Below are 111577 nucleotides of genomic sequence, written 5' to 3'. Positions count from 1 at the left end.
TTGTCGTGGGTCAGCATTTCGAAGAAATCCTGGCCATGGCCCTGGGTGAAGTCGGTGCCGATGCCGATGGCGTCTTCGCCCACGATGTTCATGGTGTATTCGATGGCTTCGGCGTAGTCGTCGATGGTCGAGTCGATGCCCTTGGCCAGGAACGGCGCGAACATGGTCACGCCGACAAAGCCACCGTGGTCGGCGATGAACTTCAGCTCTTCATCGGACTTGTTGCGCGGGTGCTCTTTGAGGCCTGAAGGCAGGCAGTGGGAGTAGCACACCGGCTTTTTCGATTCGAGGATGACTTCTTCGGAAGTCTTGGAGCCCACGTGGGACAAGTCGCACATGATGCCGACGCGGTTCATCTCGGCGACGACCTCGCGACCGAAGCCCGACAGGCCGCCATCGCGCTCATAGCAGCCGGTGCCCACCAGGTTCTGGGTGTTGTAGCACATCTGCACCACGCCAACCCCGAGCTGCTTGAAGATCTCGACATAGCCGAGCTGGTCTTCAAACGCGTGGGCGTTCTGGAAGCCGAAGATGATGCCGGTCTTGCCCTGTTCCTTGGCGCGACGGATATCGGCGGTGGTTTTCACCGGGATCACCAGGTCGCTGTTTTCGCGAATCAGGGTCTGGCTGGCCACGATGTTGTTAATGGTGGCCTGGAACCCTTCCCATACCGACACGGTGCAGTTGGCAGCGGTGAGGCCACCCTTGCGCATGTCTTCGAACAGGTCGCGGTTCCACTTGGCAATGATCAGCCCGTCGATAACGATGCTGTCGGCGTGCAATTCGGCTGGGCTCATCAGGCGTCCCCTTATTGGCGATTCATGCGCCGAATCGTCTGCCGGCGCTTTGGGGCCAGCATATGCCCCGGGGCAGAAGGAGCCGGGTGCAAAAACGACAAGGGAATTGCCGAAAGCGTCAATCCGCGACAAAGGCCAACATGACATCTCTGACGGGTGTCTGTTCTTTGTCTTACGCTTGAGCCAGAATTTGCTCATCAACTGATATGAGACGGCGCAATGAAATCGATTTTCCTGGCTTTGGCACTCATCGCAACCGGCGTACACGCCGCTGAAGACACCGACAGCACGCCCTGCGATGGCATCGAGAACGACAAGCAAACCCTGGAATGCGCCACCTACAACAAAACCACCGCCGAACAACTGCTCAAGGATAACTACCAGGGCTTGCTGGAACGCATGGGTTCGACCTATGGCAGCAACAAGACGCAGCTGGCGGACATTACCGCTCGTCTGAAGGATGCCCAGCAGAAATGGGAAAAGTTACGTGATGCGGATTGCGCCGTAGATACCTTTCCGGCAGTGGCGGGAAGCAAGGCATATGCGATCCAGCAGAATGATTGTCTGGCGCGGATGAGTGATGAACGGTCGGAGTTTTTGGAGTCGATTGGGCAGGAATAAGCGACAATCCCCTCCACTCTTTACTCAGAACCAAGGCTATTCATGACAATCTGCGGCATCGAAATCAAAGGCAGCGAAGCCATTATTGCTGTCGCCTCTCTCGACGGTCAGGCATTGAGCCATGCAGCCCTGGCCACCAAGAAAATCGCCCTTGAAGACGATGATGAGGCGGCCAACGTCAAGGCCTTCGCCGCTCAGGTCAGCGCGTTTGTGCGGGAAAACGGCATCAGCCGCATCGCCATCAAGAAGCGCAGCAAGAAAGGCGAATTCGCCGGTGGCCCGACTACGTTCAAGATTGAAGGTGTGTTTCAGTTGCTGGATGGCGTTGAAGTGACGCTGCTGTCGCCGCAGACCATCAATGCGCAGAACAAGAAACATGACTTTGCCCTGCCGGCGACGCTGAACAAGTATCAGCATGAGGCCTTCAAAGCCGCGTGTTCAGCCCTGCTGAAGAAATAAGCTACATCGCACATCCCCTGTGGGAGCGGGCTTGCTCGCGAATGCGGTGTGTCAGTCAATACATGTAACGACTGATCCACCGCATTCGCGAGCAAGCCCGCTCCCACATTTGATCTGTGTTGTTCTCAAGAGCGGTGTTCATACCGCTTCCCGGCGCCGATCTTCCCTTGGGCACTTGGCAAACCTTGCCCGGTAGCTGCGGGTGAAATACGACGGCGACTCAAACCCGCAGGCGATGCTCACCTCCAGCACGCTCAGGTCGCTCTGGCGCAACAACTGCCGAGCCTTTTCCAGGCGCAAACCCAGGTAGAAGTTGCTCGGTGTGTCGTTCAGGTGCAGCCGAAACAAGCGCTCCAACTGCCGCCGCGTGACCTTGATCGCCTCCGCCAGCGCCAGTGTGCTCAACGGCGGTTCCGTGTGCTGTTCCATCTCCCCAATCACCTGCACCAACTTCTTGTTGTTGATGCCGTAGCGCGTGGCGATCTGCATGCGTTGGTGGTCTTTGCGCGGGCGGATGCGGCCGAGCACGAATTGCTCGGACACCTGGATCGCCAACTCTGGCCCGTGAGCCTGGCTGATCAGGTCGAGCATCAGGTCGATGGACGCGGTGCCGCCCGCCGAGGTGATGCGCCGGCGGTCGATCTCGAACAGCTCCTGGGTTACCGTCAGCTGTGGATAAGATTCCTTGAAGGCGTCGATGGCTTCCCAGTGCAGGGTCAGGCGGTGGCCGTCGAGCAGGCCGGCTTCGGCGAGTACGCAGGCGCCAGTGTCGATGGCGCCCAGGGTCACGCCGTCGTGGTCAAGGCGACGCAGCCAGTGTTCCAGTGCGGGCGTGGCGAACTTCAGCGGTTCGAAGCCGGCCACCACCAGTAAGGTCGAGCCTTTCTTCAGCGGTTCCAGTGCGGCGTCGGCGTTGACCGACATGCCATTGCTCGCCAGCACCGCGCCGCCGTCGGCGCTCAAGACGTGCCAGCGGTACAGCTCGCCGCGAAAACGATTGGCGACACGTAAAGGTTCGATCGCGGAGATAAAGCCGATGGCGGAGAAGCCCGGCATCAGCAGAAAGTAGAAATCCTGGGACATGGAGCGCTCTCGTAGGACGGACAGCGTGGTCACTGTGATACGCCAGTTCAATCGGTCATTCAAGGGGGCAGGTCGCTGCAGTGCAAGAGCTGGTCGCCGCCGTGCGTTTTGTCGGGGACCAAGCTGCGTAACTTGGCTGCACGGTGCACAAAGACGCCGGAACCCACAATAACAACCTGCCGAGGGAACCACCATGAACCGACTGATCAGCCGCTGCGTGCTCGCACTCAGCGCCAGCGCCATTTTGAGCACCAACGTCATGGCAGCCGATGCGGCTTCTTGCCAGAACGTGCGCATGGGCGTGGTGAACTGGACCGACGTAATCGCCACCAGTGCCATGACTCAAGTGTTGCTCGACGGCCTCGGCTACAAGACCAAACAGACCAGCGCGTCCCAGCAAATCATCTTTGCCGGGATTCGCGACCAGCGCCTGGACATGTTCCTGGGCTACTGGAACCCGCTGATGACCCAGACCATCACCCCGTTTGTCGAGGCCAAGCAGGTCAAGGTGCTCGACAAGCCGTCCCTGGAAGACGCCCGCGCGACCCTGGCGGTGCCGACTTACCTGGCCGACAAGGGCCTGAAGACCTTCGCCGACATCGCCAGGTTTGAAAAAGAACTGGGCGGCAAGATCTACGGCATTGAACCGGGCTCGGGCGCCAACACCCAGATCAAGGCGATGATCGCCAAGAATCAGTTTGGCCTGGGCAAGTTCCAACTGGTGGAATCCAGCGAGGCCGGCATGCTCGCCGCCGTCGACCGCGCCGTGCGCCGCAAGGAGGCCGTGGTGTTCTTCGGCTGGGCGCCGCACCCGATGAACGTCAACGTGGCGATGACTTACCTCACCGGCAGTGATGACGCGCTGGGCCCGAACGAAGGCATGGCCACCGTGTGGTCCGTCACCTCGCCGACCTACGCCGAGCAATGCCCCAACGTGCACAAGTTGCTGAGCAACCTGACCTTCACCGCCGCCGACGAGAGCCGAATGATGCAGCCGCTGCTGGATCACAAGGACGCTTTCGAGTCGGCCAGGCAATGGCTCAAGGATCACCCGCAAGACCAGCAGCGCTGGCTGGAAGGCGTGACCACCTTCGACGGCAAACCCGCCGCAGCCAACCTGCAATTGACCAGCAAATAACCTGTCTTGAATCACCGTTTCGCAGCCACTCCTGGCTGCGAACGGTATGACTACGCCTGAAAATCACGCCTGTAAGGAACCTGCCTCATGAACCACGACGTCATCATCACCTGCGCACTCACCGGTGCTGGCGACACGACCGCCAGAAGCCCTCACGTGCCGGTCACTCCGAAACAAATCGCTGCCGCGGCGGTGGAAGCAGCCAAGGCCGGTGCCACCGTGGTGCATTGCCACGTACGTGACCCCCAAACCGGCAAGTTCAGCCGCGACGTGGCGCTGTACCGCGAAGTGATGGAGCGCATCCGCGAGGCGGACGTCGACATCATCGTCAACCTCACCGCCGGCATGGGTGGCGACCTGGAAATCGGTGGCGGCGAGAACCCCATGGAGTTCGGGCCCAACACCGACCTGGTGGGCCCGCTGACCCGCCTGGCCCACGTGGAAGAGCTGCTGCCGGAAATCTGCACCCTCGATTGCGGCACCCTGAACTTCGGCGATGGCGACACCATTTACGTCTCCACCCCGGCCCAGCTGCGGGCTGGCGCCAAGCGTATTCAAGAGCTGGGCGTTAAAGCCGAGCTGGAGATTTTCGACACCGGTCACCTGTGGTTCGCCAAGCAGATGATCAAGGAAGGCTTGCTCGACAACCCGTTGTTCCAGCTGTGCCTGGGCATCCCGTGGGGCGCGCCGGCCGACACCACCACCATGAAAGCCATGGTCGACAACCTGCCGGCTGACGCGGTGTGGGCCGGCTTCGGGATTGGTCGCATGCAGATGCCGATGGCGGCGCAAGCGGTGCTGCTGGGCGGCAATGTGCGAGTCGGCCTGGAAGACAACCTGTGGCTGGACAAGGGCGTGCTGGCGACCAACGGCCAGTTGGTGGAACGCGCCAGCGAGATCCTCAGCCGCCTGGGTGCGCGGGTCATGACCCCGGCCGAAGGCCGCGTGAAGATGGGCCTGACCAAGCGCGGCTAAGACACACCGCACGACGCCCTGCAGGAACCGAATCAAATGTGGGAGCGGGCTTGCTCGCGAATGCGGTGGATCAGCCACCGAATGCATCAACTGACAGACCGCTTTCGCGAGCAAGCCCGCTCCCACATTTTGATCTTGGCTCTCACACAGAATCACCGAACTCTTTAGGAATTTGCCATGAGCTTTATCACTGAAATCAAAACCTTCGCCGCGCTGGGCAGCGGTGTTATCGGCAGCGGCTGGGTATCCCGCGCCCTGGCCCACGGCCTGGACGTGGTGGCCTGGGACCCTGCGCCCGGTGCCGAAGCGGCCCTGCGCAAACGTGTCGCGAATGCTTGGGCCGCCCTGGAAAAACAAGGCTTGGCACCGGGTGCTTCACAAGATCGCCTGCGCTTTGTGGCCACCATTGAAGAGTGCGTGAAAGACGCCGACTTCATCCAGGAAAGCGCCCCGGAACGCCTGGAATTGAAGCTGGAGTTACACAGCAAAATCAGCGCGGCGGCCAAGCCGAACGCGTTGATTGGTTCGAGTACTTCGGGGCTGTTGCCGAGCGAGTTTTATGAAGGCTCCACGCACCCGGGACGTTGCGTGGTGGGGCATCCGTTCAACCCGGTTTACCTGTTGCCGCTGGTGGAAGTGGTAGGCGGCAAAAACACTGCGCCGGAAGCGATTCAGGCAGCAATCAAGGTGTACGAATCCCTCGGCATGCGCCCTTTGCATGTGCGTAAGGAAGTGCCCGGTTTTATCGCTGACCGTCTGCTGGAAGCCCTGTGGCGTGAGGCGTTGCACCTGGTGAACGATGGTGTGGCAACCACCGGCGAGATCGATGATGCGATTCGCTTTGGCGCCGGTTTGCGCTGGTCGTTCATGGGGACGTTCCTGACCTATACGCTGGCCGGCGGTGATGCCGGGATGCGGCATTTCATGGCGCAGTTCGGCCCGGCCTTGCAGCTGCCGTGGACCTATCTGCCGGCGCCGGAATTGACCGACAAATTGATTGACGACGTGGTGGACGGCACCAGCGATCAGTTGGGCAAGCACAGCATTTCGGCGCTGGAGCGCTATCGTGATGATTGCCTGCTGGCGGTGCTGGAGGCGGTGAAGACCACCAAGGAAAAACACGGTATGACCTTCGCCGAATAAGCCCTGTAAAGATCGTTCCCACGCTCTGCGTGGGAATGCAGCCCAGGACGCTCTGCGTCCCAACGCGTGACGCAGAGCGTCACAGGAGGCGTTCCCACGCAGAGCGTGGGAACGATCACGTACCTACCGGGAACCGAACCATGCTCGCACTCACCACCTACACCACCAAAATCCTCCCCGAGTGGGTCGACTACAACGGCCACCTGCGCGATGCGTTCTACCTGCTGATCTTCAGCTATGCCACCGACGCACTGATGGACACCCTGGGCCTGGACAGCGAAAACCGCGAAGCCAGCGGCCACTCGCTGTTCACCCTGGAGTTGCACCTCAACTACCTGCACGAAGTGAAACTGGGCGCCGCCGTCGAGGTACACACCCAACTCATCGCCCACGACCGCAAGCGCCTGCACCTCTATCACAGCCTGCACCTGGTGGGCGACGAAAAGGAGCTGGCGGGCAACGAACAGATGCTGCTCCACGTCGACCTCGCCGGGCCGCACTCGGCGCCATTCAGTGAAGCGGTGCTGGGCAAGCTTGCCAGCATCAGCGCCGAACAAACCGACCTGCCGAAGCCCGCCCTGCTCGGCCGCGTGATTGGACTGCCACCCCAAAAATAAGGAATCGCCATGCAAACCGCCGCCGCTGTTGCCGACTTCCGTACTTACCCACTGATCAGTGACCTGGCCGATGTGCAGGTGCACGGCGATCACCTCAGTGTGCGATGGGCCGATGGGCGGGTCAGCCCGTTTCATCACCAGTGGCTGCGGGACAACTGCCCGTGCCCTGTTTGCGTCTACAGCGTGACCCGTGAACAGGTGCTGGAAATCGTCGATGTGGACGAACACCTCACGGCCCTCAGTGCACGTACCGACCAGGGTCTGCTGACAGTGGAATGGAGCGGCGGGCATCGCAGCCAATACGATCCCGGATGGTTGCGGGCGCACGCCTACGACGATGAGTCCCGCGCCGAACGCCGGGCTGCCAAACCGAAATCCCTGCTGTGGGACCGTACGTTCGAGCTGCCCGTATTCGACTACGCAGCGCTGATGGAAGACCCGAAAGCCCTGCTGCAATGGCTGCTGGCCCTGCGTGACAGCGGCCTCACCCAAGTGCGCGGTGTGCCCACCGAACCTGGCTCGCTGGCGCTGATCGCCAAGCGCATTTCGTTCATCCGCGAGAGCAACTTCGGCGTGCTGTTCAACGTGCAGTCCAAGGCCGATGCCGACAGCAACGCCTACACGGCATTCAACCTGCCGCTGCACAGTGATTTGCCGACGCGGGAGCTGCAACCCGGGCTGCAGTTCTTGCATTGCCTGGTGAACGACGCCGACGGGGGCGAGAGTATTTTTGTCGATGGTTTTGCGATTGCGCGGGCGCTGCGGGACGAAGATCCGGAAGCCTTTCGCGCGTTGTGCGAGATCCCGGTGGAGTTTCGCAACAAGGACCGTCACAGCGACTATCGCCGGCTGGCGCCGATCATCGCTCTGGATGCCTTGGGTGAAGTCGCCGAGATTCGCATGGCCAACTTTCTGCGCGGGCCGTTTGAGGCGCCTGCAGAGCAGATGCCGTTGCTCTATCGCGCCTATCGCCGGTTTATTGCGATGACCCGGGAAGAGCGTTTTCGGCTGGTCAAACGTCTGAATCCGGGCGAGCTGTGGTGCTTTGATAATCGCCGGACCCTGCATGCGCGCAATGCGTTTGATCCGGCGTCCGGCGCGCGGCATTTCCAGGGCTGCTATATCGATCGGGATGAGTTGTTGTCGCGGATATTGGTGTTGCAGCGGTAGACCGAGGCTCCCCCTTCGCGAGCAAGCCCGCTCCCACATTTGACCGAGTTCCTCCTGAAAAAACGCGGTCAACTGTGGGAGCGGGCTTGCTCGCGAAGGGGCCAGCAGCTTCACCTCAAATTTCAGCTCAAAAAAAGCCCCGATCCAGCCGTGACAGGATCGGGGCAGAGTGCTTTGTGTGAGCGGCGCATCCCGAGGGTGACCAAACCTTCAAGCTGCTTGCTTGGTGTCAGTGTGCACACTCCCCTGCCTTGCGAGTTAGCCGAAAACGACCTGTTCATAGGTGTGCCGGACATTCATGCATTCAGGCCTTGCCGACTCGGTGATGGCCTACCAGAATCGACTTCAATCCCCCGTTCCCCTAACAAGGATTAACGTCATGATGCACGCGGATTTGATTGACCAGGATGACCTGCTGGGCCAGCTGCGGTCGTTGGGTTTCGAGGTGTCCAGCGGCGCTACCGCCGAGCAGGCTTGCGAGTGTGCGGTGCGCGGCTTGAGCGCGGCGCGGGCCAAGGCGCTCAAGGGTATGGTTGAGCAGATGTACACCGGCAGCGCGACGATCTTGCCGGCGGTGAGGCAGGCGATCGACAAGCAGTTGTTGCCGGCTTTGGTGCAATTTCGGCAGAACTCTGGCGCCTGAACAGCTACCTTGTGGCGAGGGAGCTTGCTCCCGCTGGAGTGCGAAGCGCTCCCAAAGATTTTGGGGCCGCTGCGCAGCCCAGCGGGAGCAAGCTCCCTCGCCACAACAGCTCTGTTGGTGTTAGAGCCTTACGCTGGCGAAAGTCGACTCATTCCTGGCCTGGCTCAACGCCGACAACGGCCCGGACAACGGTGACAACACCAGCGCCTGCGGAATCGGCATCATCGCTACCTGCTGCGTGGTGTTGGAACCCACACGCTCATCCCGCGGCGGAATGCCGAAGTATTCGCGGTAGCACTTGGAGAAGTGCGGCGTGGAGACAAACCCGCACACCGACGCCACTTCGATGATCGACATCGGCGTTTGCTTGAGCAACTGCCGCGCACGGATCAGGCGCAACTTGAGGTAGTAGCGCGACGGCGAACAGTGCAGGTATTTCTGGAACAACCGCTCCAGTTGACGCCGGGAAACCGCTACGTACACCGCCAGTTCATCGAGGTCGATGGGCTCTTCCAGGTTGGCCTCCATCAGCGCGACGATTTCCTGCAACTTCGGCTGGTTGGTGCCAAGCATGTGCTTGAGCGGCACACGCTGGTGATCCTGTTCGTTGCGGATACGCTCGTACACAAACATCTCGGAGATCGCCGCCGACAACTCACGGCCGTGGTCGCGGCTGATCAGGTGCAGCATCATGTCCAGCGGCGCGGTGCCGCCGGAGCTGGTGAAGCGGTTGCGGTCGAGGGTGAACAGGCGTGTGCTCATGGCCACGCGGGGAAAGGCTTCCTGCATCGACGCCAGGCATTCCCAGTGCACGCTGCAATCAAAACCGTCCAGCAGGCCGGCGCAGGCCAGGGCCCAGCTGCCGGTGCACACCGCGCCAAGGCGACGGGACTGGCGCGCCTGGCTTTGCAGCCACGACACATGTTCACGGGTCACGGTGCGCTGGATACCAACGCCGCCACAGACGATCACGGTGTCCAGGGCCGGGGCTTTGTGCATGGAAGCATCGGGGGTGATTTGCAGACCGTCGCTGGCCCACACCTGGTTTCCGTCCACACTCAACGTCGTCCAGCGATACAGCTCGCGGCCGGAGAGTTGGTTGGCCATGCGCAGGGGTTCGACTGCGGAGGCCAGGGAAATCAGCGTGAAATTGTCCAGCAGCAAAAAGCCGATGGATTGAGGCGCACGGTTCTGGGGTTGAGCCCCGGAGTTGAACGACGTCATCGCGGTATCTCCTCACACAAAGCGGGTGATGGCCTCAGGCGAGGCTCTTGTTATTGCGCTCATCGCCTTAAGGAAACTCCTATGGCGAGAGGCTTTGTATTGATAGAGCAAATGCCATGCCTAAAGTTGAATGCGTATTCAATAACTCCTGAAAACGACCTCATGACGTGTCTATATAAGCCCGCGCATGGAGTGGGGGATATGACCCAGAAAAGACGTGAGAGAACGCAGGCTCAAGGTGTGTGAGCAGATCGGTAGCACTTGTGGGAAGGGAGAGAAACGACGTGGGAAAAGTCTGTCACCACAAGCACGGGTGACCGATGGTCATGAGGGGAAATCGTTCGGGAGCTACTTATCTAATTGCGACGCGCTAAAAGGTGGCGCTTTTGGTTCTGGTGTTCACTTTATGAGCAGTGTTGCCCGGCCTACCGCATTCGCGAGCAAGCCCGCTCCCACACTTGACCGCGTTTTTTCAGTAGGAACTCGGTCGAATGTGGGAGCGGGCTTGCTCGCGAATGCAGGCGACGCGGTCTTTCCGGATCAACACTCCACCGCACTCACCGCCAACCCACCCCGCGATGTTTCCTTGTACTTGTCATGCATATCCGCCCCGGTATCGCGCATGGTGCGGATCACCCGGTCCAGCGAGATGAAGTGCTGGCCATCCCCCCGCAGCGCCATCTGCGCCGCGTTGATCGCCTTCACCGCGGCAATCGCATTACGCTCGATGCACGGCACCTGCACCAGCCCGCCTACCGGGTCGCAGGTCAGGCCGAGGTTGTGTTCCAGGCCAATCTCCGCCGCGTTGCACAATTGCTCCGGCGTAGCCCCGAGGATCTCCGCCAACCCCGCCGCCGCCATGGCGCACGCCGAGCCGACTTCACCCTGGCAGCCGACTTCGGCACCCGAGATCGACGCGTTTTTCTTACACAGGATGCCCACCGCCGCCGCGCCGAGGAAATAGTCGACCACGTTGGCCTCGGTCACTTCTTCGCTGAACTTCATGAAGTAGTGCAGCACCGCCGGGATGATCCCCGCCGCGCCGTTGGTCGGTGCCGTGACCATGCGCCCGCCGGCGGCGTTTTCTTCATTCACCGCCAGGGCGAACAGGTTGACCCATTCCATCGCGCTCAAGGTCGAGCCGATCACGTTCGGCTTGCCCAGCTCCTGCAAGCTGCGGTGCAACTTGGCTGCACGGCGCCTTACATTGAGGCCGCCGGGAAGGATGCCTTCGTGCTTTAGGCCTTGCTCCACGCAATCCTGCATGGCGCGCCAAAGCTTCATCAGGCCGCTGCGGATTTCTTCTTCCGAGCGCCAGGTTTTTTCGTTCGCCAACATCAGCTCAGCGACGCGCAGGTTGTGGGTCTTGCACAGCTGCAGCAGTTCCACCGCACTGGAAAAATCATAGGGCAGCTCGGTGCGGTCCATGTCCGCCACGCCGCTGTTGGCCTGGGCTTCATCCACCACGAATCCGCCGCCCACCGAGTAGTAGGTGTCGCGGTGCAGCTCGCCGTTATCACCAAACACCACCAGAGTCATGGCATTAGGGTGGAACGGCAGGTTTTCGTCGATCAGGCGCATGTCCCGCGCCCATAAGAAAGGCACCGGCAAACGTGCGTCCAGCAGCAGGGTGTTGGTCTCGCGCAGGGTTTCGATGCGGATGCCGATCTGTGACGGATCGATCGCGTCCGGCCACTCGCCCATCAGGCCCATGATCACCGCGTTGTCGCTGCCGTGACCGATGCCCGTGGCCGATAAGGAGCCATACAGCTGAACTTCGACGCGCCTGACTTGTTCCAACACATCACGTTCACGTAATCCTTGAACGAACAACGCCGCGGCGCGCATGGGGCCGACGGTGTGAGAACTCGAAGGCCCAATGCCGATCTTGAACAGGTCGAAAACGCTGATAGCCATTGCCGTGAAACTCCTCGATGAGCACAGGCCAGGCGCACATAACGCCTGGTGACGGAGCTGCTACGCTCATGTCGCAATCCGCCCAGATGCGGCCATCATCAAGCTTTTGTTGGCGCTCACGGCGTCTCACACCGACGTACCCATGCTCATCAGCGCCGCTGTTGTGGAAGGCGACGTTTTGGCCGTTTTTTGCGGTGCAGATCGGTAAAAAGTGCAGTTTTGCCGTGGAAAAAATCTGTAAGCGACGTCACCGACACTGGATACGACCATCCCTGTACTGGATACGACGCCCCCTGTAGGCGTCAGATTTTCACTGGTACATGATCAGTCTCGACTCGTTTGCACAGTTGCGTGGCAGAGCTGTGCCGCACGCCCAACCGCAACACCTATAAGCGCGGTGTTATTGCCGCCAGAAAAACACCAGGAGTCCACCCCCATGAAAGGTTCCCCGTCGTTGTTGTTGGCCGCCATGCTGAGTCTGCCAGTCGTGGCTCACGCTGCAGAACCGGCGCAATGCCAGACCGTCAACTTCTCCGATGTCGGCTGGACCGACATCACCGTCACCACGGCCACCACCAGCGAAGTTCTCAAGGGCCTCGGCTACAAACCCCGCACCACGATGATTTCAGTACCAGTGACCTACAAGTCCCTGGCCGACGGCAAGAACATGGACATCTTCCTCGGCAACTGGATGCCGACCATGGAAAACGACATCAAGCAGTACCGTGATGCCGGCACCGTGGAAACCGTGCGCGCCAACCTGGAAAACGCCAAGTACACCCTGGCCGTACCGGAAGCGCTGTACAACAAGGGCCTGAAAGACTTCGCCGACATCGTCAAATTCAAGGATGAGCTGGGCGGCAAGATCTACGGGATCGAGCCGGGCAACGACGGCAACCGGACCATCCAGACCCTCATCGACAAGGACGCTTTCGGCCTGAAAACCGCCGGTTTCAAAGTGGTCGAATCCAGCGAAGCCGGGATGCTTTCGCAGGTGGAACGCGCCACCAAGCGCGACCAGGCCATCGTGTTCCTCGGCTGGGAACCGCACCCGATGAACACCCGCTTCAAGATGAAGTACCTGACCGGGGGTGATGATTCATTCGGCCCCAACTACGGCCAGGCCACCATCTACACCAACGTCCGCAAGGGCTACACCCAGGAATGCAGCAACGTGGGCCAGTTGCTGAAAAACCTGTCGTTCACCCTGAACATGGAAAGCACCCTGATGGGTAACGTCCTGGACGACAAAATGAAGCCTGACGCCGCCGCCAAGGCGTGGCTGAAGAAGAACCCGCAAGTGCTCGACACCTGGCTCGCCGGTGTCACCACGGTCGATGGCAAACCAGGACTGGAGGCCGTCAAAGCTTACCTCGCCAAGTAACCGCTGACCCCGGGCCGGTACGCTGGCCCGGGATGTTTTTCCTCTTCGCATGTGGACATTCACTACCATGCTGACTGAACATAAAATCCCGCTAGGCCAGTACATCGCTGCCTTCGTTGAGTGGTTGACCCAACACGGGGCCGCCTACTTCGACGCAATCGCATCGACCCTGGAAACGATGATCCACGGCGTGACGTTCGCGCTGACCTGGTTCAATCCACTGGCATTGATCGGTCTGATTGCGCTGCTCGCTCACTTCATTCAACGCAAATGGGGCCTGACCGTTTTTGTCATCGCCTCCTTCCTGCTGATCCTCAACCTGGGGTACTGGCAGGAAACCATGGAGACCCTGGCGCAAGTGCTGTTCGCCACCCTGGTCTGCGTGGTGATCGGCGTGCCGCTGGGCATTGTTGCCGCGCACAAACCGATGTTCTACACCCTGATGCGGCCGGTGCTCGATCTGATGCAGACCGTACCGACCTTCGTCTACCTCATCCCTACCCTGACCCTCTTCGGGCTGGGTGTGGTGCCCGGGCTGATTTCCACGGTGGTGTTTGCGATTGCCGCGCCTATCCGTCTGACTTACCTGGGTATCCGTGATGTGCCGCAAGAGTTGATGGACGCCGGCAAGGCCTTTGGCTGCTCGCGCCGTCAGTTGCTCTCGCGGATCGAACTGCCCCACGCCATGCCGAGCATCGCCGCCGGCATTACCCAATGCATCATGCTGTCGTTGTCGATGGTGGTGATCGCGGCCCTGGTGGGCGCCGACGGCCTCGGCAAACCGGTGGTCAACGCGCTGAACACCGCCGACATCGCCCTGGGCTTTGAAGCCGGCCTGGCGATCGTATTGCTGGCCATCATGCTCGACCGCATCTGCAAACAACCCGACGCCAAAGTAGGGGGTGATGCATGAGCATTATCCGATTCGAAAATGTCGACGTGATCTTCTCCAAAGACCCACGCGAGGCGCTCAAGCTGCTGGACCAGGGCATGACGCGCAACGAGATCCTGAAAAAGACCGGGCAGATTGTCGGCGTTGAAAACGCCAGCCTGGATGTCGAGAAAGGCGAGATCTGCGTGCTGATGGGCCTGTCCGGTTCGGGCAAGTCGAGCTTGTTGCGCTGCATCAATGGCTTGAACACCGTCAGCCGCGGCAAGCTGTTTGTGGAGCATGAAGGTCGCCAGATCGACATCGCATCCTGCACCCCCGCCGAGCTGAAAATGATGCGCACCCAGCGCATCGCCATGGTGTTCCAGAAGTTCGCCCTGATGCCCTGGCTGACGGTGCGCGAGAACATCAGCTTCGGCCTGGAGATGCAGGGCCGCCCGGAAAAAGAACGACGCAAGCTGGTGGACGACAAGCTGGAACTGGTGGGCCTGTCGCAGTGGCGCAACAAGAAGCCCGACGAGCTTTCCGGTGGCATGCAGCAGCGTGTCGGCCTGGCCCGCGCATTGGCGATGGACGCCGATATCCTGTTGATGGACGAACCCTTCTCGGCACTCGACCCGCTGATCCGCCAGGGCTTGCAGGATGAGCTGCTGGAGTTGCAACGCAAGCTGAGCAAGACCATCGTATTCGTGAGCCACGACCTGGATGAGGCGCTGAAACTCGGCAGCCGCATCGCGATCATGAAAGACGGCCGGATCATCCAGTACAGCGTGCCGGAAGAGATCGTGCTGAACCCGGCGGATGACTATGTGCGGACCTTCGTGGCCCACACCAACCCGCTGAATGTGCTGTGTGGCCGCAGCCTGATGCGCACGGTGGATAACTGCACCCACGTCAACGGCTCCATCAGCCTGGACCCGGGCGGTGACTCGTGGCTGGACCTGGCCGAAGGCAACACCATCAAGGGCGCGCGGCAGAACGGTTCGGTGCTGAACCTGCAGAACTGGGCACCGGGGCAATCGGTGGAGGGCCTGGGCCGGATGCCGACGCTGGTGGATTCGAATATCGGGATGCGTGAGGCGTTGCAGATTCGGTATCAGACAGGGAACAAGCTGGTGCTGCAGGACAACAACAAGGTGGTGGGGATTCTGGGTGACAGCGAGCTCTATCACGCCCTCTTGGGCAAGAACCTGGGCTAACAGACACCGCAAAAAAAATGTGGGAGCGGGCTTGCTCGCGAATGCGGTGTATCAGTGTCAGATGTACTGACTGACACTGCGCATTCGCGAGCAAGCCCGCTCCCACATTTTGCTCAGGTGGTGTCAGTAACGACACCACCTGTCCTTTCAACACTCAGCTATAGACACGGCCAAGGAGCTGCCGATGGCTTTCAAACTGATCGAGCACGTCCCGGGTGATCTGCTCCTGGGTGAAGCCCATCAGGTCGTATTCCTGAGGCCCGTTGTGCAGGTAAACCTCGGCGCGGTAGTAGCGCGTGCGTTCTTCCTCGGGCAAGTCGTTCGGTGCCGACGAATAAGCATCCAGGCTGACCTCGTAGACAAACGGATTGCCCTCTTGCATCTCGATGCGCACACCAATGCAGCGCTTGGATTTGCCCAGCAGGGTCTGCACTTCCAGCCCCTGGTCACGCAACGCAGTCGCCGCTTCTTCCAGCGCCGGCGTGACGTGCTTGTCCATAAAGCGTTGCACGGTACCCTGGCTCGGTTGCAGGTCCAGGGCAGTCAAACGCTCGCTGAAACCACGCCGACCACGCTCGGCCAACTGCGCCTGCTCCAACTCGATCGCCACGTCCTGGCGCATCGCCTTGTGCAGGCCGAACATGAAGAACACCAGCACCACCGAGAACGGCAAGCCCGCCAGCACCACCATGGTTTGCATGGCTTCGAAGTTACCGGCGAACAGCAGGCCGATGGTCACCAGGGTGATCACCGCCGACCAGAAAATCCGCAGCCAGTGCGGCGCATCTTCGTCAACGTTGCCGCCCTTGCAGGACAGGTTCGCCATCATCACCGCGCCGGAATCCGCCGGGGTCAGGAACAGTACGAAGCCCACAAAGATCGACACACCGATGACGATTTTCGACGCCGGGTAATGCTCAAGCAGTTGGTAGATCGCCATGGACGGCTGTTCCAGCGCCGTCTTGCCCAACTCCACCGCGCCATGGTTCACCACCAGGTCCAGGGCCGAGTTGCCGAAGATCGACAGCCACGCCAGGGTGAAGCCCAGCGGGATCAGCAGCACGCCGGCCACCAGTTCACGCACCGTGCGACCACGGGAAATACGCGCGATGAACATGCCCACGAATGGCGCCCAGGAAATCCACCAGGCCCAGTAGAACAGGGTCCACAGGCCCATCCAGCGTTCGGTCTTGTCGGCGTCGCCTTCGTACACGTACAGGTCGAAGGTCTTCAGCACGATGCCGTTCATGTAGTCGCCGATGTTCTGCACGAAGCCGTTGAGCAAGTGCAAAGTCGGGCCAAACAGCAATACGAAAATCAGCAGGCCGCTGAACAGCACGATGTTCAGGTTGGACAGGCGGCGAATGCCGTTCTCCACACCCGACACGGCGGCAATGGTCGCCACGGTGCTCATCACGATGATCACGATCAGCAGGTTGGTGTTGCTGTGCTGCATGCCGAACAGGTTTTCCAGCCCGGACGACACTTGCATCGAGCCAATCCCCAGGTTCGTCACCAGGCCCAGCAGGGTCACGAACATGCCGAAGCCGTCTACCGCGTGACCGGCCGCGCCTTTGACCCAACGCTCGCCCACCAGCGGGTACAGCGCCGAGCGCAGGGCCAGCGGCTGGTTATGACGGTAGGCAAAGTACGCCACGGCCAGGCCGACCAGTGCGTAGATCGCCCAGCCGTGCAGGCCCCAGTGCAGGAACGTCAACTGCAACGCCTGGCGTGCAGCTTCGCCGGTGGCCGACGCGCCTTCAGGCGGGTTGAAGTAGTGGTCCAGCGGCTCGGAGGCGCCGAAGTACAGCAGCGAGATGCCGATGCCCGACGAGAAGAGCATGCCGGCCCAGGCGCCGTAGCTGAAGTCCGGGGTGTCGTCCTTGCTGCCCAGTTTCAATTTGCCATAGGACGAAAACGCCAGGCCCACCACAAACACCAGGTAGGCGGCGATCACGACCATGTAGTACCAGCCAAAGCTTTTCGACAACCAGGCTTGGGCCACACCGAGCATCCTGCCGGCTTCCTGCGGGGCGATGATCAGAATCGCGGTCAACAACAGAATCAGCGCGGTGGAGGTGTAGAACACCCAACCGTTGACCCGCACCTTTTCTGGCGGGGTCTTTATAAGAGAGGCAGAACTCATGGCACAGATGCTCCGGGCAGTGCAGAGAAACACAAGGCAACGCTTGACCCGAGCCATCGATTTTTCGGCAGTCGACGGACGGGTGTATAAAGACACCCCGAAAAACCATAAACCCCCGGCGAACCGCTGTGCCGGGCTGTTTCATGGGTTTTCCCGATGTCAGGTGGCGCCACATGCACGTAGGAAATACCTGTAGGCAGCGACCATTTGTCGCAGATCTTATTCTTTGTTGATTGAACGTTCAATCAAAACAAAATAGACTGGCCCTCAAGCCGACGGACGTTTATCGCCCGTTGGCAGGCCTAAGGAGAGGTGCACGATGCCCAAGGTCGGTATGCAACCCATACGCCGCCAGCAGTTGATCGAAGCCACATTGACGGCCGTCGATCAGGTCGGAATGGGGGATGCCAGCATTGCGCTGATCGCCCGTCTGGCCGGTGTCTCGAATGGCATCATCAGTCACTATTTTCAGGACAAGAATGGCCTGATCGCCGCCACGATGCGGTACCTGATGAACGTGCTGATCGAGAACGTCACCGAGCGCCGGTTGGCGCTGAAAGATGACAGCCCGCGGGCCCATCTTCAGGTGATCATCGAAGGCAACTTCGACGCCAGCCAAGTCAACGGCCCGGCTATGAAAACCTGGCTGGCCTTCTGGGCCACCAGCATGCACCACCCGTCATTGCACAGGCTGCAGCGGATCAACGATCACCGTCTGTATTCCAACCTGTGTTGCCAGTTCCGCCGAGCGTTGCCGTTGCCCGAGGCACGCAGCGCAGCCCGAGGCCTGGCGGCCCTGATCGACGGTTTGTGGTTGCGCGGCGCCCTGTCGGGAGACGCTTTCGACACGGAGCAGGCGCAACGGATCGCTTACGAATACATGGATTTCCAATTGGCCAAGCAGGTGAGTTAGAGCACACATAAACGCTCAACTCCCGAACCGCGCCAACCACTAATGCACTTGCGAGGACTTTATGGCCCGTTTCGAACTGCAAAAACTCTACATTGACGGCGGCTACTCCGACGCTGGCAGCGATGCCACTTTCGAAGCCATCAACCCGGCTAACGGTGAAGTTCTCGCCAACGTGCAACGCGCTACCAAAGAAGACGTCGAGCGCGCTGTGGTCAGCGCCGAAAAGGGCCAGAAAATCTGGGCCGCCATGACTGCCATGGAGCGTTCGCGCATCCTGCGTCGTGCCGTCGATATCCTGCGTGAGCGCAACGACGAACTGGCCGCCCTGGAAACCCTGGACACCGGCAAGCCGTATTCCGAAACCCAATACGTCGACATCGTCACCGGCGCTGACGTGCTGGAATACTACGCAGGCCTGGTGCCCGCCATCGAAGGCGAGCAGATCCCGCTGCGTGACACCTCGTTCGTCTACACCCGTCGCGAGCCACTGGGCGTCGTGGCCGGTATCGGCGCATGGAACTACCCGATCCAGATCGCCCTGTGGAAATCCGCACCTGCCCTGGCGGCCGGTAACGCGATGATCTTCAAGCCTAGCGAAGTCACCTCGCTGACCACCCTGAAACTGGCTGAAATCTACACCGCCGCCGGCGTTCCGGATGGCGTGTTCAACGTCCTGACCGGCAGCGGCCGTGAAGTCGGCACCTGGCTGACCGAACACCCGCGCATCGAGAAAGTCTCCTTCACCGGCGGCACCGACACCGGCAAGAAAGTCATGGCCAGCGCTTCGAGCTCTTCGCTCAAGGAAGTCACCATGGAACTGGGCGGCAAATCCCCGCTGATCATTTTCGACGACGCCGACCTCGACCGCGCCGCCGACATCGCGATGATGGCCAACTTCTACAGCTCGGGCCAGGTCTGCACCAACGGCACCCGCGTGTTCGTTCCGACCGCCCTCAAAGGCGCATTCGAAGCCAAGATCGCCGAGCGCGTTGCCCGCATCCGCATCGGCAACCCGGAAGATGAAAACACCAACTTCGGCCCGCTGGTCAGCTTCGCCCACATGGAAAGCGTGCTCGGCTACATCGCCAAAGGTAAAGAAGAAGGCGCCCGCGTGCTGTGCGGCGGCGACCGTCTGACCGACGGTGAATTCGCCAAGGGTGCCTACGTGGCCCCGACCGTGTTCACTGACTGCACCGACGAAATGACCATCGTCCGTGAAGAAATCTTCGGCCCGGTGATGAGCATCCTCACCTACGACACCGAAGAAGAAGTGATCCGCCGCGCCAACGACACCGACTTCGGCCTGGCCGCTGGCCTGGTGACCAAGGACCTGAACCGCGCCCACCGCGTGATTCATCAGCTGGAAGCCGGTATCTGTTGGATCAACGCCTGGGGCGAGTCCGACGCGAAGATGCCGGTGGGCGGCTACAAGCAGTCGGGCGTGGGCCGTGAAAACGGGATCAGCTCGCTGAACAACTTCACTCGCATCAAATCGGTACAGGTTGAGCTGGGCGACTACGCCTCGGTGTTCTAAAACCTGATTGAGCCTGGCATGGCCCATGTGGCGAGGGAGCTTGCTCCCGTCGGGCTGCGAAGCAGCCCCATGCCAGGTACCGCAGTTCTTTCAGACAGAACTCGAGCGCTGACTTTGCGACCGCTGCGCAGTCGAACGGGAGCAAGCTCCCTCGCCACAAAAGCAGCCTGAACCAACTTTCACGAGGGTGCATTCAATGTCCCAAGAATACGACTACATCATTGTGGGTGCCGGCTCCGCCGGTAACACCCTGGCGACCCGTCTGACCGAAGACGAAGGCGTCACCGTCCTGCTGCTGGAAGCCGGCGGCCCAGACTACCGTTTCGATTTCCGTACCCAGATGCCAGCCGCCCTGGCATTCCCGCTGCAAGGCCGTCGCTACAACTGGGCCTACGAAACCGATCCAGAGCCACACATGGACGGCCGCCGGATGGAATGCGGTCGCGGCAAGGGCCTCGGCGGCTCCTCGCTGATCAACGGCATGTGCTACATCCGCGGCAACGCGATGGACTACGACAACTGGTCGAAACTGCCGGGCCTGGAAGACTGGACCTACCTGGACTGCCTGCCGTATTTCCGTAAAGCCGAAACCCGCGACATCGGCCCGAACGACTACCACGGTGGCGACGGCCCGGTCAGCGTGACCACGCCAAAGGCCGGCAACAACCCGCTGTTCCACGCGATGGTTGAAGCCGGCGTACAGGCCGGTTACCCACGTACCGAAGACTTGAACGGCTACCAGCAGGAAGGCTTCGGCCCGATGGACCGTACCGTGACGCCAAACGGTCGTCGCGCCAGCACCGCTCGCGGTTACCTGGACACGGCCAAGAAGCGCTCGACGCTGACCATCGTCACCCACGCCCTGACCGACAAAGTCCTGTTCGAAGGCAAGCGCGCCGTTGGCGTTCGTTACCTGATCGGTGCCGCTGAAGAACGCGTTGAAGCCCGTGCCCGCAAGGAAGTCCTGGTGTGCAGCGGCGCAATCGCTTCGCCGCAACTGCTGCAACGTTCCGGCGTTGGCCCGGCGAAACTGCTGGAAAGCCTCGACATTCCGGTGGTCCACGACCTGCCTGGCGTCGGCGAAAACCTGCAGGATCACCTTGAGCTGTACCTGCAATACGCGTGCACCCAACCGGTCTCGCTGTACCCGTCGCTGCTCTGGTACAACCAGCCGGCCATCGGTGCCGAGTGGCTGTTCAACGGCACCGGCATCGGCGCCAGCAACCAGTTCGAAGCGGGCGGTTTCATCCGTACCCGTGAAGAATTCGATTGGCCGAACATCCAGTATCACTTCCTGCCGGTAGCGATTAACTACAACGGCAGCAACGGTGTGAAAGAGCACGGTTTCCAGGCGCACATGGGTTCCATGCGTTCGCCGAGCCGTGGCCGCGTGCAGCTGAAGTCGAAGAACCCACGGGAATACCCGAGCATCCTCTTCAACTACATGTCTACCGAACAGGACTGGCAGGAATTCCGCGACGGCATCCGCCTGACCCGTGAAATCATGCAACAGCCGGCACTGGACCAATACCGTGGCCGCGAAATCAGCCCGGGCATCGACGTACAGACCGACGAGCAACTGGATAAATTTATCCGCGAGCACGCCGAGACTGCGTTCCACCCGTCCTGCTCGTGCAAGATGGGCACCGACGAGATGGCCGTGGTTGACGCCGAAGGCCGTGTGCATGGCATGCAGGGTCTGCGCGTGGTTGACGCGTCGATCATGCCGATCATCACCACCGGCAACCTGAACGCGCCGACGATCATGATCGCCGAGAAAATCGCCGACAAGATCCGTGGCCGCAAGCCACTGCCGCGCAGCACTGCGGATTACTACGTGGCAGGCGATGCGCCGGTGCGTGGCAAGCCGATGCGTGAAGTGGGTCCTACTGCGCAGTAACTGATAGACCGAGGTGCTCCCTTCGCGAGCAAGCCCGCTCCCACATTTTTGACCGTGTGAACCCGATCAAATGTGGGAGGGGGCTTGCTCCCGAAGAGGCCCGATCTGACACCGCAAGACCTCCCGCCCGCCTACACTTTCCTTGATCAGCTCCCAGCCCAGGCCTACTCTGTTTGCCTGCCCGCGCCGAGCCGCCCACAAGGAAGGCCCCATGTTCGAACACCACGCCACACTCAAAAAGCAGTTCAGTGCCCTGCGCACTACCGCCGAATTCTTTTCCCTGCGCTACGTCCGCGAGTCCGGCCAGTACCTGTCGGTACGCAAGAACGTCGCCGAGCCGCCACACCTCAGCCAGGACGAAGGCGCGATGCTCACCGTGCGCCTCAATGGCGTCGAAGCCTACGCCGCCACCCACGACATTTCCCTGCCCGGCCTGCAAGCCGCCCTTGAGCGCGCCGAACAGCAAGCCCGGCTCATCAAGCCCCACGCCCTGCTCGACCTGCGCGACCAGCCAGTGTCCAGCGACATTGCCGACTACCTTTCGCCGAGCCTCGACCAGCCCTTCCCGTCCCTGAGCGACTGCTACCAACTGCTCGGCGCCGAATCGGCCGCCGTGCCCAAGGACGAGCGCCTGGTGAACTGGGAAGTCAGCCTGGGCACCACCCACGTCGAACAGATCTACCTCAACAGCGCCGGCGCCGAACTGCGCCAGGCCCAGCGGTTTGTGTTCCCGGGTGTCAACGTCACGGCCTACGACGGCAACGACAGCCAGACCCGCACCCTGGGCGGTACCAACTTCGGCCAGCAAGGCGGCTTTGACGTGATCAGCCGCTTCGGCCTGGTGGGCGCCGCGCCGCAGATTGCCGACCAGGCACTGCAACTGCTGCTGGCCCCGAACACCCCCCAGGGCCCGCGCGACCTGCTGCTGATGCCCGACCAGATGATCCTGCAGATCCACGAATCCATCGGCCACCCGCTGGAACTCGACCGCATCCTGGGCGACGAGCGCAATTACGCCGGCACCAGCTTCGTCAAGGCCAGCGATTTCGGTCACCTGCAATACGGCTCCAACCTGCTGAACGTGACCTTCGATCCGGACATTCCCGAGCAGCTCGCCAGCTACGGGCATGACGACGACGGCACGAAGGCCAGCAAACAATTCCTGATCCGCGAAGGCTTGCTGCTCAAGCCGTTGGGCGGTGCGTTGTCGCAATACCGCGCCGGCATGCAAGGCGTGGCCAACAGCCGTGCCTGCAGCTGGAACCGCGCGCCGATCGACCGCATGGCCAACCTGAATATCGAGGCCGGCGACCAGAACATGGCGCAGCTGATTGGCGGCATCGAGAACGGCATCCTGATGTCCACCAACCGTTCGTGGTCGATTGACGATGCACGCAACAAATTCCAGTTTGGCTGCGAGTGGGGCCAGTTGATTGAAAACGGCGAACTCAAAGGCGTGGTAAAGAACCCCAACTACCGGGCGATTTCCGCGCAGTTCTGGCGCAACCTCAGCGCCGTCGGCGACGCCAGCACCTTCAAGGTGCTGGGCACGCCGAACTGCGGCAAGGGCGAACCCAACCAGGTGATCCGCGTCGGCCATGCGTCGCCGGCCTGTGTGTTCAGCAACGTGGACGTGTTCGGGGGAGACGCCTGATGAATAATTTCAAAGCCCTGGTGGATTGGCTCAAGCAGGCCATCACCGACCACGAACAATTCCACCTCGGCTACGCCGACGAGTCCTCCGAGTTTGTGCGTTTCAACCACGGCAAAGTGCGCCAGGCCGGCCAGGTGCAACAGGCCAGCCTGAACCTGAAGCTGATCAACGACGGGCGCCACGCCGACCTCGGTATCACCCTGGCGGGCGAGCCTGAACTGGATCGCCAGCGTCTGGCCAACGGCCTGCAACAACTGCGCGAGACCTTGCCGTTGTTGCCCCAGGATCCGTACCTGCTGCTCAACCACAACGCCTGGCAAAACAAGGACCAGCAGGACCGACCGCTGCCGGACCTGGCCCAGGTGCTGGAAGCAGTCAGCCTGGCCGCTGAAGGTGTGGACATGGTCGGCTTCTACGCCGCCGGCCCTATCAGCCGTGGTTTCGCCAGTTCATCAGGCGCCTTCGGCTGGCACCAGGCCAACAGTTTCAACTTCGACTTCAGCCTGTTCCACGCCAACGGTGAAGCGGTGAAAGCCAGCTACGCCGGCAACGATTGGGACAGCGTGGCCTTCGCGCAGCGTTTCAAGCAGGCCCGTGAGCAACTGGAATACCTTGGTCGCCCGCTGCACCCGCTGGCACCGGGGCAATACCGCGCCTACCTGGCACCGGCGGCCATGGAAGAGATCATCAGCATGCTGACCTGGGGCGGGTTTTCCGCCCAGGCCATCGCCAGCAAAGGCAGTCCGTTGCAACGGTTGTATGGCGGTGATCAGTCCTTGAGCCCGCTGGTGACCCTGGACGAACAGGTCAGCGGCTCCCTGAGTTCGGCGTTTTCCCGTGACGGCTATCCGCGCAGTGATGTGAAGCTGATCAATGCCGGCAAGGCTGAAGGCCAATTGGTGAACTCCCGCAGTGCCGCCGAATACGGCTTGAGCACCAATGGCGCCAGCGGCGATGAATCTCCAAGCGCCCTGCAGATGGCGGCCGGCGACCTGGCCCAGGCCGATATCCTCAAGCAATTGGGCACCGGCTTGTACATCAGCAACCTGTGGTACCTGAACTACTCCGACCAGCCCGCCGCGCGCCTGACCGGCATGACCCGCTTCGCCACGTTCTGGGTCGAAGACGGCGAGATCAAGGCGCCGGTCAGCACCATGCGTTTTGATGACAGCGTTTACAGCCTGCTGGGCTCGCAACTGGAAGCGCTGACCGCTGATCGGGAATTGCTGCTGTCGGCGAGTACGTATAGCCAGCGCAATACCTCGTCCAACCTGCTGCCGGGCGCATTGGTCAAGCGCCTGACCCTGACCTTATAAGCAACGCAAAACCCATGTGGGAGCGGGCTTGCTCGCGAATGCGGCGTGTCAGCCACTACATCTGTGACTGAGGCACCGCATTCGCGAGCAAGCCCGCTCCCACAGTTGATCGCATTCCACATTTTGATTCGGTTCATCCTCAAAACCCCACTCCAGACACCTGGCCGTCCGGCCAGTTGTCGCTTGCGAAAAACCTCGTTATAAAGGTTGGTGGCACCTAGCCACGTCCGCGCGGTAAAAAAACTCAAACAACACCCCGCCGTCCTCAACCCACTTGCACGCAAGTGATGCACGACCTTGCCCGGGATAGGGCAAGCTGGAGCGTTGACATGAACCATGGAAGTTTTGTCATTGAAAAGCTGTTCAAGCACTACAACGTTCACGTAGAGCAGCTTGGTAACAACCCAGAGAAGAAAACCGTGCTGTTGGTCAACGGCGCGCTGTCCACCACCCGCTCGTTTGCACGCACCAGCAAGTGCCTGTCCGAGCACTTCAATGTGCTGATGTTCGACCTGCCGTTCTCCGGCTATTCACGCCCGCACAACACCGACCTCGACCTTGTGACCAAGGACGATGAAGTGCAGATCCTGCGCGCCCTGGTGGAACGCTTTGAGGTCAACCACTTGGTGTCTGCCTCATGGGGCGGGATTTCCACGCTGCTGACCCTCGCCCATAACCCACCGTCGATTGAAAGCTCGGTGGTGATGGCACTGGCGCCCAACCTCAACCAGGCCATGCTCGAATACGTAGAGCGGGTGCGCGTGCTGATCGAGGCCGATGACAAATCCGCCGTCGGCCATCTGCTGAATGAAACCGTGGGCAAATACCTGTCGCCCCGGCTCAAGCGCAACAATCATCGGCACCTGTCGACCATGGCCACCACCGAGTATCGCCAGGCACGCTTCCATATCCATCAGGTGCTGGCGCTGGGTGACGGCAACTACCTGCCGCAACTGACCCGGATCGAAACCCCGGTGCACTTCCTCAACGGCGTGCTGGACGAGTACACCCCGGCAGACGAAGCCCACCTGTTCAAGAAATACGTAGGCCGCAGCAGCTTCGCCACCGCCGAGCACACTGGCCATTTGCTTGACCTGGAATCCCGCGAAGCGGCCCTGGCCGTGCACCGCGCGCTGATTGATTTCCTGGTGGGCAAAGACGTGGCGTTGTCAGATATAGACGAAGGGCCTGTGGGAAAAGGAGCCGCCGATGGCGCATAATCGCCGACACATAGGCTGCTAACAAAAAGGTAACTCATGCCGAATCGCGCCCCTCTCGATGCCAAGACCGCCCGCTGGCTACCCTGGGTGGTAGCGATTGCCTTCTTCATGCAGTCGCTGGATGGGACGATTCTCAACACCGCCTTGCCGGCCATGGCTCGAGACCTGGCGGAGAACCCCTTGCGCATGCAAGGCGTAGTGATTGCCTACATGCTCACCGTGGCCCTGCTGATTCCCGCCTCGGGTTGGGTGGCCGACCGCTTCGGCACCAAGAAGATCTTCTTCGGCGCGATCATGCTGTTCAGCATTGGCTCGTTGCTCTGCGCGCTCTCCAGCACGCTGACCATGCTGGTGGGCGCCCGGGTGATCCAGGGCCTGGGCGGTGCGTTGATGTTGCCGGTGGGCAGGCTGGTGGTGCTGCGCGCCTACCCGCGCTCGGAGCTGGTGCGCATCATGGGTTTCATCACCATTCCCGGGCTGCTCGGCCCACTGCTCGGCCCGACCATGGGCGGCTGGATGGTGCAATACCTGACCTGGCACTGGATCTTCCTGATCAACCTGCCGGTGGGCATCATCGGCTGCTACGCCGTCTGGAAATTCATCCCCGACCTGCGCGGCAGCGAACGTACGCGGTTCGACGGCGTGGGTTTCCTGCTGTTCGGCGCGGCGATGGTGCTGATCACTATCGCCATGGAAGGCCTCGGCGAATTGCACCTGCCGCACCTGCGGGTGATGTTGCTGCTGTTCGGCGGCCTCGCGTGCCTGGCGGCTTACTGGCTGCGCGCCGGGCATATCGAGAACCCGCTGTTCTCGCCGGTGCTGTTCAAGACCCGGACCTTTGCGGTGGGCATCCTCGGCAACCTGTTCGCTCGCCTGGGCAGCGGCGCGTTGCCGTTCCTGGTGCCGCTGTTGCTGCAGGTGGCGCTCGGTTACTCACCGTCCGAAGCCGGGATGAGCATGCTGCCCCTGGCGGCGGCGGCGATGTTTGCCAAGTCCATCGCCCGGCCGCTGATCGAGCGCCTGGGCTACCGCGTGGTGCTGACCGGCAACACCCTGGCGCTGGGCATCATGCTGGCGAGCATGGGCCTGGTCAGCGAACACACGCCCTACCCGCTGCTGCTGAGCATGCTGGCGATCCTCGGGGCGATCAACTCGCTGCAATTCACCGCGATGAACACCGTGACCCTGATCGACCTCGACGACGCCCAGGCCAGCAGCGGCAACAGTTTGCTGTCGGTGGTGGCGCAGTTGTCCCTGAGCCTTGGGGTGGCCTGCGCCGGTGCGCTGCTGGGTGGTTTTACCGCCGAAGTGGGCAACGACGGGGTCGACACGGTGCTTGGGGCGTTCCAGTTGACCTTCGTCACCGTGGGCATCATGGCGATGCTGGCGGCGGCGATCTTCCTGCAATTATCGCCAAAAGACGGCAAACGCGTGGTCAGCCGTGAGCACGACATTGAGCATTAACAGGCTTCTCGTCTAGAACTTGCAGGGAAAATCCCACGAGGCTGGTACACTGCGCGACATTTTGTTTTGCAGAGCCAGTCCCGTGACTACCATCGCCACCGCTTTTAATACTTTGCCCCTGTCCGCCGCCATGCTGGCTAACCTCGACTCGCTGGGTTATGTCGAGATGACGCAGATCCAGGCGCAAAGCTTGCCGGTGATCCTCAAAGGGCTGGACCTGATTGCCCAGGCCAAGACCGGCAGCGGCAAGACCGCAGCCTTTGGCATCGGCCTGTTGAACCCGATCAACCCGCGCTACTTCGGCTGCCAGGCACTGGTCATGTGCCCGACCCGCGAGCTGGCTGACCAGGTGGCCAAGGAAATCCGTCGCCTGGCCCGCGCCGAAGACAACATCAAGGTGCTGACCCTGTGCGGCGGCGTGTCCCTCGGCCCGCAGATCGCCTCCCTGGAGCACGGCGCCCACGTCATCGTCGGCACCCCGGGCCGCATCCAGCAGCACCTGCGCAAGGGTTCGCTGGTTTTGGACGGCTTGAACACGCTGATCCTCGATGAAGCCGACCGCATGCTCGACATGGGCTTCTACGACGCCATCGAAGACATCATCAGCAAGACCCCGGCCCGCCGCCAGACCCTGCTGTTCTCGGCCACCTACCCGGTGAGCATCAAGCAGCTGGCCTCGAAATTCATGCGCGCGCCGCAACAGGTCAAGGCCGAAGCGTTCCACTCGGACGACCAGATCGAGCAACGCTTCTACGAGATCTCCCCGGAAGAGCGCATGGACGCGGTGACCAAGGTCCTGGCGCATTTCCGCCCGGCGTCTTGCGTAGCCTTCTGCTTTACCAAGCAGCAAGTGCAGGAAACCGTGGATCACCTGACCGCCAAGGGCATCTCCGCCGTTGGCCTGCATGGCGACCTGGAACAGCGCGACCGTGACCAGGTACTGGCGATGTTCGCCAACCGCAGTACGTCGGTACTGGTCGCCACCGACGTGGCTGCCCGTGGCCTGGACATTGATGCACTGGACATGGTGATCAACGTCGAACTGGCCCGCGACTCGGAAATCCACATCCACCGCGTGGGCCGTACCGGTCGCGCGGGTGAGACGGGCATTGCTATCAGCCTCGTCGCACCGTCCGAAGCCCACCGCGCCCAGGCCATCGAGCAGTTGCAGAAGTCGCCGCTGAACTGGGACCAGTTGGACAACCTCAAGCCTCAGAGCGGCGGCCCGTTGCTGCCGGTGATGAGCACCCTGTGCATTGCCGCCGGCCGTAAAGACAAGGTTCGCCCGGGCGATATCCTTGGCGCACTGACCGGTGAAGCCGGGATTCCGGGGGCCCAGGTCGGCAAGATCGCGATCTTTGATTTCCAGGCGTTCGTGGCCGTTGAACGCGGGATCGCCAAGCAGGCGCTGCAGCGTTTGAATGACGGCAAGATCAAAGGCCGTTCGTTGCGCGTGCGTATCCTGTAAAGATCTCAAGCTATACCGAGATCAAAAATGTGGGAGCGGGCTTGCTCGCGAATGCGGTATATCAGTCGACAGATTCGGTGACTGACACTGCGCATTCGCGAGCAAGCCCGCTCCCACATTTGACTGTATTCCAATTCAGAATTTGTATGAGGACATGGCTGTGCGCTCGACCGAAGTTGTGATCATTGGCGCCGGCGCCGCAGGCTTGATGTGTGCGCTGACCGCCGCCGGGCGTGGGCGCAAGGTGATGTTGATCGACCACGCGAACAAGGCCGGCAAAAAGATCCTGATGTCCGGCGGTGGCCGCTGCAACTTCACCAATATGTACACGGAGCCCGCCAACTTCCTCTCCCACAACGCGCACTTCTGCAAGTCCGCCCTGGCCCGCTACACCCAGTGGGATTTCATCGGGCTGGTGGCCAAGCACGGCGTGCCGTACCACGAGAAAAAACTCGGCCAGCTGTTCTGCGACAACAAGTCCAGCGACATCCTCGGGATGCTGCTGGATGAGTGCATCCAGGTCGGCGTGAGCATGCACCTGGACACCTCGGTGCAGGAGATTGCCAAGGTCGATGGCGGCTATCAGTTGCAAACCACCCTGGGTGAGTTGCGCTGCGAATCACTGGTGATCGCCACCGGCGGGCTGTCGATCCCGACCCTGGGGGCCACCGGCTTTGGTTATCAAGTGGCCAAGCAGTTCGGCCATGAACTGCTGCCAACCCGCGCCGGGCTGGTGCCGTTCACCATCACCGACCAGCTCAAGGAATTGTGCGGCGAGCTGTCCGGTACGTCCGTGGATTGCCTGGTGAGCTGCAACGACCAAAGCTTTCGCGAGAACATCCTGTTTACCCACCGCGGCCTGAGCGGGCCGGCGATCCTGCAGATTTCCTCCTACTGGGAACCCGGCGACACGGTGGAAATCAACCTGCTGCCCGACCACGACGCCCACACCTGGCTGCAAGCGCAACAGGTGGAGCGCCCGAACAGCGAGCTGAAAACCCTGCTGGGTGAGATCTTCACCAAGAAGATGGCCAACCTGCTGGCCGAAACCTGGTTCGTTTCCAAGCCGATGAAGCAGTACACCCACGCCGAGATTGCCGACATCGCCGGCAAACTGGGGAGCTGGCAACTGGTGCCGGCGGGTACTGAAGGCTATCGCACCGCCGAGGTCACCCTGGGTGGCGTGGACACCCGGGAAGTCTCGTCCAAGACCATGGAATCCCTGAAAAGCCCCGGTTTGTACTTCATCGGCGAAGTGTTGGATGTGACCGGTCACCTGGGCGGGTTCAATTTCCAGTGGGCGTGGGCCTCCGGTTATGCCGCTGCCCAATTTGCCTGACGGAACCCGGTAAAAAAATGTGGGAGCGGGCTTGCTCGCGAAGGCGGAGTGTCAGCTAATACATCAGTGACTGATACACCGCCTTCGCGAGCAAGCCCGCTCCCACATTTGGTTCGTGGTGTGCTTGGAAGTAATGACTGGAATAAATTTTGCTCTCAGATGTGATCGCCACGCTTGCCGTGGCGTCATTACTGGCTCAATTTAGCGGCATCGTCCCGGAAGACCCCAGACTTCATGTCATCGACCTCCTTCAAGCAGTCCATGCGGCGCCTTTGGGCACTGGATAAGTTCAGTTACAGCGTACGGGTATTCATCGCCCTGACCGGCAGCATGGCGCTGTGCTGGTACCAGAATGAAATGGCGCTGCTGATCCCGCTGTTCCTGGGCATTATTGCCAGCGCCCTGGCCGAGACCGATGACAACTGGCAAGGCCGGCTCAACGCCCTGGCCGTGACACTGGTGTGCTTCAGCACTGCGGCACTGTCCGTCGAACTGCTTTTCCCTTATCCCTGGATCTTCGCGATCTTCCTGGCTCTGTCCAGCTTCGGCCTGACCATGCTCGGTGCCCTCGGCGAGCGTTATGGGGCGATCGCTTCGGCCACCCTGATTCTCTCGGTCTACACCATGATCGGCGTGGACCAGCGCGGTGGCGCCGTCACCGACTTCTGGCATGAACCCTTGCTGCTGGTGGCCGGCGCCGCGTGGTATGGCGCGCTGTCGGTGTTGTGGCAGGTGCTGTTTTCCAACCAGCCGGTGCAGCAGAGCCTGGCGCGACTGTTTCGCGAGCTGGGACGCTACCTCAAGCTCAAGTCGTCGCTGTTCGAACCGATCCGCCAACTGGATGTGGAAGCGCGGCGCCTGGAACTGGCGCAGCAGAACGGCCGGGTGGTGGCAGCACTGAACGCCGCCAAAGAGATCATCCTGCACCGGGTCGGCAATGGTCGCCCGGGCTCCAAGGTCAGCCGCTACCTCAAGCTGTACTTCCTGGCGCAGGACATCCACGAGCGCGCCAGCTCGTCGCACTACCCTTACAACGCCCTCGCCGAAGCCTTCTTCCACAGCGACGTGCTGTTCCGCTGCCAGCGCCTGTTGCGCCAGCAAGGCAAGGCCTGCCAGACCCTGGCCGAATCGATCCAGATGCGCCAGCCGTTCGTTTATGACGACAGCTTCGCCGAAGCCCTGGGCGACCTCAACGCCTCCCTGGAACACCTGCGCATCCAGAGCAACCCGGCCTGGCGCGGCCTGCTGCGCTCACTGCGCGCCCTGGCCGCCAACCTGTCGACCCTGGACCGCCTGCTGGGCGACGCCGCCAACCCCGACAGCCTGGCCGATGCCACCGACAGCAGCCTGCTGGACCGTGCGCCGCGCAACCTCAAGGAAATGTGGACGCGCCTGCGCACGCAGTTGACGCCGACTTCGTTGCTGTTCCGCCATGCCCTGCGCCTGCCCCTGGCGCTGAGTATCGGCTACTGGATGGTGCACTTGATTCACCCGTCCCAAGGCTATTGGATCATCCTCACCACGCTGTTCGTGTGCCAGCCAAACTACGGCGCCACCCGGCGCAAGCTGGGCCAGCGGATCATCGGCACCGCCATCGGCCTGACCATCGCCTGGGCGCTGTTCGACCTGTTCCCCAACCCGCTGATCCAGTCGATGTTCGCCATCGCCGCGGGCCTGGTGTTCTTTATCAACCGCACCACGCGCTACACCCTGGCGACTGCCGCGATCACGCTGATGGTGCTGTTCTGCTTCAACCAGGTGGGCGACGGCTACGGGCTGTTCCTGCCACGGCTGTTCGATACCTTGCTCGGCAGCCTGATCGCCGGGCTGGCGGTGTTCCTGTTCCTGCCGGACTGGCAGGGCCGGCGCCTGAACAAGGTGCTGGCCAATACCCTGACCTGCAACAGCATCTACCTGCGCCAGATCATGCAGCAGTACGCCGCGGGCAAAAGCGACGACCTGGCTTACCGCCTCGCCCGGCGCAATGCCCACAACGCCGACGCCGCGCTGTCCACCACCCTGGCGAACATGCTGATGGAGCCGGGGCACTTCCGTAAGGAAGCGGACGTGGGGTTCAGGTTCCTGGTGCTGTCCCACACGCTGCTCAGCTACCTGTCGGGGCTGGGCGCCCACCGGGAAACCCAGCTGCCGGCGGAAGTGCGCGAGCACTTGATCGAAGGCGCCGGGAAGACGCTGGCGGCGAGCATCGACGAGATCGCCACCGGGCTGGCGAACAAGCAGCCAATTGCGATTCAGAGTGATGCCGAGGAAGCCTTGGCAGTGGACCTGGAGCAGATGCCGGATGAAATTGACGAAGGGCAGCGGCTGGTGCAGACGCAATTGGCGCTGATCTGCCGGCAACTGGGACCGTTGCGCACGTTGGCGGCTCACCTGATCAAAGATACCAGCGAAGCCTGAACCCTCTTCGCGAGCAAGCCCGCTCCCACATTCGGCCGAGTTCCACCTTTGAAATGCGGTCGAATGTGGGAGCGGGCTTGCTCGCGAAGGGGCCATTAGCCTCACTACATCCCGTGCTGCTTCATCAACCGCGCATAACTGCCATCTGCCTTCATCCTGGCAATCTCCCGATCAAACCCGGCAACAATCTGCTGATGCTGAGGATTTTTCAGGCTAACCAGAATGTGCAGGCTGTTTTCACTCAGCGGCACCGGCAAAAACTCCACCGCGTTGCGCACGGTGGCGGACTCCCGAGCCAGGTAGTAGCGGGCGACGAATTCGTCCTCCAGCGTCAGCCGCACCCGCTGCGCCGCCAGCATGCGCACGGCCATGGCGAAGTTATGCACCGGGACTTTCTGCAATTGCGGATCGGCATCGAACGCCGCTGAATAGGCATAGCCACGCACCACCGCGACGGGGTAGTCGTGCAACTGCTCCAGGTTCTGGTAGTCGATGGGATCGTCGCGGCGCTTGAGAAACAGCACCCGGTTGAGCAGGTATTCGCCGGAAAACTGCCCCAACTGAGTACGCGCGTCGTCGTACCAGGCGTTCACCAATACGTCGTAACGCCCATCGCCCACGCCCATCAGCGCCCGCGCCCAGGGCACCTGTTCAAACTCACTGGCATAGCCGGCACGGGCCAGGGCGGTGGTCACGATGTCGGTGGCCAAACCACCATTGACCAGGGTGGCGTCAGTGAACGGCGGCCAGGCATCCGCCACCAGTCGCAAGCGTTCTGCCGCCGCCGCCTGGGCCAGCAACAACAAACCGATCAAAGCAACGGCACGAGAAAATCGCGGCATGCTCAAGTCCTTGGCGGGCATTCTATGGCCTGACCTCTGGGGCAACCCGAGGATTTAACAGTAGCTCATCAATGAGCCTGTACTGCAGATTACACAAAGACGGCAGCGTCGCACGCAGAGAATGATGGCAAATTGATCTCACTCACAAAAAAACCGCAATTTAGACACTCGCCTCCCGCGCGCTTACTATCCTGACCAGACAATCAGCCGAGAGAACACCATGACAGTCGAATGGGTCTGCAAACACCACAGTGACCTGGGCAAGGAGCAGCTGTACGCCATTTTGCGCCTGCGCTCGGAGGTCTTCGTGGTCGAGCAGAAATGCGTGTACCAGGACATCGACGGCCAGGACCTGGACGGTGACACCCATCACCTGATGGCCTGGGATGATGGTCAACTGCAGGCCTACCTGCGCCTGCTGGATCCTGAATCACAGGGTGGTGATGTGGTGATCGGCCGGGTGATCGTTGCGCCGAGCGCGCGGGGTACCGGGCTGGGCCACCAGATGATGGATGAGGCCCTCAGGCAGGCAGAGAAACAGTGGCCCGACGTGCCGATCTATCTGTCGGCCCAGGCGCATTTGCAGGGGTATTACGGGCGTTACGGGTTTGTGGCGGCGGGTGAGGAATACCTTGAGGATGACATTCCACATATAGGCATGCGCCGGGCATGAGGGCCTCTTCGCGAGCAAGCCCGCTCCCACATTTGACCGAGTTCCACCTTTGGAATGCGGTCGAATGTGGGAGTGGGCTTGCTCGCGAAGGCGTCAGCCCGGTCACCCCAAGCTTTCAGGGGTAACCCAACACCTGTTTAATGCTCGCCAGGTTCGCCTCGATCCAGCGCCGATCAATCCCTCCCCAATCACGAATCCGATAGCGCCCGGCATGGTTGCGGGCGCCGTCTTCCTGTTCAAACTCACACACAATATCCAGGTCCGCCAACGCCGCAATCGTGTCCTGTGCAGTACGCCGGGGCATGCCCGTCACCTCGGTCAGTGCCGGCACGCTGCTGGCCAGCTGGCTATCAATCAGGTACGCCACATACAGGCGCCGGTAGAAGCTGCTTTTGGTCTTGCTCACATCCATGCTCGATCGCCTTTGAAGGTCAGGGCTTGCCCTGCAGGTCCCGCCAGGTCAGGTACACCCGCAGGTCGAATTCCACCTGATGGTAGCCCGGCAACATGTATTCACAGAGTTTGTAGAACGCCTTGTTGTGGTCCGATTCCTTGAAGTGCGCCAGTTCGTGTACCACGATCATGCGCAAAAATTCCGGCGCGGCTTCCTTGAACAGCGAGGCGATACGGATTTCTTTCTTCGACTTGAGGTTGCCACCCTGCACCCGGGAGATGGTGGTGTGCAGGCCGAGGGCGCGGTGGGTCAGGTCCAGGCGGTTGTCGAACAGCACCTTGTCGATGGCCGGGGCGTTGCGCAGATGTTCCTGCTTCAGGGCCTGGGCGTAGTTGTACAGCGCTTTGTCGCTCTGCACGCCATGCCGTTCGGGGTAGCGCTGGGTCAGGTAGTCGCCGAGTTGGTCCTTGGCAATCAACTGGCGCACTTGCTCCTGCAATGCTGGGGGGTAGGCCTGGAGGTATTTCAGCGCGGTCATGGGGTCAACAACGGGTATTTGAATGGGCGCCAGTGTAGCGAATTCAGCGGGCCGCTGCGCGCAGGCGCCAGTCGGCAATTTCATCCGCGATCAACGGCGGCGCCACCTGCGGGCCCTGGATGAACTGGCAGCCGTTGGCCTTGAGCCACTCAACTTGCTCCTGGGTCTCGACGCCTTCGGCAATCACCAGCAGATCAAAATGCCGGCACAATTCGATAATGCTGCGCGCCATCGCCGCGTCCCGGGATGAACCCGGCAGGCGGGCGATCAGCTTCGGGTCGAGCTTGAGGGTGTCGAATTCCAGGTCCCGCAGGTGGGCCAGGGAGCAGTTGCCCGCGCCGAAGTCATCCAGGGCAATCCGCACGCCGGCCCGGCGCAACAGCTTGAGCTGCTTGGTGGACTCATCCAGATTGTGCATCAGGCTTTCTTCACTGATCTCCACCTCAAGCTGCCGGCCTTGCAACCCATGTCGCTCCAGCACCTGCTGCAGCTGGCTGGCCAGGTTCGGCATATTGAACTGGCTGCTGCTCAAGCTCACGCTCAGGACCAACTCATCGTTGAACACCCCTGCCCATGCCTGCCGCTGGGCGGCCACCTGCTGGTAGATCCAGGTGCTCAACTGGCTGATCAGCCGCGCCTCTTCGAGCAACGGCAGAAACAGCCCCGGCGGCACATCGCCGACACTCGGGTGCTGCCAGCGCAGCAGCGCTTCGACGCCCCGCAGATGGCCGTCGTGCAACGACACCTGCGGCTGGTACACCAGGGTGAAATCCTTGCTGTCGATGGCGCTGCGTACGCTGTCTTCGAGCATCAGGCGCGAGCGGGCCCGGCCGTTCATTTCCTGGTCGTAGTAGCGATATTGCTGACGCCCGGCGCGCTTGGCCTCGTACATCGCGACGTCCGCCGCGCGCAGCAGGCCGTTGAGGTCCGAGCCGCAGTCCGGGAAAGTGGCGATGCCGATACTGACGCCCAGCATCACATCCAGACCGTCGACCTGCTGACAGATCGACACCCGTTCGATCAGTTTTTCCGCAATCTTGGCCGCCTGCTCCGGGAATTCCAGCTCCAGCAGCGCGGTGAATTCATCCCCGCCCATGCGCCCGAGAATGTCGTAGGAGCGCAGGCACGCCTTCAACTGTTCCGAGACCCAGCGCAGCACGCGGTCTCCGGCGTCGTGGCCGAGGGAATCGTTGACCCGCTTGAACCCGTCCAGGTCCAGGTACAGCAGCACCAGCGACTGCTCGTTACGCTCGCTGCGCAACAGCACATTCTCCACCGACTGGTGAAACCCACGCCGATTGAGCAGGCCCGTCAGCGGGTCGGTGACGGCCTGGAACTCCAGTTGCTGATGCAGATGGCGCACCTCGGACATGTCCAGCACCGTGACCACCATGGCTTTCTGCTCGGCCGGCAGCGGGGCGCACGACATCGCCACGGGCAACTGCTGGCCGGGCGCGGTGCGCAAGATGGCGTCGTGCAGGCGCCAGGTTTCACCACGTTTGTAGCCTTCATACAAGGCAGAATCGGACCACCCAGGCACATGGGGCTTCTGTAGGAAGCCCAGGAACTCGGCACCCTGGATCTCAGCGACCGGCGCATTGATCAGCCGCGAAATCGCCGGGTTGGCGTAGCTGATCACGCCGTCTTCGCCCACCACCAGGATGCCTTCGGCGGCATTGTCGAGCACCGAGGCATTGAAGGCCCGGGCCGATTCCAGATCGTGACTCAGGCGCTGCAAGGCACGGCGGTTGCGCTGGTGCTCCAGCAGGGCCTGGACCTTGGGCTTGAGGATATTCGGGTCGAAGGGTTTCAGCAGGTAGTCGATCGCGCCGCTGGCATAGCCTTCCAGCATCGCCGCTGGCGATTGGGCGTGAGCGCTGAGAAAGATGATCGGGGTCATTTGTGTGCGCTGGCTGCCGCGCATCAGCCGGGCCACCTCGAACCCGTCCATGCCGGGCATCATCACATCCAGCAACACCAGGTCGACGTCGTGTTCGAGCAGCAATCCCAGGGCTTCCACCCCGGAGGCCGCCGTCACCACATGCCAATCTTCACGCTGCAATAGCGCACGCATGCTGATCAGGTTTTCGGGATAGTCATCGACCACCAAAAGCACTGAACAACCATCGCGAGGCTTGATTGGAGCGCATTCCATTGCTGCTTCTCTTTCGTCGGAGTCATTCCGGTCATTTTTGCGACAAAACCGGATAAACAATAAGGGCTCACTCTAGCCCTGGATCCCATAAAGCAGAAGCCACGACGGTGCCATCATTGCGCCAAAGCCCAGACAACCGACTAACGGTCAGTGTCTACAGCCCGCGGTTTACGGGAAACATGGCTTTTTGACATTTCATTGGCGCCAACAATCCGCCACAAAGCCATTAACAATCCATTTCGAGCCACCTATAAAGAAAGTGCCGGCTCCCGTGCCAAGGCCTTCTTTCCCCGTTAAAGGCGTATTCAATGATTGATCTGTCCACCTGGAACCTGAGCATCCCCGTCGGCTCCCCGCCCTCGACCATCGACACGCCGAAACTGCTCAGCGGGTTCAAGGACCAATACTTCCAGGCCGAAGGCAGCAGCGTGCAATTCTGGACCCCGGTAACCGGCACGCGTACCGAGAACGCCGTTTACCCTCGCAGCGAACTGCGGGAAACCTACGCCGACGGCCGCCTGCGTAACTGGCTGTACAGCGACGCCGACAATTTCCTGCGTGCCACGTTGGCGGTCAACAAGGTGCCGTCGTCCGGCAAGGTGGTGATCGGTCAAATCCACGCCTACGAAAGCCAGAAGCCACTGATCAAGGTCGAATACCAATACAAGGAAAAAACCCAGACCGGCAACATCGTCGCCAAGGTGCGCATGCGCCCTGACGAGTCGGAAGGCCGGGTGATCATCGTCGCCGAGAACGTACCGCTGGACCGCGACTTCACCTATGTCATCCACCTGAACAAGGCCGGATTGTTGAGCGTCGACGCTGCCAACGGGCAATGGAACGAACGCATCGGCGCTGCGTGGGGCAAACAGCCGCTGTACTTCAAGGCCGGCGCCTACGTGCAGGACAACAGCGGCAACAGCAAGGAAGGCGCCCGCGTGACGTTTGCCAAGCTGGACATTGACCACGACTGAAGCTGATTCGCTTCAGCGACCGGTCCCACGACGCTTTAGGACAGAACCGCGACCCAGGGTCTCGACTTTCTTGTAGGACAATCCGAGTATGGCGCCGCGCACGCGCACTACCCCCTACAAGAAAGTCATGGAGACTGCCCAATGCCCTTTTCCCGCACCCTGCTCGCCCTCTCTATGGGCATGGCACTGCTGCAAAACCCGGCCTTTGCCGCCCCGCCCCTCTCGATGGCCGACGGGGTGGCCCAGGTCAATATCCAGGACAGCAACGCCTGGGTCGAAATCAACAAGGTCGCCTTCGAAAACAATATCCGCACCCTGCAAGCCAGCCTCGCTGACCAGTCGAAAATCTGCGCCGTGCTCAAGGCGGATGCCTACGGTCACGGCATCGGTTTACTGATGCCCTCGGTGATCAAACTGGGCGTGCCCTGCGTCGGCATCGCCAGCAACGAAGAAGCCCGCGTGGTCCGTGAAAGCGGCTTCAAGGGCCAACTGATCCGCGTACGCACCGCCGCCCTGAGCGAGCTGGAAGCTGCTTTGCCGTATAACGTCGAAGAGCTGGTGGGCAATCTGGACTTCGCCGTGCGCGCCAGCCTGATCGCCGAAAACCACGGCCGCCCACTGGTCGTGCACCTGGGCCTGAACTCCAGCGGCATGAGCCGCAACGGTGTGGAAATGACCACCGCCCAGGGCCGCCGCGACGCCGTAGCGATTACCAAGGTGCCAAACCTGCAGGTGACGGCGATCATGACCCACTTCGCCGTCGAAGACGCCGCCGACGTGCGCACCGGCCTCAAGGCGTTCAACGAACAAGCCAACTGGCTGATCAACGTCGCCCAGCTCGACCGCAGCAAAATCACCCTGCACGCCGCCAACTCCTTCGCCACCCTGGAAGTGCCCGAGTCGCGGCTGGACATGGTTCGTCCGGGCGGCCTGCTGTTTGGCGATACCGTACCGTCGTTCACCGAATACAAGCGCGTGATGCAGTTCAAATCCCACGTGGCGTCCGTCAACAGCTACCCGAAAGGCAACACCGTAGGCTACGACCGCACCTACACCCTGGCGCGGGATTCGAAACTGGCGAACATCACCGTGGGTTATTCCGACGGCTATCGCCGGGCGTTTACCAACAAAGGCATCGTGCTGATCAACGGGCACCGGGTGCCGGTGGTGGGCAAGGTGTCGATGAACACCCTGATGGTCGATGTCACCGACGTGCCGACCGTGAAGAGCGGCGATGAAGTGGTGTTGTTCGGCAAGCAGGGCGCGGTGGAGACCAGCCAGGCGGAGGTTGAAGACATCAACGGTGCGTTGCTGGCGGATCTGTATACGGTGTGGGGTAACTCGAATCCGAAGGTGCTGGTGGAGAACTAAGTCTCCTCACATCTCGTAGGCACTGTCCTAGGGACCCAAGGATCATTCGGTGATTAACACAATCGCTTAAACAACACTTATCCCTGTGGGAGCCGGGCTTGCCCGCGATGGCGGTGTATCAGCCACATAATAAGTTGGCTGACCCACCGCCATCGCGGGCAAGTCGAATCGTCGCACCGCCAGCTCCCACAGGGGCGTTGTGTCCTACAGGGCCGTTGCGGTGAATCGGAGCGCCGCTTATAGTTCGCCCCGTCGCCGGCATTGAACGGCGACAGGGTTTCGCAGCCCTACAGAGTTAATACCGTACCCGTCAAAATACGACATAGGCAGTCCTGCCAATGGTCGGCTTTTTATGGCGGTTGTACGTGGGAGACCTTCGGGTCTGCCGGGTCTTAACTCCTCGGTCTGCGAACCCGCGTACAGCTGCCACCCTATTTGTTTCGCAGCAAACGGTGGCCAATTTTCTTTTGAGTTAAGGATTTGCCATGAAGCCACAACTCCCACCCCGCCGTTTCACCCCTTGCACCGAAACAGCCACGGAATACCCCGTGCTATTGATCGACAGCGATGCACCACTCACGGACCTGCACGCCTGCCTGCGTGAACGCCTCAACGCCGCCCTCGAACACCTCAACCTGATGGCCTGCTCCAGCCTGCCCGATTTTGCGGAGCGTGACCTGAACCACGTAGCCAACACCGCCCGCATCCTGGTGCAAGACGTAAGCGACGTATTCCGCGTCATCGAATACCGCGGGTTCGACACCCCCGCAGCCGCCTGATCAAATTTCAGCCACAAAAAAGCCCGCATCGCTGCGGGCTTTTCATTAACGCGTAAGGCTTAGTTGACCTTGGCGTTCAACTCACCTTTCAGGTAACGCTGGTACATCGCTTCCAACGAGATCGGCTTGATCTTCGAAGCGTTGCCCGCAGTACCGAAGGCTTCGTAACGTGCGATACATACATCACGCATGGCAGTCACGGTAGCGCCGAAGAATTTACGTGGGTCAAATTCGCTCGGGTTGGTGGCCATCAGGCGACGCATCGCACCGGTGGAGGCCAGGCGCAGGTCGGTGTCGATGTTGACCTTGCGCACGCCGTACTTGATGCCTTCGACGATTTCTTCAACCGGCACGCCGTAGGTTTCTTTGATGTCGCCGCCGTACTGGTTGATGATCGCCAGCCACTCTTGCGGTACCGAGGAAGAACCGTGCATCACCAGGTGGGTGTTCGGGATGCGCTTGTGGATTTCCTTGATGCGGTCGATGGCCAACACGTCGCCGGTAGGTGGCTTGGTGAATTTGTAAGCGCCATGGCTGGTGCCGATGGCGATGGCCAGGGCGTCAACCTGGGTCTTTTTCACGAAGTCGGCGGCTTCTTCCGGATCGGTCAGCATTTGGCTGTGATCCAGTACGCCTTCGGCGCCGATACCGTCTTCTTCACCGGCCATGCCGGTTTCCAGGGAACCCAGGCAGCCCAGCTCGCCTTCAACCGAAACGCCACAGGCGTGAGCCATGGCCACGGTTTGTTGGGTGACGCGTACGTTGTATTCGTAGTCGGTCGGGGTCTTGCCGTCTTCGCCCAGGGAACCGTCCATCATTACCGAGCTGAAGCCCAGCTGGATGGAGCGCTGGCACACGTCAGGGCTGGTGCCGTGGTCCTGGTGCATGCACACCGGGATGTGCGGGAATTCTTCGATCGCGGCGAGGATCAGGTGACGCAGGAACGGGGCACCGGCGTATTTGCGCGCGCCGGCCGAAGCCTGGACGATCACTGGAGAGTCAGTCTTGTCAGCGGCTTCCATGATGGCGCGCATCTGCTCAAGGTTGTTGACGTTGAAGGCTGGAACGCCATAGCCGAATTCGGCTGCGTGGTCCAACATCTGGCGCATGCTGATAAGTGCCATTGTGAGTCTCTCTCCCGGTCGAGGGTCGTTAATCGTGCAAGCCTGCCGTAGCGGCGGCTGCTATTCAAGTTATTGAAGGTCAGGCTTTCAAAGCCTGGCCTGCTGAATCGTTATTGCTGTCGGGGTTACTGCGCTTTACAGCCGCGCCCGATCAAATCGTCGGTGGCAACCCAGTAAACCAGGCCTTCCTCACCTTTTGTGTGAAACGCCAACTGGCCGTCGCTGTACAGCACGCCCGAGGCCGCCACATCCTGCTTGAGGCGATACACCTGGTCCGAGCCGCCGAGGCGCACATCCACCTGGGTGCGGGCCTGGTCGGCAAACCGCCAGTTGACTTGCGCCTGGCTGTCACACGTCCAGGTGGTCCACTTGTCTGCCGGCTCTGCCTTCTTGTCGAACATGTTCAGGTTGGTGCATCCGGCCAATAACGCCAGTGCCGCCAGGGCGAAAACGCCTTTCATTGCCAATCCTCAAGCGGCGACCTGCGGCCACCGCGGCTGTCGGTTAGTGAATCAGACCCGTCAAGGGCAACCCTGTTCCTGACCGTTGGGCGCAGAGTCGTATTTCTCCAACCCGTCCGGCCCGATGCGCTTGTTGATCACCGGCATGGTTTCGGCTTGCCAGTCAGCCTGGTAGCAACTCTTTTGCCGAGCCGCCCCGGCCTTTTCAGACTCGGGCGCCGCTTTCGGCGTGCTGCCGCAGCCGGCCAGCAGGCCCGCTGCAATCACCAGTGCCAACGACCTGATCATCGGAATGCTCCTTTTCCTCAGCAAGTGCCTTATCCCTTGGCCCGGCTTTCCAGCACTTCGACAGCCGGCAGTACCTTGCCTTCAACGAATTCGAGGAACGCACCACCCCCCGTAGAAATGTAGGAGATCTGGTCAGCAACGCCATATTTATCGATGGCCGCCAGGGTGTCGCCACCGCCGGCGATGGAAAATGCCGAGCTTTCAGCGATGGCGTGGGCCAGCACTTTGGTGCCGTTGCCGAACTGGTCGAACTCGAACACGCCGACCGGGCCGTTCCACAGGATGGTCTTGGACGACTTCAGCAGTTCAGCGAAGTTGGCTGCCGTTTGCGGGCCGATGTCCAGGATCATGTCGTCAGCGGCAACGTCAGCGATCAGCTTGACGGTGGCTTCGGCGCTTTCAGCGAATTCCTTGGCCACCACCACGTCTACCGGCAGCGGCACGCTGACCTTGGCGGCGATGGCGCGGGCGGTGTCCAGCAGGTCCGGTTCGTACAGCGATTTGCCCACCGGGTGACCGGCAGCCGCCAGGAAGGTGTTGGCAATGCCGCCGCCGACGATCAGCTGGTTGCAGATCTGGCTCAGGCTGTTCAGCACGTCGAGCTTGGTGGAGACCTTGGAGCCGGCAACGATGGCGGCCATCGGTTGGGCCGGAGCGCCGAGGGCCTTGCCCAGTGCGTCCAGTTCAGCCGCCAGCAACGGGCCAGCTGCGGCAACTTTGGCAAACTTGGCCACGCCGTGGGTCGAACCCTCGGCACGGTGCGCGGTGCCGAAGGCGTCCATCACGAACACGTCGCACAGGGCAGCGTATTGCTGGGCCAGTTCGTCGCTGTTCTTTTTCTCGCCCTTGTTGAAGCGCACGTTTTCGAACAGCACGATGTCGCCAGCCTTCACGTCCACACCGTTCAGGTAGTCGGCAACCAGCGGCACGTCGCGGCCCAGGGCCTTGCTCAAATATTCAGCTACAGGCTTGAGGCTGTTTTCTGCCGAGAATTCACCTTCGGTCGGACGACCCAAGTGGGAGCAGACCATCACGGCCGCACCTTTTTCCAGGGCCAGCTTGATGGTCGGCAGCGAGGCCAGGATTCGCGCATCGCTGGTGACAACACCGTCCTTGACTGGGACGTTGAGGTCTTCGCGGATCAGTACGCGCTTACCTTGCAGATCGAGGTCGGTCATCTTCAACACGGTCATGGGGGGCAATTCCTGAGAGCTAAAGTTGTGGAGAGGCTGTTTGCAGATAGTGTTCTGCAACGTCCAGCATTCGGTTGGCAAAACCCCATTCGTTGTCGAACCACGCCAGGATGTTCACCAGCCGTGGGCCGGAAACGCGGGTCTGGCTGGCATCGACGATGGCCGAATGCGGGTCGTGGTTGAAATCACAGCTGGCGTGCGGCAACTCGGTGTAGGCCAACAGGCCTTTGAGCGGGCCGCTGGTGGCGGCGTCGCGCAGGATCCGGTTGACTTCGCCGGCATCGGTGTCGCTGACGGTTTGCATGGTGATGTCCAGGCAAGACACATTCACCGTCGGTACCCGTACGGCTTTGGCCTGGATTCGCCCGGCAAGTTCCGGCAACAGTCGCTCGATACCGCGCGCCAGGCCGGTGGACACCGGAATCACCGACTGAAACGCCGAACGCGTACGGCGCAGGTCTTCATGGTGGTAAGCGTCAATCACCGGCTGATCGTTCATTGCCGAGTGAATGGTGGTGATCGACACGTATTCCAGGCCAATCGCCTGGTCCAGCAGGCGCAACAGCGGCACGCCGCAGTTGGTGGTGCAGGAGGCGTTGGACACCAGCAATTCGGCACCGGTCAGGCAATCCTGGTTCACGCCGTAGACGATGGTGGCGTCAACATCCGCCTCGCTGGCCATCGGCTGGGAAAACAGGACCCGTGGTGCGCCGGCGTCGAGAAACCGCTGGCCGTCGGCACGGGTGTGATAGGCACCGGAGCATTCCAGCACCAGGTCGACGTCCAGCGCCGCCCAGTCGATGCCCTCAGGGGTGGCACTGCGCAGGACCTTCACGCAGTTGCCATTAATATGCAGACAATCGTCCTCGACCCGCACTTCGCCGGGGAACCGGCCGTGGGTGGAGTCAAAGCGTGTCAGGTATTCGATGCTGGCCATGTCCGCCAGATCGTTGATCGCGACAATTTCAAACCCGGCCGCCGGCCCTCGCTCGAACAGAGCACGCAAGACGCAACGACCAATCCGGCCGTAGCCGTTGAGTGCAACTTTGTAGGGACGCGGTTGAGGCATGGGGTTCTCGCATTGTGGGCGACACAAACCTTTGCAGGAACTCGCTTGTGTGGCGAGGGAGCTTGCTCCCGCTGGAGTGCGAAGCACTCCCAGACCGGCTGACGAGGTGTATCTGACACATCTCGATCGCACGGCTTGGGGCCGCTTCGCAGCCCAGCGGGAGCAAGCTCCCTCGCCACAACAAGCTCGCTCCTACAAGGGGACGCGCTTTAGTCTTCCAGCAGCTCTTCAGCCTGACCCAGGATGTTTTCCAGGGTGAAACCGAACTCTTCGAACAACGCTGGCGCCGGCGCCGACTCACCGTAGGTGGTCATGCCGATCACGCGACCTTCCAGGCCCACGTACTTGTACCAGTAGTCGGCGTGAGCCGCTTCGATGGCGATACGTGCGCTGACCTGCAACGGCAACACCGATTGCTTGTAGTCGGCGTCCTGGGCTTCGAAGACGCTGGTGCACGGCATGGAAACCACACGCACGTTGCGACCGGCGGCCGTCAGCTTGTCGTACGCCTGAACCGCCAGGCCCACTTCCGAACCGGTGGAGATCAGGATCAGCTCCGGCTCGCCGATGCAGTCTTTCAGCACGTAGCCACCACGGCTGATGCCTTCGATCTGCGCCGCGTCGCGGGTTTGGTGCTGCAGGTTCTGACGGGAGAAGATCAGCGCCGAAGGGCCGTCCTTGCGCTCGATCGCGTGCTTCCAGGCCACAGCCGATTCGACCGCGTCCGATGGGCGCCAGGTGTCCAGGTTCGGCGTGGTGCGCAGGCTGGTCAATTGCTCGACCGGCTGGTGCGTCGGGCCGTCTTCGCCCAGGCCGATGGAGTCGTGGGTGTAGACGAAGATCACACGCTTTTTCATCAACGACGCCATGCGTACGGCGTTGCGGGCGTATTCCATGAACATCAGGAAGGTCGCGCCGTAAGGCACCAGGCCGCCGTGCAGGGCAACGCCGTTCATGATGGCGCTCATGCCGAACTCGCGCACGCCGTAGTACATGTAGTTGCCGCTGGCGTCTTCCGCCGAGACACCTTTGCAACCTTTCCACAGGGTCAGGTTGGAACCGGCCAGGTCAGCCGAACCGCCGAGGAACTCAGGCAGCAGCGGGCCGAACGCGTTCAGGGTGTTCTGGCTGGCTTTACGGCTGGCGATGGTTTCGCCCTTGGCCGCCACTTCGGCGATGTAGGCCGAGGCCTTTTCAGCGAAGTCGGCAGGCAGGTCACCGGCCAGGCGGCGAACCAGTTCGTTGGCCAACTCAGGGAATTCGGCGGAGTAGGCCGCGAAACGCTGGTCCCACTCGGCTTCGACCGCCAGGCCGGCCTCCTTGGCGTTCCACTCGGCGTAGATGTCAGCCGGGATTTCGAACGGGCCGTGGTTCCACTTCAGCGCAGCGCGGGTCAGGGCGATTTCCGCGTCACCCAGTGGGGCGCCGTGGCAGTCTTCTTTACCTTGCTTGTTCGGCGAACCGAAGCCGATGGTGGTCTTGCAGCAGATCAGGGTCGGCTGCTCGCTTTTGCGGGCCGTCTCGATCGCAATCTTGATTTCTTCCGGGTCATGACCGTCGACATTGCGGATCACCTGCCAGTTGTAGGCTTCGAAACGCTTAGGCGTGTCGTCGGTGAACCAGCCTTCGACTTCGCCGTCGATGGAGATGCCGTTGTCATCGTAGAAGGCGATCAGCTTGCCCAGGCCCAGGGTACCGGCCAGGGAGGCGACTTCGTGGGAAATGCCTTCCATCATGCAGCCATCACCGAGGAACACGTAGGTATGGTGGTCGACAATGTTGTGGTTCGGGCGGTTGAACTGCGCGCCCAGGACTTTTTCAGCCAGGGCAAAACCCACGGCGTTGGCCAGGCCCTGGCCCAGTGGACCGGTGGTGGTCTCAACGCCAGGGGTGTAGCCGTATTCCGGGTGGCCCGGGGTGCGGCTGTGGATCTGGCGGAAGTTTTTCAGGTCGTCGATGGTGACGTCGTAGCCGGTCAGGTGCAGCAACGAGTAGATCAGCATCGAGCCGTGGCCGTTGGACAGGATGAACCGGTCACGGTCGGCGAACGACGGGTTGCTCGGGTTGTGTTTCAGGTAGTCACGCCAAAGTACCTCGGCGATATCCGCCATGCCCATCGGGGCACCGGGATGGCCGCTGTTGGCTTTTTGCACGGCATCCATGCTGAGGGCACGAATGGCGTTGGCACGCTCACGACGGCTGGGCATCGCTGATCTCCTGGAGGTTGAATAAAAGAAACGGAAAAAAGGATCGGCATTTTCCCTCAGCCACGGCCCTCGGGGCAATGACAGATAGTCACTTGGGGGTGTTTTTCCTGCGGATTGCCTGGAGAAACCGCCCCCCGCTTCGTCCATGGGTTATAGCGGCTGCTTATAACCACCGATTATCGACCAATATCAAAACTTTTTGATATTGCCCTTGCGGGGTTTTCCCACCGTCACTAGACTGCTGGCCTTATGAACCTGAGCGCACCTTCCATTCGACCCGACGACAGCGACGAGCTGGCGGCCCTGTGCAAGGCCGGTGGCGATCCGTTGCGCCTGAATGTGTTGCGCGCGCTGACCAACGATTCGTTCGGGGTGCTGGAGCTGGCGCAGATCTTCGCCATCGGCCAATCCGGCATGAGCCACCACTTGAAGGTACTGGCCCAGGCCGACCTGGTGGCGACCCGCCGCGAGGGCAATGCGATTTTTTACCGTCGCGCCCTGCCCCACACCGAGCAACTGGGCGGCAAGCTGCACGCCGCGCTGCTCGAAGAAATAGACAGCCTGGCGCTGCCGGCTGACGTGCAGTCGCGCATCAGCCAGGTGCACGGGCAACGTGCTGCCGCCAGCCAGGACTTTTTCTCACGGGTAGCCGAGAAGTTTCGCGCCCAGCAGGATCTGATCGCCGGCTTGGCGCAATACCGCGAAAGCGTGCTGGCACTTTTGGACAAGCTGAGCTTCAGTGATGAGGCTACGGCGGTTGAAGTGGGCCCGGGTGATGGCGGCTTCCTGCCGGAGCTGGCGCGGCGCTTTCATCAGGTCACGGCGCTGGACAACAGCCCGGCGATGCTGGAGCTGGCCCGCCAATTGTGTGAGCGCGAAGCGCTGGGCAATGTCCACCTGCAGTTGGCGGACGCCCTGAATGACACCAGCCTGCGGGCCGATTGCGTGGTGCTGAACATGGTCCTGCACCATTTCGCCGCCCCGGCAGACGCCCTCAGGCAGATGGCGAATTTGCTGCAACCAGGCGGCAGCCTGTTGGTCACGGATTTATGCAGCCACAACCAGAGTTGGGCCAGGGAAGCCTGCGGTGATCTCTGGCTGGGTTTTGAACAGGACGATCTGGCCCGTTGGGCCACCGCTGCGGGACTCGTTCCCGGGGAAAGCCTCTATGTAGGTTTACGTAATGGTTTCCAGATTCAGGTCCGCCATATACAGCGCCCGGCTGGCGACACTCACCATCGGTAAATATCAGGAAAACATCGAGATGAGCGAATACTCCCTTTTCACCTCCGAGTCCGTGTCTGAAGGGCATCCGGACAAAATCGCCGACCAGATCTCTGACGCGGTGCTGGACGCCATCATCGCTGAAGACAAGTTCGCCCGAGTGGCGTGCGAGACTCTGGTGAAAACGGGCGTGGCGATCATCGCCGGCGAAGTCACCACCTCTGCCTGGGTAGACCTGGAGCAGATCGTGCGTGATGTGATCATCGACATCGGCTACAACAGCTCCGATGTCGGCTTCGACGGTGCGACCTGCGGCGTGATGAACATCATCGGCAAGCAGTCCCCTGACATCAACCAGGGTGTCGACCGTGCCAAGCCTGAAGATCAGGGCGCCGGCGACCAGGGCCTGATGTTCGGCTATGCCAGCAACGAAACCGACGTGCTGATGCCGGCACCGATCACCTTCTCCCACCAGTTGGTGAAGCGCCAGGCCGAAGCCCGTAAATCCGGTGCATTGCCATGGCTGCGCCCGGACGCCAAGTCCCAGGTGACCTGCCGTTATGAAGGCGGCAAAGTCGTCGCCATCGACGCGGTGGTACTGTCGACCCAGCACAACCCGGACGTTTCCTACGCCGACCTGCGCGAAGGCGTCATGGAGCTGATCGTCAAGCACGTGCTGCCTGCCGAACTGCTGACCAAGGACACCCAGTTCCACATCAACCCGACCGGCCAGTTCATCATCGGTGGCCCGGTGGGCGACTGCGGCCTGACCGGTCGCAAGATCATCGTCGACAGCTACGGCGGCATGGCCCGTCACGGCGGTGGCGCGTTCTCCGGCAAGGATCCATCCAAGGTTGACCGTTCGGCGGCCTACGCCGGTCGTTACGTGGCCAAGAACATCGTGGCCGCCGGCCTGGCCGAGCGTTGCGAGATTCAGGTGTCCTACGCAATCGGTGTGGCCCAGCCTACCTCGATCTCGCTGAACACCTTCGGTACCGGCAAGATCAGCGACGACAAGATCGTCAAGCTGGTGCGTGAGATCTTCGACCTGCGTCCTTACGCAATCACCACCATGCTCGACCTGCTGCACCCGATGTACCAGGAAACTGCGGCCTACGGCCACTTCGGTCGTACCCCTGAGCAGAAGACTGTCGGCAACGACACGTTCACTACGTTCACCTGGGAAAAGACCGACCGTGCCAACGACCTGCGTACTGCCGCCGGCCTGTAATCGTCCTACGGTGTACACAAAGCCCCGGCGTTCTGTTCAAACGAGCAGAAACATCGGGTAAAAAGCCTCGCGGTTGCGGGGCTTTTTTATGCCCGCAGGGATGGCTTAGGCTGGGCGCCCTTTTCAGAGCAAGGATGCTCATGATGACGTCACTTATGCGCTGGCTGTTTTTCCTTTTACTCAGCTTCTCGCCGCTCACTGCGTGGTCGCAGGGGTGCCCCGACTGGGAGGCCGATCACGCCCGGGCCCAGATCAGCACCCTGGCGCAACAAATCCGCTTGTGGGATGACAGCTACCACCGGCTCGGCCAGTCATTGATCAGTGATGAGCTGTATGACCAGGCCAGCCAGCGCCTTGCCCAATGGCGCAGGTGTTTCACTCCCTCCGCCCCAGTCACGGACGACCCGCTGGGCAGCGCGCGAGGCACGACCGCCCACCCGACGCCCCACACCGGCCTGGAAAAACTGCTGGACGATAACGCCGTGCAAACCTGGCTGGGGACTCGCCAGGACGTGTGGATCCAGCCCAAGGTCGATGGCGTCGCCGTCACGCTGGTTTACCGCAAGGGCCGGTTGAGCCGGGTCATCAGTCGCGGCGATGGCCGGCTGGGCCAGGATTGGTCAGCCTCCGCCCGCCGGATTCCGGGGATCGTGCAGCAACTGCCCGAGCCCGTTGACCTGTTGTTGCAGGGCGAACTCTATTGGCGACTGAATGACCATGTGCAAGCTGCCAAAGGTGGCCTCGGCGCCCGCGGCAAAGTGGCCGGGCTGATGAATCGCCGGCAGTTGAGCGACGCCGAGGCCGCCAATATCGGTCTGTTTGTCTGGGCCTGGCCCCAGGGCCCCGATGACTTTTCCGAGCGGCTGAGCCAGCTGGCGCAGTGGGGCTTCACCGACAGCGGGCGCTACAGCCACCCGATCAAGGACATGACCGAAGCGGCGCACTGGCGCAGCTATTGGTACAGCCACCCGCTGCCCTTCGCCAGCGACGGCGTGGTATTGCATCAAGGCCAGCGGGTCCCGGCCGAGCGCTGGCGGGTCAGCGCGCCCTACTGGGCGGTTGCCTGGAAGTACCCGGTGGCCAAGGCATTGGCCCATGTGCGCAAGGTGCACTTCAAGATTGGCCGCACCGGGCGCATCACCTCCATCCTGGAGTTGGAACCGGTACTGCTCGATGACCGGAAGATCAGCCGGGTCAGTGTCGGTTCCCTGAAACGCTGGCGGGAACTGGATATCCGTACTGGCGACCAGGTTTCCATCAGCCTCGCCGGGCACGTCATCCCACGCCTTGACCGCGTCATCCTGCGCAGCCAGCCACGGGCCGAGTTGCAGGTCCCGCAGGCCAGGGACTTCCACCCCTTGAGTTGCTGGCAACTGGCCCCGGGTTGCGAAGAACAGCTGCTCGCGCGCCTGACCTGGCTGAGCGGCGCCCAGGGCCTGGCCCTGCCACACATCGGCCGCGAAACCTGGAACACCTTGATCCAGGCCGGCCTGATCGACGGCCTGCTCGATTGGTTAACCCTGGATGAGGCAGAGCTTGCTAACATTGATGGCTTCGGCGAACGCAGCAGTGCGCGTTTACTCGACAGCTTGCGCAGCGCCCGGCAGCGACCGTTCGCGCAATGGCTGATGGCCCTGGGAGTACCGCCCACGGCCCGCAACAATCTACAAGGCGGCTGGCAAACCCTGGCCGCCAGAGACACTCAAGCCTGGCTGGCCGAAGACGGCATAGGCCCGGGTCGCGCGGCGCAACTGAGCGCCTTTTTTCGCGACCCGCAGGTGCTGGCCTTGAGTGAAACATTACGGGCTGCCGGGATAGATGGTTTTTGACCTCTGCCCGACGGCATTAACCGGTGCCGGCAGAATTCATCCTGCCCACCTGATTGCGACCTTGTTTGCCTTGGAGCCTTTATGAAATTTCTTGCACCTTTTGCCCTGTTGACCGTCGCTACCCTTATGTCCGCGCCATTGCTGGCAGCCGAGGAAGCTGCGCCACTCACAGGCTGCGCCGCCAAGCGCGAGTCCATCAGCACCCAGATCGAACAAGCCAAGGCCCACGGCAACAGTGAGCAACAAGCCGGCCTGGAAAAAGCCTTGAGTGAAGTCACCGCCAACTGCACCGATGCCTCCTTGAAAAAGGAGCGGGAAAACAAGGTGCTCGACGCCAAGCACGAAGTCAGCCGCCGTCAGGCTGACCTCGACAAGGCGATGAAGAAGGGTGACTCCGACAAGATCAACAAGCGCAAGGACAAGCTGGCCCAGTCACGCAAGGACTTGCAGGAAGCCCTGGACGAACTGGACAAGTAAGACGGCCTCAGTGATCGCGGAACTGTTTATGGCACGCGGTGCAGGCATCTTCGACTTTCTGCACCGCCGGCCCGAGGTTGCTGGCCTTGTAGGGCTGGACCTGGCTGGCGATCACCAATTCACCGGTGGCCGTTTCAAGGTTTCGAGCCATTTCCTGGAAGCGTGCCTGCTGCTGCCACACGTCGTCCTTGGCGCTGGTGTGGTCTTCTTCACGCACGCTCGGGAAATGTTTCCACGGTTCGTGGGACAACGCATCAAGCTTGACCGCGCCTTCGGCAAATTTGCCGCCGTCGAATGGAATGCGCCCACGCAACATGCCGCCCAGGTCTTCGCCGGTCTTGAGCATCTGCTTGAAAATGGCCTTGCGCTGGCCAAGGGGCGAATTCGGATCAACCCCGCCGCAGGCGGACAGTGTCAGGCAGGCCAGCAATACAACGGTCAGTCTTTTAAAAGTCATGATGGCTCAAGGTCACGGGAAACGGCGGCCAGTATCCTCGCCCCGCCCGCAAAGACCAATACCCCTATTAATAATAAGGGTTGCTCGAACGCCAGCCGATACGAGCAATCGCTTCAGGAATTTTGTGTATGAATACCCGTTTTAAGCCTTGGCGCCGCCTCGTGTGGGCCCTGCCAATGATCGCGCTGCTGGCCGGTTGCGACACCGGCAAGGACGAAAAAGCCAAGCCCCACGCCATTGCTACCTACGTCGGCGCCACCTGGGAAAACCTGCCGGCCGTGTCGGACAGCGACCTGCAAGCCGGCTTCGAATCCTGGCGCAGTGCCTGTCAACGCCTCAAGGCTGACCCGGTATGGGGCGCGACGTGTGCGGCATCGGCCACCGTGCCGTCGACCGCAGTGGCGATTCGTGACTTCCTCAAGGCCAACCTCGACGTCTACGGCCTGCGCTCGGCCGACAACAGCCCCAACGGCCTGATCACCGGCTACTACGAACCGGTTTACCCCGGCAGCCTCACCGAAACCGCCACCGCCCATGTACCGGTGTTCGGCGTGCCGGATGACCTGATCATCGTCAACCTGGAAAGCATCTACCCGGAGCTCAAGGGCAAGCGCCTGCGCGGTCGCCTGGAAGGCCGGGTACTCAAACCCTATGACGACGCCAGCACCATCAACCACCAAGGCTCCACCGCCAAGCCCATCGCCTGGCTGACCAACCCGATGGACCTGCAATTCCTGCAGATCCAGGGTTCAGGTCGTATCCAACTGGCCGACGGCCGCCAATTGCGGGTGGGTTACGGTGACCAGAACGGTTACCCGTACCGCCCCATCGGCCGCTGGCTGGTGGAGCAGGGCGAGCTGAAAAAAGAAGACGTGACCATGGGTGCCATCGCGGCCTGGGCCAAGGCGCATCCGCAGCGTATTCCTGAATTGCTGGCAAGCAACCCCAGCTACGTGTTCTTCAGTGCCCGCCCCGACAGCAACGAAGGCCCGCGTGGCTCGCTGAACGTGCCGCTGACTGCGGGGTATAGCGTTGCGGTGGATCGCAAGGTGATTCCGCTGGGCAGCCTGTTGTGGCTGTCGACTACCCGACCGGATGGTGCGCCGATTGCCCGCCCGGTGGCCGCGCAGGATACCGGTGGTGCAATTACCGGTGAAGTGCGGGCCGACCTGTTCTGGGGCACCGGTGATGCCGCCGGTGAGTTGGCGGGCAACATGAAGCAGCAGGGTCAGATCTGGATGCTGTGGCCCAAAGGCGCAGCGTTGCCAAAAGTGCCGGACGCGCCGACAGGCACCTGAAGAACACCAAGGTCTATGTGGGGGCGGGCTTGTGTGGGAGCGGGCTTGCTCGCGAATGCGGTGGATCAGTCGATACATCCGGTGACTGACTCACCGCATTCGCGAGCAAGCCCGCTCTCACATTTGAACAGTGTCAGGCTTCAGATCGAGACGAAGAAGAAGCTCGCAATCAACGCCATCCCCACCGCCCATACCACCGACCGCAGCATTGCCCAGTCCGCCAGGTAGCAGATGATGTAGAGCAACCTGCTGGTGATGAACAGCACCGCCAGGACGTTGATCGTCACCAGCGACGCAACGCCAGCCAGATGGGCAATGATCACCGCGGCCGCAAAGGCCGGGGTCACTTCGAAGCTGTTGAGTTGCGCACTGTGGGCGCGCTTGGCAAACCCCTCGAGGGTGTCGAGGAACGCCCGCGGGTCATGGTTCTGCCGGGGCCCGAACTTGCCGCCGCTGAACTTGGCCACGCCCGTGCACAGGTACGGCAGAAAAATTGCGATCAACACACACCAGAAAGCGACTGTCATAACCCATTCCTTTTTTAGTTTTATCCGACGGTTAGAGTTTCATCACGAACATGCCGATCAGCACCAACCCACAGGCTATGAGCCGTGGGCGGCCGAAAGGTTCTTTCAGGTAACGCATGCCGAACAGCACCACCAGGATCACACTGACTTCCCGCAGCGCAGCGGCTTCGGCAATCGAGCCCAACTGCATGGCCCAAAGCACCAGAGCGTAGCTCAACAACACGCACAACCCGACACTCAGCCCCAGCCGCCACTGCGTGCGCCAGAACAGCCCGAACGCCGCCCGTTTGCGCACCATCGCCAGCAACGGAAACGGCCATGCGCTTATCAGCGTCAGCCACACCAGGTAGTCCAGCGGGTGTGACCAACGGCGCAATGCCTGGCCATCGAGGAAGGTGTAGCAACCGATGCACAGGCCGATCAACGCCACCACCGGCAGCATCGACCAGGGCAACCGGTCGCCACCGCCGCCCTGCCACAACAGGCATAGCATGCCGAACGGGATCAGCAGAATGCCGAGAATCTGCTGGGTACTGAGCACCTCACCGGCAAACACCAGCGTCAGCGCCAGCACCACCAAAGGCGACAAGCCGCGCATCAATGGGTACACCAAGCCCAGGTCACCCACGCGATAGGCCTGGATCAGCAGGTAGCGGTAGAGCAATTCAAACAACGCCGAGGCGATGATCCACGGCCAGATTTCCAGTGGCGGAAACGATACAAACCCCACCGCCAGCACCACAAACAGCAACGCCACCGTGTCCATGCACGCGATGACCAACAGGCGCTCGCCGCTGAATTTGATCAAGGTGTTCCACGTCGCATGCAACAACGCCGCTACCAGTACCAGAGCTGTTGCAATCACGGTGACTCCCCAGTCATAAAAAGCGGAATTGATTCGCCATATTTCAGCACCTGTTTATACTAAAGCCGACCACGCCGCACTCAGTTGCGCAAAGACCTGGACCAATAATTTTTTGCTGCTGCCCGATCTTCGCCGATCCGGGCGTCGGCATGCGTATGCCTGATCAGAGCGCCGCGATTACCGAAAGAGATCCTCGCATGCCGCTCGGTGCCTGGATCGGCGGGATGGTGGCGGCGGCACTTTTGTTCATCGACCTGCAACGTCGTCGCCTTGCTGCGGTCAACGTAGCCAACTGATAAATGTGTTCTGTGTGGGAGCTGTCGAGCTTTAGCGAGGCTGCGATACAGGCGCTGCGGTCTTGCAGCCTCACCCAGGTGATGCCATCGCAGCCTCGCTGGGGCTCGACAGCTCCCACATATGATCTCTACTCACTCCTCCATCCAAGGACCCCGGATGCTTGAACTTGTCGCTGCGTTTATTTGCCTCACCACCCTGCTCACGTATGTGAACTACCGCTTCATCGGCCTGCCGCCCACCATCGGTGTGATGGTCACGGCACTGATGTTTTCCCTGCTGCTGCAAGGCTTGAGCTTTATCGGCTACCCCGGCCTTGAAGAGCGCATCCAGCAGTTGATCGGCCAGATCGACTTCGGCGACCTGCTGATGAACTGGATGCTCTCGTTCCTGCTGTTCGCCGGCGCCTTGCACGTCAACCTGAGCGACCTGCGCAGCTACCGCTGGCCCATCGGCCTGCTCGCCACCTTCGGCGTATTGATTGCCACGGTGGTGATCGGCAGCCTGGCCTTCTACATCTTTGCCCTGTTCGGCTGGCACGTGAGTTTCCTGTACTGCCTGCTGTTCGGCGCGCTGATTTCCCCCACCGACCCGATTGCCGTACTCGGTGTGCTGCGGACCGCCAATGCGTCGAAACCGCTGAAAACCACCATCGTCGGCGAATCGCTGTTCAACGACGGCACCGCGGTGGTGGTGTTCACCGTGTTGCTGGGCATCGCGCAACTGGGCGAGACGCCTACGGTCGGCGCCACGGCCATGCTGTTTGCCCATGAAGCGATTGGCGGCGTGGTGTTTGGCGGGCTGATCGGCTACATCGTGTACCTGATGATCAAGAGCATCGAGCAGTATCAGATCGAAGTGATGCTGACCCTGGCCCTGGTGATCGGCGGCTCGGCGATGGCCACTGAACTGCACGTCTCGGCACCCATTGCGATGGTGGTGGCGGGCCTGATCATCGGCAACCTCGGCCGCAAGCTGGCGATGAACGACATGACCCGGCGCTACCTGGACGGCTTCTGGGAACTGCTCGATGACATGCTCAACGCCCTGCTGTTTGCGCTGATCGGCATGGAACTGCTGCTGTTGCCGTTCAACTGGCTGCACGTGTTGGCCGCCAGTTTGCTGGCCGTGGCAATCCTGTTGTCACGCCTGCTGACGGTGGCCCCGGCGATCCTGCTGCTGCGCCGCTGGCGCACGGTGCCCCGCGGCACCATCCGCATCCTCACCTGGGGTGGCTTGCGCGGCGGGGTTTCCGTGGCACTGGCCCTGGCCCTGCCACTGGGCCCGGAGCGTGACTTGCTGCTGAGCATCACCTACATCGTGGTGCTGTCTTCGATCCTGTTGCAGGGCTTGAGCATCGGCAAGCTGGTCAAGCATGTGACCAAGGATGAGCCGGCGCCTGCTGCGGCGCCGGAGACTCACTGACCCTTGTTGATCTGCTGCGGATGCCTAGGGTCCGCAGCGGCTTTGCCCGGCAGGCTGCTTTCGCTGCGAATCTGCGCATGGCTGATCAGCGCAAAGATAAAGCTGCCGCCGATGATATTGCCCGCCAGCGTCGGCCCGGCGAACACCAGCCAGAAGTCTTTCCACGGCAGCTCGCCGGCAAATACCAGGTACGACACTTCCGCCGAGCCCACCACGATGTGGGTGAAGTCTCCCAGTGCCATCAGGTAGGTGATCAGGATGATGATCCAGATTTTGGCGCTTTCCATGGATGGGATCATCCACACCATGGTGGCGATCATCCAGCCCGACACGATGCCCTTGGCGAACATCTGGTAGGCGTCGTTTTCCATGACCTTGCGCCCGATTTCCAGGAAGGCCAGGTCGGTCTTGGTGTCAAAGATCGGCAAGTGCAGCATCACGTACGCCACCAGCAAGGTGCCGCACAGGTTGCCCACCAGCACCACGGCCCATAAACGCAGCAGGCGTGCGAAATTCTTCAGCGTGGGTTTGCTCATCACCGGCAACACCGCGGTCAGGGTGTTTTCGGTGAATAACTGCTGACGGGCGAGGATCACGGCAAGAAAGCCGGCGCAGTAACCAAAACTGGCGATCACCTTGAACTCTTCGCCATCCGGCAGGCGCGAGTTGAGCAAGCCCATGCCCATCAGTGACAGGCCCATGGTCAGGCCGGCGGCCAGCGCCGACCACCACAACGCGGCGACGTTGCGCTCCAGTTCCTGATCGCCTTGAGTGCGGATGATTTCATGCAGAACCGCCGCGCGAGGCGGCTGGTTCTTGTCGACGTCGTGCTGCTCTTCCTGCGACAGATTGGGGGTCTTGCCGTCTTCTTGCGTAGCCATGGTGATACCTGAACGGGGGGGCGATGTTCAGGTACGACCTATGGTTGATCAAGAGCGTTCACTGGCCCTGCGCAGGATTACTCGCCGAGGCCTTCCGACTGGAACTGATCCTTCACGTACTTGATCTCGGTACGGCCGTGGGGCGCTGGCAACCCGTCTTCACCCAGGTTCACGAAGACCATTTTTTCCACCGTCAGAATGCTCTTGCGCGTGATCTTGTTGCGCACTTCACAGGTCAGGGTGATGGAGGTGCGACCGAACTCGGTGGCGGTGATGCCCAGTTCGATGATGTCGCCCTGGCGCGAGGCGCTGACGAAGTTGATTTCGGAGATGTACTTGGTCACCACCCGCTGGTTGCCCAACTGGACAATCGCGTAGATGGCCGCTTCTTCGTCGATCCAGCGCAGCAGGCTGCCACCGAACAGGGTGCCGTTGGGGTTGAGGTCTTCGGGTTTTACCCATTTGCGAGTGTGGAAGTTCATGTTCACTCCAAAGCGTGTTGCGAAATGATGGGCAACATCATGGCAGAGGCCGGGCCCAAGCTCTATGAGCCATTGCCTATCAACCCCATGAGCGATCTTCATGCCGCCGACAGAAAGGCTTTAGAAGTCAGGCGCAGGCGGCTATAATCGCCTCCGCTTCAAAACGGTCATCTTCGATTGATACCGTTCTCCCGCCACCTGTCCGAGGGGCGCTGCAGCAGGCTCGACCTGTCAGGCTCGGATGGGGCGTTGTCCGGCCTGGTTAGCCAGCTGGATACTAAACGCACAACGGCGCCCATTCGCACACTACGAATGGAGGCTCTTCATGAGCGCTGTAATCACGCCTGCAGGTTTTACCGACTACAAAGTCGCCGACATGTCCCTCGCTGCCTGGGGCCGTCGCGAAACCTTTATCGCCGAATCCGAAATGCCAGCCCTGATGGGCCTGCGTCGCAAGTACGCCGCTGAGCAGCCGCTCAAGGGCGCGAAGATTCTCGGCTGCATCCACATGACCATTCAGACTGCCGTGCTGATCGAAACCCTGGTTGCCCTGGGTGCCGAAGTACGCTGGTCGTCCTGCAACATTTTCTCGACTCAAGACCAGGCCGCTGCCGCTATCGCTGCTGCCGGTATCGCCGTGTTCGCCTGGAAAGGCGAAACCGAAGAAGAGTACGAGTGGTGCCTGGAGCAAACCATCCTCAAGGATGGCAAGCCATGGGACGCCAACATGATCCTCGACGACGGCGGCGACCTGACCGAGCTGCTGCACAAGAAATACCCGCAGATCCTCGACCGCGTCCACGGCGTGACCGAAGAAACCACCACCGGCGTTCACCGCCTGCTGGACATGCTGGCCAAGGGCGAGCTTAAAATCCCGGCCATCAACGTCAACGACTCGGTGACCAAGAGCAAGAACGACAACAAGTACGGCTGCCGTCACAGCCTGAACGATGCGATCAAGCGCGGCACCGACCACCTGTTGTCCGGCAAGCAAGCGCTGGTGATCGGCTACGGTGACGTGGGCAAGGGTTCGTCCCAGTCCCTGCGTCAGGAAGGCATGATCGTTAAAGTCTCCGAAGTCGACCCGATCTGCGCCATGCAAGCCTGCATGGACGGTTTCGAAGTGGTTTCGCCGTTCATCAACGGCCAGAACGACGGCACCGAAGCCAGCATCGACAAGGCCCTGCTGGGCAAGATCGACCTGATCGTGACCACCACCGGCAACGTGAACGTGTGCGACTCGAACATGCTCAAGGCCCTGAAAAAGCGCGCCGTGGTGTGCAACATCGGTCACTTCGACAACGAAATCGACACCGCTTTCATGCGCAAGAACTGGGCATGGGAAGAAGTGAAGCCACAGGTACACAAGGTTCACCGTACCGGTGCTGGCGATTTCGACCCGCAGAACGATGACTACCTGATCCTGCTGGCCGAAGGCCGTCTGGTCAACCTGGGCAACGCCACTGGCCACCCAAGCCGCATCATGGATGGCTCGTTCGCCAACCAGGTACTGGCGCAGATCTTCCTGTTCGGCCAGAAATACGCCGACCTGTCGCCCGCCCAGAAAGCCGAGCGCCTGACCGTGGAAGTACTGCCGAAGAAACTCGACGAAGAAGTGGCCCTGGAAATGGTCCGCGGCTTCGGCGGCGTAGTGACTCAACTGACCAAGACCCAGGCCGACTACATCGGCGTGACGGTCGAAGGCCCGTTCAAGCCGCACGCTTACCGCTACTGATTTGCCTGCTGCCTGCTCCCCATGTGGGGGCAGGCTTTTGTGGGAGCGGGCTTGCTCGCGAAGGCGGTGTGTCAGTCGACTTATCTACTACTGACATACCGCCTTCGCGAGCAAGCCCGCTCCCACATTGACGGTGTGCACCTTCTGGCTTTATGAGTTTCCATAGGTATGACCATGTCCCAAGACCGTCGCTACAGCTTCGAGTTCTTCCCGACCAAGACCGATGCTGGGCATGAAAAACTGATGGCAACTGCCAAGCAGTTGGCCAGCTACCACCCCGATTTCTTCTCCTGCACCTACGGTGCCGGTGGCTCCACCCGCGATCGCACGATCAACACCGTGCTGCAGCTGGAAAGCCAAGTCAAAGTACCTGCAGCTCCGCATTTGTCCTGCGTGGGCGACAGCAAGGCTGACCTGCGCAGCCTGCTGACCCAATACAAGCAAGCCGGCATCAAGCGCATCGTCGCCCTGCGCGGTGACCTGCCGTCCGGCATGGGCATGGCCAGCGGCGAGCTGCGCTACGCCAATGACCTGGTGAGCTTCATTCGCGAAGAAACCGGCGATCACTTCCACATCGAAGTGGCCGCTTATCCGGAGATGCACCCCCAGGCGCGCAATTTCGAAGACGATCTGCAGAATTTCGTGCGCAAGGCCAACGCCGGCGCCAACAGCGCGATCACCCAGTACTTCTTCAACGCAGAGAGCTACTTCTACTTCGTTGAGCGTGTACAAGCGATGGGCGTGAACATCCCGATCGTGCCGGGCATCATGCCGATCACCAACTACAGCAAACTGGCGCGCTTCTCTGACGCCTGCGGCGCGGAAATCCCACGCTGGATTCGTAAACAACTGGAAGCCTACGGCGACGACGTCAAGAGCATCCAGGCGTTCGGCGAACAGGTCATCAGCGAAATGTGTGAACAATTGTTGCAAGGTGGCGCGCCAGGGTTGCACTTCTATACCCTGAACCAGGCTGAGCCAAGCCTCGCTGTCTGGAACAACCTGAAGCTGCCACGCTAAGGTCTGTTCCGAAATGCAAAGGCCCTCATAATGAGGGCCTTTGCCGTTCTAAACGCCCACGGAATTCTGCAGTCCATGAATACAACCGCCCCGACGTCCCGCCCGCAACTGGTCTACCTGGTGTTCGGCGCAGAGACTTACCATCAGGAAGCGGTATTCAGCATCGCCAGCGCCCTGTCGTTCCTGCGGGACGAGCCGGACACAGGCATCGACATCCAGGTCTTCACCGACAACCCCGAGCCCTACCGCCTGCTGCCGGTACGGGTACGCCCGCTGGACGAAGCCACGCGCAAACGCTGGAGCGAGCCTCACGGCTATCACTTTCGCACCAAGCACGTGGTGCTGCGGCAAGTGTTGCAAGAATCCGAAGTGGCGCTGCTGATCGACACCGATACGTTTTTCCATCATTCGCCCCTGGCGCTGTTTGAACGCGTGCAGCCCGGCACCCTGCTGTGCAACGCCTTCTACACCAAGTACGGCGACAACCACGAAAGCATTCTGTACAGCGCCCTGTACCAGCGCCTGCTGGACATGGGCGTGGCCGACGATGACATGATGACCCTCAATTCAGGGGTCATGGGCCTGACGCAGCAGGACGCGCACATCCTCGACCGCTCGATCGAGTTGATGGACGAACTGTTTCCCCATGCCCAGGGCGCCTACACCCTGGAAGAGTTCTGCCTGTCCATTGCCGCCTATCGCACCCTCAACGTGCGCGAATGCCCGGACCTGATCCACCACTACTGGAGCCGCAAGCAGCTGTTCCGGGCCAAGGTCAAGGCGTGGATCGCCAAGCATGGGGCAAACCCCACCAGCGCCACGGCCCTCGATGACACGCGCCAGGTTTCCGCCCACCTGCCCCGCCCGCCTCGTCTGCAACGCTTGATGTACAAGCTGATCACCCTGGCACTGCCCAAGCACCAACAGCAGTTCATCCGGGAAATCCTCTACGGCTGCTACGAACATGAAAACGAGTTCGACCAGGCGTGTGGCCCGGTTTGGTGGGACAAGGCCCGACAAAACCAGGAAGAGCGCCAGGGTCGACCGGTGGATGCCCATCTGCTGGAGCACTGGTTTGACAATCCCGTGGTGCGGCTGATTCTCGGCGAGCGGCGCGAGGCGATCTACGAACACCTGATCAAATCTCCGGGCAAGTAAACCTGGCGGGCGCCCGCAGATCACTGTGCCAGAGCTTCTCTTTAGCCCGATACAGTCGTAATCTCAGGGTATGCCTGTCACTTTCCGGTTATTGACTGCTGTTCTTTTCGCTTGCCTGAGCCTCGGTGCCCATGGCGAGAAACTGCGCATTGTCACCGAGCCCTGGGCGCCTTACGTCTACGACGACAACGGCACCATGCGCGGGCTCGACTACGAGACCACGGTGATCGTGTTCCAGCGCCTGGGCATCGATGTGGATTGGCAATTCCTGCCCTGGAAGCGCTGCCTGGCGATGCTCGACCAGGGCCAGGCCGACGGCGCACTGGATATTTTCCATAGCCATGAACGCGACGCGGTGCTGCTGTACCCCAGCGAGCCGCTGTCCGAGGTGGAGTTCGTGCTGTTCTACGCCAATCAGCGCCCACACCCGTTCCAGACCTTCGACGACCTGCGCGGCCTGACCATCGGCACCTCGCCAGGCTACCTCTATGGCGCCGAATTCAGCGAGTCCACCCTCTTCAAGCAGGAGCCGGCCGCCAGCCATGAGGCCAACTTCGGCAAACTGGCCCTTGGCCGGATCGACCTGGTGATCACGGACCGTCGGGTTGGCCAGCATGTACTCAAGGCCCTTGGACTTGAGGACCAGGTCACCCAGGCTCCCCAGGTAGTCAGCAGCCAGCCTCAGTTCCTGGCCGTGCGCCGCGGGGCGGGCATGGATTTGCTGGTGCAACGCTTCGCCGCCGAACTCAAACGCTTCAAGCAAGAGCCTGCCTACGCGGCCTTGAGCGCCAAATATGCGGGCAGCAGCCCGCAAACCAGCGCATCAGCCCTGCCCGTACGCACCGTTGAGCAGCAGGAAAGCGGCGCAGAGTGATTGCTCTGTTATACTCCGGCCTTTCCGCCAGGCTTACGCCCGGACGCTTCGGTCTTGCAAAAGGCACCCGACCCCGCTACAGCGCAGCTTTCAAGCCCGCGCGAGCCGTCTGAGTGCCCGCCAGCCCCAGCAGGACCGGACGGGATTGCGTTCATCTAAACGCCATTCACGCCAGGCAAGACTATCCCTCTGGGCCAAGCCCTAACTAAAACAGGATTACTCATGTCCTTTGCTTCCCTCGGTCTCTCCGAGGCTTTAGTCCGCGCCATCGAGGCAGCGGGCTATACCGAGCCTACTCCGGTGCAACAGCGGGCCATTCCCGCCGTGTTGCAAGGCCGCGACCTGATGGTTGCGGCTCAGACAGGTACTGGTAAAACCGGCGGCTTCGCCCTTCCGATCCTGGAGCGGTTGTTCCCCAACGGTCACCCGGACAAATCCCAGCGTCATGGCCCGCGCCAACCGCGCGTACTGGTCCTGACCCCTACCCGCGAACTCGCCGCCCAAGTGCATGACAGCTTCAAGCTGTATGCCCGCGACTTGAAGTTCGTCAGCGCCTGCATCTTCGGCGGCGTCGGCATGAACCCACAGGTTCAGGCCATGTCCCGCGGTGTCGACGTACTGGTTGCGTGCCCGGGTCGTTTGCTCGACCTGTGCGGCCAAGGCAGCGTCGATTTGTCCCACGTGGAAATCCTCGTGCTGGACGAAGCCGACCGCATGCTCGACATGGGCTTTGTCCATGACGTGAAAAAGGTCCTCGCGCGCCTGCCGGCCAAACGCCAGAACCTGCTGTTCTCGGCCACGTTCTCCAACGACATCACCGCGTTGGCGGGCAAGTTGTTGCACAACCCCGAGCGCATTGAAGTCACGCCGCCGAACACCACGGTCGAGCGTATCGAGCAGCGCGTATTCCGCCTGCCGGCCGCCCACAAGCGTTCGCTGCTGGCCCACCTGATCACCGCCGGCGCGTGGGAACAGGTGCTGGTGTTCACCCGCACCAAGCACGGCGCCAACCGCCTGGCCGAGTACCTGGACAAGCACGGCCTCACCGCCGTCGCGATCCACGGCAACAAGAGCCAGAATGCCCGCACCAAAGCCCTGGCCGACTTCAAGGCCGGTGAAGTGCGCATCCTGGTCGCCACCGACATCGCCGCTCGCGGCCTGGACATCGACCAACTGCCCCACGTGGTCAACTTCGAGCTGCCAAACGTCGACGAAGACTACGTGCACCGTATCGGCCGTACTGGCCGGGCCGGTCGTTCGGGCGAGGCCATTTCCCTGGTCGCACCGGACGAAGAAAAGCTGCTGAAAAGCATCGAGCGCATGACCAAGCAGAAAATCGCCGACGGCGACCTGATGGGCTTCGACTCCAGCGCCGTTGAGGCCGAGAAGCCTGAAGTGCGCGAGCGTCCGGACGTGCGCAACCCGCGCAACAACCCACGCGGTCCGAAGGGCGATGGCCCGAACGGCGGCGGCGGTGGTGGCGGTCGTAAAGACAAGGGCAAGGACAAGGGCGGCAAGGACAAGGCTGCGACCAATGGCCGTGGCGAACGCCCGGCCCGTGAGCAAAAGCCCCGTGAAGGCACCCCGGCCCGCGAACAGCGCCAGCCAAGCCAGCCGCCACGTGCTGCTGCCGACCGTGCTCCGGACGAGTTCCTGGACGACGACGTGGACAACTTCGGTAACCGCGTTGACTACGTGCCCCAGGCCAAGCCGGCCCAGGGCCGTGGTCGTCGTCCGGGCGCTCCGGCCCAGGGCGCAGGCGCAGGTACTCCGCGTACCGGCGGGCAGCCACAAGGTCGCCAGAACGGTCCGCGCAGCAGCAACGGCGCCACCACCGGCACCCCGCCTGCCAAGCGCAGCGGCCCGCGCAACGGTGCACCGCGTGACGGCCAGGCCCGTCGCGAAGAGTCGCGCAACCGTCGCCCGGCCCGTGATGATCAACCTCGTCTGTCGGAGCCAGCGGTGCAAAACCCGCGCGGCGGCCCGGCACCGAAGATCATCCACAAAGAGTCGAAAAGCGATCGCACGCTGACACCTGAGCAGTTGGATCAACTGCCGGGCCGTCCACGTGGTGAAAAACCGGCGTTGCTGACCCGCAACCGCTGAGTTTTCAAAGCGCCATAAAAAATGCCCCGGATCGCGAGATCCGGGGCATTTTTGTGTGGCCGGCGAAAATTACTTCGCTTTCACACCTTCAAACGTCACGTACAGCTCAACGTTGTTGGACGCTGGACCCAGGTCCATCTGCTTGCCGAAGTCCTGGCGATTGAAGGAGGTAGTACCTTCAAAGCCGGCACGGTAGCCGCCCCATGGATCCTTGCCTTCACCCAGGAAGGTCGCCTTGACGACGATCGGCTTGGTCACGCCGTGAAAGGTCAGGTCGCCGGTCACGTCAGCAGTGACTTGGCCAGCGGCATTCTTGCCAGTGGTCTTGACGCTGGTGGAGACGAACTTGGCATCGGCAAACTTGCCAACGTCCAGGAAGTCTTTGCTGGCAATGTGCTTGTCACGTTCGGCGTGGTTGGTGAACACGCTGGCGGTGCGGACGTTGAACTCAATCTTGCTGTCTTCAGGCTTGGCAGCATCGAAGCTGAACTTGCCGTCCAGGTCCTTGAAGGTACCGGTGATGAAGCTGTAGCCCAAGTGGCTGATCTTGAAGTCAACGAAGGCGTGCTGGCCTTCCTTGTCGACAACGTAGTCAGCTGCCATCGCCTGACCGGCAGTCAGCAGGGCAGAACCGATGGCCAGAGCGGCGAGAGTCTTTTTCAACATGCTTTCTATTCCTTGTGAGTCGAGGTTGAACATCAGGCTTTGCGCCCCAGCATACGAACCAGGGTCACATCACGATCAATGAAATGGTGTTTCAGCGCGGCCACGCCATGCAGGCCGGCGAACACCACCAATACCCAGGCCAGGTACAAATGCACCACACCTGCAGTGTCTGCCTGGTCCGGTAGCCCGGAAACCAGCGCAGGAATCTCAAACAAGCCAAACACCGGGATCCCGACACCGTCTGCGGTGGAAATCAGGTAACCGGCAATCATCACGGCAAACAGCCCGAGATACAGGAACGCGTGGCCAAACGCAGCCCCCAGACGCGTAATGCGGCTATAGCTGGCAAGCGGTGGCGGCGGCGGGCTGACCAGGCGCCAGACGATCCGCACGAGCATGATGGCGAACAGCGTAATGCCGATGCTCTTGTGCAGGTCCGGGGCGTCTTTGCGCCAGGCACTGTAGTAGTCGAGACCGACCATCCACAGGCCCAATGCGAACAGACCGAACACCACCAGGGCCGCGCCCCAGTGCAAAACGATGCTGACCCAGCCATAGCGGGCCGGTGAATTACGTAGTTGCATGTCCCAAATCCCGTAAGAGCTGTGGCAAGACTATCGATTTACCTATCGAATTAAAGCGGAAAATTTCGCTTTGAAATATCGAGAAATACGATCAAGAGCGTATGCAGAGTAAGTTAACAAGAGATTAAGGACTATCCAGAAGAAACGTGACGGACTGTCCTGCGTTTACCACCAATTTACGCTTCAGACTCGCAATGGGTTGTGACACAGGCCGGCATTGCATAGGCTTGCGCGATTGTTTCGCCCGCGCACGTCGCGAGCCGCTTCGAGGAGAATGAACATGGGTTTGAATAACCAGTGGATGCAACGCGACCTTGCGGTGCTGTGGCATCCCTGCACCCAGATGAAAGACCACCAGCAACTGCCGCTGATCCCGATCAAGCGCGGTGAAGGCATCTGGCTGGAAGACTTCGAAGGCAAACGCTACCTCGACGCCGTCAGTTCCTGGTGGGTCAACGTGTTTGGCCACGCCAACCCGCGCATCAACCAGCGCATCAAGGACCAGGTCGACCAGCTGGAACACGTGATCCTCGCCGGTTTCAGTCACCAGCCGGTGATCGAGCTGTCCGAGCGCCTGGTGAAGATGACCCCCGAAGGCCTGACCCGCTGCTTCTACGCCGACAACGGCTCGTCGTGCATCGAAGTCGCGCTGAAGATGAGCTTTCACTATTGGCTCAACCGCGGCCTGCCGAACAAAAAGCGCTTTGTCACCCTGACCAACAGCTACCACGGCGAAACCATCGCCGCGATGTCGGTAGGCGATGTGCCGCTGTTCACCGAGACCTATAAAGCCCTGCTGCTGGACACCATCAAGGTGCCGAGCCCCGACTGCTACCTGCGCCCCGACGGCATGAGCTGGGAAGAACATTCCCGGAACATGTTCCTGGCCATGGAGCAGACCCTGGCCGAAAACCACGACACCGTGGCCGCCGTGATCGTCGAGCCGCTGATCCAGGGCGCCGGCGGCATGCGCATGTACCACCCGGTGTACCTCAAGCTGCTGCGCGAAGCCTGCGACCGCTATGGCGTACACCTGATCCACGACGAAATCGCCGTGGGCTTTGGCCGCACCGGTACGATGTTCGCCTGTGAACAGGCCGGCATCCGCCCGGACTTCCTGTGCCTGTCCAAGGCCCTGACCGGCGGCTACCTGCCGCTCGCCGCGGTGGTCACCACCGACGATGTGTACGACGCCTTCTACGACGACTACCCGACCCTGCGCGCCTTCCTGCACTCCCACAGCTACACCGGTAACCCGCTGGCCTGTGCGGCGGCCCTGGCGACCCTGGATATCTTCGAAGAAGACAACGTCATCGAAAACAACAAGGCCCTGGCCCAGCGCATGGCCACCGCCACCGCGCACCTGGTGGACCATCCGCACGTCTCGGAAGTGCGCCAGACCGGCATGGTGCTGGCCATCGAGATGGTGCAGGACAAGGCCACCAAGACCGCCTACCCGTGGCAGGAACGCCGTGGCCTGAAGGTGTTCGAACATGCGCTGGAGCGAGGCGCGTTGCTGCGGCCGTTGGGCAGCGTGGTGTACTTCCTGCCGCCGTATGTGATCACCCCGGAGCAGATCGACTTCCTGGCTGAAGTGGCCAGCGAAGGGATCGACATTGCCACCAACAGCAAGGTCAGCGTGGCGGTGCCCAAGGATTTCCACCCGGGGTTTCGTGATCCGGGCTGATTGAGTTGATCGTTCCCACGCTCCGCGTGGGAATGCAGCCATGGACGCTCCGCGTCCGCCCTGCACACTATTTCCAGAGAACAGAAATGAGACTGTCCCGCTTTTTTGTCGACGCCCCCCTGAGCCTTGGCGACCACGAGTTGCCGGAAGCCCAGGCGCACTACATCAGCCGCGTATTGCGCATGAGCGAAGGCGACCCCGTGCAGTTGTTCGACGGTTCCGGCCAGGAGTTTCGCGCCAGCTTGCTGGAAGTCGGCAAAAAACGCGTGGTGGTGCAAGTCACCGAAACCTTCGCCGGGCAGGTCGAGTCGCCGTTGCAGATTCACCTCGGCCAGGGCCTGTCCCGTGGCGAGCGAATGGACTGGGCGATCCAGAAAGCCACCGAGCTTGGGGTGAATGAAATCACCCCGATCTTCAGCGACCGCTGCGAAGTGCGCCTCAAGGACGAACGCGCCGACAAACGCCTGCAGCACTGGCGCCAGGTGGCGATCAGCGCGTGCGAGCAGTGCGGTCGCTCGCGAGTGCCGGTGATTCACCCACCGCTGTTGCTGGCGGATTGGTTGAAACAGGCCGAAGCGGATTTGAAGCTGGTGCTGCACCCGGTGGCCGAGCCCCTGGTGAGCCACGCCAAGCCTGGGAGCCTGGCCTTCCTGATCGGGCCGGAGGGTGGATTGACTGATGGCGAAGTCGAAACGGCACAAGGTGCGGGGTTTCATGCCGCACGGTTGGGCCCACGGGTGCTGCGTACCGAAACTGCGCCAGTCGTGGCGCTGGCCGTAGCCCAACAACTCTGGGGCGACTTCTAAACCCGTTTTGCAAACCCCATCAAATGTGGGAGCGGGCTTGCTCGCGAATGCGGTGGATCAGTCACACATGTATTGACTGGCACTCCGCTTTCGCGAGCAAGCCCGCTCCCACATTTTGATCGGGTTACCAACCTCAGACCTGTTTACTCCACCGGGTCACTCACAGGCGTCGCAATAATCGCCTTCAACTCACTGGTCATCGGGAATTCCAGGTTCAAGCCCTTGGGCGGGATCGGCTGCTCAAACCAGCGCTGGTAAATGCCGTTGATCTCCCCCGAGCTGTACAGCCCGGCCAGGGTCTCGTTGACCACCGCGAGAAACTGCGGGTCGTCCTTGCGCACCATGCAGCTGTAGATTTCCCGCGACTGTTCTTCCCCGACCACCACCCACTTGTGCGGGTCCCTGGCCTTGGCGCGCTCGCCGTAGAGCAACGCGTCATCCATGTAGAACGCCGCCGCCCGGCCGGATTGCAGCATCTGGAAGGCTTCGCCGTGGTCCTTGGCGCTGATCACCGACATGTTCAGTTTGTGATCGACGTTGTAGCTCTTGAGGAACCGCTCGTTGGTGGTGCCGGCGGTGGTTACCACGTTCTTGCCTTGCAGGTCGGCGAAGCTTTTGATGCCGCTGTCGTTGGCGGTCAGCAACTGGCCCTTCACGTAGATAAACCCGTAGGAAAACGCTACCTGCTTCTGCCGCTCGGCGGTCACGCCGGTGGAACCGCATTCCAGGTCCACGGTGCCGTTTTGCACCAGGGCTATGCGGGTCTGGGAAGTCACCAGGTTGTACTTCACGTTGAGCTTCGGCACACCGGTTTTCTGCTGAATACGCTCGACGATCTTGTTCGCCAGCTCCACCGAATAGCCCATGGGCTTGCCGCTGTGATCCCCCACATAGGAAAACGGCACCGAGGCATCGCGGTAGCCGAGGGTGATGCTCCTGGCGTTGGCGATCTTGCTCAGCGTACCGTCCAAGGGGGCCTCGGTGGCATGGGCCTGAGCCCCCAACAACAGCCCCAGGGTGCAGCCGATCAACGTGATTTTTTGCATTGTTATTCTCCGTTGGTGGTTAAAGGTTCAGGTACGGCGCACTGCAATGACACTGATCTCGACCAGCACGTCCGGTCGCGCCAACTGCGCCTGCAACGTGGTACGCGTCGGTGCCTGCCCCGGCGATAGCCAGGCGGACCAGACTTCATTCATCGGCGCAAAACCCTCCTGGATATTGTTCAGGTAGATGGTCGCATTCAGCAGATGATCCTTGTCGCTGCCGGCCTCGGCCAGCAGCGCATCAATCCTGGCCAGCACCTCTTCGGTCTGGGTCTTCACATCGCGGCCTTCGCCCGGCACCTGGCCGGACAGGAACACCAAATTCTGAAAAACCACGGCGCCAGACAAGCGGCTGTTGCTGTTAATTCGGGTGATGGTCATCGAAATATCCTCAAGCGGCACGGGGCGCGAAGCCCTGCATATCAATGGAAGTGGTGTGCCGGCCAATCAACTCGGCCAGTACCTGGCCGCTGCCGCAAGCCAGGGTAAACCCGAGGGCGCCGTGGCCGAGGTTAAGCCACAGGTTGCTGTAGGCGCTGGCACCAATCAACGGCACGCCGGTCGGCGTGGCCGGGCGCATGCCGGCCCATTCGACCGCGTGCTGGTAGTCACCGGCCAGCGGGAACGTCTCAAGTGCCTGGCGTTTAATCAGCGCCAGGCGCTTGGGTTCCAGGCGGGTGTCGAAGCCGACAATATCCACCATCGCCGCCACCCGCAGTTGCTCACCGATGCGCGCGTAGACGATCTTGCGGTCGTAATCGGTGATGCTGATGTTCGGCGCCTGATGCTGCGCGCCAATCGGCACGCTCAGGCTGTAACCCTTGAGGGGATACAGCGGCAGTGACATACCCGGCAAGGCCAGCTCGGGGCTGCGGTGCCCGGCGGCCAGCACCAGGTGCTGCACCGGCAAGACTTCACTGCCCATTTCGATAGCCTGCACGGCGCCTGCGCTGTGACGAATCGCCGTCACCTTGCGCCCCAACAGGAACGTGCAACGCCCCGACGCTTCAAGGCGCGCCGCCAGTTGCTGGCAGAACCCATGGCAGTCGCCGACCTCTTCATTGGGCGTATAGATGCCGCCGGCAAAACTGGCGCTGTCCAGGGTCGGTTCCAGCCGTGCGCAGTCCGCCGCCGAGAGCACTTGCTGTTGCAGCGGGTCGGTCACTTTATTCAAGGCGCGTTCATAGCTGTCGAGGCTGCGAAAGGTCACCAGCTTGCCGTTGCGCCGCCAGTGGAAACCGCCCAGTTGGTCTTCTTCACGCCAGCGTTGCAGGGTGCCCTGGCTCAAGGACGCCAGGCGCAGCAGGTGGGCCGCATTGCGCTGGTTCACCGAGCCACGGCAGGCGCCCAGGAACGAGGCCATCCAGCGCCACTGCGCCGGGTCCATGCGCGGACGCAGCTTCAGCGGCGAGTCACCGCGCAGCAGCCAGCCGATGGCTTGCAACGGTACGCCCTTGTCGGCCAGCGGTGCGACATAGCGGTAGGACAACTGCCCGCCGTTGGCGAAGCTGGTCTCGCTGCCCAGGGTTTCCCGAGCTTCGACCACCGTCACCTGCATGCCGGCACGCACCAGCGCGTAGGCACTCGCCAGGCCGATAACCCCGCCACCGATGATGCAAACCTGCTGAGCCATGTGCGTCCCTTAACCGTGCGATGTCAGGCTTGAAGGTTAGAGGCAGGTGACAGCGGCGGGACAATGAATAAAGATGGGTCACCCATAAACAAAGGTTATGGACTGCCCATGCGCTTGCGTCATATCGAAATCTTCCAGGCCATCCGCCAGACCGGTTCCATCAGCGCCGCCGCCCAGTTGCTGCATGTCTCGCAGCCGGCGGTGAGCAAGGTGCTGCAGCACGCCGAGTTGCAGTTGGGGTTCCCGCTGTTCCTGCGTATACGCGGCAAGCTGCAGCCAACCCCGGAAGCGCTGGCGCTGGAACGCGAAGTCGACAAGGTGACCGAAAGCCTGCAAGGCGTGCGGCGCCTGGCGCAGAACCTGCGCCGCGAGCCGGGCCAGAGCCTGCGTATCGGCGCCACACCCGCGCTGGCCTTGTCGTTGCTGCCGCCGGCCATCCGCGAATGGACCCAACGCTACCCGGACATCGCCTGCGAGCTGTCCAGCGCCCACAGCCGCGAGCTGGTGCAAAACCTGTTGATGCGTGAGGTCGACGTGGCGCTGACCCTGCAACCGCCCGATCACCCAGGGCTGAACGCCCAGCCGTTGGCCCACGGCGTGCTGGTGGCACTGGCGCCGCAGGGTTACTGGAAGGAAAACGAGCTAGGCAAACCGTTGCCGCTGATGGCCCTGGCGGGCGCGCCGTTGATTGGCCTGTCCAGCGCCGACCCGTTGTCGGCGAAGCTGGACAGCTACCTGGAAGCGGTCGATCCACCGCCACGGGTCAGCATCGCAGTGCAGACCTATTCCCTGGCCAGGGCCATGGTCGAATCCGGCGCCGGGCTGGCGGTGATTGATCCGTTCACCGCCCTCGGCGCATCACCGGCCACTACTTGCATTCGCCCCCTTGCGCCGCCGCTGCCAATCACCTTGTACGCCCTGACCCGCGCCGACGAACCGCCGCCGCATATGCTGGCGAGCCTGTTGGAGATCTTCGGCAGCCGGGCCCAGGAGCAATTGGACCGGCTATAACACGTACCCCATGATCGCCACGAAATGCAGCAGGCTGCCGCCAATCACGAACAAATGCCAGATCCCGTGGGAGTGCCGCAGGCGGTCCTCCAGGGCAAAGAAAATAATGCCCACGGTGTACAGCACCCCGCCCGACGCCAGCCAGGCAAACCCGGTAGGCCCCAGCGCAGCAATCAGCGGCTTGACCGCCACCAGCACAATCCAGCCCATCACCGCATAGATCACGATCGACAGGATCCGCGCCTCGGAACGTGGCTTGATCTCCTGCAGGATGCCGATCACCGCCAGCCCCCACACAATCCCGAACAGCGTCCAGCCCCACGGCCCGCGCAGCGTCACCAGGCAAAACGGTGTGTAGCTGCCGGCAATCAGCAGGTAGATCGAAAAGTGATCGACCTTCTGCATGATCGCTTTCTTGCGCCCGCGCACGCTGTGGTACACGGTCGACGCGCTGTACAGCACCAGCAACGTGAAACCGTAAATGGCCACGCTGACAATCTTCCAGGGGTTGCCGTCCATACTGGCCACCACCAACATCCATACCGCACCCACAAAAGCCGCAACCGCCCCGAGCAAGTGGCTCCAGGCGTTGAATCGTTCCCCGTGATACATGTGTCACTCACCTCGAATAACGGTTATCACCTCGACCATTCTGACGTCACCCACCCAATATCAGGTAACAACCTTTCTTCATTTGCCCAAATACACATGCCGATGGATGATTCGCTTCATCCTGTGGGAGCTGGCTTGCCGGCGATAGCGGTGTATCAGCAGCAGATGCATGTCTGACCCAACGCTATCGCAGGCAAGCCAGCTCCTACATAAAAGCCCCTCATCGGTAACGCCCATGCCCGACCTTGAACCTGCCCAGCCCCACCCGAGTCTGTGGCAATTGTTTTACAACTTCGCCATGGTCGGCCTGTTCGGCTTTGGCGGCGTGATGCCCTGGGCGCGGCAGATGATGGTCGACCGCCGGCAGTGGGTCAGCGAACAAGGCTTCAACGAGTTGCTGACCACCGGCCAATTCTTCCCCGGGCCGAATATCGCCAACGTCGGCATCATCTACGGTCGGCGCCTGCACGGTTTGCCGGGTGCGGTTGTGACCGTGGTCGGCTTGTATCTGTTCCCCTCGCTGATCACCGTGCTGGCCGGCTTCGCCTATGCCAAATGGTGGAGCCATGACGTGGTGCAGCAGATCTTCGGCGCGGTGATGCCGATCGCCACCGGGCTGATGCTCGGCACCACCTTGCGCCTGCTCAAGGCCATGCCCAGGACCCTGGCCAACTACAGCGCGTTCGTCCTGACCTTCGTGTTGATGGCGGTGCTGGTGCTGCCGTTGTGGATGGTCTTGCTGATCTGCATTCCCAGCTCGTTGGCCTTGAGCTTCATGGGCAAGCAGAAGGTGGCCGGCTGATGCAGAGCGTGCTGTTTCACCTGATGATCCAATGCGCGCTGTGGTCGCTGATGGCGATTGGCGGCAACACCGTGGCCCTGAGCGATATCCACCGCTACACCGTCACCGACATGAACTGGATCACCGACGCCCAGTTCGTCGCCTTCTTCGCCCTGTCCCAGGCCTTGCCGGGGCCCAATGGCATGTTCCTGGTATTTATCGGCCAGCAAGCCGCCGGGTTGCCCGGCGCCCTGGTGGCCCTGACCGCCAAGCTGGTGCCCTGCTCGGTGCTCACCTACTTCGGCGCCGGCTGGCTGGAAAAACACAGCAAAACCCCGTGGGTGCAGCGGGTCAAAGGCAGCCTGCTGCCGATCTCCATCGGGCTGATCCTGGCCGCCAGCTACATCCTGATGAACAGCCTGGAAAACAACGCCACCAGCCTGGTACTGACCCTGGCCAGCGCTGCCGTGGTGTATTACACAAGACTCAACGCGATCTGGCTGATCATCCTCGGCGTAGTGTTAGGCCTGTGCAGTGCATGGCTGGGAGTGAACTGGTTTTAGGGGCACAATCGACGGCATTCGAACAAGAGTCACGCCCATGCTGATCGACGAAGAGTTCACCCTCAAGAAGCTGGAAATCTTCCTGGCGTTCATGCGCACAGGCAACCTGGCGCGGGCGGCGGCGGAACTGCAGACCAGCAACGTCAGCGTGCACCGGGCGATCCACTCCCTGGAAAACGCCCTGCGCTGCCCGCTGTTCAAGCACGAAGGGCGCAACCTCACGCCGCTGGAAAGCGCCTATGTGCTGGAAGAGCGTGCGCAGAAGCTGGTGCAGGATGTGGTCGAAAGCGTGCGGGTCACCCGCGAGGCCGCCGGCTTTTCCGCCGAGCGTTTCAAGCTGGGCTCGTTGTATTCGCTGACGGTAAAGACTGTGCCGCAGTTGATCATGGGGCTGAAGATTCGCCGCAGCGAACTCAACATCGACCTGATCCTCGGCTCCAATTTCGACCTGCTGTACAAGCTGAAGAACATGGAAGTCGACGCGATACTGATCTCCCTCGACGAGCACGCCAACGATCCGGACTGCGAGCAGATCGCGCTGTTTTCCGACGACATCTTCCTCGCCACCCCGGCCGATTCACCCTTCGACCGCGAGCAGGAAATCGACCTGGCGGACGTGCGCGACGCCACCTTCATCACCCTCACCCAAGGCTTCGCCACCCATCAGGATGGCAACCGCGTATTCAAGCAGGCAGGGTTCGAGCCGAAGGTGGCGATGCAGGTCAACGACATCTTCACCCTGCTGAGCATGGTCAGCTCGGGCGTGGGTTATGCGCTGCTGCCGGGGCGGATTGCGGCGGTGTATGAGAACCGGGTGAAGCTGATTCCCCTGCAACCGCGCTACCGTTTGCAGCAGCACATTGGCGTGGTGTTTCTGAAAGCCAAGGAGCGCGACCCGAACTTGCTCGCGCTGTTGGCAGAGTGCCGGATGTATGCGAATCGTCAAACCTGACAATGATCCCCTGTGGCGAGGGAGCTTGCTCCCGCTCGGCTGCGCAGCAGTCGTAAAATCAGCGTCCGCGTTGTTTCAGGAAAAATGCATTGGGACCGCTTCGCGCTCCAGCGGGAGCAAGCTCCCTCGCCACAAAAGCGGTCGACACCTCTCGGGTCAGCCGACAATCCCGCGCACGATGAAGTACAGCACCGACGGCCCCAGCAAACACCCAAGCCCGGTGTGAAAGGTGGCAGTCAACGCGCCATACGGCACCAGCCGCCGGTCCGTCGCCGCCAGGCCTGCCGTCACACCGCTCACCGTGCCGGCCAAACCACCGAACACCATCGCCGAGCGCGGGTTATCCAGGCCCATCCAGCGTGCCGCCATGGGCGTGCCCACCATCACCAGGATCGCCTTGATCAACCCAGTCGCGATGGACAGCGCCACCACATCCGAGCTTGCACCCAACGCCGCCCCGGTCACCGGCCCGACGATGTAAGTCACCGCGCCCGCGCCGATGGTGGTCATGCTGATCGCATCGCGATAACCAAACGCCCAGGCGATACTCGCGCCCACAATAAACGGCAGCACCGTGCCCAGCAGCAAGGCAATCGCACCAATCAAGCCGGCCTTGCGCGCCTCGGTGGCCTGTACTTCAAACGCCGTGGCCACGATGGCAAAGTCCCGCAGCATGGCGCCGCCCATCAAGCCGATCCCGGAAAACAGCGCCACGTCCGCCAGGCCTTTCTGCCCGCCGGTCAAGGTGCCGCCCACCCAGGCCAGCACCAGCCCGATCACAATCGCGATGGCTGAGCCGTGGATGCGCCCGAAGGTCAGGCGCTTGGACAGCACCACCGAAATCCACATCACCACGCCAACAAATGCAAAGGCGGTGACCAAGCCGTTATTTGCCAGGCCTTTCTCGATGAGTTCCCACATATCAGCGACCTCCCGCGACAGGTGCAGCCGCAATCAGCGGCTCTTCATCGGGCAACGGTTCGCCCTTGTGCGTGCGGCTGATCAAGGCGATCGTGCAACCGCACACCACCACCGAACCAATCGCCGCCAGCACCGCCACCGGGCCGCCGTGCAGCGCGGTCACCACGTTCTGTTGCGCCGCCATCGCCACCACCACCGGGATGTACATGGCCCCCCAGAAGCCGACACCCATCTCGCATTCCTTGGTCATGCCGCCGTGTTTGTGCATCCACAACCGTGCGCAGATCAGCAGGATCATCGCGATCCCCACCCCGCCCACGTTGGATTTGACTCCCAGCAACACGCCGAGCATGTCGCCCAGAATCACGCCGGCCAACATGCAGATCGCCAGCAACGCCACACCGTAAATAATCATGATGGTTGTCCTCAAAGTGCTTCATCGAAATTGTTGTTTTTGTGCTTCGAAAGCCTTGGGCGGCAATGCCGATCCGATAAAGATGAATACCGTACCTGTGGCGAGGGAGCTTGCTCCCGTTGGGCTGCGTAGCGGCCCTGAAATCCTCGGAGCGCTGCGCACTCCAACGGGAGCAAGCTCCCTCGCCACAGGTCATTGGTGACCCGCTCTATCTCTTGACCGACCAGCATCAGCCTTGGTGGAGCTCTATCGGTGATGGTTTCCCTCCTCTCGCAGCAAGGCCTGCAAGGTGTCCAGGCGGGCGCCTTCGAAGGCGATGACGGTGCCTTGCTCGAACACCCGGCGCGCAAGGCCTGTAAGCACGGCACCGGGAGGCAGTTCGATATGCAGGCGCACACCGCGCTCGAAGGCGCTTTGCACGGTGCCGCGCCAGTCGACGATGCGGCACATGTTGAAGGCGAGGTCGTCGCGCAGGTGTTCGGTGTTGTGGATCGGCCGGGCGCGGGTGCTGCTCAGGTAGGTGATGCTCGGCGGTTTCAGTGTCACTTGGGCGAATGCTTCGGCCAGGGCCTCGGCGGGTTTTTCCAGCAGTACGCAATGAGACGGCACGCTGACGGCCAGGCGTTTGGCGACGCCGTTGCCGCGCACCAGATTGGCGACCGCCTTCATGGCCTCATCGCTGCCGGCGATGACCGTCTGGTTGTCGGCATTGATATTGGCCAGGTAAACCGGGGTTTGCGGGCTGTGGACCTGAGCAAGCAAGGCTTCGACGGTGGACAGGTCCGGGCCGATAAGGGCGGTCATGCCGTAGCCGTGGGGATACGCGTGTTGCATCAATTCGCCGCGCAGGCTGACGAGTTTTAACGCGTCGGCAAAGTCCAGCGAGCCGGCGATTACGGCGGCCGGATAGGCACCAATGGACAGGCCGGCGACGTAATCGGGGGTGTGTTCCAGCAAGCGCGCACTGGCCACACCGGCAATCAACAGGCAGAGCTGCACGGCACGGGTCGAGGCCAGCGCTTCGGCAGAATCCAGGGTAAGCACATCCTCATTGAGGGCAGCACTGGCTTCGTCCAGCACCGCACGCGGCAGCTGCTGGAGCATGCCGGGACGCTGGGCGCCCTGCCCCGGGAATGCCAGGAGGCTACTCATGCCACGGCCTGCCAAGGATCGAGCACCAGCTGCGCGCCGCTGGCGTTCTTCAGCAGCACGCGACGCGAACCACCGGCCCATTCACGCAACGCGACCGCGCCAAAAGGCGTTTGCAGTTGCAGGTCCACGGCGCACACCGCCGTATCCAGTATCGCCAGCAGGTCCTCTGCATCGCTGCGATCAAGGCGCTCGGGCGTGCGCAGAATCAAATCCAGATCGCTCTTGGCATGCAGCGCTTCGACACCGCTGGCCAACTCGAAACCCGCACTGCCGGTGACGCCCCAACTCTCTCCCGCCAGCACCGGTTGCAACTGAGCGAGGGCCTGCAACGCCGGCAAATCCCTTGGCGAAATCACACCGCGCAGGTCTTCCGGCACCACGCGCCGCTGCACCGCCGCCATCGGCATCACGGCGGCGAAGCGCTGCTCGCGCAAGCGCCCGCGTACCCCCACCGCTACCTGGCCCGGCGACGCGACGGCACGCCGCACCACCACCGGATGCCCAGCGGCCAATGCTTCCAGCACCCAGGCCGGCGCATCAGCGGGCGCATGCGCCGGGGTCATGCCCCAGAGCAAGTCGTGAGCGTTCACCATTGCTCCCGCAGCAGTTGGCGCACGTGGCTGGAGGCCGCGCGGTTAGTGGCGCCCAGGCGACCGCTCAGGTCCCGACCGCCGGCCTGCACATCCTTGATCGCCTGCACCAGGCACTCGCTGACCCGCGCCACATCTTCGCTGGTGGGCTGCTCGATCTGGCTGACCGACAAGGTCTCCCAGAGCAAGCCGAGGCTGGCATAGCTGTCGATGTCATAGGCCATCGGCGGCACGCTGGCGGCCAGGGTTTCCAGCTCTTCAACACTGCGCAGGGTTACCCGCGCCGCCGAAGCCTTGCCCATGGCATGCACCATCACGCCGGGGTCGCGCAGGGCAATCAGGCGGTTGGCCTGGTAACCATGGGCGAGGAAGGCGCCGGACATCGCCTTGCCCACCAGCAGCGCGATCACCGGGTGACCGGCCAGGCGGGCACGGGCGTAGCTGTCGGCAGCGGCGGCCAATGCCTGGTGAATGCCCAAGGCCTCTTCGCGACGACCGTAGGCCTGGCTCGGCACATCCACGATGGCAATCAGCGGACGCTTGTCGCCGGTGTTGATCGCCTCATCAACGGCCTTGGCCAAGCCCCAGCCTTCCAGCAAACCGACTTCACCGTTGCGAGCGCGAGGGAAGCGGTTTTGTGGGTCAGTGACCACCGCGATAAAGCGCACTGGCTGATCACCGAGCACACCGTCGGCAACTTTCAGCGAGTTCGGCAAACCGCTCACTGGCGCTGCGTCGCCGCTCACTGGCGCTGCGTCGCCGCTCAATGCGTTGAACCACTGCAAACCTCTCATGAGCGTTCTCCCTGATACAGATCGCGAACCGTCGCCGGGTCGATTTGCGGTTCGGCGTTCAGTGCGGCCAGGCGTTCCAGATAGTGATCAACCTGACGGCTGCGCTGGTTTTCCGGCAAGCCTTGTTGCAGCAGTTCAGTGATCTGCTGCTGAATCTGCACCACGTCGTCGGCCACATACCGGTCGGCCAAGCCACTGTTGAAACGCTGCTCACCGCCGGTCAGGCTCCAGATGAAGGGCCGGTCACGGGAGTCGTATTCTTCAAGGCCGGCTTCCTGCTCGATCACCTGCGGGCCGTTCAGGCCAAGGCGCGCCTCACGGGTCACCAGCAGATAACTGCACAGGCCTGCCGCGATGGACATGCCGCCAAAGCAACCCACACTACCCGCCACCACGCCGATCACCGGCTGGTACTGGCGCAGGTCGACAATCGCCGCATGGATATCGGCGATGGCAGCCAAGCCCAGGTTGGCTTCCTGCAAGCGCACGCCGCCGGTTTCCAGCAGCAGGATGGCGCGCGTCGGGATGCCGTTGCGGTTGTCTTCAGCAGCCAACTCCAGTGCTCCGGCCATCTTGGCGCCGCCGACTTCACCGAGACTGCCGCCCTGGAAATTGCCTTCGATGGCCGCGATGACCACCGGCAAGCCGGCGATGCTGCCCTTGGCGATCACCACGCCGTCATCTGCCTGCGGCACCACGCCCTGGCAGCTCAGCCACGGCGACATGACGCGCTGGAACGGGTCGATCAGTTCGCGATAGCTGCCCGCGTCGAGCAAGGCCTTGGCCCGTTGCCGGGCGCCGAGTTCGACGAAGCTGTGTTTGTTGAGCAAGTCAGTCATGACCGATCTCCTCGAAGCCTTGCTCCAGGCGCAAGCGCACCACGCCGGGTGTGGCGCCGAAGTCGTGGATATCGATGTTCAATGCGGGGGGTGTCTGTTCCTGGAAGATCCGCTCGAACAGATGCTGCCAACGCAGCTGCGCACCGTTCACCGAGGTCTGCACCTGGATCGTCAGGGTGCCGGCGGTTCCCGGTTCCAGCAGCACTTCGAGGTCGCCGGAGCCGACGCAACCTACCAGCGCGCGGCCCTTTGCGGGCTGCCCGGCGGGGAATTCAAAGGATAAGGTTTCCATCACAGCGCTCCGTCGAGGCGGTCGATAAACAGGCAGGCGGCCAACAGGTCGGCGGCGCCACCGGGGGAGGCATTCAGCGCCAGCAGTTGCTGGTCCAGCTCATGCAGTTGGCGGCGGCCGGCGAGGCTTGCGCTGCCGCCGGCGTCCAGTACGGCTTGGGCGCCCTGCTGCATGGCCTGCAAGCCTTCAGGACCGGCGCGGTAGAGCACGCAGGTGTCGGCCAGATCGGTCATGATCGCCAGCAAGGCGTCGAGGCGCGCGTTCTGTTCGCCGTGTTGCTGCAGGCGGCTTTTCTTCAGTTGGGGCAGGCCGCGTTGCAGCACCGACGGGAAGCCCAGTTGCGCCTCTTCGCGAGCACCGCGTGCGCCGTAGCGTTGTGCGACCTGGGCGCCGTGGCTCAGCGGTTGCGGTGCGTAACGGTCGTTGAGCAAGGCCAGGCGGGCGGCGCGCAACGTCACCGCGCTGGCAGTGCAGGATTCCGGTTGCAGTGCGGCGGCGGCAACTAACAGGCCGAGCGCCCAGATCGCGCCGCGATGGGTATTTACGCCGCTGGTGGTGACGAGCATCGCCTGTTCACCTTCGCGACCGATGCGCCCGAGGGCTTCACGCAGGGGCAAACCGACTTCGCCAAATTCGACAGCGGCCTCGGCCATTTCCTTGAACGCCGGCCACAGCGACAGCGCCGAGGCGTGCATCAAGCCGAGGTGCAAATCGGTATGGGCGCCGTTGCCGCGACGGTCTACCAGGGCGGGTTTCGGCGACAGGTCCGCCTCATCAATCAAGGCGTCGACGGCCATGTCGGCCAGGCGTTCGGCCAGTGTCAGGTCGTGCAGTTTGAGTGCGTGCATTTACCAGCTCCTGAACTTGGCGGGCGGGTTGTACAAGCCACCGGACCACTCCACCAGATCGGCCACGCTCTTGGCGGCCAGCAGCTCGCGGGTGGCATCGGTGCGGCGGATGCCGAGGTCTTCGGGCAGCGCAATCAAGCCTTCGCGACGCATGCGTGCGGTGTCCTTGGGGTTGTGGCGCAAGCCGATGGCGGTCACCCCGGCCACGGCGGCGATCATCGCCTGGCGCTCTTCCAGGGAACGGGCCTTGTACAGGTAGGCGATGCCTTCTTCGGTGAGCAGGTGCGTGACGTCGTCGCCGTAGATCATGATCGGCGCCAGGGGCATGCCGCTTTTGCGGGCGACTTCCACCGCGTCGAGGGTTTCGACAAAGGTGGGTTTGCCGCCTTCCTGGAAGGTCTCGACCATCTGCACCACGAGCTTTTTGCCGCGTTCGAGCAAGGCCTCGGGAGCGTCGTCGTGGCGCATGTCGAGCCAGGCGGGTGTGCCATGGCGGCGACCGCGCGGGTCGTGGCCCATGTTCGGTGCGCCGCCAAAACCGGCAAGGCGGCCACGGGTAACGGTGGAGGAATGCCCGTCCCCATCGACCTGTAAGGTGGCGCCGATAAACAGGTCCACCGCGTACTGGCCGGCCAGCTGGCAGAACATTCGGTTGGAGCGCAGCGAGCCGTCGCGACCCGTGAAGAACACATCCGGCCGGGCGGCGATGTAGTTCTCCATGCCCAGTTCGGTGCCGAAGCAATGCACGCTTTCGACCCAGCCGCTTTCGATGGCCGGGATCAGGGTTGGGTGCGGGTTGAGGGTCCAGTTGCGACAGATCTTGCCCTTCAGGCCCAGGGATTCACCGTAGGTCGGCAGGATCAATTCGATGGCGGCGGTGTTGAAACCGATGCCGTGGTTCAGCGATTGAACGTTGTGTTTTTCATAGATGCCGCGGATCGCCATCATCGCCATCAACACATGCACGGGCTTGATGTGGCGTGGGTCGCGGGTGAACAGCGGTTCGATGTAGAAGGGCTTGTCAGCGACCACCACGAAATCGACCCAGCTCGCGGGGATGTCGACGCGCGGCAGGTCGGTGACGTCATCCACCAGTTGGTTGACCTGGACGATGACGATGCCATCGCTGAAGGCGGCCGGCTCGATCAGCGCGGGTGTGTCTTCGGTGCTCGGGCCGGTGTAGATATTGCCGGCGCGGTCGGCCATGAAGCCGGCCGACAGGACCACGTTGGGGATCAGGTCCACCACCAGCCGCGCGTAGAGTTCGATGTAGGTATGAATCGCGCCAATTTCCAGCAGGCCGTCTTCCAGCAATTGGCTGATGCGCAGGGACTGGGTGCCGGCGAAGGAGAAATCCAGCTTGCGGGCGATGCCCTTTTCAAACAGGTCCAGGTGCTCGGAACGGCCGACGCTGGGCATGATCATGTGCAAGTCGTGGAGCTTGGCGGGGTCGGCCTTGGCCAGGGAGCGCGAGAGGAAATCGGCCTGCTTCTGGTTGTTGCCTTCCAGCACCACGCGGTCGCCGGGGAGGATCAGGGCTTCCAGGGCTTCGACAATGCGCTCGCTGGGGAGCACGGCGCCATCGGCGAAGGATCGCACCAATGCGAGGCGGCGCTGCTTCTCATCGCGCCTCCGCGTCCAGCGCGAGTCGGGGGAAGTTGTTGTTGTCATGGTCGCTCCACGGGATTTGCTGTCGTGGGCTGTACCTTAGGAGGGTATTGGGGGGGCATCAATCAAGCTGGGCGGTGAACCGTTACGATTGGAGTAATGGTTCATTAGCAAACGCTGAGGCTCGGGCTCAACACAGTTCAAATGTGGGAGCGGGCTTGCTCGCGAATGCGGTGGGTCAGTTGATAAATCGGGTACTGACACACCGCATTCGCGAGCAAGCCCGCTCCCACATTTGCTCAGCGCTGTTCGGGAGAACGTGCGCAGAAGTCCCAAAATGGGAACGATCAGTCCCTTTTTGGGACTGATCTCGCTTCATCACCCAAGCCGCTATTTCTGGTTAGTCACCCACTGTTCGACCTCCTTCAATAGCGCTTGAGTATGCGCAATCAGTTGCTCCAACAACCCCTCATCCTCATCCATATACCCTTCATATTCCGCCAGGTTGCGGCGCTCGTGGCATAGCGCAAACAGTCTTACCTGAACCTTGTTGGCTGCGGTGGTATGAAGCAGGCATTGGAACACCAGATAGCGCTTGTCCGAGCGATAGCCGTGCAAGCGCAAGGCTGTGAGGGCGATTGCGTGGGCCGCGTTGTAAGCCAAATCAAAACGGCTGGCGAAAGATAATTGCGGAGTTTTGGCGTCCTTCAATCGATCACGGGCAGAGCGCATCAACCCATCACATTCCGTGCGATCCGGCGGCTCAGCCTTCAAGCCACCACTACGTTGCAGGTTCTCCAGGTTTGCCTTGCTGTCCATCCTTGGACTCCACGGGGTTTTCCCCAATCAGGTTGATCTTGTCCTGCTCCGCCACCCGCTGCACAAAACTATGACCGGCATTCCATTTGCCGATCCAGTCTTCGGGGGTATAGAGCGTCGGGTTGATGGTGCGGCCCAGTTGCTCTTCCAGCGGCATGAGCTGCTCCATGACTTCACTGTAGTTGAGGCTTTCGCCGATCAGCATCAGATCTATGTCACTGGATGAGTGCGCCTCGCCCTTGGCGATGGAACCGTAGATAAATGCCCACTTCAGTTGCGTGGCAAATGGAGCCAGTGCGTTGCGCAATGGCTCATCCAGGCTCAGGGTCTTGCGCACGATGGCCAACAGCTCCGAGTAAACGGGGCACTGCGGATTGGCCTGGTAGTGGGTTTGGTTGCCCTGGCGCGTCACCGTCAGGATGCCTGCCAACTGCAAACGCTCCAGCTCGCGGGTCAGGCTGCCCTTGCCCACCTTTGCCCAGCGGGCGATTTCATTGGTGAAGAAGCTATGGTCGGGCTTGCCAAAGAGCAAACCCAAGACTTTCTGCTGAGTCACGGTGAATAGCGCAGTGCTAAGGGGCAGGGTTTGCATGGCAGCGACCGAAGAGTCCCAAAAAGGGAACGATAGGTCCCTTTTTGGGAACGATCAAGTTTTTAGGCTGCGCAAGAAGGAGCAACCTGCTCCAGTGCCTGATCAACCAGTAACTGCCCCAGCTCACTCATCTGCTGAATGGCCAGCACCACGCCGCGCTGGGAACCTTCCAATTCAAAGGCCAGGTTGGAGGTCAGCGCGTTGAGTGAGGCAAAGGTTTCAGAAGCGTTGGCCAGCAGGGCTTCGGTGGATTGAGAGGGAGAGACGGCAAAGAGTGACGATGACGCAGGAGTCGGAAAGTAATGATCCATGGCACGCTCGGCGGCGGCCTGGAGTTTGCGGTGTTCGATTTCAGCGCTGTGGGGCGGATTGGGGGTAGGTTTGAACATGATGTGCAGCTCCGATATGTATTAGGGAAGCTGACACCATCCGCTTGCACGCGAATAAGGTGGCAGCTGTGCGCAGGTGTGCAAGACCGGGCATATCGGACCCCGGCAGACCCCAAGGGATCTCCCACGCACAGCCGCCATAAGAAATACAGCAGGCATAAAAAACGCCCGTTGAATGGCTATGGGCGTTGGTGCGCCGATATGTAACCGGACTTGCACGTCCGTGTCACCGTTTTTTGCGATGACGGACGAAGACTAGGCGCGATCGCAGGGCACAACAAGTTCATGCACAGCGCGAGAGGTTGCAGGAAAAATCCGACTGTAAAGCGCACGCCGATGCGATCGTTCCCACGCTCTGCGTGGGAATGCATCCCGTGACGCTCCGCGTCACCACAGCGCGAGACTTAAGCCTTGCATCGCCAGCTGGACGCAGAGCGTCCGAGGCTGCATTCCCACGCGGAGCGTGGGAACGATCATCAAAAATCGAACGGTTTGCACGGATTGACTGACGGTTACACTCAGGCCAATCCGGCTTCGACCAACAACGCCTCCAATCCCATCAAGTCCGGCACCCTGGCCACATGCTCCCCCACCTGCACCGCCGCCAACTCCAGCGGGCACAACGGCACGTCCACATAACTCAACTGGCTATCGAGCTTGTACGAACGCGGAATCCCCTGGATCACCAACGCAATAAACTTCAACGTCGGCCGTCCTCCGAGGGTGTTCAACACCACAATCCGCGCCCGCTCTCCCACCACGCCCGACTCGCCACACGCGGCCTCAAAGCTGATCAACGGCAACTGCCGATCCCGCCAGGTAACCTGCCGCAAATACCACGGCGGCGCATCACTGGCCGGTTCGCCGCGCTGGAAGTCGATCAGCTCGGCCACGGCGACGTTGGGCAACAACAGGTGACGGTCGGCCAATGGCAGCAGCAAGCCGGTGAGTTGAGTTGCGCGGTGATCAAGCACGGGACTTGCTCCAGTAAGCGATGCTTTCCAGCAGCACCGACTCTTGATAAGGCTTGCCGAGGTAGTCGTTGACGCCAATCGCCATCGCACGATCACGGTGTTTTTGCCCGGTGCGGGAGGTGATCATGATGATGGGCATGCGCATCAGCCGCGGGTCGTCGCGCACCTGGATGGCCACTTCGAAGCCGTCCATGCGCGGCATTTCGATGTCGAGCAGCATCAGGTCCGGGGTGTGCTCTTCCAGCACGGCCATGGCGTCGATGCCGTCCTTGGCGGTGAGCACGTTCATGCCGTTGCGCTCCAGCAGGCGGCTGGTGACTTTGCGCACGGTGACCGAGTCGTCCACCACCAGCACCAGCAGCGGGCGCTTTTTCAGCGGGTCGTTGAGGATCAACGGAGCGTCCGCCGCCTGGGCCGGCAACGCCGGTGGCCGGGCGCGGATATGCGCCATCAGGTCGATGATCAGCACCACGCGGCCATCGCCAAGGATGGTTGCGCCAGACACGCCCTTCACCCCGGCAAACTGCGGCCCGAGGCCCTTGACCACGATCTCCCGGGTGCCGGCCATGGCGTCCACTTGCACCGCCACGCGCCGTTCGTTGCATTGCACCAGCAGCACCGGCAGCGGCTGGTACTGGCCCAGCAGGTTCGGCCGGCCGACGGTGTGCAGCAGGTCGCCGAGGTAGAACAGTTCGTAGCGTTGGCCGGCGTATTCGTAGCGCGGCGGGTCCTGCTGATAGTGCCCTTCCAGCTCATGGGGCATGACCCGCACCAGGCCTTCGATGGTGTTCAGCGGGATCGCGTATTGATCGTCGGCACACTGCACCATCATCGCCCGGTTGACCGACACAGTGAACGGCAGGCGAATGCGAAAGTGCACGCCCTCTCCCGGCGTCGAGTCGATGACCATCGAGCCGCCCAGCTGGCGCACTTCTTCATGCACCACGTCCATGCCCACGCCACGCCCGGAAATCTGGGTGATTTTTTCGGCAGTGGAAAACCCCGGTTGCAGGATGAACTGCAACACGTCGCGGTCGCTGATTTCCAGGCTGGGGTCGAGCAAGCCACGCTTGATCGCCTTGCGCCGCACGGCTTCAAGCGGCACGCCGGCGCCGTCGTCGCGCATGTCGAAAACGATGTCGCCGCCTTCGTGGGTCAGGTCCAGCGTGATGCGGCCTTTCTCGGGTTTACCGGCCAGCAATCGTGCATCGCGGGATTCCAGGCCGTGGTCGACGGCGTTGCGCAGCATGTGTTCCAGCGGCGCGACCATGCGCTCCAGCACGTTGCGGTCCATCTCGCCTTCGGCATTGCCGACGATAAATTCCACGTCCTTGCCCAGCTCGCCCGCCACCTGCCGCACGATGCGTTTAAGCCGTGGCAGCATGCGTTCGAAGGGCACCATGCGCGTGCGCATCAGGCCTTCCTGCAACTCGGTGTTGATGCGCGCCTGTTGCTGCAGCAGGTTGTGGGCGTCCTGGTTGCGGCGGTCGAGGGTTTCCTTGAGGTCGAGCAGGTCGGAAGCCGATTCGAACAAGGCCCGGGACAGTTGTTGCAACTGGGAATGGCGGTCCATTTCCAGCGGGTCGAATTCTTCGTAGCCCAGGCGTTCGGCCTCGGCCTGCTGGCGGCTGAGGATGCGGCCCTGGGTCTCGGTGTCGAGGCGGCGCAGTTGATCGCGCATACGCTCGATGGTGGTTTCCACCTCGTTGAGAGCAACGCTCGCATCGTTGACCTGCTGCTCGATACGCCCACGGAAGATCGAAGTTTCACCCGCCAGGTTGACCAGGTCATCCAGCAAGTCGGCAGAGATCTTCACCATGTCGGCGGCCGGGTCGCTGGCCGGCACCGCCTCGGTTTTGGTTGCCGTCAACGCCACCGGTGCGTCCGTCACTTCAGCCGGACGCACCAGGCTCTTGATGCGCTCGATCAGCAGGTCCACCGAGCCCACCGGCATTCCCGCCGCCACCGCATCGATCATCTGCGCCAGGCGGTCGTGGCAGCCTTGCAGCAAGGCGAACAGCTCCGCCGAGGGCGCCAGCAAACCTGCCGACAAGCCCTCATAGAGAAACTCCAACTCATGGGCCAGGTCGCCAATCGGGCCGATCTCGACCATGCGAGCGCCGCCCTTGAGGGTGTGCAGGTCGCGCAGCAGTGTCTCGACTTCCTGGCGATTTTTCGGCTCGGCCTGCCAGCGCAACAGCGCGGCGCCGGAGCTGTCGAGGATGTCGGCGGCCTCTTCGAGAAAGATATCCAGCAGCTCAGGATCACTGCCCGGCGTCTCGACTTCGGCGGCCGCTGCGGGCGCCGCTTGTCCGGTGCCTTGGCGCAACTCACGCAAGTGGCTGATCAGGTCGGAGGAGTCGCTCAACGGTTGCTGGTGTTGCAGTTGCTCAAGCAACAGCGCCAGCCGCTCATGACTGGCCATCAACACATTGGCCAGCTCGCTGGAATAGCTGTAGCGACGGTCCACCAAACCTTCGTAAAGGTTTTCCAGCTCAAGGGCCAGGTCGCCCACCGCGCCGATTTCAGCCATGCGCGCGCCACCCTTGAGGGTGTGCAAATCCCGCTGCAACGATGACAGCGGCGCTGCGTTATCCGGGTCCAGCAGCCAACGCTTCAAGGACTGGCCGGCGCTGTCGAGGATGTCCACCGCTTCCTCAAGGAAGATCTCGACGATCTCGTCATCCACCGCAAAACCCTGATCGAGCTTCGCCGTAGCGGCGCCCAGCTCGGAGATGCTCAGCGCGCGGCTGCCATCGGTCTTGATCAAACCGGTGGCGGACGGGTCGAGGCCTTCATCCAGCAGCTCGCGCAGGGCGCGTACCCGGGCCGGCGCCGCGCTGATTTCCTGGCCGGCGGCCAGTTGGTCGAGCATGTTGATCAGGGCTTCGTGGGCCTGTTCGGCCTCGTGGAAGAAGCGCTCGCTGACCGCCAGGCTGCTTTCTTCCACTGCGCCGTAGAGGTCGAGCAAGGCTTCGCACAATTCGTCCATCGGGTGCAGGTCGGCGAGGTGCGCGCCTTCGCCGAGGGTGGTCAGTTCGTCCAGCAGCGCGCTCAGTTCCTGGCGTTCGCCGGGGTGCTGTTGCCAGCGGCGCAGCAGGCTTTCGGCGTCCAGCAGGATGTCCATGCCCTGGGCCAGGAAGTTGGCGATCAACTGCGGGTCGCGCTTGATCCGCAGGCCGGTGTTGGGCGCATTCAGCAAGGCGTCAAGCTGGCTGTTCAGCAGGTTTTGCGTGCGCTCGATCAGCCCTGCTGCACCATTGATGGCCGCGTGAGGGTCACTGTCCAGCTGGCGCACGCCGCGCTGGAACAACGCTTCGGCCTCCAGCAGCAATTCGATTTCATCCAGGTCCAGCGGCAGGCGGTGGGCCTTGTATTCGCGGGTCAGGTGATCCAGCGGGCGCGCCAGTTCGGCGATGGGCAACACACCGGCCATATAGGCGCTGCCTTTGAGGGTGTGCAGTGCGCGTTGCAGGTCATCACTGACTTGCAGCGGCAGGTGCTCGGTGGCCTGTTGCAGGAAGCGGTTGAGGCTGTCGAGGTGGCTCTGGGCTTCGTTGCGGAAGATTTCCAGCAACTGCGGGTCCAGGGCGGCCGGGTCTGTGGCCGACGGTTCGACACGGCTGGCCAGGGCGTGCGCCCGCGCCGCCAGTTCGTCTACGTCATCGCGCTGGCGCTGGGCATTGTCGGCAAAATCGGTGATCAGCTCCGGCAGCAATTCCAACACGTCATCCAGCACTGCTTGCACATCCGGGCCCGGCGCGACGCTGCGTTCCAGCACGCGGTTGAGCAGGTTTTCCACGGCCCAGGCCAGCTCCGCCAACACCAGGGCGCGCACCATGCGGCCACTGCCTTTCAAGGTGTGGAAGGCGCGGCGCATTTCGCTCAGGGTGGCCTTGTCTTCCAGGCTGGCGGTGCCGGCAGGCACATAGCGATGCAGCACGTCGAGGACTTCGGCGATTTCTTCGAGGAAGACTTCCCGCAGCTCATCATCGATGGCTTCTTCACCGGCGGGCGGCGGCAGCAGGCTGCCGGGACGCTGGAGTGCCGGCGGGTTGAGGCGCGATGTGGGGCTGGCCAACGCATCGGCGAGGAACGGCGTTTGCTCCGTGGGCGTATCACCCTGCTCAAGCAGTGCCTGGCGCCAGGGTTTTTCCGCCGGCAAATAGCCCAGCGCGGCCAGGCCTTCAGCGGCGACTTCCAGCACCCGTTCGCCCGGGGCGTCGTGGTCCTGGAGCATGCGTTCCAGGTAGTACTCGAGGCTGGTGAGCACATCGGCAAAATGCTCAAGCTGCGCCTCGGAAGGTGCGGCGTCGCCGACCATCAGTTGCTCGTTGACGTAGTCATTGCAGCCACGCATCAGGCTCGCCGCACGGGGCAGCGGAATCATCGCCAGCGCGCCGCGCACCTGGGTCAGCAACTCGGGCAGCGACTCCAGGCGCTGGCGGTCCCAATGGGCCTCGATGCAGTCGATCACCAGCTCTTTGGCCTGTGTCAGGCACTGGCAGGATTCGCGGATGACGAGGTGGTGGATCTGCGTCAGGTCGGTGGTAGGCAGGCGGCTTTCTTCGCGGCGTTCCGGCTCGACAGTGCCGACCATCCCGGCCAGCGTGGCCTCGACGTAGAGCAACGCACCGGCAACGTCCATCAATACCGCATCGTTGGGTTCGCGCTGCCCCTGGGCCAGGCCGAGTACCACCGCCAGTTGGTCGATGATCACTTTGCGCGGCTGGCCGAAGCCCAATACGGCGAGGGTATCGGCGATCTGCCGCAGCGGCGCCAGCAACGCCTCAAGGTCCGAGGCGTGCTGACGGTCGCTGCGTACGAACAGGTCCAGGCGTTCCTTGACCCGCACCAGCTCCTCGCACAACGCGCCGAGCACCGAGCCCATCGCGTCGCGGTCCGGGCCGGCCAGGCGGGCGCGTTCGGCGTCCACCACGGCGCTGTCGGGCAAAGCTTCATCGAGGCCATATCGTTCTTTCAAACTTTGCATCCGTGGAGTCGGTCGGGTGACTTTGGCGACGTAGAACAACAGGCTCTTGAGCAGCTCATCCGGGGCCGGGGTGTTGATGCCGTTGATGCCCTGGATCAGCAGGCGCTTGAGTGGCTTGTCGCAGGCCTTGAGCAAACTGCGCAACGCCGGGCTGTTGGCAACCACGCCAATGAGCATGCCTTCCACCAGCGCCGAGGTGACCTGCCACAACGGTAACAGCGGCGCACCATGGCACAGGGCTTCGAGGCGGGCGAAGACCCGCGCCATGTCTTCCAGGTTGCTGGGGCCGTGGTCTTCGCGCAGCAAACCGACCAGCGCCTGTTGCAGCATCTGCCGCCACTGGCGCAGCAGCTCGGGGAAATCCTCTGGCGTGCGCTGGGCCAGGGCGTCTTCGGGCAGCGGCGGGATCACCAGCAGTTGCGGGCTGAACAGGCTGGTTTCCGAGAGCAGGCTTTCGCCGCGCACGCTGCGCAGGTCGTTGAGCAGCGGCAGCACTACCAGGGGCAGGTCGCGCCGGGCGCTGTGTACGCGGTCGAGGTACAGCGGCAGTTGGCCAAGGCCCTGTTGCAGCAGGCGAATGCCTTCGTCGCGCTGGCTGACGCGCGCGCCTTGCAGGGCGAGGGCCAGTTGTTCCATTTCTTCAGCGAACAGGGCCGCGCCGTAGAACTCGACCATCAACAGGCTGCCATGCACCTGATGGATGCATTCCAGGCACTGGCCGATGGCCTCGCTGCTGCTTTCTTCAACATAGGCGTCCAGCGCCGAGCGGGCCTGTTTCAGGGTTTCGGCAATTTCGCCCTTGACCCATTCGAGGGCCACGTAGTCGTGCCGATCAACCATAACCGCTCCCGTCTGAATTCATGAGTTGCTGGTAGTGCTGGGTCATGCGTACACCGATCTCAAAACAAAGGAGATCAACTGTGGGAGCGGGCTTGCTCGCGAATGCGGTGGGTCAGACAAAGCGTCGGCGACTGACACACCGCATTCGCGAGCAAGCCCGCTCCCACATTTGCTTTTCGGTGTTTTCGAGGGCGCATTTCACTCATCCACCCGCTTCGCCGCCGGCAAGGTGAACCCCGACACCGACCGCCGCAACTGACTGGCCATTTTTGCCAGGTTGCCGATGCTCTCGGCAGTGGCCGTAGAGCCCGACGAAGTCTGAGTGGTGATCTGCTGGATCACGTTCATCGTCAGGGAAATCTGCCCCGCCGACGACGTCTGCTGCTGCGCCGCGTTGGAGATACTCTGGATCAGCGCCGCCAGGGTTTTCGACACGCCTTCAATCTCTTCCAGCGCAACCCCGGCGTCCTGGGCCAGCCGCGCACCGCGCACCACTTCGGTGGTGGTCTGCTCCATGGAAATCACGGCTTCGTTGGTATCCGTCTGGATCGCCCGCACCAGGGTTTCGATCTGCCGCGTCGCCGCCGAAGAACGCTCAGCCAGGCGCTGTACCTCATCGGCTACTACCGCAAAACCACGCCCGGCATCACCGGCCATGCTCGCCTGGATCGCGGCGTTGAGCGCGAGGATGTTGGTCTGCTCGGCGATGTCATCGATCAGGCTGACGATGTCGCCAATTTCCTGGGACGATTCCCCCAGGCGCTTGATGCGCTTGGCGGTGTCCTGGATCTGTTCGCGGATGTTGTCCATGCCGTGGATGGTGTTGTGCACCACCTCGTTGCCCTTGTTGGCAATCTCTACCGAACGCTCGGCCACTGCCGAAGATTCGGCGGCGTTGGCCGACACCTGGTCGATGGACTGGGCCATCTGGTTGATCGCCGTGGACGCTTCGGCAATCTGCTGTGCCTGATGCTCCGACGCTTGGGCCAGGTGCATGGCGGTGGCCTGGGTGTCCTGCACCGCACCAGCCACCTGGCCGGCAGTGAGGTTGATGGTGGCCACCAGGTCGCGCAGTTGGTCCACGGAATAGTTGATGGAGTCGGCGATGGTGCCGGTGAAGTCTTCGGTGACCGAGGCGGTGACGGTCAGGTCGCCGTCGGCCAAGTCTTCAATCTCATCCAGCAGGCGCATGATCGCGTTCTGGTTGCGCTCGTTCTTCTCGGCGGTTTCCCGCAACTGGCGGTTGGTCTCGCGGACCATCACCAGGCCGATCAGGATGATCGAGGCCAGCGCCAGCAAGCCCAGCACGTAGCCGCCGATGGTGTCGAAAGTGCGCCCGTCCGCCAGGTTTTCAAAGCCGGTGGCCAGGTGCGAGGCTTCGTCCAGCAGGGTTTGCGACAGGTTGAAGATATTGCTCGCCGAGGCGCGCACCTGGAACAGCTGCGGCGAGGTCTCGAGGATTTCGTCCACGGAACCGGAGACGAATTCGAACAGCTCGGAAATCTCCGCCAACCGGGCGCGGGCGTCGTGGTCTTCAACCTGGGTGATGCGCAGCCCGGGATTGCCGTTGAGCATGCCACTGAGCACCACGCCGAAACGGCTGGCATCGCGGCCAAAGGCATCGGCGGCCTGCACGGCAGTCTCGTCCCCCGCCAGCACGGTGTTTACCGCCCCCAGGATGCGTTCGGCCAGCAATGACTGGCGCTGGGCCAACGCTACCTGGCTGGCCGGTGCGCCGCGTTGCAGCAGAATATCGACAACCTTTTCCGACTCCATCTGCAACTGCGGAACGGTTTCCGCCAGGGTCGCGGCCACTTGATGCAGCGACAGCACCGTTTGCTCGCTGGCCAGAATCGCATCGGCGTTTTTCAGCAGCGCTTCCCAGTCGGTCTGCACGGCGCGCATTTCTGCACGCACGGCGGTGGGTGCAGCGGGCAGGCCGGTGGCCGGGTCGCCTTTTTTCAGGTAACCCCAGCGCTGGGCAAAATCGTTGCGTGCATCCCCCAGCAGCTTGAACGCCGCCGCCTTGCCGGCGGCAGCCTCGGTGGCGTTCTTGGCGATGCGCTGGGACAGCACCCGCAGCTCACCGGCGTGGCCGATGTACTGTTTGTCGTAGGTAGACTGGGTGTTGAGGTACGCGAAGTTGGCGAACAGCAGCATGATGAACACGATCAGCGCGATAAACAGCACGATGATCTGCGAGCGGCTGCGGGAGGCTTCCTGGGGTTTGACCGGGGTGACGGTACTCATGCGGCGACATCCATGAAACCTGGAGCCTGGGCCAGGGCGAAGGGGCTGAAGACCTGCCACAGCTGGTCGCCGTCGAACTGGCCCTGGATAAACGGCGCGCCGCCTGCGGTGCTCGTCGACAACGCGTCTTGTGCGAAATGCTGCATGCCCACCACCTCGTCCACCAACAGGCCGACAAACACGTCCTGATACTCCACCACCAGCACCCGCCGTTGTTTGCGCGCCACCGACAGCTCAAGGCCAAGGAAACCGCCCAGGTCCATCACCGGCAGCAAGCGCCCGCGCAGGTTGGCCACGCCCTTGATCCACGGCTTGACCCCGGGCATCAAGGTACAGCGCGGTTCGTGCAGCACTTCCGCCACCTCGCCCATGGGCGCCACGTACCAGTGTTCGCCCAGGCGAAACCCGATCCCGCTCCAGCTGAGCAGCCGGGTTTCCTGGGACGGCAGGTCGGCAGCCAGCAAGCGGCAGCGGCGGTCGATGTCCAGCAGCAGCTCGAAGGCGGTTTGCGACTCGGTCATGGGAACGTGCCGTCAGCCGGCCAGCACCTTGTTCAGGGTGGCGATCAGGGTTTCTTCGTCTACCGGCTTGGTCAGGTAATCCTTGGCGCCCTGGCGCTCGCCCCAGATCTTGTCGGTTTCCTGATCCTTGGTGGTGATGATGATCACCGGGATGTGGCTGGTCTCGGCATCCTTGGTCAACTGACGAGTGGCCTGGAAGCCATTGAGGCCCGGCATCACGATATCCATCAGCACCGCATCCGGCTTTTCCTGACGGGCCAGCGCAACGCCATCGCCGCCGTTCTGGGCCTTGAGGACGGTGTGACCGTGCTTTTCGAGCATTTCGGTCAGTTTGTACATTTCAGTCGGCGAATCGTCGACGATCAGAACACGTGCCATGGTTTTCCCCACTTATCTAGTAGACGCAAGCCCTCGTGGGGCCCCCGTCAGTGTGCTTGTTCTACTGCGGCGAAGCCCGGTACATAGGCCTTGATCGCGCTCAGCAGTTCTTCCTTGCTGAAAGGCTTGGTCAAAAACTGATCAGAGCCAACGATGCGCCCCTTGGCCTTGTCGAACAGACCATCCTTGGAGGACAGCATGATTACCGGGATCGACTTGAACGCCGGGTTGTTCTTCACCAGCGCGCAGGTCTGATAGCCATCCAGGCGCGGCATCATGATGTCGACAAAGATAATGTGTGGATGATGGTCAACAATCTTGGCCAGGGCATCGAAACCGTCGATGGCCGTGATGACGTCGCACCCTACGTTCTTCAACAGTGTTTCGGCCGTGCGGCGAATCGTTTTCGAATCGTCGATCACCATCACTTTCAAGGCGTTGGAATGCTGTTCCATATCTGCTCTACCATCGCCACAGCGAATAGGTTTTCGGTGTGTACTGCCTGATGTTGCACAGGACGAGCGCCAAAAGCCTCGGAATTCAAGGGCTGATGTGCCATGGCAGCCTTTTTAGCACAGTCTCAGAACGCAATCTATCGGCCGACCCGCGTGGTGGTTTTTCCTTGACCCACAACAGCCGCAGCGCCACTCTGACGCCACTTTTATGCGCCCTTATTTGCTAGAGGAAATCCCCCATGAGCGTTCGCGTCGGCATTGTCATGGACCCTATCGCCAGCATTTCCTATAAAAAGGACAGCTCGCTGGCCATGCTGCTGGCCGCCCAGGCCCGCGGCTGGAGCCTGTTCTATATGGAGCAGCCGGACCTTTACCAGGGCGACGGTGAAGCGCGGGCGCGGATGCGTCCCCTGCAGGTGTTTGCCAACCCCGAGAAGTGGTTCGAGCTGCAAGACGAAATCGACAGCCCCCTGAGCGACCTCGACGTGATCCTGATGCGCAAGGATCCGCCGTTCGACATGGAGTTCGTCTACTCCACCTACCTGCTGGAGCAGGCCGAGCGCGCGGGCGTGCTGATCGTCAACAAGCCCCAGAGCCTGCGCGACTGCAATGAAAAGCTGTTCGCCACGCTGTTCCCGCAGTGCACGCCGCCGACCGTGGTCAGCCGCCGCGCCGATGTGCTGCGCGAATTCGCCGCCAAGCACGGCGATGTGATCCTCAAGCCGCTGGACGGCATGGGCGGTACCTCGATCTTCCGCCACCGCGCCGGCGACCCGAACCTGTCGGTGATCCTGGAGACCCTGACTGCGCTGGGCACCCAGCAGATCATGGGCCAGGCCTACATTCCGGCGATCAAGGACGGCGACAAGCGCATCCTGATGATCGACGGCGAGCCGGTGCCTTACTGCCTGGCGCGCATTCCGGCCGCCGGCGAGACCCGCGGCAACCTGGCCGCCGGTGGCCGGGGTGAAGCCCGCCCGCTGACGGACAAGGATCGCTGGATTGCAGCCCAAGTCGGCCCGACCCTGCGCGAAAAAGGCCTGCTGTTCGTAGGACTGGACGTAATCGGCGAGAACCTCACCGAAATCAACGTCACCAGCCCGACCTGTATTCGCGAGATCGACAACGCATTTGGCACGAACATCGGCGAAATGCTGATGGCTGCGATTGCCGCCAAGCTACAAGCCAAGTGACATAGAACAGCCGGACACAAACCAACATTGCGTTATCATGCGCCACCTGTGAAACGCGCGATGTTGGTTTTCTTGTCATGACGCTCCCGTCCGATCTGCCCCCCGAACTCTCCCACAGCGGCGTGCGCCCGGCTGATCGGCTCGGATTTACCCTGTTTCTGGCGGCGTTGATTCACCTGGCGTTGATCCTCGGCCTGGGTTTCACCTTTGCCGAACCCAGGCAGATCACCAAGACCCTGGAAATCACCCTCGCCACGTTCAAAAGCGAAAAGAAGCCCGAAAAGGCCGACTTTCTCGCCCAGGACAATCAGCAAGGCAGCGGCACCCTCGACAAGAAGGCCGTGCCCAAGACCACTGAAGTCGCGCCATTCCAGGACAACAAGGTCAATAAGGTCACGCCACCGCCGGCGCCCAAGCCGGAGGTGAAACAGGCCGCACCCAAGGCGGCGGTCACCACCGTGGCGCCCAAGCCGCAAAAAGCCCCGACCCAGCGCGAAAAGGCCAAGACCGAACCCACGCCGGCCCCGCCGGCCCCGACTTTTGACAGCTCGCAACTCTCCAGTGAGATCTCCAGCCTGGAAGCCGAACTGGCCCACGAACAACAGCTGTACGCCAAGCGCCCGCGGATCTACCGCCTCAACGCCGCCTCCACCATGCGCGACAAAGGCGCCTGGTATAAGGATGAGTGGCGCAAGAAGGTCGAGCGCATCGGCAACCTGAACTACCCGGACGAAGCCCGTCGCCAGCAGATCTACGGCAATTTGCGACTGCTGGTGTCGATCAACCGCGACGGCACCTTGTACGAGGTGCAGGTGCTGGAGTCCTCCGGCCAACCGCTGCTGGACCAGGCAGCGCAACGCATCGTGCGCCTGGCGGCGCCTTTTGCGCCGTTTACCGGGGACCTGAACGACATCGACCGCCTGGAAATCATTCGCACCTGGCGCTTTGCCAAGGGTGATCGGCTGTCGAGCAATTGATGCTGGCGGTGATTTCCTGCGCATCCTCAGCTTGTCAGTTCGCCCCTCCAACGCCACACTAGCGGACATGAAAAATGTCAGCCCGACCTACCTCAAGCACCAATTCCTGATCGCCATGCCCCATATGGCCGACCCGAACTTTGCGCAGACCTTGACCTACATCGTCGAGCACACCGCCAATGGTGCGATGGGGTTGGTGGTCAACCGCCCGCAAGACCTGAACCTGGCCGATATCCTCGAGCAACTGCGCCCGGACATCGACCCACCCGCCAGCTGCCAGCACGTACCGATCTACATCGGCGGGCCGGTGCAGACGGACCGGGGTTTTGTGCTGCACCCCACCGGGCCGAAATTCCAGGCGACCGTGGACCTTGAAGGGTTGTCCCTGTCCACGTCCCAGGACGTCCTGTTCGCGATTGCCGACGGCGTGGGGCCTGATCAAAGTGTGATCACCCTCGGCTACGCCGGCTGGGAAGCCGGGCAACTGGAGGCGGAGCTGGCGAGCAATGCCTGGCTGACCTGCCCGTTCGATGCCGACATCCTGTTCAACACCCCCAGCGAACTGCGCCTGGAAGCGGCCGCCGCCAAGCTGCGGATCAACCTCAGCCTGCTGACCAGCCAGGCGGGGCACGCCTGATGGCCTTGCGTCTGATCCTCGGTTTCGACTACGGCACCAAACAGATCGGCGTCGCCGTCGGCCAGGTGATTACCGGCCAGGCCCGCGAGCTGTGCACCCTGAAGGCCCAGAACGGCGTGCCGGACTGGAACCAGGTCGAAGCCCTGATCAAGGAGTGGAAGCCCGACGCCGTGGTGGTCGGCCTGCCGCTGAACATGGACGGCACCCCGAGCGAGATGTGCCTGCGGGCCGAAAAGTTCGCCCGCCGCCTGAACGGCCGCTACAACCTGCCCTTCTATACCCACGACGAACGCCTGACCACGTTCGAAGCCAAGGGCGAGCGCCGTGACCGTGGCGGGCAGAAAGGCAGTTACCGCGACAACCCGGTGGATGCCATCGCCGCGGCCCTGCTGTTGCAGGGCTGGCTGGATGAAAACACCGCTTTATTTGAATCCTGACTGACGCGGCTTGCCGCGTCTTCTTACGTTTGAGCCCGGACCTTGCCTGCGCGAGGCCTAGAAGGAGCACCCATGAGCCTGCCCAATCCCGCCGACCTGATCAGCCAGATGGCGATCCGCCTCAAGGCGCACCTGGAACACCGTGCCATCAGCGAGCCGCGCTTTATCGGCATCCGCACCGGTGGCGTGTGGGTGGCCCAGGCGCTGCTGGAAGAACTGGGCAGCGACTCGCCCCTGGGCACCCTGGACGTGTCTTTCTATCGTGACGACTTCAGCCAGAACGGCCTGCACCCGCAAGTGCGCCCCTCGGCCCTGCCCTTCGAGATCGAAGGCCAGCACCTGGTGCTGATCGATGACGTGCTGATGAGCGGTCGCACCATACGTGCCGCGATGAACGAACTGTTCGACTACGGCCGCCCGGCCAGCGTGACCCTGGTCTGCCTGCTGGACCTGGACGCCGGCGAATTGCCGATCAGCCCGGACGTGGTCGGCGCCACCCTGTCCCTGGAAGCCCACCAGCGGGTAAAATTGTCCGGTCCCACGCCGCTCGAACTCGAACTGCAAGACCTTGCCCTTTAAACCGCCTTGTAAAGAGTCCCCGCGATGACGCCTCTAGATGCCAAGCGCCCGCTGCAGCTCAATGCTCAGGGCCAGCTGCAACACTTCCTGTCCCTCGACGGCTTGCCCCGCGAACTGCTCACCGAAATCCTCGACACGGCCGACTCGTTTCTCGAAGTCGGCGGCCGGGCGGTGAAGAAAGTCCCGTTGCTGCGCGGCAAGACCATCTGCAACGTGTTCTTCGAGAACTCGACCCGCACCCGCACCACCTTTGAACTGGCGGCCCAACGCCTGTCGGCTGACGTGATCACGCTGAACGTGTCCACCTCGTCGGCGAGCAAGGGCGAAACCCTGCTCGACACCCTGCGCAACCTGGAAGCCATGGCCGCCGACATGTTCGTGGTGCGCCACGGCGATTCCGGTGCTGCGCACTTCATCGCCGAGCACGTGTGCCCGAATGTGGCGATCATCAACGGCGGCGACGGCCGTCACGCCCACCCGACCCAGGGCATGCTCGACATGCTGACCATCCGGCGGCACAAGGGCAGCTTTGAAAACCTCTCGGTGGCCATTGTCGGCGACATCCTGCACTCGCGGGTTGCGCGCTCGAACATGCTGGCCCTGAAAACCCTGGGTTGCCCGGACATCCGCGTGATCGCCCCCAAGACCCTGCTGCCGATCGGTATCGAGCAGTACGGCGTGAAGGTCTACACCGACATGGCCGAAGGCCTGAAGGATGTGGACGTGGTGATCATGCTGCGCTTGCAGCGCGAGCGTATGGCGGGCGGCCTGCTGCCGAGCGAAGGCGAGTTCTATCGCCTGTTCGGCCTGACCACCGCACGCCTGGCCGGCGCCAAGCCGGACGCCATCGTGATGCACCCGGGGCCAATCAACCGTGGCGTGGAGATTGAGTCGGCGGTGGCCGATGGCGCGCAGTCGGTGATTCTCAACCAGGTCACGTACGGCATCGCCATCCGCATGGCGGTGTTGTCCATGGCCATGAGCGGGCAAACCGCGCAACGTCAATTCGAGCAGGAGAACGCCCAGTGAAGCTCAGCATTCTCGGCGCCCGAGTCATCGATCCGGCCAGCGGCCTGGATCAAGTCACCGATCTACACCTGGAAGCCGGCAAGATCATTGCCATCGGCGCCGCACCCGCAGGCTTCAGCGCCAGCGAAACTATCGACGCCAAAGGCCTGATCGCCGCGCCTGGCCTGGTTGACCTGAACGTCGCCCTGCGTGAGCCGGGCTACAGCCGCAAGGGCAACATCACCAGCGAAACCCGCGCCGCCGCTGCCGGTGGCGTGACCAGCCTGTGCTGCCCGCCCCACACCAAACCGGTGCTGGACACCTCGGCGGTGACCGAACTGATCCTCGACCGCGCCCGCGAAGCCGGCAACTGCAAAGTGTTCCCCATCGGCGCCCTGAGCAAAGGCCTGGACGGCGAACAACTGGCCGAACTGATCGCCCTGCGCGACGCAGGCTGCGTGGCCTTCGGCAACGGCCTGGAGAGCTTTCGCAGCACCCGCACCCTGTGCCGTGCGCTGGAATATGCGGCGACTTTCGACCTGACCGTGATTTTCCACTCCCAGGACCGTGACCTGGCCGAAGGCGGCCTGGCCCACGAAGGCGCCACCGCGAGCTTCCTCGGCCTGCCGGGCATCCCGGAAACCGCCGAGACCGTGGCCCTGGCCCGCGACCTGCTGCTGGTGGAACAAAGCGGCGTACGCGCGCACTTCAGCCAGCTGACCAGCGCTCGCGGCGTGGCCCTGATCGCTCAGGCCCAAGCCCGCGGATTGCCGGTGACGGCGGATGTGGCGCTGTATCAGCTGATTCTGACGGATGAGGCGCTGATCGACTTCTCCAGCCTGTATCACGTGCAGCCGCCACTGCGTACCCGCGCTGACCGTGACGGTTTGCGGGCGGCGGTGAAGTCCGGGGTGGTTTCGGCGATCTCCAGCCATCACCAGCCCCACGAGCGGGATGCCAAGCTGGCGCCGTTCGGCGCGACGGAGCCAGGCATCAGCAGCGTCGAGCTGTTGCTGCCGCTGGCAATGACGTTGGTGGAAGATGGTTTGCTGGACCTGCCGACCCTGCTGGCGCGTCTCAGTGCGGGCCCTGCCGAGGCGCTGCGCCTGCCGGCGGGCAAGCTGGCGGTGGGCTCGGCGGCGGACCTGGTGCTGTTTGATCCGGCCAGCTCCACGATTGCCGGGGAACACTGGCTGTCCAAGGGTGAAAACTGCCCATTCATCGGCCATAGCCTGCCGGCGACTGTGCGGTACACCTTGGTGGATGGGCGGATCAGCTACCAGGCTTAAATCCAATCCAGAGTGGGCACAGTAAATGTGGGAGCGGGCTTGCTCGCGAAAGCGGTGGGTCAGTCAATAGAGATGTCGACTGACACATCGCATTCGCGAGCAAGCCCGCTCCCACATTTGGATCTTCACAAATCTTAACGGCCGCCGTTGCGCTCGGCATTGCGGATCGAAATCTGCGTATTCAGCGTCCAGAAGTCATACAGCACCCCGATCAGGAACAAGCCCCCGGTCAGCAGGTAAATGATCCCGCTGATCCATTTGCCCTGATACATGCGGTGCAAACCGAACACACCCAGGAACGCCAACAGAATCCAGGCCACGTTGTACTCGATCGGCCCGGCGGTAAATCGCAGGTCCGCTTCGCGGTCCATTGCCGGAATCAGGAACAAGTCGATCAACCAGCCAATCCCGAACAAACCGAAGGTGAAAAACCAGATCGTCCCGGTCACCGGCTTGCCGTAATAAAAGCGGTGAGCACCGGTAAAACCGAAAATCCAAAGCAGGTAGCCGATCACCTTGCTGTGGGTGTCTTGTTGCGAAACATCCTGTCGATAGGTGTTCATGGAGTACCTCTTTAGCCTCGATAGATAAATATTTCTGGTTTCTTTGTGACTTTTTTACGGGCGCCCGACATGCGGCAAATGGTATCTTCGCTTCCCTCAAAGCCTTATACCGCCTGACTTGTGTAGGACAATCGCGGCAATTCGTCACGGTTTTCCTGAGTTTGACCCCAGGGTTCAGTCGACAAACGGCCTTAGCACGACACAAAAAGCTGTTATAAAGTTGCGCGCAAACCAAAAAGAGCCACGCCTAATGCGACCATTTTTCAAGACATGGCTAACCATTTGCCTATTAATGCCACTGGCCGCCCACGCCACCAATCGTGAGCAACGACTTCCCAACGTTAACGGTTTCACCCCTAAAGTTCACGCCACCACCAGCTCCGCCAAATCGGTAAAGCTGACCGTGAAGCGCCCGACTCAACTGAGCAAGGCCCACGGTAATGCGGCGCCAGGGCTGATGGCCGTCAACACCAAGCAAAGCAGCAACGTCCTCAGCCGTGCCGTCAACGTGCTCGGTACTCCTTATCGTTGGGGCGGCAGCAGCCCAAGTAAAGGGTTCGACTGCAGTGGTTTGGTGAAATATGCGTTTAACGACGTAAAAGCCGTGGATTTGCCGCGCACTTCCAACGCCATGGCCGCCGGCCACGGGCTGAAGGTTGAGCGCAAGGATTTGAAACCGGGTGACCTGCTGTTCTTCAAACTGAAGAGCCGCCAGGTGAACCACGTTGCCATCTACCTGGGCAACGACCGTTTCATCCACGCACCGCGTCGTGGCAAGTCCGTGAGCATCGATACGCTGAAGAAGCCGTTCTGGGACAAGAACTACGTGATTGCCAAGCGTGTCCTGCCTAAAGAACAGAACAACCTGCGGATTGTGCAGCGCTGATTGATCGTTCCCACGCTCTGCGTGGGAATGCCTCACTGGACGCTCCGCGTCCGCTCCTGTGACGCAGAGCGTCACGGGCTGCGTTCCCACGCGGAGCGTGGGAACGATCATGATCTTAAATGTCCCCAGGCACCCTCGCCTTCTCCCGGGCATGTTCCCGGCTGATCAGCCCCTGGCTGACCAACGCCTTCAAACTCATGTCCAGCGTCGTCATCCCCAGCGCCCCGCCGGTCTGAATCGCCGAATACATCTGCGCCACCTTGTCCTCGCGGATCAAATTACGAATCGCCGGTGTGCCGAGCATGATTTCGTGAGCCGCCACCCGCCCGCCGCCGACCTTCTTCACCAGCACCTGAGAGACCACCGCCTGCAATGACTCCGAGAGCATCGAGCGGATCATGGCCTTTTCCCCCGCCGGAAACACATCCACCACCCGGTCCACGGTTTTAGCCGCCGACGTGGTGTGCAGCGTGCCGAACACCAGATGCCCGGTTTCCGCCGCCGTCAGCGCGAGCCGAATGGTTTCCAGATCGCGTAACTCGCCCACCAGGATCACATCCGGGTCCTCCCGCAATGCCGAACGCAGGGCCGCCGAGAAACTGTGGGTATCGCGATGCACCTGTCGCTGGTTGATCAGGGCATTTTTCGGTTGGTGGATAAACTCGATCGGGTCTTCAAGGGTGAGGATGTGCTGGCGACGATGGGTGTTGAGGTAGTCGATCATCGCTGCCAGGGTGGTGGACTTGCCGGAACCGGTCGGCCCGGTGACCAGCACCAGCCCCCGGGGCAAGTCTGCGATGCGCCGGAACACCTCGCCCGACCCCAGGTGTTCCAGGCTCTGCACGGTTGAGGGGATGGTACGAAACACCGCGCCCATGCCCCGGTGCTGCTGGAACACATTCACCCGAAACCGCGCCACCTCGGGCAACTCGAAGGCAAAATCCGTTTCAAGAGATGTTTCGAAATCCTTTTGCTGGTGATTGTTCAGCAAAGGGCTGAGCAACGCCGCCACTTGCACCGGCGCAAGTACAGGCCAATCGAGTGGCCAGACCTCGCCATCCACTCGCAGCATCGGCGCCAACCCCGCCGACAGATGCAGGTCCGAGGCCCGCAGGCGTACGCCGGCGGCCAGCAGTTCAGTGATATCCATAGGGCTTTCCATTTCCAGTAGAATGCCGCGGACTCCATATCCACGGGCGCAACTTGAATGTCGACCATAGCAGACAACATCGGCCTGGTTTCCGAGCGGATCCGGGCAGCCGCCGAGGCCGCGCAGCGCGACGCAGGCAGCGTGCACCTGCTGGCCGTGAGCAAGACCAAACCCGCACAGGCCGTGCGCGAAGCCTATGCCGCCGGGATGCGTGACTTTGGCGAGAACTATCTGCAGGAAGCCCTGGGCAAACAGGCCGAATTAACCGACCTGCCCTTGAGTTGGCACTTCATCGGCCCCATTCAATCGAACAAGACTCGTGCGATCGCCGAGAACTTCGCCTGGGTGCATTCCGTGGACCGCCTGAAAATCGCACAACGCCTGTCCGAACAACGCCCGGCTGACCTGCCGCCGCTGAATATCTGCATCCAGGTCAACGTCAGTGGCGAAGCCAGCAAGTCCGGCTGTACACCCGCCGACCTGCCCGCCCTGGCCGAAGCCATCAGCGCCCTGCCGCGCCTGAAGCTGCGCGGCCTGATGGCGATTCCCGAGCCGACCGACGACCGTGCAGAGCAAGACGCAGCCTTCGCCACCGTGCGCGACCTGCAAGCGAGCCTCGACCTGGGGCTCGACACACTTTCCATGGGCATGAGCCATGACCTTGAGTCGGCCATCGCCCAAGGGGCCACCTGGGTGCGGATCGGTACCGCCCTGTTTGGTGCCCGCGACTATGGCCAGCCTTGAAATGGCTGACTTCCATCTGAGTAAGGACCTGTCATGAGCAACACGCGTATTGCCTTTATCGGCGCCGGCAACATGGCGGCCAGCCTGATCGGCGGCCTGCGGGCCAAGGGCCTGGAAGCACAACAGATTCGCGCCAGCGACCCGGGCGCCGACACGCGCGCCCGCGTCAGCGCCGAGCACGGCATCGAAACCTTCGCCGACAACGCACAAGCGATCGAAGGCGTTGACGTGGTGGTACTGGCGGTCAAGCCGCAGGCCATGAAAGCCGTGTGCGAAAGCCTGCGGCCTAGCCTCAAGCCCCATCAACTGGTGGTGTCCATCGCCGCCGGCATCACCTGTGCCAGCATGAACAACTGGCTCGGCGCCCAGCCGATTGTGCGCTGCATGCCCAACACCCCGGCGCTGCTGCGCAAAGGTGTGAGCGGCTTGTACGCCACGTCCGAAGTCACTGCCCAACAGCGCGACCAGGCACAAGAGCTGCTGTCCGCCGTAGGTCTCGCCGTGTGGCTGGAACAAGAGCAGCAACTGGACGCCGTCACCGCCGTCTCCGGCAGTGGCCCGGCGTATTTCTTCCTGCTGATCGAGGCCATGACCGCCGCTGGCGTGAAACTCGGCCTGCCGCAGGAAGTCGCCGAGCAATTGGCCGAGCAGACCGCACTGGGCGCCGCGCAGATGGCCGTGACCAGCGATGTCGACGCGGCCGAGCTGCGCCGTCGCGTGACCTCGCCCGGCGGCACGACCCAGGCGGCAATCGAATCGTTCCAGGCCGGGGGCTTTGAAGCCCTGGTGGAAAAAGCACTGGGTGCCGCAGCACATCGTTCGGCTGAAATGGCCGAGCAGCTGGGCAAATAGTCGTCCCCCACATAGGAATCAAACATGCTCGGAATCAATGACGCTGCCATTTTCATCATCCAGACCCTAGGCAGCCTGTACCTGCTGATCGTGCTGATGCGTTTTATCCTGCAACTGGTGCGGGCGAACTTCTACAACCCGCTGTGCCAGTTCGTGGTAAAGGCCACGCAGCCGCTGCTCAAGCCTCTGCGCCGGGTGATCCCGAGCCTGTTCGGCCTGGACATGTCGTCGCTGGTATTGGCGCTGCTGCTGCAGATCCTGCTGTTCGCGGTCATCCTGCTGCTCAATGGCTATCAGGCCACCACACTGCTGTTGCTGCCGTGGGCCTTGATCGGGATCTTCTCGCTGTTCCTGAAGATCATTTTCTGGTCGATGATCATCAGCGTGATCCTGTCCTGGGTCGCTCCGGGCAGCCGCAGCCCGGGTGCCGAACTGGTGGCACAGATCACTGAGCCGGTGCTGGCACCGTTCCGTCGCCTGGTACCTAACCTGGGTGGCCTGGATATCTCGCCGATCTTCGCGTTTATCGCGATCCAGCTGCTGCAAAGCTGGGTGATTCCACGTTTGGCGTTCTACGCATTCATGCCCAAAGAACTGTTCGGTCTGATCTGACAACAATGTGGCGAGGGAGCTTGCTCCCGCTGGGCTGCGCAGCAGCCCCAAAACGGCCGACCGCGTTGCATCTGCGAAATCGCGGCAACCGGACCGGGACCGCTTCGCGCTCCAGCGGGAGCAAGCTCCCTCGCCACAAAAAGCCTTAAAAACACCAGCCGCAGGCCTTTGCTTGCCGCTGGGTGCAGCGGTCTTTAGACTTACGCCTCATTTAAACGAGAGCAGGGTCGATGCCAACTGCCTTCCCCCCCGATTCTGTTGGACTGGTCGTGCCCCAAGTGGCGCACTTCAGCGAACCGCTGGCCCTGGCCTGCGGCCGTTCGCTGCCCGCCTACGACCTGATCTATGAAACCTACGGCCAACTGAACGCCACGGCCAGCAATGCCGTGCTGATCTGCCACGCTCTGTCCGGCCACCACCACGCTGCGGGTTTCCACAGCATGGACGAGCGCAAGCCCGGCTGGTGGGACAGCTGCATCGGCCCCGGCAAGCCCATCGACACCAACAAGTTCTTCGTGGTCAGCCTGAACAACCTCGGCGGCTGCAACGGCTCCACCGGCCCCAGCAGCCTCAACCCGGAAACCGGCAAGCCGTTTGGCGCCGATTTCCCGGTGCTGACCGTGGAAGACTGGGTGCACAGCCAGACGCGCCTGGCCGACGTTCTGGGCATCGCCCAATGGGCCGCCGTGATCGGCGGCAGCCTGGGCGGCATGCAGGCCCTGCAATGGACCATCACCTACCCGGACCGCGTGCGCCATTGCCTGGCCATCGCCTCGGCCCCCAAGCTGTCGGCGCAGAACATCGCCTTCAACGAAGTGGCGCGCCAGGCGATCCTCACCGACCCCGAGTTCCACGGCGGTTCGTTCCAGGAAGCGGGCGTGATCCCCAAGCGCGGGCTGATGCTCGCGCGCATGGTCGGGCACATCACCTACCTGTCGGATGACTCCATGGGCGAGAAATTCGGCCGTGGCCTCAAGAGCGAGAAGCTCAACTACGACTTCCACAGCGTCGAATTCCAGGTCGAGAGCTACCTGCGTTATCAAGGCGAGGAGTTTTCCGGGCGTTTCGACGCCAACACCTACCTGCTGATGACCAAGGCCCTGGACTACTTCGACCCGGCGGCGAATTTCGACGATGACCTGGCGCGCACCTTCGAGGCGGCCACCGCAAAGTTCTGCGTGATGTCGTTCACCACCGACTGGCGCTTCTCCCCGGCCCGCTCGCGGGAATTGGTGGATGCGCTGATGGCCGCCAAGAAAGACGTCTGCTACCTGGAGATCGACGCACCGCAAGGCCACGACGCCTTCCTGATCCCGATCCCGCGTTACTTGCAGGCTTTTAGCAATTACATGAACCGAATAGCACTGTGAGAACGCCATGAGAGCCGACCTGGAAATCATCCAAGACTGGATCCCCGCCGGCAGCCGCGTGCTCGACTTGGGTTGCGGCGATGGCGAACTGCTGAGCTGGCTGCGCGACAACAAGCAAGTCACCGGCTATGGCCTGGAAAACGACCCGGACAACATCGCCCAGTGCGTGGCCAAGGGCATCAACGTGATCGAGCAGGACCTGGACAAGGGCCTCGGCAACTTTGCCAGCAACAGCTTCGACATCGTGGTCATGACCCAGGCCCTGCAAGCCGTGCACTACCCGGACCGGATCCTCGACGAAATGTTGCGCGTCGGCCGCCAGTGCATCATTACTTTCCCCAATTTCGGCCACTGGCGCTGCCGCTGGTACCTGGCCACCAAGGGCCGCATGCCGGTGTCGGACTTCCTGCCGTACACCTGGTACAACACGCCCAACATCCACTTCTGCACCTTTGAAGACTTCGAAGCGCTGTGCGGCGAGCGCGAAGCCAAAGTCATCAACCGCCTTGCCGTCGATCAACAGCATCGTCACGGCTGGGCGAGTAAGCTATGGCCCAACCTGCTGGGTGAGATCGGGATCTACCGGGTCAGCAGCCCGGGCCTGACGGACCACCAGATTGCCGTCTAACCATTTTCAAGGAGGACGATCATGAGTCGCCTGGCTGTTTTTCTACTCACCGCGTGCCTGAGCGTCAGCGCTATGGCGGCGGATGTTATCGATGGTAATCGTCAGAAAGAATTCGGCGATATCACGGTGCACTACAACACCCTGACCACCAGCTTCCTGACGCCGGAAATGGCTCAGGAAGCCGGGATCGTACGCAGCAAAGAGCTGGGCATGATCAATGTGTTCGTAAACAAGGGCGTCGAATCGATAGACGCCACCGTTACCGGCACAATCAAGGATCTGGGCGGCAAGAGCGAGATGCTGACGTTCAAGAAAATCACCCAGAAAGGTTCTACGCTTTACGTCGCCCAGTACCCGGTGCCGCAGCAGGAAACCAAGATTTTCACCATCAACGTTGAAACCGGTGGCAAAGCCCACGGTTTCAGTTTCAACCAGGAACTGTTTCCGGCGCAATGATGAACCTTACTCAACTCGTACTGGCCAGCCATAACGCCGGCAAGCTCAAAGAACTCCAGGCCATGCTCGGCGACTCGGTGCAACTGCGCTCGATTGGCGAGTTCAGCCAGGTAGAGCCGGAAGAGACCGGCCTGTCGTTTGTCGAGAACGCCATCCTCAAGGCCCGCAACGCCGCGCGTATTTCCGGCCTGCCGGCACTGGCTGACGATTCGGGCCTGGCCGTGGACTTCCTGGGCGGCGCGCCTGGCATCTACTCGGCACGTTACGCCGACGGTAAAGGCGATGCGGCCAACAACGCCAAGCTGCTGGACGCCCTCAAGGACGTGCCCGACGCGATGCGCGGCGCGCAGTTCGTCTGCGTGCTGGCCCTGGTGCGTCACGCCGATGATCCATTGCCGATCCTCTGTGAAGGCCTGTGGCACGGGCGCATCCTGCACGCGGCCAGCGGCGAGCACGGTTTCGGTTATGACCCGCTGTTCTGGGTGCCGGAGCGCAATGTCTCCAGCGCCGAATTGAGCCCGGCCGACAAGAACCAGATCAGCCACCGCGCCCGCGCAATGGATTTGCTGCGCCAGCGCCTGGGCCTGAAATGACTCAGAACACCTCCGCGCAGCCACTGATTCTCGGTGGCACGCAAACACCTCGGGCGGCCCTGCCTCACCTGCCGCCCCTGGCGCTGTATATCCACATCCCGTGGTGCGTGCGCAAATGCCCCTATTGCGACTTCAACTCCCACACCGCCAGCAAGGTGCTGCCAGAGGAAGAGTACGTCGACGCGTTGCTGGCCGACCTCGATCAGGACCTGCACGCGGTGTATGGCCGTGAGCTGAGTTCGATCTTTTTCGGCGGCGGCACCCCAAGCCTGTTCAGCGCCGTTGCCCTGGGCCGGTTGCTCAAGGGCGTGGAAGCGCGCATCCCGTTTGCCGGCGATATCGAGATCACCCTGGAAGCCAACCCCGGTACCTTCGAGCAAGAGAAGTTCGTGGCGTACCGCAAGCTGGGGATCAATCGGCTGTCGATTGGCATCCAGAGTTTCCAGCAGGAAAAACTCGAAGCCCTGGGCCGCATCCACAACGGTGACGAAGCCGTGCGTGCCGCCGGCATGGCGCGCCAGGCCGGGTTCGACAACTTCAACCTGGACTTGATGCACGGTTTGCCCGATCAGTCCCTGGAGGACGCCCTGGGCGACCTGCGCCAGGCCATTGCCCTCAAGCCCACGCATCTGTCCTGGTATCAACTGACCCTGGAACCCAACACCGTGTTCTGGAACCAGCCGCCCGTGCTGCCGGAAGACGACACCCTGTGGGACATCCAGGAAGCCGGCCAGGCGTTGCTCGCCGAACACGGTTACGCCCAGTACGAAGTCTCGGCCTACGCCCAACCGGGCCGGCCGGCGCGGCATAACCTGAACTACTGGAGCTTTGGCGATTTTATCGGCATCGGCGCCGGTGCCCACGGCAAGCTCAGCCATCCGGATGGGCGCATCGTGCGCACCTGGAAAACCCGGGCACCGAAGGACTACCTCAACCCGGCGAAAAACTACCAGGCCGGCGCGAAAGAACTGACCAACGAAGAGTTACCGTTCGAGTTCCTGATGAACGCCCTGCGCCTCACCGACGGCGTCGAAGCCAGGCTTTACGCCGAGCGTACCGGCCTCGAACTGGCCAGCCTCGATGAAGCTCGCCGCGAGGCAGAACAAAGTGGCCTGATGCAGGTCGAACCGTCACGCCTGGCGGCCACCGACCGCGGGCAACTCTTTCTCAATGACCTGCTGCAGAAGTTTTTGAGCTGATTGCTCTTAAGGAAATCAAATGGATCTGGTACTCGACCTGCTCGCCACCGTATCCCGCTGGAGCCGTAGCAACCTGTCGGAAATCTCCCTGGCGTTGGTAGGCTGCCTGCTGGTGCTGTTTGGCGCCGACATCAAGGGCTGGGTCGAAGCACGGCTGGGCAGCATCGCGGGTGCGCTGCGCGTGCCGCTGATGGCGCTGGTGTGCATGATCGGCAGCGGTGCTGCGCTGATCTATGCCACGCCGTGGATTGTTCGCGGGTTGAGCCAGTTCAACAACTACAGCCTGGCGCCGGTGTTGTTGGTGGTGCTGGTGTTGATTGGGGTGGTGGCGGATCGCCGCTGACCTTAAGCGCGGCACAAAACAAATGTGGGAGCGGGCTTGCTCGCGAATGCGGTGTGTCAGTCAGCGTAAATGTCGACTGATCTACCGCATTCGCGAGCAAGCCCGCTCCCACATTTTTTACTGCATTTCAAGCCTGGGACTTATCAGTCCACTTTCTCGAACTTCAAATCCCAAACCCCATGCCCGAGTCGCTCGCCGCGACGTTCGAACTTGGTGATCGGCCGCTCGGCCGGGCGCGGGACGCATTTGCCATCTTCCGCCAGGTTGCGGTAGCCAGGGGCGACGTTCATTACTTCCAGCATGTACTCGGCATACGGTTCCCAGTCGGTGGCCATGTGCAGGATGCCGCCCACTTTCAGCTTGCTGCGCACCAGTTCCGCGAAGGAAGCCTGGACGATGCGGCGCTTGTGGTGGCGGCTCTTGTGCCATGGGTCGGGGAAGAACAGCATCAGGCGGTCGAGGCTGTTGTCGGCGATGCAGCGGTTGAGCACTTCGATCGCGTCGCAGTCGTAGACCCGCAGGTTGGTCAGGCCCTGAGTCAGCACGCCGTTCAGCAGCGCACCAACACCCGGACGGTGTACTTCAACCCCGATAAAATCCTGCTCCGGCGAAGCCGCGGCCATTTCCAGCAGGGAATGGCCCATGCCGAAGCCAATCTCCAGGGAGCGTGGTGCCGAGCGGCCAAACACCTGGTCGTAATCCACCGGCGCGTCTGCCAGCGGCAGGACGAACAGCGGCGTGCCCTGCTCCAGGCCCTTTTGCTGCCCCTCGGTCATGCGACCGGCGCGCATCACAAAACTCTTGATGCGGCGGTGCTTGGACTCGTCGCCTTCTTCCAGGGTGTTCGGCGTTTCGTTTGATTCAGTCATCAATGGCTCTTACTTGATCAGACCATCCAGCGGCGAGGAGGCGCTGGCGTAAAGTTTTTTCGGCATGCGCCCGGCGAGGTACGCCAGGCGGCCGGCGACAATTGCGTGGTTCATGGCTTCAGCCATCAGGACCGGCTGCTGCGCATGGGCGATGGCCGAGTTCATCAGCACCGCATCGCAACCCAGTTCCATGGCGATGGTGGCGTCGGAGGCAGTGCCCACGCCCGCATCCACCAGTACCGGGATCCTGGCTTCCTCGAGGATGATCTGCAGGTTGTACGGATTGCAGATGCCCAGGCCGGAACCGATCAGGCCGGCCAGCGGCATCACCGCGATGCAGCCGATTTCCGCCAATTGACGGGCAATGATCGGGTCATCACTGGTGTAGACCATCACGTCGAAGCCTTCCTTGACCAGGGTTTCGGCGGCCTTGAGGGTTTCGATCACGTTGGGGAACAGGGTTTTCTGGTCGGCCAGCACTTCCAGCTTCACCAGGTTGTGGCCGTCGAGCAGCTCACGGGCCTGGCGGCAGGTGCGGAGTTCTTATTTGGAGTCGTATGAATCGTGTGTGTTCTGATGTTATGTTTTGCGTTCTGTTT

At 61.8% G+C, this 111577-nt stretch carries 107 protein-coding genes, 1 pseudogene and 1 riboswitch (1 of these 109 cut by a window edge); of the genes and pseudogenes, 60 read left to right on the top strand and 48 right to left on the bottom strand.

Annotated features, from left to right (window positions below; genetic code table 11):
- Positions 1-797, bottom strand: the 5' portion of a protein-coding gene (locus tag ACIOMR_RS07610; protein WP_003216932.1) for a dipeptidase. The gene continues 181 nt to the left of window position 1, outside the view; only the first 797 of its 978 coding nucleotides appear in the window; it begins with the start codon at positions 795-797; the stop codon falls past the left edge of the window.
- A 219-nt stretch (positions 798-1016) separates the two neighbouring features.
- On the opposite strand from ACIOMR_RS07610, the gene ACIOMR_RS07605 reads away from it, so the two are divergent.
- On the top strand, positions 1017-1418 hold the full coding sequence (locus ACIOMR_RS07605; RefSeq protein WP_003216930.1) for a lysozyme inhibitor LprI family protein: 402 nt from the start codon (positions 1017-1019) through the stop codon (positions 1416-1418).
- Between the two features lie 42 nt (positions 1419-1460).
- A complete protein-coding gene (locus tag ACIOMR_RS07600; protein ID WP_401193210.1) occupies positions 1461-1877 on the top strand; it encodes a DUF3010 family protein in 417 nt (138 codons plus the stop codon).
- Between the two features lie 138 nt (positions 1878-2015).
- On the opposite strand, the gene ACIOMR_RS07595 is transcribed toward ACIOMR_RS07600, so the two are convergent.
- Positions 2016-2960: a GlxA family transcriptional regulator gene (locus tag ACIOMR_RS07595; protein WP_003216927.1), complete on the bottom strand. Its 945-nt coding sequence runs from the start codon at positions 2958-2960 to the stop codon at positions 2016-2018.
- A gap of 193 nt (positions 2961-3153) precedes the next feature.
- Between ACIOMR_RS07595 and ACIOMR_RS07590 the strand changes: the two genes are divergently transcribed.
- The 6 genes from ACIOMR_RS07590 to ACIOMR_RS07565 all read left to right on the top strand — a co-directional run bounded on the left by ACIOMR_RS07590 (position 3154) and on the right by ACIOMR_RS07565 (position 8646).
- Positions 3154-4098: a choline ABC transporter substrate-binding protein gene (locus ACIOMR_RS07590; protein WP_008430636.1), complete on the top strand. Its 945-nt coding sequence runs from the start codon at positions 3154-3156 to the stop codon at positions 4096-4098.
- Positions 4099-4185: 87 nt separating this feature from the next.
- A complete protein-coding gene (locus tag ACIOMR_RS07585) occupies positions 4186-5073 on the top strand; it encodes a 3-keto-5-aminohexanoate cleavage protein (RefSeq protein WP_010167533.1) in 888 nt (295 codons plus the stop codon).
- A gap of 177 nt (positions 5074-5250) precedes the next feature.
- Positions 5251-6216: an L-carnitine dehydrogenase gene (locus tag ACIOMR_RS07580; protein ID WP_401193205.1), complete on the top strand. Its 966-nt coding sequence runs from the start codon at positions 5251-5253 to the stop codon at positions 6214-6216.
- Positions 6217-6356: 140 nt separating this feature from the next.
- On the top strand, positions 6357-6833 hold the full coding sequence (locus tag ACIOMR_RS07575) for a thioesterase family protein (RefSeq protein ID WP_401193203.1): 477 nt from the start codon (positions 6357-6359) through the stop codon (positions 6831-6833).
- 9 nt (positions 6834-6842) lie between these two features.
- Positions 6843-8003 (top strand): gamma-butyrobetaine dioxygenase, encoded by a 1161-nt coding sequence (locus tag ACIOMR_RS07570; protein WP_401193201.1) that lies wholly within the window; start codon positions 6843-6845, stop codon positions 8001-8003.
- Positions 8004-8382: 379 nt separating this feature from the next.
- Positions 8383-8646, top strand: coding sequence for a hypothetical protein (locus tag ACIOMR_RS07565; protein ID WP_003216918.1), 264 nt, complete (start codon positions 8383-8385; stop codon positions 8644-8646).
- Positions 8647-8766: 120 nt separating this feature from the next.
- Here ACIOMR_RS07565 and ACIOMR_RS07560 read toward each other — a convergent pair whose 3' ends face one another.
- On the bottom strand, positions 8767-9870 hold the full coding sequence (locus ACIOMR_RS07560; protein ID WP_003216915.1) for a GlxA family transcriptional regulator: 1104 nt from the start codon (positions 9868-9870) through the stop codon (positions 8767-8769).
- Between the two features lie 540 nt (positions 9871-10410).
- On the bottom strand, positions 10411-11787 hold the full coding sequence (locus ACIOMR_RS07555; RefSeq protein ID WP_008434038.1) for an L-serine ammonia-lyase: 1377 nt from the start codon (positions 11785-11787) through the stop codon (positions 10411-10413).
- 436 nt (positions 11788-12223) lie between these two features.
- On the opposite strand from ACIOMR_RS07555, the gene ACIOMR_RS07550 reads away from it, so the two are divergent.
- From ACIOMR_RS07550 to choV, 3 genes are all read left to right on the top strand, one after another.
- A complete protein-coding gene (locus ACIOMR_RS07550; protein ID WP_003216912.1) occupies positions 12224-13171 on the top strand; it encodes a choline ABC transporter substrate-binding protein in 948 nt (315 codons plus the stop codon).
- A gap of 67 nt (positions 13172-13238) precedes the next feature.
- Positions 13239-14084, top strand: a complete 846-nt coding sequence (choW, locus tag ACIOMR_RS07545) for a choline ABC transporter permease subunit (RefSeq protein ID WP_003216909.1) — start codon at positions 13239-13241, stop codon at positions 14082-14084.
- Positions 14081-15259 (top strand): choline ABC transporter ATP-binding protein, encoded by a 1179-nt coding sequence (choV, locus tag ACIOMR_RS07540; RefSeq protein ID WP_003216907.1) that lies wholly within the window; start codon positions 14081-14083, stop codon positions 15257-15259. Before choW ends, choV begins: the two co-directional genes overlap by 4 nt.
- A gap of 154 nt (positions 15260-15413) precedes the next feature.
- On the opposite strand, the gene ACIOMR_RS07535 is transcribed toward choV, so the two are convergent.
- The gene (locus ACIOMR_RS07535) at positions 15414-17348 is read right to left on the bottom strand and encodes a BCCT family transporter (protein ID WP_236260840.1); all 1935 of its coding nucleotides are present in this window, start codon (positions 17346-17348) and stop codon (positions 15414-15416) included.
- Positions 17349-17724: 376 nt separating this feature from the next.
- On the opposite strand from ACIOMR_RS07535, the gene betI reads away from it, so the two are divergent.
- The 10 genes from betI to yccS all read left to right on the top strand — a co-directional run bounded on the left by betI (position 17725) and on the right by yccS (position 32631).
- Positions 17725-18318, top strand: a complete 594-nt coding sequence (gene betI, locus ACIOMR_RS07530) for a transcriptional regulator BetI (protein WP_003216902.1) — start codon at positions 17725-17727, stop codon at positions 18316-18318.
- Between the two features lie 61 nt (positions 18319-18379).
- Positions 18380-19852, top strand: coding sequence for a betaine-aldehyde dehydrogenase (betB, locus tag ACIOMR_RS07525; RefSeq protein WP_003216900.1), 1473 nt, complete (start codon positions 18380-18382; stop codon positions 19850-19852).
- A 196-nt stretch (positions 19853-20048) separates the two neighbouring features.
- The gene (gene betA / locus ACIOMR_RS07520; protein WP_003216899.1) at positions 20049-21752 is read left to right on the top strand and encodes a choline dehydrogenase; all 1704 of its coding nucleotides are present in this window, start codon (positions 20049-20051) and stop codon (positions 21750-21752) included.
- A gap of 211 nt (positions 21753-21963) precedes the next feature.
- The gene (locus ACIOMR_RS07515) at positions 21964-23406 is read left to right on the top strand and encodes a TldD/PmbA family protein (protein ID WP_134327445.1); all 1443 of its coding nucleotides are present in this window, start codon (positions 21964-21966) and stop codon (positions 23404-23406) included.
- Positions 23406-24722: a TldD/PmbA family protein gene (locus tag ACIOMR_RS07510; protein WP_178903628.1), complete on the top strand. Its 1317-nt coding sequence runs from the start codon at positions 23406-23408 to the stop codon at positions 24720-24722. The genes ACIOMR_RS07515 and ACIOMR_RS07510 overlap by 1 nt, the downstream gene beginning before the upstream one ends.
- A gap of 329 nt (positions 24723-25051) precedes the next feature.
- Positions 25052-25942, top strand: a complete 891-nt coding sequence (locus tag ACIOMR_RS07505) for an alpha/beta fold hydrolase (protein ID WP_401193192.1) — start codon at positions 25052-25054, stop codon at positions 25940-25942.
- A 36-nt stretch (positions 25943-25978) separates the two neighbouring features.
- The gene (mdtD, locus tag ACIOMR_RS07500; RefSeq protein ID WP_134327448.1) at positions 25979-27406 is read left to right on the top strand and encodes a multidrug transporter subunit MdtD; all 1428 of its coding nucleotides are present in this window, start codon (positions 25979-25981) and stop codon (positions 27404-27406) included.
- 130 nt (positions 27407-27536) lie between these two features.
- The gene (gene dbpA / locus ACIOMR_RS07495; protein WP_236260841.1) at positions 27537-28874 is read left to right on the top strand and encodes an ATP-dependent RNA helicase DbpA; all 1338 of its coding nucleotides are present in this window, start codon (positions 27537-27539) and stop codon (positions 28872-28874) included.
- Positions 28875-29034: 160 nt separating this feature from the next.
- Positions 29035-30213, top strand: coding sequence for an NAD(P)/FAD-dependent oxidoreductase (locus ACIOMR_RS07490; RefSeq protein WP_003216890.1), 1179 nt, complete (start codon positions 29035-29037; stop codon positions 30211-30213).
- A gap of 234 nt (positions 30214-30447) precedes the next feature.
- Positions 30448-32631: a YccS family putative transporter gene (gene yccS, locus ACIOMR_RS07485; RefSeq protein ID WP_003216889.1), complete on the top strand. Its 2184-nt coding sequence runs from the start codon at positions 30448-30450 to the stop codon at positions 32629-32631.
- A gap of 104 nt (positions 32632-32735) precedes the next feature.
- Here the strand turns inward: yccS and ACIOMR_RS07480 are convergent, their stop codons facing one another.
- Positions 32736-33473: an ABC transporter substrate-binding protein gene (locus tag ACIOMR_RS07480; RefSeq protein ID WP_043226204.1), complete on the bottom strand. Its 738-nt coding sequence runs from the start codon at positions 33471-33473 to the stop codon at positions 32736-32738.
- Between the two features lie 220 nt (positions 33474-33693).
- Here ACIOMR_RS07480 and ACIOMR_RS07475 point away from each other — a divergent pair, with 220 nt between their 5' ends.
- Complete coding sequence (locus ACIOMR_RS07475) at positions 33694-34146, top strand: GNAT family N-acetyltransferase (protein ID WP_219406243.1); 453 nt, start codon at positions 33694-33696, stop codon at positions 34144-34146.
- 115 nt (positions 34147-34261) lie between these two features.
- Here ACIOMR_RS07475 and ACIOMR_RS07470 read toward each other — a convergent pair whose 3' ends face one another.
- The 3 genes from ACIOMR_RS07470 to ACIOMR_RS07460 are packed head-to-tail and all read right to left on the bottom strand — an operon-like array spanning position 34262 to position 37233.
- On the bottom strand, positions 34262-34558 hold the full coding sequence (locus ACIOMR_RS07470) for a helix-turn-helix domain-containing protein (RefSeq protein ID WP_401193186.1): 297 nt from the start codon (positions 34556-34558) through the stop codon (positions 34262-34264).
- 19 nt (positions 34559-34577) lie between these two features.
- The gene (locus ACIOMR_RS07465; protein ID WP_087693221.1) at positions 34578-35078 is read right to left on the bottom strand and encodes a M48 family metallopeptidase; all 501 of its coding nucleotides are present in this window, start codon (positions 35076-35078) and stop codon (positions 34578-34580) included.
- A 43-nt stretch (positions 35079-35121) separates the two neighbouring features.
- Positions 35122-37233 carry a bifunctional diguanylate cyclase/phosphodiesterase gene (locus ACIOMR_RS07460; RefSeq protein WP_178911868.1) on the bottom strand — a complete coding sequence of 704 codons (2112 nt, stop codon included), beginning with the start codon at positions 37231-37233 and terminating at the stop codon, positions 35122-35124.
- Between the two features lie 308 nt (positions 37234-37541).
- Here ACIOMR_RS07460 and ACIOMR_RS07455 point away from each other — a divergent pair, with 308 nt between their 5' ends.
- The 3 genes from ACIOMR_RS07455 to ACIOMR_RS07445 all read left to right on the top strand — a co-directional run bounded on the left by ACIOMR_RS07455 (position 37542) and on the right by ACIOMR_RS07445 (position 40357).
- Positions 37542-38207 (top strand): polysaccharide lyase family 7 protein, encoded by a 666-nt coding sequence (locus ACIOMR_RS07455; protein ID WP_003216876.1) that lies wholly within the window; start codon positions 37542-37544, stop codon positions 38205-38207.
- A gap of 141 nt (positions 38208-38348) precedes the next feature.
- Positions 38349-39578: an alanine racemase gene (gene alr / locus ACIOMR_RS07450; RefSeq protein WP_401193182.1), complete on the top strand. Its 1230-nt coding sequence runs from the start codon at positions 38349-38351 to the stop codon at positions 39576-39578.
- Positions 39579-40063: 485 nt separating this feature from the next.
- Positions 40064-40357, top strand: a complete 294-nt coding sequence (locus ACIOMR_RS07445; protein WP_008434070.1) for a hypothetical protein — start codon at positions 40064-40066, stop codon at positions 40355-40357.
- Between the two features lie 59 nt (positions 40358-40416).
- Here ACIOMR_RS07445 and fba read toward each other — a convergent pair whose 3' ends face one another.
- The 6 genes from fba to tkt form a co-directional block, all read right to left on the bottom strand.
- The gene (gene fba / locus ACIOMR_RS07440) at positions 40417-41481 is read right to left on the bottom strand and encodes a class II fructose-bisphosphate aldolase (RefSeq protein ID WP_003177554.1); all 1065 of its coding nucleotides are present in this window, start codon (positions 41479-41481) and stop codon (positions 40417-40419) included.
- A 125-nt stretch (positions 41482-41606) separates the two neighbouring features.
- Positions 41607-41942: an MliC family protein gene (locus ACIOMR_RS07435; protein WP_003216869.1), complete on the bottom strand. Its 336-nt coding sequence runs from the start codon at positions 41940-41942 to the stop codon at positions 41607-41609.
- 60 nt (positions 41943-42002) lie between these two features.
- Positions 42003-42230, bottom strand: a complete 228-nt coding sequence (locus ACIOMR_RS07430; protein WP_008434073.1) for a hypothetical protein — start codon at positions 42228-42230, stop codon at positions 42003-42005.
- Between the two features lie 29 nt (positions 42231-42259).
- Entirely contained in the window at positions 42260-43423 is a 1164-nt protein-coding gene (locus ACIOMR_RS07425) for a phosphoglycerate kinase (protein ID WP_003216867.1), read from the bottom strand.
- Between the two features lie 19 nt (positions 43424-43442).
- On the bottom strand, positions 43443-44492 hold the full coding sequence (epd, locus tag ACIOMR_RS07420) for an erythrose-4-phosphate dehydrogenase (protein WP_008434077.1): 1050 nt from the start codon (positions 44490-44492) through the stop codon (positions 43443-43445).
- Positions 44493-44701: 209 nt separating this feature from the next.
- Positions 44702-46699, bottom strand: coding sequence for a transketolase (gene tkt / locus ACIOMR_RS07415; protein WP_401193175.1), 1998 nt, complete (start codon positions 46697-46699; stop codon positions 44702-44704).
- A 249-nt stretch (positions 46700-46948) separates the two neighbouring features.
- Here tkt and ACIOMR_RS07410 point away from each other — a divergent pair, with 249 nt between their 5' ends.
- The 4 genes from ACIOMR_RS07410 (at position 46949) to ACIOMR_RS07395 (ending at position 51460) form a co-directional block, all read left to right on the top strand.
- Positions 46949-47944 (top strand): ArsR/SmtB family transcription factor, encoded by a 996-nt coding sequence (locus tag ACIOMR_RS07410; protein ID WP_401193172.1) that lies wholly within the window; start codon positions 46949-46951, stop codon positions 47942-47944.
- Between the two features lie 19 nt (positions 47945-47963).
- Complete coding sequence (gene metK / locus ACIOMR_RS07405; protein WP_003216863.1) at positions 47964-49154, top strand: methionine adenosyltransferase; 1191 nt, start codon at positions 47964-47966, stop codon at positions 49152-49154.
- A gap of 143 nt (positions 49155-49297) precedes the next feature.
- A complete protein-coding gene (gene ligB / locus ACIOMR_RS07400) occupies positions 49298-50983 on the top strand; it encodes an NAD-dependent DNA ligase LigB (protein ID WP_401193169.1) in 1686 nt (561 codons plus the stop codon).
- Between the two features lie 81 nt (positions 50984-51064).
- The gene (locus ACIOMR_RS07395; RefSeq protein WP_008434082.1) at positions 51065-51460 is read left to right on the top strand and encodes a DUF1090 domain-containing protein; all 396 of its coding nucleotides are present in this window, start codon (positions 51065-51067) and stop codon (positions 51458-51460) included.
- A 7-nt stretch (positions 51461-51467) separates the two neighbouring features.
- Here the strand turns inward: ACIOMR_RS07395 and ACIOMR_RS07390 are convergent, their stop codons facing one another.
- Positions 51468-51917, bottom strand: a complete 450-nt coding sequence (locus ACIOMR_RS07390) for a cytochrome c (protein ID WP_008434083.1) — start codon at positions 51915-51917, stop codon at positions 51468-51470.
- A 128-nt stretch (positions 51918-52045) separates the two neighbouring features.
- Here ACIOMR_RS07390 and ACIOMR_RS07385 point away from each other — a divergent pair, with 128 nt between their 5' ends.
- Positions 52046-53215 carry a murein transglycosylase A gene (locus tag ACIOMR_RS07385; protein ID WP_177009109.1) on the top strand — a complete coding sequence of 390 codons (1170 nt, stop codon included), beginning with the start codon at positions 52046-52048 and terminating at the stop codon, positions 53213-53215.
- Between the two features lie 140 nt (positions 53216-53355).
- Here the strand turns inward: ACIOMR_RS07385 and ACIOMR_RS07380 are convergent, their stop codons facing one another.
- Together ACIOMR_RS07380 and ACIOMR_RS07375 are read right to left on the bottom strand one after the other, a co-directional pair.
- Complete coding sequence (locus ACIOMR_RS07380) at positions 53356-53742, bottom strand: MAPEG family protein (RefSeq protein WP_003216858.1); 387 nt, start codon at positions 53740-53742, stop codon at positions 53356-53358.
- A gap of 31 nt (positions 53743-53773) precedes the next feature.
- Positions 53774-54607 (bottom strand): EamA family transporter, encoded by an 834-nt coding sequence (locus ACIOMR_RS07375; RefSeq protein ID WP_063026578.1) that lies wholly within the window; start codon positions 54605-54607, stop codon positions 53774-53776.
- A gap of 149 nt (positions 54608-54756) precedes the next feature.
- On the opposite strand from ACIOMR_RS07375, the gene ACIOMR_RS07370 reads away from it, so the two are divergent.
- On the top strand, positions 54757-54903 hold the full coding sequence (locus tag ACIOMR_RS07370) for a hypothetical protein (protein ID WP_401193163.1): 147 nt from the start codon (positions 54757-54759) through the stop codon (positions 54901-54903).
- Between the two features lie 157 nt (positions 54904-55060).
- Positions 55061-56326 carry a sodium:proton antiporter gene (locus tag ACIOMR_RS07365; RefSeq protein WP_008434094.1) on the top strand — a complete coding sequence of 422 codons (1266 nt, stop codon included), beginning with the start codon at positions 55061-55063 and terminating at the stop codon, positions 56324-56326.
- Here ACIOMR_RS07365 and ACIOMR_RS07360 read toward each other — a convergent pair.
- Both ACIOMR_RS07360 and ACIOMR_RS07355 read right to left on the bottom strand, forming a co-directional pair.
- Positions 56320-57207, bottom strand: a complete 888-nt coding sequence (locus ACIOMR_RS07360) for a formate/nitrite transporter family protein (protein WP_008434095.1) — start codon at positions 57205-57207, stop codon at positions 56320-56322. The two genes, ACIOMR_RS07365 and ACIOMR_RS07360, sit on opposite strands and share 7 nt — an antisense overlap.
- Before the next feature lie 77 nt (positions 57208-57284).
- The gene (locus ACIOMR_RS07355; protein ID WP_003216852.1) at positions 57285-57689 is read right to left on the bottom strand and encodes an acyl-CoA thioesterase; all 405 of its coding nucleotides are present in this window, start codon (positions 57687-57689) and stop codon (positions 57285-57287) included.
- Positions 57690-57887: 198 nt separating this feature from the next.
- Positions 57888-57993: riboswitch (S-adenosyl-L-homocysteine riboswitch) on the top strand.
- Positions 57994-58014: 21 nt separating this feature from the next.
- Here ACIOMR_RS07355 and ahcY point away from each other — a divergent pair.
- The 5 genes from ahcY (at position 58015) to ACIOMR_RS07330 (ending at position 64582) form a co-directional block, all read left to right on the top strand.
- Positions 58015-59424, top strand: coding sequence for an adenosylhomocysteinase (gene ahcY, locus ACIOMR_RS07350; RefSeq protein ID WP_003216850.1), 1410 nt, complete (start codon positions 58015-58017; stop codon positions 59422-59424).
- 174 nt (positions 59425-59598) lie between these two features.
- Positions 59599-60444: a methylenetetrahydrofolate reductase [NAD(P)H] gene (gene metF, locus ACIOMR_RS07345; RefSeq protein WP_008434100.1), complete on the top strand. Its 846-nt coding sequence runs from the start codon at positions 59599-59601 to the stop codon at positions 60442-60444.
- A 75-nt stretch (positions 60445-60519) separates the two neighbouring features.
- Complete coding sequence (locus ACIOMR_RS07340; RefSeq protein WP_177035285.1) at positions 60520-61602, top strand: hypothetical protein; 1083 nt, start codon at positions 60520-60522, stop codon at positions 61600-61602.
- Positions 61603-61672: 70 nt separating this feature from the next.
- A complete protein-coding gene (locus ACIOMR_RS07335) occupies positions 61673-62476 on the top strand; it encodes an ABC transporter substrate-binding protein (protein ID WP_087693230.1) in 804 nt (267 codons plus the stop codon).
- A gap of 222 nt (positions 62477-62698) precedes the next feature.
- Complete coding sequence (locus ACIOMR_RS07330; protein ID WP_003216846.1) at positions 62699-64582, top strand: DEAD/DEAH box helicase; 1884 nt, start codon at positions 62699-62701, stop codon at positions 64580-64582.
- Between the two features lie 69 nt (positions 64583-64651).
- On the opposite strand, the gene ACIOMR_RS07325 is transcribed toward ACIOMR_RS07330, so the two are convergent.
- On the bottom strand, positions 64652-65248 hold the full coding sequence (locus ACIOMR_RS07325) for a YceI family protein (protein WP_003216844.1): 597 nt from the start codon (positions 65246-65248) through the stop codon (positions 64652-64654).
- Positions 65249-65280: 32 nt separating this feature from the next.
- Positions 65281-65832, bottom strand: coding sequence for a cytochrome b (locus tag ACIOMR_RS07320; RefSeq protein WP_401193155.1), 552 nt, complete (start codon positions 65830-65832; stop codon positions 65281-65283).
- A 280-nt stretch (positions 65833-66112) separates the two neighbouring features.
- On the opposite strand from ACIOMR_RS07320, the gene ACIOMR_RS07315 reads away from it, so the two are divergent.
- Together ACIOMR_RS07315 and ACIOMR_RS07310 are read left to right on the top strand one after the other, a co-directional pair.
- Positions 66113-67519: an adenosylmethionine--8-amino-7-oxononanoate transaminase gene (locus ACIOMR_RS07315; RefSeq protein WP_003216840.1), complete on the top strand. Its 1407-nt coding sequence runs from the start codon at positions 66113-66115 to the stop codon at positions 67517-67519.
- An 86-nt stretch (positions 67520-67605) separates the two neighbouring features.
- Positions 67606-68325: a 16S rRNA (uracil(1498)-N(3))-methyltransferase gene (locus ACIOMR_RS07310; RefSeq protein WP_087693231.1), complete on the top strand. Its 720-nt coding sequence runs from the start codon at positions 67606-67608 to the stop codon at positions 68323-68325.
- A 143-nt stretch (positions 68326-68468) separates the two neighbouring features.
- Here ACIOMR_RS07310 and ACIOMR_RS07305 read toward each other — a convergent pair whose 3' ends face one another.
- Genes ACIOMR_RS07305 through ACIOMR_RS07295 form a run of 3 tightly spaced genes read right to left on the bottom strand, consistent with a single transcriptional unit; the run spans position 68469 to position 71004 of the window.
- Entirely contained in the window at positions 68469-69371 is a 903-nt protein-coding gene (locus tag ACIOMR_RS07305) for a transporter substrate-binding domain-containing protein (RefSeq protein WP_087693232.1), read from the bottom strand.
- Between the two features lie 27 nt (positions 69372-69398).
- Positions 69399-69752 carry a RidA family protein gene (locus tag ACIOMR_RS07300; protein WP_177020235.1) on the bottom strand — a complete coding sequence of 118 codons (354 nt, stop codon included), beginning with the start codon at positions 69750-69752 and terminating at the stop codon, positions 69399-69401.
- A 10-nt stretch (positions 69753-69762) separates the two neighbouring features.
- Entirely contained in the window at positions 69763-71004 is a 1242-nt protein-coding gene (locus ACIOMR_RS07295) for a D-amino acid dehydrogenase (protein ID WP_401193150.1), read from the bottom strand.
- Positions 71005-71112: 108 nt separating this feature from the next.
- On the opposite strand from ACIOMR_RS07295, the gene ACIOMR_RS07290 reads away from it, so the two are divergent.
- On the top strand, positions 71113-72015 hold the full coding sequence (locus ACIOMR_RS07290; protein ID WP_177020237.1) for a LysR family transcriptional regulator: 903 nt from the start codon (positions 71113-71115) through the stop codon (positions 72013-72015).
- On the opposite strand, the gene ACIOMR_RS07285 is transcribed toward ACIOMR_RS07290, so the two are convergent.
- Positions 72010-72627: a hemolysin III family protein gene (locus ACIOMR_RS07285; RefSeq protein ID WP_003216828.1), complete on the bottom strand. Its 618-nt coding sequence runs from the start codon at positions 72625-72627 to the stop codon at positions 72010-72012. The two genes, ACIOMR_RS07290 and ACIOMR_RS07285, sit on opposite strands and share 6 nt — an antisense overlap.
- Before the next feature lie 235 nt (positions 72628-72862).
- On the opposite strand from ACIOMR_RS07285, the gene ACIOMR_RS07280 reads away from it, so the two are divergent.
- From ACIOMR_RS07280 to ACIOMR_RS07270, 3 genes are read left to right on the top strand one after another with little or no spacing between them, the layout of a single operon-like run.
- Entirely contained in the window at positions 72863-73429 is a 567-nt protein-coding gene (locus ACIOMR_RS07280) for a chromate transporter (RefSeq protein WP_003216826.1), read from the top strand.
- Positions 73429-73971 carry a chromate transporter gene (locus tag ACIOMR_RS07275; RefSeq protein WP_087693236.1) on the top strand — a complete coding sequence of 181 codons (543 nt, stop codon included), beginning with the start codon at positions 73429-73431 and terminating at the stop codon, positions 73969-73971. The genes ACIOMR_RS07280 and ACIOMR_RS07275 overlap by 1 nt, the downstream gene beginning before the upstream one ends.
- A gap of 37 nt (positions 73972-74008) precedes the next feature.
- A complete protein-coding gene (locus tag ACIOMR_RS07270) occupies positions 74009-74923 on the top strand; it encodes a LysR substrate-binding domain-containing protein (RefSeq protein WP_401193145.1) in 915 nt (304 codons plus the stop codon).
- A gap of 156 nt (positions 74924-75079) precedes the next feature.
- Here the strand turns inward: ACIOMR_RS07270 and madM are convergent, their stop codons facing one another.
- From madM to pilG, 18 genes are all read right to left on the bottom strand, one after another.
- Complete coding sequence (madM, locus tag ACIOMR_RS07265; protein WP_003216820.1) at positions 75080-75844, bottom strand: malonate transporter subunit MadM; 765 nt, start codon at positions 75842-75844, stop codon at positions 75080-75082.
- Between the two features lies 1 nt (position 75845).
- Entirely contained in the window at positions 75846-76259 is a 414-nt protein-coding gene (madL, locus tag ACIOMR_RS07260; RefSeq protein ID WP_003216818.1) for a malonate transporter subunit MadL, read from the bottom strand.
- A gap of 246 nt (positions 76260-76505) precedes the next feature.
- A complete protein-coding gene (gene mdcH, locus ACIOMR_RS07255) occupies positions 76506-77411 on the bottom strand; it encodes a malonate decarboxylase subunit epsilon (protein WP_003216814.1) in 906 nt (301 codons plus the stop codon).
- Complete coding sequence (locus tag ACIOMR_RS07250) at positions 77408-78004, bottom strand: malonate decarboxylase holo-ACP synthase (protein WP_177068419.1); 597 nt, start codon at positions 78002-78004, stop codon at positions 77408-77410. Before ACIOMR_RS07250 ends, mdcH begins: the two co-directional genes overlap by 4 nt.
- Positions 77998-78795, bottom strand: a complete 798-nt coding sequence (mdcE, locus tag ACIOMR_RS07245; protein ID WP_401193139.1) for a biotin-independent malonate decarboxylase subunit gamma — start codon at positions 78793-78795, stop codon at positions 77998-78000. The genes ACIOMR_RS07250 and mdcE overlap by 7 nt, the downstream gene beginning before the upstream one ends.
- Entirely contained in the window at positions 78792-79634 is an 843-nt protein-coding gene (locus tag ACIOMR_RS07240; protein WP_401193136.1) for a biotin-independent malonate decarboxylase subunit beta, read from the bottom strand. Before ACIOMR_RS07240 ends, mdcE begins: the two co-directional genes overlap by 4 nt.
- Entirely contained in the window at positions 79627-79926 is a 300-nt protein-coding gene (locus tag ACIOMR_RS07235; protein ID WP_003216806.1) for a malonate decarboxylase subunit delta, read from the bottom strand. Before ACIOMR_RS07235 ends, ACIOMR_RS07240 begins: the two co-directional genes overlap by 8 nt.
- Positions 79926-80774, bottom strand: a complete 849-nt coding sequence (locus ACIOMR_RS07230) for a triphosphoribosyl-dephospho-CoA synthase (RefSeq protein ID WP_008434131.1) — start codon at positions 80772-80774, stop codon at positions 79926-79928. Before ACIOMR_RS07230 ends, ACIOMR_RS07235 begins: the two co-directional genes overlap by 1 nt.
- Positions 80775-82445 carry a malonate decarboxylase subunit alpha gene (gene mdcA / locus ACIOMR_RS07225; RefSeq protein ID WP_023659312.1) on the bottom strand — a complete coding sequence of 557 codons (1671 nt, stop codon included), beginning with the start codon at positions 82443-82445 and terminating at the stop codon, positions 80775-80777. It lies immediately after the preceding gene.
- 327 nt (positions 82446-82772) lie between these two features.
- Positions 82773-83201, bottom strand: coding sequence for a hypothetical protein (locus ACIOMR_RS07220; RefSeq protein ID WP_003216800.1), 429 nt, complete (start codon positions 83199-83201; stop codon positions 82773-82775).
- Positions 83164-83793 (bottom strand): nucleotidyltransferase domain-containing protein, encoded by a 630-nt coding sequence (locus tag ACIOMR_RS07215; protein WP_003216798.1) that lies wholly within the window; start codon positions 83791-83793, stop codon positions 83164-83166. Before ACIOMR_RS07215 ends, ACIOMR_RS07220 begins: the two co-directional genes overlap by 38 nt.
- Positions 83794-83855: 62 nt before the next feature.
- Positions 83856-84182, bottom strand: a complete 327-nt coding sequence (locus ACIOMR_RS07210) for a DUF6124 family protein (protein ID WP_401193130.1) — start codon at positions 84180-84182, stop codon at positions 83856-83858.
- 518 nt (positions 84183-84700) lie between these two features.
- Positions 84701-85156 (bottom strand): chemotaxis protein CheW, encoded by a 456-nt coding sequence (locus ACIOMR_RS07205; RefSeq protein ID WP_003213725.1) that lies wholly within the window; start codon positions 85154-85156, stop codon positions 84701-84703.
- Positions 85149-90989, bottom strand: coding sequence for an Hpt domain-containing protein (locus ACIOMR_RS07200; RefSeq protein WP_401193126.1), 5841 nt, complete (start codon positions 90987-90989; stop codon positions 85149-85151). Before ACIOMR_RS07200 ends, ACIOMR_RS07205 begins: the two co-directional genes overlap by 8 nt.
- A 198-nt stretch (positions 90990-91187) precedes the next feature.
- Complete coding sequence (locus ACIOMR_RS07195) at positions 91188-93239, bottom strand: methyl-accepting chemotaxis protein (RefSeq protein ID WP_003213729.1); 2052 nt, start codon at positions 93237-93239, stop codon at positions 91188-91190.
- A complete protein-coding gene (locus tag ACIOMR_RS07190; protein ID WP_003213731.1) occupies positions 93236-93760 on the bottom strand; it encodes a chemotaxis protein CheW in 525 nt (174 codons plus the stop codon). Before ACIOMR_RS07190 ends, ACIOMR_RS07195 begins: the two co-directional genes overlap by 4 nt.
- A 12-nt stretch (positions 93761-93772) precedes the next feature.
- Positions 93773-94138 (bottom strand): twitching motility response regulator PilH, encoded by a 366-nt coding sequence (gene pilH, locus ACIOMR_RS07185; protein WP_003213734.1) that lies wholly within the window; start codon positions 94136-94138, stop codon positions 93773-93775.
- 47 nt (positions 94139-94185) lie between these two features.
- A complete protein-coding gene (gene pilG / locus ACIOMR_RS07180; protein ID WP_003213736.1) occupies positions 94186-94593 on the bottom strand; it encodes a twitching motility response regulator PilG in 408 nt (135 codons plus the stop codon).
- Positions 94594-94832: 239 nt separating this feature from the next.
- Between pilG and gshB the strand changes: the two genes are divergently transcribed.
- The 7 genes from gshB to ACIOMR_RS07145 all read left to right on the top strand — a co-directional run bounded on the left by gshB (position 94833) and on the right by ACIOMR_RS07145 (position 100713).
- Entirely contained in the window at positions 94833-95786 is a 954-nt protein-coding gene (gshB, locus tag ACIOMR_RS07175) for a glutathione synthase (RefSeq protein ID WP_003213738.1), read from the top strand.
- 77 nt (positions 95787-95863) lie between these two features.
- Positions 95864-96763 carry an energy transducer TonB gene (locus ACIOMR_RS07170; protein WP_214499861.1) on the top strand — a complete coding sequence of 300 codons (900 nt, stop codon included), beginning with the start codon at positions 95864-95866 and terminating at the stop codon, positions 96761-96763.
- 67 nt (positions 96764-96830) lie between these two features.
- Positions 96831-97400 (top strand): YqgE/AlgH family protein, encoded by a 570-nt coding sequence (locus ACIOMR_RS07165; protein ID WP_003213742.1) that lies wholly within the window; start codon positions 96831-96833, stop codon positions 97398-97400.
- Positions 97400-97837 (top strand): Holliday junction resolvase RuvX, encoded by a 438-nt coding sequence (gene ruvX / locus ACIOMR_RS07160; RefSeq protein WP_003213744.1) that lies wholly within the window; start codon positions 97400-97402, stop codon positions 97835-97837. Before ACIOMR_RS07165 ends, ruvX begins: the two co-directional genes overlap by 1 nt.
- 72 nt (positions 97838-97909) lie before the next feature.
- Positions 97910-98416: a bifunctional pyr operon transcriptional regulator/uracil phosphoribosyltransferase PyrR gene (pyrR, locus tag ACIOMR_RS07155; RefSeq protein WP_003213746.1), complete on the top strand. Its 507-nt coding sequence runs from the start codon at positions 97910-97912 to the stop codon at positions 98414-98416.
- 24 nt (positions 98417-98440) lie between these two features.
- Complete coding sequence (locus ACIOMR_RS07150; RefSeq protein ID WP_003213748.1) at positions 98441-99445, top strand: aspartate carbamoyltransferase catalytic subunit; 1005 nt, start codon at positions 98441-98443, stop codon at positions 99443-99445.
- Complete coding sequence (locus tag ACIOMR_RS07145) at positions 99442-100713, top strand: dihydroorotase (RefSeq protein ID WP_003213750.1); 1272 nt, start codon at positions 99442-99444, stop codon at positions 100711-100713. Before ACIOMR_RS07150 ends, ACIOMR_RS07145 begins: the two co-directional genes overlap by 4 nt.
- 134 nt (positions 100714-100847) lie before the next feature.
- On the opposite strand, the gene ACIOMR_RS07140 is transcribed toward ACIOMR_RS07145, so the two are convergent.
- Positions 100848-101276 (bottom strand): TM2 domain-containing protein, encoded by a 429-nt coding sequence (locus ACIOMR_RS07140; protein ID WP_003213752.1) that lies wholly within the window; start codon positions 101274-101276, stop codon positions 100848-100850.
- A 250-nt stretch (positions 101277-101526) separates the two neighbouring features.
- Here ACIOMR_RS07140 and ACIOMR_RS07135 point away from each other — a divergent pair, with 250 nt between their 5' ends.
- Positions 101527-102162 (top strand): C40 family peptidase, encoded by a 636-nt coding sequence (locus ACIOMR_RS07135; protein ID WP_023659314.1) that lies wholly within the window; start codon positions 101527-101529, stop codon positions 102160-102162.
- Between the two features lie 115 nt (positions 102163-102277).
- Here ACIOMR_RS07135 and ACIOMR_RS07130 read toward each other — a convergent pair whose 3' ends face one another.
- Entirely contained in the window at positions 102278-103312 is a 1035-nt protein-coding gene (locus ACIOMR_RS07130; protein ID WP_401193115.1) for a type IV pilus twitching motility protein PilT, read from the bottom strand.
- A 57-nt stretch (positions 103313-103369) separates the two neighbouring features.
- On the opposite strand from ACIOMR_RS07130, the gene ACIOMR_RS07125 reads away from it, so the two are divergent.
- The 9 genes from ACIOMR_RS07125 (at position 103370) to ACIOMR_RS07085 (ending at position 110109) form a co-directional block, all read left to right on the top strand.
- Complete coding sequence (locus ACIOMR_RS07125) at positions 103370-104056, top strand: YggS family pyridoxal phosphate-dependent enzyme (RefSeq protein WP_008434154.1); 687 nt, start codon at positions 103370-103372, stop codon at positions 104054-104056.
- A 33-nt stretch (positions 104057-104089) separates the two neighbouring features.
- A complete protein-coding gene (gene proC / locus ACIOMR_RS07120) occupies positions 104090-104908 on the top strand; it encodes a pyrroline-5-carboxylate reductase (RefSeq protein ID WP_177054919.1) in 819 nt (272 codons plus the stop codon).
- Between the two features lie 24 nt (positions 104909-104932).
- Positions 104933-105520: a YggT family protein gene (locus ACIOMR_RS07115; RefSeq protein ID WP_003213764.1), complete on the top strand. Its 588-nt coding sequence runs from the start codon at positions 104933-104935 to the stop codon at positions 105518-105520.
- 230 nt (positions 105521-105750) lie between these two features.
- Complete coding sequence (locus ACIOMR_RS07110; protein WP_401193111.1) at positions 105751-106890, top strand: homoserine O-acetyltransferase; 1140 nt, start codon at positions 105751-105753, stop codon at positions 106888-106890.
- A 7-nt stretch (positions 106891-106897) separates the two neighbouring features.
- Positions 106898-107518: a methionine biosynthesis protein MetW gene (gene metW / locus ACIOMR_RS07105; RefSeq protein WP_003213768.1), complete on the top strand. Its 621-nt coding sequence runs from the start codon at positions 106898-106900 to the stop codon at positions 107516-107518.
- Positions 107519-107539: 21 nt separating this feature from the next.
- Positions 107540-107974, top strand: a complete 435-nt coding sequence (locus ACIOMR_RS07100; protein WP_003213770.1) for a DUF4426 domain-containing protein — start codon at positions 107540-107542, stop codon at positions 107972-107974.
- Complete coding sequence (gene rdgB, locus ACIOMR_RS07095; protein WP_008434161.1) at positions 107971-108567, top strand: RdgB/HAM1 family non-canonical purine NTP pyrophosphatase; 597 nt, start codon at positions 107971-107973, stop codon at positions 108565-108567. The genes ACIOMR_RS07100 and rdgB overlap by 4 nt, the downstream gene beginning before the upstream one ends.
- The gene (gene hemW, locus ACIOMR_RS07090) at positions 108564-109766 is read left to right on the top strand and encodes a radical SAM family heme chaperone HemW (RefSeq protein ID WP_401193106.1); all 1203 of its coding nucleotides are present in this window, start codon (positions 108564-108566) and stop codon (positions 109764-109766) included. Before rdgB ends, hemW begins: the two co-directional genes overlap by 4 nt.
- A gap of 19 nt (positions 109767-109785) precedes the next feature.
- Positions 109786-110109: a DUF3392 domain-containing protein gene (locus ACIOMR_RS07085; RefSeq protein ID WP_003213776.1), complete on the top strand. Its 324-nt coding sequence runs from the start codon at positions 109786-109788 to the stop codon at positions 110107-110109.
- A 143-nt stretch (positions 110110-110252) separates the two neighbouring features.
- Here ACIOMR_RS07085 and trmB read toward each other — a convergent pair whose 3' ends face one another.
- A complete protein-coding gene (gene trmB, locus ACIOMR_RS07080; RefSeq protein ID WP_003213778.1) occupies positions 110253-110978 on the bottom strand; it encodes a tRNA (guanosine(46)-N7)-methyltransferase TrmB in 726 nt (241 codons plus the stop codon).
- A 9-nt stretch (positions 110979-110987) separates the two neighbouring features.
- A pseudogene (locus ACIOMR_RS07075) lies at positions 110988-111518 on the bottom strand (thiazole synthase); the annotation flags it as partial.
- Between the last annotated feature and the right edge of the window lie 59 nt (positions 111519-111577).

Source organism: Pseudomonas sp. NPDC087814 (genome assembly GCF_044742865.1).
In the GTDB taxonomy this organism is placed as follows: Bacteria; Pseudomonadota; Gammaproteobacteria; order Pseudomonadales; family Pseudomonadaceae; genus Aquipseudomonas.
Note: the sequence above shows the minus strand (reverse complement) of the source record. Positions and strands in the feature narration are given on the sequence as shown.

Excerpts from the sequence above, each read along its gene's own strand:
- ACIOMR_RS07605 (WP_003216930.1), top strand. The coding sequence starts at position 1,017 with ATGAAATCGATTTTCCTGGCTTTGGCACTCATCGCAACCGGCGTACAC.
- ACIOMR_RS07600 (WP_401193210.1), top strand. The coding sequence starts at position 1,461 with ATGACAATCTGCGGCATCGAAATCAAAGGCAGCGAAGCCATTATTGCT.
- ACIOMR_RS07595 (WP_003216927.1), bottom strand. The coding sequence starts at position 2,960 with ATGTCCCAGGATTTCTACTTTCTGCTGATGCCGGGCTTCTCCGCCATC.
- ACIOMR_RS07590 (WP_008430636.1), top strand. The coding sequence starts at position 3,154 with ATGAACCGACTGATCAGCCGCTGCGTGCTCGCACTCAGCGCCAGCGCC.
- ACIOMR_RS07585 (WP_010167533.1), top strand. The coding sequence starts at position 4,186 with ATGAACCACGACGTCATCATCACCTGCGCACTCACCGGTGCTGGCGAC.
- ACIOMR_RS07580 (WP_401193205.1), top strand. The coding sequence starts at position 5,251 with ATGAGCTTTATCACTGAAATCAAAACCTTCGCCGCGCTGGGCAGCGGT.
- ACIOMR_RS07575 (WP_401193203.1), top strand. The coding sequence starts at position 6,357 with ATGCTCGCACTCACCACCTACACCACCAAAATCCTCCCCGAGTGGGTC.
- ACIOMR_RS07570 (WP_401193201.1), top strand. The coding sequence starts at position 6,843 with ATGCAAACCGCCGCCGCTGTTGCCGACTTCCGTACTTACCCACTGATC.
- ACIOMR_RS07565 (WP_003216918.1), top strand. The coding sequence starts at position 8,383 with ATGATGCACGCGGATTTGATTGACCAGGATGACCTGCTGGGCCAGCTG.
- ACIOMR_RS07560 (WP_003216915.1), bottom strand. The coding sequence starts at position 9,870 with ATGACGTCGTTCAACTCCGGGGCTCAACCCCAGAACCGTGCGCCTCAA.
- ACIOMR_RS07555 (WP_008434038.1), bottom strand. The coding sequence starts at position 11,787 with ATGGCTATCAGCGTTTTCGACCTGTTCAAGATCGGCATTGGGCCTTCG.
- ACIOMR_RS07550 (WP_003216912.1), top strand. The coding sequence starts at position 12,224 with ATGAAAGGTTCCCCGTCGTTGTTGTTGGCCGCCATGCTGAGTCTGCCA.
- choW (WP_003216909.1), top strand. The coding sequence starts at position 13,239 with ATGCTGACTGAACATAAAATCCCGCTAGGCCAGTACATCGCTGCCTTC.
- choV (WP_003216907.1), top strand. The coding sequence starts at position 14,081 with ATGAGCATTATCCGATTCGAAAATGTCGACGTGATCTTCTCCAAAGAC.
- betI (WP_003216902.1), top strand. The coding sequence starts at position 17,725 with ATGCCCAAGGTCGGTATGCAACCCATACGCCGCCAGCAGTTGATCGAA.
- betB (WP_003216900.1), top strand. The coding sequence starts at position 18,380 with ATGGCCCGTTTCGAACTGCAAAAACTCTACATTGACGGCGGCTACTCC.
- betA (WP_003216899.1), top strand. The coding sequence starts at position 20,049 with ATGTCCCAAGAATACGACTACATCATTGTGGGTGCCGGCTCCGCCGGT.
- ACIOMR_RS07515 (WP_134327445.1), top strand. The coding sequence starts at position 21,964 with ATGTTCGAACACCACGCCACACTCAAAAAGCAGTTCAGTGCCCTGCGC.
- ACIOMR_RS07510 (WP_178903628.1), top strand. The coding sequence starts at position 23,406 with ATGAATAATTTCAAAGCCCTGGTGGATTGGCTCAAGCAGGCCATCACC.
- ACIOMR_RS07505 (WP_401193192.1), top strand. The coding sequence starts at position 25,052 with ATGAACCATGGAAGTTTTGTCATTGAAAAGCTGTTCAAGCACTACAAC.
- mdtD (WP_134327448.1), top strand. The coding sequence starts at position 25,979 with ATGCCGAATCGCGCCCCTCTCGATGCCAAGACCGCCCGCTGGCTACCC.
- dbpA (WP_236260841.1), top strand. The coding sequence starts at position 27,537 with ATGCTGGCTAACCTCGACTCGCTGGGTTATGTCGAGATGACGCAGATC.
- yccS (WP_003216889.1), top strand. The coding sequence starts at position 30,448 with ATGTCATCGACCTCCTTCAAGCAGTCCATGCGGCGCCTTTGGGCACTG.
- ACIOMR_RS07480 (WP_043226204.1), bottom strand. The coding sequence starts at position 33,473 with ATGCCGCGATTTTCTCGTGCCGTTGCTTTGATCGGTTTGTTGTTGCTG.
- ACIOMR_RS07475 (WP_219406243.1), top strand. The coding sequence starts at position 33,694 with ATGACAGTCGAATGGGTCTGCAAACACCACAGTGACCTGGGCAAGGAG.
- ACIOMR_RS07470 (WP_401193186.1), bottom strand. The coding sequence starts at position 34,558 with ATGGATGTGAGCAAGACCAAAAGCAGCTTCTACCGGCGCCTGTATGTG.
- ACIOMR_RS07465 (WP_087693221.1), bottom strand. The coding sequence starts at position 35,078 with ATGACCGCGCTGAAATACCTCCAGGCCTACCCCCCAGCATTGCAGGAG.
- ACIOMR_RS07460 (WP_178911868.1), bottom strand. The coding sequence starts at position 37,233 with ATGGAATGCGCTCCAATCAAGCCTCGCGATGGTTGTTCAGTGCTTTTG.
- ACIOMR_RS07455 (WP_003216876.1), top strand. The coding sequence starts at position 37,542 with ATGATTGATCTGTCCACCTGGAACCTGAGCATCCCCGTCGGCTCCCCG.
- alr (WP_401193182.1), top strand. The coding sequence starts at position 38,349 with ATGCCCTTTTCCCGCACCCTGCTCGCCCTCTCTATGGGCATGGCACTG.
- ACIOMR_RS07445 (WP_008434070.1), top strand. The coding sequence starts at position 40,064 with ATGAAGCCACAACTCCCACCCCGCCGTTTCACCCCTTGCACCGAAACA.
- fba (WP_003177554.1), bottom strand. The coding sequence starts at position 41,481 with ATGGCACTTATCAGCATGCGCCAGATGTTGGACCACGCAGCCGAATTC.
- ACIOMR_RS07435 (WP_003216869.1), bottom strand. The coding sequence starts at position 41,942 with ATGAAAGGCGTTTTCGCCCTGGCGGCACTGGCGTTATTGGCCGGATGC.
- ACIOMR_RS07430 (WP_008434073.1), bottom strand. The coding sequence starts at position 42,230 with ATGATCAGGTCGTTGGCACTGGTGATTGCAGCGGGCCTGCTGGCCGGC.
- ACIOMR_RS07425 (WP_003216867.1), bottom strand. The coding sequence starts at position 43,423 with ATGACCGTGTTGAAGATGACCGACCTCGATCTGCAAGGTAAGCGCGTA.
- epd (WP_008434077.1), bottom strand. The coding sequence starts at position 44,492 with ATGCCTCAACCGCGTCCCTACAAAGTTGCACTCAACGGCTACGGCCGG.
- tkt (WP_401193175.1), bottom strand. The coding sequence starts at position 46,699 with ATGCCCAGCCGTCGTGAGCGTGCCAACGCCATTCGTGCCCTCAGCATG.
- ACIOMR_RS07410 (WP_401193172.1), top strand. The coding sequence starts at position 46,949 with ATGAACCTGAGCGCACCTTCCATTCGACCCGACGACAGCGACGAGCTG.
- metK (WP_003216863.1), top strand. The coding sequence starts at position 47,964 with ATGAGCGAATACTCCCTTTTCACCTCCGAGTCCGTGTCTGAAGGGCAT.
- ligB (WP_401193169.1), top strand. The coding sequence starts at position 49,298 with ATGACGTCACTTATGCGCTGGCTGTTTTTCCTTTTACTCAGCTTCTCG.
- ACIOMR_RS07395 (WP_008434082.1), top strand. The coding sequence starts at position 51,065 with ATGAAATTTCTTGCACCTTTTGCCCTGTTGACCGTCGCTACCCTTATG.
- ACIOMR_RS07390 (WP_008434083.1), bottom strand. The coding sequence starts at position 51,917 with ATGACTTTTAAAAGACTGACCGTTGTATTGCTGGCCTGCCTGACACTG.
- ACIOMR_RS07385 (WP_177009109.1), top strand. The coding sequence starts at position 52,046 with ATGAATACCCGTTTTAAGCCTTGGCGCCGCCTCGTGTGGGCCCTGCCA.
- ACIOMR_RS07380 (WP_003216858.1), bottom strand. The coding sequence starts at position 53,742 with ATGACAGTCGCTTTCTGGTGTGTGTTGATCGCAATTTTTCTGCCGTAC.
- ACIOMR_RS07370 (WP_401193163.1), top strand. The coding sequence starts at position 54,757 with ATGCGTATGCCTGATCAGAGCGCCGCGATTACCGAAAGAGATCCTCGC.
- ACIOMR_RS07365 (WP_008434094.1), top strand. The coding sequence starts at position 55,061 with ATGCTTGAACTTGTCGCTGCGTTTATTTGCCTCACCACCCTGCTCACG.
- ACIOMR_RS07360 (WP_008434095.1), bottom strand. The coding sequence starts at position 57,207 with ATGGCTACGCAAGAAGACGGCAAGACCCCCAATCTGTCGCAGGAAGAG.
- ACIOMR_RS07355 (WP_003216852.1), bottom strand. The coding sequence starts at position 57,689 with ATGAACTTCCACACTCGCAAATGGGTAAAACCCGAAGACCTCAACCCC.
- ahcY (WP_003216850.1), top strand. The coding sequence starts at position 58,015 with ATGAGCGCTGTAATCACGCCTGCAGGTTTTACCGACTACAAAGTCGCC.
- metF (WP_008434100.1), top strand. The coding sequence starts at position 59,599 with ATGTCCCAAGACCGTCGCTACAGCTTCGAGTTCTTCCCGACCAAGACC.
- ACIOMR_RS07340 (WP_177035285.1), top strand. The coding sequence starts at position 60,520 with ATGAATACAACCGCCCCGACGTCCCGCCCGCAACTGGTCTACCTGGTG.
- ACIOMR_RS07335 (WP_087693230.1), top strand. The coding sequence starts at position 61,673 with ATGCCTGTCACTTTCCGGTTATTGACTGCTGTTCTTTTCGCTTGCCTG.
- ACIOMR_RS07330 (WP_003216846.1), top strand. The coding sequence starts at position 62,699 with ATGTCCTTTGCTTCCCTCGGTCTCTCCGAGGCTTTAGTCCGCGCCATC.
- ACIOMR_RS07325 (WP_003216844.1), bottom strand. The coding sequence starts at position 65,248 with ATGTTGAAAAAGACTCTCGCCGCTCTGGCCATCGGTTCTGCCCTGCTG.
- ACIOMR_RS07320 (WP_401193155.1), bottom strand. The coding sequence starts at position 65,832 with ATGCAACTACGTAATTCACCGGCCCGCTATGGCTGGGTCAGCATCGTT.
- ACIOMR_RS07315 (WP_003216840.1), top strand. The coding sequence starts at position 66,113 with ATGGGTTTGAATAACCAGTGGATGCAACGCGACCTTGCGGTGCTGTGG.
- ACIOMR_RS07310 (WP_087693231.1), top strand. The coding sequence starts at position 67,606 with ATGAGACTGTCCCGCTTTTTTGTCGACGCCCCCCTGAGCCTTGGCGAC.
- ACIOMR_RS07305 (WP_087693232.1), bottom strand. The coding sequence starts at position 69,371 with ATGCAAAAAATCACGTTGATCGGCTGCACCCTGGGGCTGTTGTTGGGG.
- ACIOMR_RS07300 (WP_177020235.1), bottom strand. The coding sequence starts at position 69,752 with ATGACCATCACCCGAATTAACAGCAACAGCCGCTTGTCTGGCGCCGTG.
- ACIOMR_RS07295 (WP_401193150.1), bottom strand. The coding sequence starts at position 71,004 with ATGGCTCAGCAGGTTTGCATCATCGGTGGCGGGGTTATCGGCCTGGCG.
- ACIOMR_RS07290 (WP_177020237.1), top strand. The coding sequence starts at position 71,113 with ATGCGCTTGCGTCATATCGAAATCTTCCAGGCCATCCGCCAGACCGGT.
- ACIOMR_RS07285 (WP_003216828.1), bottom strand. The coding sequence starts at position 72,627 with ATGTATCACGGGGAACGATTCAACGCCTGGAGCCACTTGCTCGGGGCG.
- ACIOMR_RS07280 (WP_003216826.1), top strand. The coding sequence starts at position 72,863 with ATGCCCGACCTTGAACCTGCCCAGCCCCACCCGAGTCTGTGGCAATTG.
- ACIOMR_RS07275 (WP_087693236.1), top strand. The coding sequence starts at position 73,429 with ATGCAGAGCGTGCTGTTTCACCTGATGATCCAATGCGCGCTGTGGTCG.
- ACIOMR_RS07270 (WP_401193145.1), top strand. The coding sequence starts at position 74,009 with ATGCTGATCGACGAAGAGTTCACCCTCAAGAAGCTGGAAATCTTCCTG.
- madM (WP_003216820.1), bottom strand. The coding sequence starts at position 75,844 with ATGTGGGAACTCATCGAGAAAGGCCTGGCAAATAACGGCTTGGTCACC.
- madL (WP_003216818.1), bottom strand. The coding sequence starts at position 76,259 with ATGATTATTTACGGTGTGGCGTTGCTGGCGATCTGCATGTTGGCCGGC.
- mdcH (WP_003216814.1), bottom strand. The coding sequence starts at position 77,411 with ATGAGTAGCCTCCTGGCATTCCCGGGGCAGGGCGCCCAGCGTCCCGGC.
- ACIOMR_RS07250 (WP_177068419.1), bottom strand. The coding sequence starts at position 78,004 with ATGGTGAACGCTCACGACTTGCTCTGGGGCATGACCCCGGCGCATGCG.
- mdcE (WP_401193139.1), bottom strand. The coding sequence starts at position 78,795 with ATGAGAGGTTTGCAGTGGTTCAACGCATTGAGCGGCGACGCAGCGCCA.
- ACIOMR_RS07240 (WP_401193136.1), bottom strand. The coding sequence starts at position 79,634 with ATGACTGACTTGCTCAACAAACACAGCTTCGTCGAACTCGGCGCCCGG.
- ACIOMR_RS07235 (WP_003216806.1), bottom strand. The coding sequence starts at position 79,926 with ATGGAAACCTTATCCTTTGAATTCCCCGCCGGGCAGCCCGCAAAGGGC.
- ACIOMR_RS07230 (WP_008434131.1), bottom strand. The coding sequence starts at position 80,774 with ATGCACGCACTCAAACTGCACGACCTGACACTGGCCGAACGCCTGGCC.
- mdcA (WP_023659312.1), bottom strand. The coding sequence starts at position 82,445 with ATGACAACAACAACTTCCCCCGACTCGCGCTGGACGCGGAGGCGCGAT.
- ACIOMR_RS07220 (WP_003216800.1), bottom strand. The coding sequence starts at position 83,201 with ATGGACAGCAAGGCAAACCTGGAGAACCTGCAACGTAGTGGTGGCTTG.
- ACIOMR_RS07215 (WP_003216798.1), bottom strand. The coding sequence starts at position 83,793 with ATGCAAACCCTGCCCCTTAGCACTGCGCTATTCACCGTGACTCAGCAG.
- ACIOMR_RS07210 (WP_401193130.1), bottom strand. The coding sequence starts at position 84,182 with ATGTTCAAACCTACCCCCAATCCGCCCCACAGCGCTGAAATCGAACAC.
- ACIOMR_RS07200 (WP_401193126.1), bottom strand. The coding sequence starts at position 90,989 with ATGGTTGATCGGCACGACTACGTGGCCCTCGAATGGGTCAAGGGCGAA.
- ACIOMR_RS07195 (WP_003213729.1), bottom strand. The coding sequence starts at position 93,239 with ATGAGTACCGTCACCCCGGTCAAACCCCAGGAAGCCTCCCGCAGCCGC.
- ACIOMR_RS07190 (WP_003213731.1), bottom strand. The coding sequence starts at position 93,760 with ATGACCGAGTCGCAAACCGCCTTCGAGCTGCTGCTGGACATCGACCGC.
- pilH (WP_003213734.1), bottom strand. The coding sequence starts at position 94,138 with ATGGCACGTGTTCTGATCGTCGACGATTCGCCGACTGAAATGTACAAA.
- pilG (WP_003213736.1), bottom strand. The coding sequence starts at position 94,593 with ATGGAACAGCATTCCAACGCCTTGAAAGTGATGGTGATCGACGATTCG.
- gshB (WP_003213738.1), top strand. The coding sequence starts at position 94,833 with ATGAGCGTTCGCGTCGGCATTGTCATGGACCCTATCGCCAGCATTTCC.
- ACIOMR_RS07170 (WP_214499861.1), top strand. The coding sequence starts at position 95,864 with ATGACGCTCCCGTCCGATCTGCCCCCCGAACTCTCCCACAGCGGCGTG.
- ACIOMR_RS07165 (WP_003213742.1), top strand. The coding sequence starts at position 96,831 with ATGAAAAATGTCAGCCCGACCTACCTCAAGCACCAATTCCTGATCGCC.
- ruvX (WP_003213744.1), top strand. The coding sequence starts at position 97,400 with ATGGCCTTGCGTCTGATCCTCGGTTTCGACTACGGCACCAAACAGATC.
- pyrR (WP_003213746.1), top strand. The coding sequence starts at position 97,910 with ATGAGCCTGCCCAATCCCGCCGACCTGATCAGCCAGATGGCGATCCGC.
- ACIOMR_RS07150 (WP_003213748.1), top strand. The coding sequence starts at position 98,441 with ATGACGCCTCTAGATGCCAAGCGCCCGCTGCAGCTCAATGCTCAGGGC.
- ACIOMR_RS07140 (WP_003213752.1), bottom strand. The coding sequence starts at position 101,276 with ATGAACACCTATCGACAGGATGTTTCGCAACAAGACACCCACAGCAAG.
- ACIOMR_RS07135 (WP_023659314.1), top strand. The coding sequence starts at position 101,527 with ATGCGACCATTTTTCAAGACATGGCTAACCATTTGCCTATTAATGCCA.
- ACIOMR_RS07130 (WP_401193115.1), bottom strand. The coding sequence starts at position 103,312 with ATGGATATCACTGAACTGCTGGCCGCCGGCGTACGCCTGCGGGCCTCG.
- ACIOMR_RS07125 (WP_008434154.1), top strand. The coding sequence starts at position 103,370 with ATGTCGACCATAGCAGACAACATCGGCCTGGTTTCCGAGCGGATCCGG.
- proC (WP_177054919.1), top strand. The coding sequence starts at position 104,090 with ATGAGCAACACGCGTATTGCCTTTATCGGCGCCGGCAACATGGCGGCC.
- ACIOMR_RS07115 (WP_003213764.1), top strand. The coding sequence starts at position 104,933 with ATGCTCGGAATCAATGACGCTGCCATTTTCATCATCCAGACCCTAGGC.
- ACIOMR_RS07110 (WP_401193111.1), top strand. The coding sequence starts at position 105,751 with ATGCCAACTGCCTTCCCCCCCGATTCTGTTGGACTGGTCGTGCCCCAA.
- metW (WP_003213768.1), top strand. The coding sequence starts at position 106,898 with ATGAGAGCCGACCTGGAAATCATCCAAGACTGGATCCCCGCCGGCAGC.
- ACIOMR_RS07100 (WP_003213770.1), top strand. The coding sequence starts at position 107,540 with ATGAGTCGCCTGGCTGTTTTTCTACTCACCGCGTGCCTGAGCGTCAGC.
- rdgB (WP_008434161.1), top strand. The coding sequence starts at position 107,971 with ATGATGAACCTTACTCAACTCGTACTGGCCAGCCATAACGCCGGCAAG.
- hemW (WP_401193106.1), top strand. The coding sequence starts at position 108,564 with ATGACTCAGAACACCTCCGCGCAGCCACTGATTCTCGGTGGCACGCAA.
- ACIOMR_RS07085 (WP_003213776.1), top strand. The coding sequence starts at position 109,786 with ATGGATCTGGTACTCGACCTGCTCGCCACCGTATCCCGCTGGAGCCGT.
- trmB (WP_003213778.1), bottom strand. The coding sequence starts at position 110,978 with ATGACTGAATCAAACGAAACGCCGAACACCCTGGAAGAAGGCGACGAG.